The organism is Streptomyces sp. YPW6 (assembly GCF_018866325.1).
In the GTDB taxonomy this organism is placed as follows: Bacteria; Actinomycetota; Actinomycetes; order Streptomycetales; family Streptomycetaceae; genus Streptomyces.
In genome coordinates this window covers 4,157,989-4,270,499 of the sequence record NZ_CP076457.1, presented here as the reverse complement: position 1 = coordinate 4,270,499, position 112,511 = coordinate 4,157,989, and the positions used below count along the sequence as shown (strand labels likewise).

The following is a 112,511-nucleotide window of genomic DNA, read 5'->3' as shown; positions in this document are numbered from 1 at the left end:
CGTGGGCGCGCAGCTCGCCGATGTGGGCGGCGACCGTGCCCGCGTCCCCCCGGGCGACCGGGCCGGTCAGCGCCGCGTCGCCGGAACGCAGAGCGTTGTCCAGGGCCGCGCCGAGCAGCGGGCCGAGCATCCGGTCCGGGGCGGCGACCCCGGCCGTGGACAGCAGCTCCATCGACTGGGCGACCAGCGTGACCAGGTGGTTCGCGCCCAGCGCGAGGGCCGCGTGGTAGAGCGGGCGGGCCTCCTCGGCGATCCACTCGGGCTCGCCGCCCATCTCGATGACCAGGGCCTCGGCCGCCAGCCGCAGCTCCTCGGGGGCGGTGACGCCGAAGGAGCAGCCCGCGAGCCGCTGGACGTCGACGGCGGTGCCGGTGAACGTCATCGCGGGGTGCAGCGCGAGAGGCAGCGCCCCGGCCCGCAGCGCGGGGTCCAGCACGCGTGCCCCGTACCGTCCGGAGGTGTGGACGAGCAGCTGGCCCGGCCGTACGGCGCCGGTCTCGACGAGGCCCTCGACCAGCGTGGGCAGCACGTCGTCGGGGACGGTCAGGAGCACCAGCTCGGCGCGGGCCAGCACCTCGGCCGGCTCCACCAACGGCACGTCGGGGAGCAGCGCGGCGGCGCGGCGGCGGGAGGCGTCGGAGACACCGGACACGGCGACCGGGCGGTGTCCGGCGAGCTGGAGCGACGCGGCGAGGGCGGGACCGACCCGGCCCGCACCGACAACGCCCACCGTGAGACGGGCGGGGCGGTCCCTCGCGTCGAGGGGTTCCTTCGAAACTGATGCGTTCACGCGGCGATGGCCTTCCGTTCCAGTCCGCGGGGGGTACCGGACGACTTCTCTGCATGCTACGCCAGCGTTTCGGGGAAGCCCCGCCACCGCCCACAGCCTGTGGATAACTTTCCGGGCGGGACGGAAAGCCGCGGGCGCGCTCTCGAAGGTCCGGGTGATGATCGTCCCATGGCGACCATGGATGAGCAGGAGCAGCGGCGGCGCAGGCTGACCGCGTGGCGGGGTGCGCGACGGGTGCTGGCCCGGGTGGGCGCGGACGGCACGCTGGGCGAACGGCTGGCGGCGCTGGCCGCCGACACCCCGTCCGTACACGATCCGGACGACGGGACCGATGTGTACGGGGGCGGGGTCGTCGCCGATCTGGAGCGGCGGACGGCCGGGCTGCTGGGGATGGAGGCGGCGGCGTTCTTCCCGACCGGGACGATGGCCCAGCAGGTCGCGCTGCGGTGCTGGGCGGGGCGTACGGGCAACGCGACGGTGGCGCTGCACCCCCTCTCCCACCCGGAGGTGCACGAGGGCGGGGCGCTGGGGGTGGTGAGCGGGCTGCGCACGGTGCATCCGACGACCGAGCCGAGGCTGCCGGACGCGGAGGAGGTCCGGGGGTTCCCGGAGCCGTTCGGCACGCTGATGCTGGAGCTGCCGTTGCGGGACGCCGGATTCGTCCTGCCGTCCTGGGAGGAGCTGACGGCGGTGGTCGAGGCGGCCCGGGAGCGGGACGCGGTCGTCCACTTCGACGGGGCGCGGCTGTGGGAGTGCGGTCCGCACCTCGGGCGCGAACTGTCGGAGATCGCGGGCCTCGCGGACAGCGTGTACGTGTCCTTCTACAAGTCGCTGGACGGGCTCTCGGGGGCGGTGCTGGCGGGGCCTTCGGTGCTGGTGGAGGAGGCGCGGGTGTGGCGTCACCGGTACGGGGGCCAGCTCTTCCAGCAGTTCCCGGCGGCGCTGTCGGCCCTGCTGGGCCTGGAGCGGGAGCTGCCGCGCCTGCCGTCGTACGTGGCCCACGCGAAGGTGGTGGCCGGGGCGCTGGCGGAGGGGTTCGCGGCGGCGGGGGTGCCGTGGTTCCGGGTGTATCCGGAGCCGCCGCACACGCATCAGTTCCAGGTGTGGCTGCCGTACGGGACGGAGGTGCTGGACGAGGCGTCGGTGCGGCAGGCGGAGGAGACCGGCGTGGCCCTTTTCCGGCGCTGGTTCGCGGGGACGGGCGGGGCGGGGCTGCCGCCCGGGACCTCGTTCACCGAGGTGACGGTGGGGCGTGCGGGGCTGGAGTGGTCGGCGCGGGACGTGCGGGACGCGGTGGCGGGGTTCACGGGATTCGTGCGGGATCTCGCGTAGGGCCGCCGGGAACCGCCCCCCGGGCCCTGACCGGTGCGGGCCGCCGGGTCCCGGGGCCGTGCCCTCGAACGCCCGACGGGCGGGAAACGCCGGGGCCCTGTCCGCCGTAGGGCGACCGGGAACCGCCCCCGGGTCCTGACCGGTGCGGGCCATCGGGTCCCGGGGCCGTGCCCTCGAACGCCCGACGGGCGGGAAACGCCGGGGCCCTGTCCGCCGTAGGGCGACCGGGAACCGCCCCCGGGTCCTGTCCGGTGCGGGCCGCCCGATCTCGCGGCCGTGCCCGCGAACGCCCGACGGGCGGGAAGCGCCGGGGCCCTGTCCGTACCGCCCCGGCCGCGGAGCTCGCCCTCGAACGGCGTAACGGGTCGAGCACGCACCGGGCCTGTCCCGGGCGGGCCCCGGACGGCGCCGCCCCCGACCCCGGCCCCGGCATGCGTCCTCACCCGCCGGACGGGCTGGCGGCGTCCGGTGGGCCGGAGACGCCGGGATCGGCTGTGCGGTGGACCGGCGGGTGGGTCAGCCAGTGCCGGTACAGGTCGCGCAGGACCGCGCGGTCGTGGCGGCCCGGGGGCGGAGGGGCGGGCTCCGAGAGCCGGGCCGCCCGGTAGGTGTCGAGCAGGTGCTGCTGGATGGCGTCCATGCCTTCAGCCTGGGCGGCTCACGTCGGACCCGCGCGCCGATTGACGGGCCCCGTCAATCGAAACGTCGGCCCGGGACCGTACCCCCACCATGGAGGGGTGAGCGTGCACATAGACATCGCGGGGCTCCCCGCCGACAGCGTCGTTTTCGCGACCTCGCCCCTGGCCGAGCTGGGGCTCGCCCTGCATGCGCTGTCCGAGCCGGGGCACCACCCCGGGCTGCACGGGTGGGCCACGGCCACCGCGGCGGCGCTGGAGCCCGACCTCGCGGACCGGATGCTGGAGGCGGAGTTCCTCTGGCGGAACACCTTCTCCGATGTGTTCATGCCGTTCGCCGGCGTCCGGGGCGGCGACGGGCGGACCGGAGCGAGCCTGACCGAGGACCTGGACCTGCTGGACCAGCTGGACGACGAGCGCTTCGTCGGCGCGGCGCTGGAGTTCACCTGCGCCGGGCACTACGGGGCCGGGTCGCCGTCACCGCTCGGCGACGCGGCGATGCGGGACCGCGCCCTGGACCTGGCCGCCGCGCGCGGCCCGCAGCAGATGGACTTCACCCGGCGGCTGCTGGCCGACCCCGCCTCCGTACGCGGCTGGATCCGGCGCCTCTTCGAGGACTGCGACCAGGCGTTCTTCGCCGACACCTGGCGCCGGGTCTCCGTCCAGATGACCGCCGACGCCCGGCACAAGACGGAGTTGCTGCGCCGCAAGGGGCTCGCCGACGCGATGGGGGCCGTGTCGCCCGCCGTGACGCTCGACCCGAGCGGCACCCGGGTCAGTGTGGACAAGCTCTCCGAAGCCCGGACCACCGCCACCGACCCCGAGGTCGGCGCCGGTCTGACGCTCATCCCGACAAGCTTCGGCTGGCCGCATCTGATGGTGCTGCACGCGCCGGGCTGGCGGCCGGTGATCCACTACCCGGTCCATCTGCCCGACCTGCCGGCGCCCGCCTCCGTGGAACTGCTGCGCCTGCGGCTGGAGGCGCTGGCCCACCCGATGCGGATGCGGCTCTGCCGCAACCTGGCCCGCTCCCCGTACACCACGGGCGAGCTGGCCGACTCCAACGGCATCACCTCACCCGAGGTCTCCCGCCATCTCTCCGTGCTCAAGAAGGCGGGCCTGGTCACCACGCGCCGCCGCGGCCGCTACGTCCTGCACCAGCTGGACCTGACGGTCGTCGCGCGGCTCGGCAGCGACTTCCTGGAGGGCGTCCTGCGCTGAGCCGCGGGTACCCGGGCCCCGGTCCCTCAGCCCGCGCCGCCGCCCGCTCGGACCAGGCCGGACTCGTAGGCGAGGACGACGACCTGGACCCGGTCGCGGAGGTTCAGCTTGGTGAGGATGCGGCCGACGTGCGTCTTGACCGTCGCCTCGGAGAGCACCAGACGGGCCGCGATCTCCCCGTTGGAGAGGCCCTGGGCGACCAGGAGCATGACCTCCCGTTCGCGCTCGGTGAGCTTGCCGATGTGCTTGTTCTTCGGCTCCTTCTCGCCGCCGGGCAGCATCGGCGAGAAGCGGTCGAGCAGCCGGCGGGTGGTGGACGGGGCGACCACCGCGTCGCCGCTGTGCACCGAGCGGATCGCGGCGAGCAGTTCGGCGGGCGGCACGTCCTTGAGCAGGAAGCCGCCGGCCCCCGCCTTCAGCCCGGAGAAGGCGTACTCGTCGAGGTCGAAGGTGGTCAGGATGAGCACCTTCGGCGCGTCCTGCTGCGCGCAGATCCGGCGGGTCGCCTCGACCCCGTCCAGCCGGGGCATGCGGACGTCCATCAGGACCACGTCGACGGCGGTGGACCGCAGCATCTCGATCGCCTCCGCCCCGTCCCCGGCCTCGGCGACGACCTCCATGTCGGGCTGGGCGGCGAGCACCATCCGGAAGCCGGTCCGCAGCAGCACCTGGTCGTCGACGAGCATCACGCGGATGGCGGTGGTCATGGGGATCGTGTCCTTGTCCTGGGGGTCGGTTACGGGGGCCGGTCCCGGGATCGGTTCCGGGGGACCGGTCGTGGCCGAGGAGGCCGTGGGTCGCTCAGCCCGGGGGCTTCAGCGGCAGCAGGGCGCTGATCCGGAATCCGCCGCCGGGACGGGGACCCGCGTCCAGGGTGCCGCCGACCATGCCGACCCGCTCCCGCATCCCGATCATCCCGTGCCCGGCGCCGTCCGCGCCGCCGTCCTCGTACAGCTCGTGCGCCGCGCCCCGGCCGTCGTCCTCGATCAGCAGCCCGAGTCCGTCGTCGAAGTAGACGAGCCGGACGCTGGCCCCGGCGTCCGGTCCGCCGTGCTTGCGGGTGTTCGTCAGGGCCTCCTGCACCACCCGGTAGGCGGTCAGCTCCACGCCGCTGGGCAGCGGGCGCGGGGTGCCCTCGACCTTGAAGTCGACCTCCAGGCCGGTCTGCCGCACCTGCGCGACCAGGTCCTCGATCTGTTCGACGTCGGGCTGGGGGACGTACTCCCCGCTCTCCGGGGCGTCACCGGTCCGCAGCACCCCGAGCAGCCGCCGCATCTCCGCGAGCGCCTGGCGGCCGGTGCTGGAGATGGTCTCCAGAGCCTGCCTGGCCTGGTCGGGGGCCGCGTCCATGACATAGGCGGCACCGTCGGCCTGGACCACCATCACGGACACGTTGTGCGCGACGACGTCGTGCAGCTCCCGGGCGATCCGGGCCCGCTCGGCGGCGACGGCGACCTTGGACTGCGCCTCCCGTTCCCGCTCCAGCCGGGCGGCACGCTCCTCCAGCTGGTCGAAATAGGCGCGCCGGGTCCGCAGCGAGTCCCCCAGCACCCAGGCCAGCACGAACGGCACGGTCATGATGACCGTCACGAAGACCACCTGGGCCCAGGACCCGCCGGGCTCGGCCTCCCACCGCAGCTGGGACAGGGCCGCCGCGCTCAGACTGCAGATCAGGGCGAGCCGGGAGGCCCAGCGCTCCCCGATCGTGGCCACCGTGTACGTGATCACCAGCATCGCGAAGTTCCCGATGCCCGGCCGGACGTCGAGCACCAGCTGCACGAAGCCCACCAGGATGGCGAGCAGCAGCATCTTCTCGGGGGCCCTGCGGCGCAGCGCCACGACGGTGGAGAACCCCAGCGCGACCGGGACCGCGACGATCTCCTCGCGCCCGGCGTCGTACATGCCCGAGACCAACGACATGCCGGAGAGCCCGAGGAGGAAGACGGCCCAGAAGCCGTCGACGCCCGTCGGGTGTCTGCGGATGAAGTCGTAGAGGCGCTGCACGTTACTAAGCGTAGGGACAGGCGATCGGTGCCCGGGTCAACCGGAGGGCCGATCCGGGTCCTGGGACCGTACTCCCCAAGGTGGAGACTTGCCTACGTGACGGACGAGTGGCGTGGTTGGCGGGAGGCGGCTCAGGCCGCTCTGTACGGAGACGAGGGCTTCTACCGCAGCCCGGTGCGGAGCCCGAAGGGGCCCGCGGGCCACTTCCGTACCTCGGTGCACGCCTCGCCGCTCTTCGCGACGGCGGTGGCCGAGCTGTTGACCGGAATCGCGCGGGAGCTGGACACCGGCACGGTCGCGCTGGTCGACGTGGGGGCGGGGCGCGGTGAGCTGCTGTCCGGAGTGCTGGACGCGCTGGCCGCACGGCCGGAGGGGGTGCACGTGACGCCGTACGCCGTCGAGGTCGCCGCCCGGCCGCCGGGCCTGGATCCCCGGATCGAGTGGTGCGCCGAACCGCCGGCCGGGGTCACCGGGCTGCTGTTCGCCAACGAGTGGCTGGACAACGTCCCGGTGGAGGTGGCGGAGGCGGACGCGGAGGGCGTTCCGCGGTACGTCCGGGTGCGGACCTCGGACGGTGCGGAGCGCCTGGGCGCCGAGGTGACCGGGGCGGACGCCGCGTGGCTGGAGCGCTGGTGGCCGCTGTCCGCGCCGGGCGAGCGGGCGGAGATCGGACGCCCCCGGGACGCCGCCTGGGCCGGGGCGGTGGGCTCCCTGCGCGCCGGACTCGCGGTGGCGGTGGACTACACGCATGTACGGGGCGGCCGCCCGCCCTTCGGAACGCTGACCGGGTTCCGGGACGGGCACGAGGTGCGGCCGGTGCCGGACGGCTCCTGCGATCTGACCGCGCATGTGGCCCTGGACGCCTGCGCGGCGGCCGTCGCGCGGGCGCGGGCGGACGTGAGCTGCGAACTGACCGACCAGCGCACGGCGCTGCACCGCCTCGGCGTCGGCGGCGACCGGCCGCCGCTGAGCCTGGCCGCCACCGACCCGGCGGGCTACGTCCGCGCGCTGGCGGCGGCGGGCGAGGCGGCGGAGCTGACCGCGCGCGGCGGCCTCGGCGACTTCGGCTGGCTGCTGCACCGGGTGGGACCGCCGGAAGGCGGGTGACCGCCCCCGCACAGCGGCCGCAAGGAATACTGTCCCGCATGACGGAGACGACGATCGGCATCGGCGGAGCGGCGGAGAGCACCGACATGGTGCTCAACATCGGTCCCCAGCACCCTTCGACGCACGGGGTCCTCCGGCTGCGGATCGTGCTGGACGGCGAACGCGTCCAGCACGCGGAGCCGGTCATCGGCTATATGCACCGGGGTGCCGAGAAGCTCTTCGAGGCCCGCGACTACCGGCAGATCGTCATGCTGGCCAACCGTCACGACTGGCTGTCCGCGTTCTCGAACGAACTGGGCGTCGTGATGGCCGTCGAGCGGATGCTCGGCATGGAGGTGCCCGAACGCGCCGTGTGGACGCGGACGCTGCTCGCCGAGCTGAACCGGGTCCTCAACCACCTGATGTTCCTCGGCTCCTACCCCCTCGAACTCGGCGGCATCACCCCGGTCTTCCACGCCTTCCGGGAGCGCGAGGAGCTCCAGGCGGTGATGGAGGAGGTCTCCGGCGGGCGGATGCACTACATGTTCAACCGGGTCGGGGGCCTGAAGGAGGACATCCCGGCGGGCTGGACCGGGCGGGTCCGGGACGCCGTCGCCTCCGTCCGTTCCCGCATGGACGTGTACGAGAACCTCGTCCTCGGCAACGAGATCTTCCGGGGCCGTACGCGCGACGTCGGCGTGCTGTCCGCCGGGGCGGTGCACGCCTACGGGGTGTCGGGGCCGATCGCCCGCGCCTCGGGCGTCGACTTCGATCTGCGGCGCGACGAGCCGTATCTCGCGTACGGGGAGCTGCGGGACACCCTGAAGGTGGTCACCCGGACCGAGGGCGACTGCCTGGCCCGCTTCGAGTGCCTGCTGGAGCAGACCCTCAACTCGCTGGACCTGGCGGACGCCTGCCTGGACCGGATGGCCCACCTGGATCCCGGGCCGATCAACCAGCGGCTGCCCAAGGTGCTCAAGGCCCCCGAGGGCCACACCTACGCCTGGACGGAGAACCCGCTCGGCGTCAACGGCTACTACCTGGTGTCCAAGGGCGAGAAGACGCCCTATCGGCTGAAGCTGCGTTCCGCCTCCTTCAACAACATCCAGGCGCTCACCGAACTGCTGCCGGGCACGCTGGTCGCCGACATGGTCGCGATCCTGGGCTCGCTGTTCTTCGTCGTCGGCGACATCGACAAGTAGCGGGCGGGGCCGGGCGGGTCCGCGTCAGGAGACCGCGCCGCGCAGTCGGGCCACGTCCATCTGCTCGGTCTCGTCGTGCGCGGTGAGATCGATGACCTTGCCGACGGCCCGGTTGTCCACGGTCCCGGTGCGGTGGGCGGCGAGCGCCTCCTCACCGACGACGTCGGCGAGGTCCTCGTTCTGCACGGACTCGATCGCGGCGTTCGTCTTCGGGGCGTTCTGGGCGCCGAAGAAGTCGAAGTTGCCCTGGGGGACCGGCTGGCGGCGGGCGGCGTACGGGACGACGGCCGAGGCGGCCGCTATCGCGCGCGGCGCCGGCGCGGTGGAGGCCGGGGCGGTGTTCCGCGCGGAGTCCTGGACGTCCGGTGCGGGGTCCTGGGTGTTAGGCGCGGTGTTCGGCGCGGGGTCCTGGGTGTTCCGGGCTGTGTCCCGGGTGTCCGGCGTGGTCGTGGCCGGGGCGGGCGGGGTGGTCGAAGGGCGGCCGTCCTGGTGGTTCCGGTGCTCGCCCGCCCCGGTGGCCGCCGCGTTCTTCCCCTCCGGGCTCTCCGCCTCCGCATCCCGGTGCCGGTCGGCGACGGCGAGCTGACGCTGCCGGACCGCCTCCACCGTGCGGCGGGTCTCCTGGAGCGCCGCGTTCCGCGTGAGGTTCCTCAGGGCCTCGTCCGCGCGCCGGTACGACTCGGGGGTCGGCGTGGACCGGCCGGGCAGCAGCTCCTTGGGGGCCGCGGCCTCGATGGCGAGCTGCCTGCGGCCCTCCAGCGCACTGGCCCGCTCGGTCTCGGCGTTGGCGTAGCGGCGGAGCAGTCCGGCGTGCTCCCCGCGCAGCCCCGCGAGCTCCACCCGCTTGCGCCGGAGCTTGGTCTCCAGACGGGTGCGCAGCTCGCGCGACTCCTCCAGATCCTGCTCCAGCTCGGCTATCCGCTCCTCGGCCCGCCATTCGTCGCTGGCGCGGGCCCGGGTCAGCTCGGCGACCCGCAGCCCTGCGGCCCGGTCCCAGCTGCGCATCAGATACGCGCCGGTGACGGCGGCGGCCGCCACGGCCGCCACCAGGCCGCGCAGGGCCAGGGGTTCGGCCAGCAGCCAGGCGCCGGCGGCGCCGGCGACCGACACGCCCGCCACCACGGAGGGAGGCAGGATTCTGTGGAGAGGCGGCGAATGGCGGTGGCGTCCACGTGGCATGGCCTGAAATTTACCGTGTGTGCGGGCCGCTTGGGGAGCCGCCCGGGAATCTGTTCCCCGCCGGTTACCTCACGGTCCCCCAAGGCCCCGCGCCCGGACCCCTTTTCCCGAAGTCTCCACGTTCTCCGGGCTCTCCGGGCTCTCCGGGCTCTCCGGAAGATCCGAAAGCTCCCGGATCACCGCGATCACCGGGAGCTCCCGGATCACCGGAAGCTCCCGGGTCCACGGAATCGGGTGCTACTTCCCGATCAGGTCCTTCGACTCGAGATACTCCTTGGCCACATCGGCGGGCTTGGCACGCTCGGCATCGACCTTGCGGTTCAGCTCGGCGAGGTCTTCCGTGGTGAGCGCGGCGGTGAGCTTGCCGAGGGCGTCGGCGATCTCCGGGGAACCCGCGTCCTCGGTATTCAGGACGGGCAGGACGTTGTCCGCGTTCTGGAGCTTCTTGTCGTCCTCCAGGAACACCAGCCCGTCCAGCACCGCGTCCGTGGTGGTCGTCAGGACCAGCTGGACCTTGCCGTCCCGGACGGCCTGCTTGGACACCGGGGTACCGACGCCCTTGGGGTCGATCCCGGTGACGTCAATGCCGTACGTGTCCTTCAGACCGGGTGCGCAGAACGGCCGCACCTCGCACTCGTCGCCCGCCGCGATCTTCACCTTCAGCTTCGACTTCCCGAGATCGGAAAGCGTCTTGAGGCTGTTCTTCTCGGCGAATTCCTCCGACACCGCGAAGGCGTTCTGGTCCACGGCCTTTCCGGCCGGGAGGACCGTGAGGCCCAGCGGCTCCGCGAGCTGCTTCAGGGCCGATACGGTGGCTTCGACGTCCCCCGAGGCCACCGGCTCGGCCTGGGCCTCGTCGGCCCCGTTGACCTTGGCGTTGAGGAACTCGGCGAGCGTGGCGGCGTACTCCGGTACGACGTCGATCTCGCCCTTCTCCAGCGAGGGCTCGTACAGCTCACGGTTCTTCACCGTGGTGATCGAGGTGCTGTATCCGGCGTCGCCGAGGATCTGTGCGTACAGCTCGGCGAGCACCTTGGACTCCGTGAAGGAGGCCGATCCGACGACCAGGCTCCCCTTCTTGCCGTCGCCGCCGGCCGAGGAGCCGGAGCCGCTCTTCTCCTGCTCCAGGCTGTCGCCGCCGCAGGCCGCGAGCGACCCGGCCAGCGCCACCATGCCGATGACCGCTCCGGCTATCCGCGAGGTCCTGCTCATGTGTTGTTCTCCGTCCGAACAGAAGAAAGGTGATCAGAAACGAGGTGCCGTGCGCTCACGCGGGCCTGCGGCGGCGCAACGGGGACAGCAGCCGGTCCAGGCCCACCAGCACGCCCTCCACCACCAGGGCGAGCCCGGCGACCAGAACCGCGCCCGCGAAGACCTGGGCGGTGTCGTAGGTGTTGAACCCGGCGGTGATGATCCGGCCGAGGCCGCCGAGACCCACCATCGCGGCGATCGACGCGGTGGCCACGACCTGGACGGCGGCGGACCGCAGCCCGGTCATGATCATCGGGTAGGCCAGGGGCAGCTCGACCCGGACGAAGAGCTGCCCGCCCGACATCCCCATGCCGCGCGCGGCCTCCACCACGGCCCGGTCCACCTCCCGCATACCGACATAGGCGTTGGTCAGCAGCGGCGGCACCGCGAACAGGACCAGCGCGATGATCGTGGGCCAGTACCCCGCGTTGCGCAGGGACGTGACCATGAACAGGGCCAGCACCGCGAAGACCGGGACGGCCCGCCCCACGTTGGAGAGGTTCACCGCGAGCGTGCCGCCCTTGCCGATGTGCCCCAGATACAGGGCGACCGGCAGGGCGATCGCGCAGGCGATCGCGAGGGCGGCCCCGCTCACGTACAGATGCTCGCCGAGCCGGTGCGCGGCCCCGCCGTCGCCCGACCAGTTGGACCCGGTGGTGAGCCAGGTCCAGGCGTCGCCGATGACTCCCACGGGTCAGCCCGCCTTCACGGTCGCCGGGGCGGGCGGTCCCGCGTCCGTCTTCGCCGGGGCGGCCTCGGCCGCCCCGGACAGCCGGGTCCAGGGCGTCAGCAGCCGCTGGAGGCCGAGCAGCAGCAGGTCCGCCACCACCGCGAGCAGCACGCACAGCACCGAGGCGGCCAGCACCTGGGCCTTGAAGAAGCTGGGCAGCGCGTCCTCGATCAGATTGCCGAGACCCCCCTTGCCGACGAGCGAGCCGACCGTGGTCAGCGCGACCGTCGACACGGTGGCTATCCGCAGCCCCGCCATCACCGCGGGCAGCGCCAGCGGGAGCTCCACCTCCCACAGCAGCCGGCCCGGCCCGTACCCCATGCCGCGGGCGGCGTCCTTGGCCTCCTGCGGCACCGCCGCCAGCCCGGCCAGGATGTTGCGCACGAGGATGGTCAGGGAATAGAGCACGAGCCCCGTCACGACGAGCGCCGCCGACAGCCCGAACAGGGGCAGCAGCAGCGAGAACATCGCCAGCGAGGGCACGGTGTAGAGCACGGTCGTCAGCCCGAGCACCGGTGTGGCGAAGCGCGGACCCCGGCGGGCGAGCAGCGCCAGCGGAAAGGCGACCGCGAGCCCGATGAGCACCGAGACCACCGTGATGCCGATGTGCTGCACGGTCGCGTCGGCCAGCTCCTGGCCGCGGGAGCGCAGATACTCACCGCAGATCCAGTCGTTCGTCACCAGGCAGCTCTGTTCGGCCATCCGCCCCCACCTCCTGCTTTCCCTCGTCTGCCCGGATCGCCCGGGATCGAACTGATGACTGGCGAGCCTATCCTCGACCACTGACAATCGCGGAGGGCTGTCGCATTCCGGCACCATGGCCTTCACGAATCGCCCTCCACAATGGGGAACCATGATCCGTTTCGAGCACGTCACCAAGCGGTACGCCGATGGCACCACCGCCGTCGACGACCTTTCCTTCGAGGTCGCCGAGGGGGAACTGGTCACGCTCGTCGGACCTTCCGGATGCGGCAAGACGACCACCATGAAGATGGTGAACCGGCTGATCGAACCGACCGAGGGCGTGATATTCCTCGACGGGGACGACATATCCACCATCGACCCCGTCGAACTGCGCCGCCGCATCGGCTATGTGATCCAGCAGGTCGGCCTCTTCCCGCACCGGACGGTGCTGGAGAACACCGCGACCGTTCCCCATCTGCTGGGCTGGAAGCGCGGAAAGGGACGCGAACGCGCCGCCGAACTGCTCGACCTCGTCGGACTCGACCCTTCCGTTTATGGTGACCGCTATCCGGAACAGCTTTCCGGCGGTCAGCGCCAACGCGTCGGCGTGGCCCGCGCATTGGCCGCCGATCCCCCCGTCCTCCTGATGGACGAGCCTTTCGGGGCGGTCGACCCGGTCGTCCGCGAACGCCTCCAGAACGAATTCCTGAAACTCCAGGCACAGGTCCGCAAGACCGTGTTGTTCGTCACGCACGACATCGAGGAGGCCGTCCGCCTCGGCGACCGCATCGCCGTATACGGGCAGGGCCGCATCGAGCAGTTCGACTCCCCGGCCACCGTGCTCGGCGCCCCCGCGACCCCGTACGTGGCCGACTTCGTCGGCGCGGACCGCGGGCTGAAGCGGCTCTCGGTCACCCCCATCGAGGAGGGCGACCTCGACCAGCCGCCGGTCGTCCACCTCGACGACCCGCTGGCCACGGCCACCGAGCGGCTCAGGGCCGAGGGCGCGCGCTGGGCGGTCGTCCTGGACGGCCGGGACAACCTCCACGGCTGGATCCCCGCCGACGCGGCCGCCGCCGCGCAGGGCACCGTCCGCGAGCACGCCCGCCGGATGGAGGCCTGGCTGCCGCTCGGCGCGCCCCTCAAGCAGGCGTTCGCGACCATGCTCCAGCACGACGCGGGCTGGATCGCGGTCATCGACAAGGAGAGCGAGGGCCGCTTCCTCGGCGTGCTGACCCCCGCCCGGCTGCACGAGGCCCTGCGCCGCTCGATCGACGCCGACGCCCAGGACGTACCGCGCGCGGAGGTCGCGGTGGAGACGGTGGCGACCGCGTAGGACCGCCAGGACCGGCCGGCCTCCCGGGCCGGACCGCCTCGCGGACCCCCGGACCGGCTCGCGGACTCCCGGGCCGGACCGGCTCGCGGACTCCCGGGCCGGGCCGGCTCGCGGACTCCCGGGCCGGGCCGGGCTTCCGAAGGACGCCCGGCCCGGCTTCCGGAGTCCGCCCGGCCGGTCTCCGCGCCCGGTCCCGGGTCAGGCCCCGTTCAGCGCTCGCCGAGGCGGGCGCTCAGCCACTGGAGGGCCGGCGGGATCTCCCGCCGCCACGTCGTGAAGTTGTGCCCGCCGCTGTCGAGGACGATGGAGGACACCCGCGCGGGCGCCTTCACCTTCCCGATGAACTCCATCGTGCTCCCGAGGTTGCCCTCGCCCCGCCGGGACGTCGTCACCAGGAACGACCCGCCGGACGGCGGCCGGTTCTCCAGGGTCCACAGCAGATCGGCCCGCTGCCGCAGCTCCTGCTTCCCGTGGAAGAGGTCGCCCGTCGTCGGGTCCTCGGCGGCCCGGTAGTACGCGGAGAGCCCCGCGCTCGCCGCGTACCGGTCCGGATGGTGCAACCCGATCTTCAACGCGCAGTAGCCACCGGTGGAGTTGCCGATGATGCCCCAGTCGCGGGCCTCCTTCCCGACCCGGTAGGCCCCCGTGACCGCATCCGGGAGGTCCTCGGCGAAGAACGTCTCGGTCTGCGGGCCGCCGGGGACGTCCACGCACTCGGTGTCCCGGGGCGGCGCGACCGTCGGCCGCAGCATCACCAGGACCATCGGCCGGGCCTTCCCCGCCTTCACCAGGTCGTGCGCGGTCCGCGGGTAGCGCAGCCCCTTCAGCAGGTTCTCCGCCGTGCCCGGGTAGCCGGTGAGGACCACGGCCGCCGGGAACGTCCGCCCGGCGTACGCCGCCTGGAAGTACTCCGGCGGCAGATAGACGTACGCCGGTGACGCGATGCCCGACCTGCGCCCCGAGACGACCACCTGGTCGATCCGCCCGCCGACGGAGGGCACCCGCCCGCCCGGCACGTCCGGGTGCCGGGTTCCCACGCGCGTCATGAGCCGGGAGCCGGCCGCGCCCGCCTCCCCGTCCGCGTGTTCGGTGACGACGCCCAGCTCCTGCTTCCGTCCGAAGAGGTCGGCCCAGGAGCCGTAGAAGAGGAAGGCGTTGTTGGCCGCCAGACCCACCGCCGCGAACAGCGTCAGCTGGGTGGCCAGCAGCAGCCCGATCCGGCCGGACACCGCGGCGGCTCCCGGCCGGGCCAGCCGCGGCCAGTACCCGACCGTGGCGGCGAACAGCGCGACGGCCAGCGCGGCCACCACCGCCAGAACCGGGGTGCTGGTGAGACCCATGAGCGTGCTTTCTCCGTGCTTCCTCGGCAGGGGGCGGACGAACGGATGCGGGAAATTTCCGGAATGCGGGTGAACCCGCGCGTACCGGCCCACGTCCTAGAGGGCGCACATCGTCCGCAGGGCCCGGCCCGCGGACGGAACCAGGAGAATCTCTCGCGAAGCCACGGGAAACGATGTCTGTCACGCTAGATGGGGACAAGTCACCATTGGTTCCACGCCGGACGCGGGCGGCGCGCGGTGCACGCCGGCTGCTGCGCGGGCCGCGCCCCGAGTCCGTACCGGCCCTCGTCGGGACCGCCTGCACCGTCGTCGGGCTGATCGACGTCGCCGCCGGCGTCTTCCCCCGTTTCCGGCACAGCCGGATGCACACCCTCGCCGAGGTGCTCCCCGGGGCGCTCGGCCCGTTCGCCGCCGCGCTCTCGCTCAGCGCGGGCGTGCTGCTCCTGCTGCTCGCCCACGGGCTGAAGCGGCACAAGCGGCGGGCCTGGCGGGCGGCGGTGGTCCTGCTCCCCGTGGGGGCCGCGGCCCAGTTCGCGTACCGCCACTCGGTCATCGGGGTGCTCGTCCCGCTGACGCTCTGCTGGCTGCTGGTCCGTCACCGCGAGCAGTTCCGGGCACTGCCCGACCCGCGCAGCCGCTGGCGGGCGCTCGCCAACTTCGTTCTGCTCGGGGCCGGTTCGCTGGGCCTCGGGCTGATCATCGTGAGCGTCCACCCCGGGCGGGTCGTCGGCGACCCGTCCATCGCCGACCGCCTCCAGCACGTGCTGTACGGCCTCTTCGGCGTCGAGGGCCCCGTCGACTACGCGGGCAGGACCGACTGGACCGTGGCCTACTCGCTGGGCGCGCTCGGTCTGCTGACCGCCGTCACCACCATCTACCTCGCCTTCCGCCCCGAACACCCGGCCGCCCGCCTCACCGAGGACGACGAGAGCCGGCTGCGGGAGCTGCTGGAGCGGCACGGCGGCCGGGACTCGCTCGGCCACTTCGCGCTCCGCCGCGACAAGGGCGTCGTCTTCTCCCCCAGCGGCAAGGCAGCCGTCTGCTACCGGGTCGTCTCCGGGGTGATGCTGGCCGGCGGCGACCCCATCGGCGACGTGGAGGCCTGGCCGGGCGCGATCGAACGCTTCATGGACGAGGCGCGGGCGCACTCCTGGACCCCCGCGGTGATGGGCTGCAGCGAGACCGGCGGCCAGGTCTGGACCCGCGAGACCGGGCTCACCGCCCTGGAACTGGGCGACGAGGCGGTGGTGGACGTGGCGGATTTCTCCCTCGCCGGACGGGCCATGCGAAACGTGCGGCAGATGGTCAAGCGCATCGAACGCGGCGGCTACGAGACCCGGGTCCGGCGGGCGCGTGACATCGGCGAGGCCGAGCTGGACCGGATCCGCCGCGCCGCCGCCGACTGGCGCGGCACCGACACCGAGCGCGGCTTCTCCATGGCACTGGGCCGGATCGGCGACCCCGCCGACGGCGACTGCGTGATCGCCACCGCCCACCTGCCGGGCTCCGGTACGGAGGACTCCCCGCACGGCGACCTGAAGGCCGTCCTCCACTTCGTACCGTGGGGTCGCGACGGGATGTCCCTGGAGCTGATGCGGCGCGACCGCTCGGCCGACCCCGGCATGAACGAGCTCCTGATCGTCGCCTCCCTCCAGGCCGCCGGGAAGCTCGGCGTCGAGCGGGTGTCGCTCAACTTCGCGATGTTCCGCTCGGCGCTGGCCCGCGGCGAGCGGCTCGGCGCGGGACCGGTGCTGCGCTGCTGGCGCGGGCTGCTGATCTTCCTCTCGCGCTGGTTCCAGATCGAGTCGCTGTACAAGTTCAACGCCAAGTTCAAGCCCCGCTGGGAGCCGCGCTTCGTGGTCTTCCGCACCAGCCGGGACCTGCCCCGTATCGGAATCGCGGCGATGCGGGCGGAGGGCTTCGTGAACCTCTCGCCGCCCCGCCCGTTCCGGGCCCGCACCCCCCGCCCGTGCGGTCACACCGCGCGGACGCGCCCCGAGCACGAGGTGAGCGCGGCGTGAGGCGTCGTACGGCGGACGCGGCAGGTCCTAGTCTGGTCGTATGAGTACGTCACGCACGCGGGGCACGGTCCGAGGACTGCCGGAGTGGGACCGCTGCGCGGTCATGGGGGTCGTCAACGTGACGCCCGACTCGTTCTCCGACGGCGGCCGCTGGTTCGACACCACGGCCGCGGTCAAGCACGGCCTGAACCTCGTGTCCCAGGGCGCGGACCTGGTCGACGTGGGCGGCGAGTCGACCCGCCCCGGCGCCAGCCGGGTGGACGAGGCCGAGGAGCTGCGCCGGGTGATCCCGGTCGTGCGGGGCCTGGCCTCCGAGGGCGTCACCGTCTCCGTGGACACCATGCGCGCCCGCGTCGCCGAGCAGGCCGTCGCCGCCGGGGCCGCCCTGGTCAACGACGTCAGCGGCGGCCTCGCCGATCCGGGCATGATCCCGGCCGTCGCCGCCGCCGGGGTGCCGTTCGTCGTGATGCACTGGCGCGGCTTCAGCGAGTCCATGAACAGCCGCGCGGTGTACGAGGACGTCGTCGCCGAGGTCCTCGACGAGCTGCGGCAGCGGATGGACGCCGTGATCGCGGGCGGGGTCGCCCCCGAGCGCGTCGTGATCGACCCCGGGCTCGGCTTCGCGAAGGACGCCGACCACGACCTGCGGCTCGTCGCGCACCTGGCCGAGCTGCACACCCTGGGCCGGCCGCTGCTGGTGGCCGCCTCCCGCAAGCGTTTCCTCGGCCGCGTCCTGGCCGGCGAGGGCAGCTCCCCGCCGCCCGCCCGGGAACGCGACGCGGCCACCGCCGCCGTCTCCGCGCTGTCCGCACAGGCCGGCGCCTGGGCGGTCCGGGTCCACGAGGTGCGGGCCACCGCCGACGCGGTCCGTGTCGCCCGCGCGGTCGAGGGAGCCGCGTGAACGAGGAACACGCACAGGCGGCAGCCGACATCGCGGAGGTCGAGGCGGCCAACACCGCCTTCTACGAGGCGATGGAACGCGGCGACCACGAGGAGCTCTCCCGCAGCTGGCTGCCCGGCGAGGACCTCACCGTCTCCTGCGTCCACCCCGGCTGGCCGGTGCTCACCGGGCGGGGCGAGGTGCTGCGCAGCTACGCCCTGATCATGGCGAACACCGAGTACATCCAGTTCTTCCTGACCGACGTCAACATCGCGATGACCGGCGACACGGCGCTGGTCACCTGCACGGAGAACATCCTCAGCGGCGGCCCGGCCGAGGAGGGCGACGCGCTCGGCCCCCTGGTGGGCCAGCTGGTCGTCGCGACGAACGTGTTCCGGCGCACCGCCGACGGCTGGAAGCTCTGGTCCCACCACGGGTCGCCCGTCCTGGCCGAGTCCGACGAGGACGACGAGGAGGAAACCCCCTCCTGAGGGGAAAACACTCTCCCGAGTGGGTACGGGACCGATAGGGATTCGAACCGATCACCAAGGGGTAGGGGCGGCTACCAGCCCGGTGAGGCGCAGTCCATGGCACCCACGGGCGAGCACTGTCGGTGCTCGCAGGTAGATTCGAAAGAAGGCACCCCGCCGCCCGCACGCGGCCCGGTGTCTCTCGACCAACGACAGCAGGAGTGATTCGCGTGGATCGTGTCGCGCTGCGCGGCCTCAAGGCCCGCGGGCACCACGGCGTCTTCCCCAGGGAGCGGGAAGAGGGCCAGATCTTCATCGTCGACCTGGTGCTCGGCCTCGACACCCGCCCCGCGGCAGCCACCGACGACCTGGCCCGCACCGTGCACTACGGCGTGGTGGCCGAGGAGGTCGTCGACGTGGTGACGGGCGAGCCGGTCGATCTGATCGAGACGCTCGCCGAGCGCATCGCCCAGCAGTGCCTGAAGCACGAAGGCGTCCAGGAGGTCGAGGTCGTGGTGCACAAGCCGGACGCGCCGATCACCGTCCCCTTCGACGACGTGACCATCACCATCACCCGGAGCCGAGCATGACCGCATTTTCCACCGAAGGGCAGAGCGACCCGACCGTACAGCCGGTTCCGACCGCCGTCGTCCGGCAGGTGGACGCCGCCGACGTCACGCTCTCCAACCCCAAGATGGCCGTGATCTCCCTCGGCTCCAACCTGGGCAACCGCCTGGAGACCCTCCAGGGGGCCGTCGACGCCCTGGAGGACACCCCTGGCCTGCGGGTCAAGGCCGTCTCCCCGGTGTACGAGACGGAGCCCTGGGGCGTCGAGACGGCCTCCCAGCCGTCGTACTTCAACGCGGTCATCCTCGTGAAGACGACGCTGCCCCCCGCCTCCCTGCTGGAGCGCGGCCAGGCCGTCGAGGAGGCCTTCGACCGGGTCCGCGAGGAGCGCTGGGGCCCGCGCACCATCGACGTCGACATCGTGTCGTACGCCGACGTCCTCTCCGACGACCCGGTGCTCACGCTCCCCCACCCGCGCGCCCACGAGCGGGCCTTCGTCCTCGCCCCTTGGCACGACGTGGACCCCGAGGCCCAGCTGCCCGGCGCCGGACCGGTGGCCCAGCTCCTCGCACAGGTCGGCCGCGACGGCGTGCTGCCCCGCGCCGACCTGGAACTGCGCCTGCCGGAGTAATCGTTAGGCTCGACGGACGGTGGTCCGGCGCACGGCCGGACCGGGTACAGGCGGCGCGAAGGGCGGCTCACGCGGTGAAGCAACTACGGCTCGGGGTACTGGCGGGCCTCTTCGCCGCCGCCGGTGTCCTCTCCTGGGGCGGGGCCCGCCTCTGGGACTCCCTCGGCACCCTGCCGAGCGTCCCGCTGGCCGCGTCGATCGTGCTCGCCGTGATCGCGGTGATCCTCCTCGCGACCGCCCTCTCCGTCCGCGCCCGCCTCCGTGCCCAGCGCGAACGCCGCCCCGGCGCCAAGGGCGTCGAGCCCCTGTTCGCGGCCCGCGCGGTCGTCTTCGGCCAGGCGAGCGCCCTGGTCGCGGCCCTGGTCTCCGGGATGTACGGCGGCACCGGGGTCTTCCTCCTGAGCTACCTCGACGTCCCGCCCCGCCGCGACCAGGCCATCTACGCGGGCGCGGCGGTGATCGCCGGCATCGGTGTCATCGCGGCGGCCTTCTTCCTGGAACGCGTCTGCCGCCTCCCGGAGGACGGCAACGACCACGACGGCACGGGCGCGGCGGCGGCGTAACGCCGACGAGGGCCCGGCAGGCGCGCTTGCGCGGCCTGCCGGGCCCTCGTGCGTCCCTCGGAGCGTCAGCTCGCCATGATGAGGCTCATCGCCTCGGCGCGGGTCGCCGGGTCGCGGAGCTGGCCGCGCACCGCGGACGTCAGGGTCTTCGCCCCCGGCTTGCGGATCCCGCGCATCGACATGCACATGTGCTCGCACTCGACGACGACGATGACTCCCCGCGGCTCCAGGATCGACATCAGGGACTCGGCGATCTGGGTGGTCATCCGCTCCTGGACCTGCGGGCGGCGGGCGTAGACGTCGACCAGCCGGGCCAGCTTGGACAGGCCGGTGATCTTGCCGGTAGAGGCGGGGATGTAGCCGACGTGGGCGACGCCCCTGAACGGCACCAGATGATGTTCACATGTCGAGAACACCTCAATGTCCTTGACCAGCACCATCTCGTCGTGACCCAGGTCGAACGTGGTCGTCAGGACATCCTCGGGCTGCTGGTACAGACCCGCGAATATCTCCTTGTACGCCCGCGCCACCCGCCCCGGCGTCTCCCGCAGACCCTCGCGGTCCGGGTCCTCCCCGACGGCGAGCAGCAGTTCGCGGACGGCCGCCTCGGCCCGCTTCTCGTCGAATACGCCGATCGAACCCTGGCCGTCCAGCGTCACCGGGTCGGTCATCTGTGCCTCGTTCCTCTGTGCTGTTCCGTGCGCGGGTTCGCGATCGGACATCGCGGGCATACGGAAAAGCCGCGCCCCCACAGGCTAAAACCTGGGGGGCGCGGCATCCATTCCGGGACCGGGTCGGCCCCCGTGACGGGGGTCTCACCGGAGCGGGCCGGGGCTAGCTCTCGGGACGGTCCTCGGGGATCGTCTCGGTGGACGGGGTGATGTCCTTCGTCAGGTCCGTCGGGGCGATCTCCGGCGTGCCCGACCCGTTGGCGCTGCCGTTGGTGAGGGCGAGCTCCTTGGGCGAGAGGACCGGGGGCCGCGTCGACGGGGTGCGCCGGGCGGATCCGGTCCAGGCCGGCCGGGCGGGGCGCTTGACGATGGGGGCGAAGATCTCGGCGATCTCGTCCTTGCCGAGCGTCTCCTTCTCCAGCAGTTCGAGCACCAGGGCGTCGAGGATGTCGCGGTTCTCGACGAGGATCTCCCACGCGTCGTTGTGGGCGGTCTCGATGAGCTTCTTGACCTCCTCGTCGACCAGGGCCGCGACCTCTTCCGAGTAGTCGCGCTGGTGGCCCATCTCGCGGCCCAGGAAGGGCTCCGAGTTGTCGCCGCCGAACTTGATCGCGCCGAGACGCTCCGTCATGCCGTACTGCGTGACCATCGCGCGGGCCGTCGCCGTGGCCTTCTCGATGTCGTTCGCCGCACCGGTGGTCGGGTCGTGGAAGACCAGCTCCTCGGCCGCGCGCCCGCCCAGCATGTACGCCAGCTGGTCGAGCATCTCGTTGCGGGTCGTGGAGTACTTGTCCTCCTCCGGGAGCACCATCGTGTAACCGAGGGCGCGGCCGCGCGAGAGGATCGTGATCTTGTGGACCGGGTCCGACTGGGGTGAGGCCGCCGCGACCAGGGCGTGTCCGCCCTCGTGATACGCGGTGATCTTCTTCTCCTTCTCGGACATGATCCGGGTCCGCTTCTGCGGGCCCGCCACGACACGGTCGATCGCCTCGTCGAGGCTCTCGTTGTCGATGAGCTTCTTGTCGCTGCGCGCCGTCAGGAGCGCCGCTTCGTTGAGCACGTTCGACAGGTCGGCACCGGTGAAGCCGGGCGTGCGCCGGGCGACGGCGCCGAGGTCGACGCCCTCCGCGACGGGCTTGCCCTTCTGATGCACCTTGAGGATCTCCAGGCGGCCCTGCATGTCGGGGCGGTCGACCGCGATCTGCCGGTCGAAGCGGCCCGGACGCAGGAGCGCAGGGTCGAGGATGTCGGGGCGGTTGGTGGCGGCGATCAGGATGACGCCGCCCTTCACGTCGAACCCGTCCATCTCGACGAGCAGCTGGTTGAGCGTCTGCTCGCGCTCGTCGTGACCGCCGCCCATGCCGGCGCCGCGGTGGCGGCCGACGGCGTCGATCTCGTCGACGAAGACGATCGCCGGGGCGTTCGCCTTGGCCTGCTCGAAGAGGTCGCGCACCCGGGAGGCGCCGACACCGACGAACATCTCGACGAAGTCGGAACCGGAGATCGAGTAGAACGGGACGCCCGCCTCGCCGGCGACGGCGCGGGCGAGCAGCGTCTTGCCCGTACCGGGCGGACCGTAGAGCAGGACGCCCTTGGGGATCTTGGCGCCGACGGCCTGGAACTTCGCCGGCTCCTGGAGGAACTCCTTGATCTCGTGGAGCTCCTCGACGGCCTCGTCGGACCCCGCCACGTCGGCGAAGGTCGTCTTGGGCGTGTCCTTGGTGATCAGCTTGGCCTTGGACTTGCCGAACTGCATGACCTTGGAACCGCCGCCCTGCATCTGGTTCATCAGAAACAGGAAGACGACGACGATGAGGACGAAGGGCAGCAGCGAGAGGAGGATCGAGACGAACGGGGACTGCTTCGACGGCGAGATGGTGTAACCCTTCTCGACCTCACCCGCCTCGAACTTCTGCTGGAGCGTGTCGGCGAGCTCGACGCCCTGGTTGCCGATGTAGCTCGCCTGGAACTTGCTGCCGGACTCGCCCGGCAGCTTCTGGCCGTCCTTCAGCTCGACCTTGAGGATTTGTTCGTCACCGGTGGTCAGCTTGGCCTGCTCCACCTGGTTCTTACTGATCGCCTGGACCACCTTGGCGGTGTCCACCGTCTTGTAGCCGCCCGACGAGCCGACGACCTGCATCAACACGACCACGGCGAGGACGGCCAGCACGATCCACATGACCGGCCCACGGAAGTATCGCTTCACGTCCATCCACACGGAGCGAAGACGCCCCGTCCCTCCTGCCCGTAGGTAAATGCTGCTGTTTGAAAAGAGTGTTCTTCGGACGGTACCTCAGCATGGGCACCCGCGACCGCTGGGTGCAGCGGAGAAACCTGCTTTCGAAGCTCCAACGGCCCGGAGGCGGTGAGGGTTCCCCGGGGGTCAGCCGCCGTAGACGTGCGGGGCCAGCGTGCCGACGAAGGGGAGGTTGCGGTACTTCTCCGCGTAGTCCAGCCCGTAGCCGACGACGAACTCGTTGGGGATGTCGAACCCGATCCACTTCACGTCGATCGCGACCTTCGCCGCGTCCGGCTTGCGGAGCAGGGTGCAGACCTCCAGCGAGGCCGGCTCCCGGGAGCCCAGGTTGGACAGCAGCCAGGACAGCGTCAGCCCGGAGTCGATGATGTCCTCGACGATCAGGACGTGCTTGCCCTTGATGTCGGTGTCGAGGTCCTTGAGGATCCGCACGACGCCGGAGGACTGGGTGCCCGCCCCGTACGAGGAGACGGCCATCCAGTCCATCGTGACGGGGGTGGACAGCGCGCGCGCCAGGTCCGCCATGACCATCACCGCGCCCTTGAGGACGCCGACGATCAGCAGGTCCTTGCCCGCGTACTCCGCGTCGATCTTCGCGGCCAGCTCGACGAGCTTCGCGTCGATCTCTTCCTTGGTGAGGAGCACCGACTGAAGGTCGGTACCCATGTCCTTCTCGTTCACCCACGTCTCTTTCTGTGCTGCCGACGGCCCGGCCCGCCGGTCCGGGGTGCCCGGGCCGGCGGCGGTTCGTCTGCACTTCAGCCGCTCGCGCGTCAGCTCTGCCGAATGACCAGTCTGCCACCCTGCCGCAGCGCCTCGACGCGGCCGGGCAGGTTGATGGCCCGCTGGCCGCGCCAGCCGGTGATCAGCCGGTCGACTTCTTCGAGGTGCCGGGCGAAGAGGGAGCCGGCGGGCGCGCCGGCCTCGATCAGGGCGCGGCGCAGCACCCGGCGGCGTACCGCGGGGGGCAGGGCGTACAGCGCGGCGCACTCCAGACGGCCGGCCTCGTCGCGTACGGACAGCTCGGCCTCGGCGGCCCAGGTGTCCAGCGCGTCGGCGTCGTCGCGGGAGAGCTGGGCGGTGCGGGCGAGAGCTTCGACGACGCCTTTGCCGAGCGCCTTCTCCAGGGCGGGCAGCCCTTCGTGGCGGAGCCGGGAGCGGGTGTAGGCGGGGTCGATGTTGTGCGGGTCGTCCCAGACGGGGATCGACTGGACCAGGCAGGCCTTGCGGACGGTCTGCCGGTCGAGCTGGAGGAAGGGGCGGCGGTAGCGGCCGGCCGGCCCGGAGGCGGCTGCCATGCCGGAGAGCGAGCGGATGCCGGAGCCGCGGGCGAGGCCGAGGAGGACCGTCTCGGCCTGGTCGTCGCGGGTGTGGCCGAGCAGGACGGCGGCGGCGCCGTGGCGTTCGGCGGCGGCGTCCAGCGCGGCGTAGCGGGCGTCGCGGGCGGCGGCCTCGGGGCCGCCCTCGCGTCCGACGTGCACGGCGACGGCCTCGACGGGGTCGAGGTCCATGGCGGCGAGCCGGGTGACGACCTCGGCGGCGCGGAGCCCGGAGCCCGGCTGGAGGTTGTGGTCGACGGTGACGCCCCCGGCCCGGACGTCGAGTTTGCGGGCTTCGAAGGCGAGCGCGGAGGCGAGCGCCATGGAGTCGGCGCCGCCGGAGCAGGCGACCAGGACGAGCGGGGTGCGGGGCCGTTCGGGGAGGGCGGTGCGGGAGCCGCCCGCGGCGCCGGCCTCGGCACAGGGGGAGCCGGCGGCGTGCGCGGGGCGCCTGGCCGCTTCGGCGGGCCGGTCGGGGCCGGCGTTCCGCCGGCAGTCGGTGATGACGTCGTGGAGTACGCGGCGGACCGCCAGGCGTATCGCCGCGACCGCAGGATGGGGACCCATGTCCGGTGCCCTTCGTGGAGTTCGGGAGGAGCGTCGAGCGCCGGAACGCGTGAGTCCCGTCACTCAGAGTGCGTCGATGGTGACAGAGTCAGGCTGTTCATCGAGCATTGCACGCCTTCCCGGGCCTCCATGGTCCCTCGGATGGGTGATTGGGGGGCGAATATCGGTCCGGCGGGGCGGTCCGTGGGCCAGGAGGGTCAGGATTCGGCCTTGCGGTGCACGCGGGCGACCCAGTCGGCGGGCCGGGCGATCTCGGCCTTGGTGGGGAGGGTGTTGGGCGAGGTCCACACGCGGTTGAAGCCGTCCATGCCGACCTCGTCGACGACCGACGTCACGAACTTCTCGCCGTCCTTGTACTGGCGGAGCTTGGCGTCGAGGCCGAGGAGCTTGCGCAGGGCCTGGTCGAGGCGGCCGGCGCCCTGGGCGCGGCGGCGCTGGAACTTCTCGCGGATCTCGGAGACGGAGCCCACGACGTCGGGGCCGACGCCGTCCATGACGTAGTCGGCGTGTCCTTCGAGGAGGGACATGACGGCCGTGAGGCGGCCGAGGACCTCGCGCTGGGCGGGGGTCTGGACGATGTCGACAAGGCTGCGGCCGTCGCTCTCGCCCCGTTCGCCCTCGGGGCGGCCGCCGGAGAGGGACTGGGCGGCCTCGCGGAGGCGTTCCAGGAAGGTCGCCGGGTCGACGTCGGTCTCGTCGAGGAACGTCTGGATCTCGCCCCGGAGGTGGTCGCGGAGCCAGGGCACGCCGGTGAACTGGGTCCGGTGGGTCTCCTCGTGGAGGGCGACCCAGAGCCGGAAGTCGTGGGGGTCGACGTCCAGCTCGCGTTCGACGTGGACGATGTTGGGAGCGACGAGGAGGAGCCGGCCGCCGCCGTTCGCGGAGGCGGGCAGTTCCCTGGTGGCGGGGGCGAACGTCTCGTACTGGCCGAGCACCCGGGAGGCGAGGAACGACAGCAGCATGCCCAGCTCGACGCCGGTGACCTTGCCGCCGACCGCGCCGAGGACGGCGCCGCCGGGCCCGCCGGAGCGGCGGCTCTCCATCTTGGCGAGCAGGGGATGGAGGAGTTCGCGGAAGCCGGCGACGTTGGCCCTGATCCAGCCGGGGCGGTCGACGACGAGGACGGGGGTGTCCTCGGGTTCGGCGCCCTCGGGGATCATCCGGGTGAAGAGGCGTACGTGCTCCTCGGAGGCCTTGGCGTGCCGCCGGAGCTCCGCGACGACGGCGCGGGCCTCCTCGCGGCTGATGTCGGGTCCGGGCCGCACGAGCCGGGTCGCGGTCGCCACCGCGAGATTCCAGTCGACCATCTGGGCACCACCGATGCTCGTCATGCGTCAACCGTACGTGAGCCCGTCGTCCCTTGGTGGGGTCTTGCCGGCCGGGTCCGGCCGGCGGGGCGCCCCGCGCACCGCTCTTCGGGCGCGGCCCCGGCCTCAGCCGCCTGTGCCGGCGAGTGCGGTGGCCAGGGCGTCGAGGGCGGGTTCGGCCTCGGCCGCGTGGCGGCTGCCGGAAGCGAGGAAGGCGAAGGCGAGCAGCCGGCCCCGGCGGTCCACGACGGTGCCTGCGAGGGAGTTCACGCCCCTGAGCGTGCCGGTCTTGGCGCGGATCAGTCCGGTGCCGTCGGCGTCGGGCGCGTAGCGGCCGCCGAGGGTGCCGCTGAAGCCGGCGACCGGGAGGCCGGTGAGGACGGGGCGGAGTCCGGGGCGGTCGGGGTCGGCGACCCGGGCGAGGAGCGCGGTGAGGAGGGCGGGGGTGACCCGGTCCTCGCGGTCCAGGCCGCTGCCGTCGGCGAAGCGGGCGCCCGCGACCGGGAGCTCCAGCTTCTTCAGCTCGTTGGTGACGGCGCGGCGGGCCCCGGCGAACGAGGCGCTCTCCCCCTTGGCGATGGCGGTCTGCCGGGCGAGGGCCTCGGCGAGGTCGTTGTCGCTGTTGGTGAGGGTGCGTTCGACGAGGGCGGAGAGCGGGGCCGAGCGGTGGGTGGCGACGGTGCGGGCCTCGTCGGCCGCGCGGGCCTCGCCGGGGGCGCCGGTGACCTCGACGCCCGCCTTCCTCAGCGCCGCGGCGAAGGTGCGGGCGGCGTCGCCCGCGGGGTCGTCGGTGCGCGGGGCGGGGCCCCGGTCCGTGTCGTCGGCGCGGCCCTCGTCGACCATCAGGGCGGTGACGGGTGCGAGGTTCTCGTTGGGGCCGATCGGGTGGAGTACGGGGCCGGCGTAGCGGGAGACGTCGTACCTGAGCCGAACGGAGTCCCGGTCCTCCTCGCGCAGGGCGTCGGCGGTGTCGGCGGCCATCGCGCGCAGGGCCGCCCTGCTGAGGGTGGGGTCGCCGCCGCCGACGAGGGTGAGGGTGCGGGAGTCGGGGGACAGCACGGCGGTGGTCGCGATGCGGTGGTCGGGCCCGAGGACCGAGAGGGCCGCGGTGGCGGTGGCGATCTTGATCGTGGAGGCCGGGGTCATCGGGGTGGTGGCCCCCCGCCCGTACAGCTGCTCGCCGGTGGCGGTGTCGACGACGGACGCGGCGACCTTGTCCCCCAGTTCGGGCGCGCCGATGAGCGGGGCGAGGGTGTCGCGGAGTGCGGCGGGGTCCCGGGGGGCGTCACGGGTGGTGGTGCCGAGGGCGGGCAGGACGGCCGGGGCGCTGGGGGCCGGGCGGGGGCCGTCGGGCGTGGGGCGCCCGTGATGTGCGCCACCTGTGCGGTCACCGGCGGCTGCCAGCGCCCGCTCGGCCTTACGCTGACCGTTGTCCCAGGGGCCGGCGGCGAGGACGGCGCCGGCGGCGACGACCAGGCCGAGCGCTGCGGAGCCTGCGATCACCTGCCAGGTGTACGCACCGCTGCGCTTCCTCGTCAGGATCTTCGGCCCGCCCCGCGGGTCCGAGGGGCGCATCGACGGTTCTTCCACCTGTTCGGTCACCGCTGACCAGCCCCTTTCGCGAGCACACTTCTGCGTGGGGGACACTTAACCACCAGTCGTATGTGTTGATCATGGAGGAGCCACCCGTGGAGTTCGACGTCACCATCGAGATCCCGAAGGGTTCGCGGAACAAGTACGAGGTGGACCACGAGACCGGTCGGATCCGCCTGGACCGTCGACTCTTCACCTCGACCAGCTACCCGGCCGACTACGGCTTCGTCGAGAACACCCTCGGCGAGGACGGCGACCCGCTGGACGCGCTGGTCATCCTGGACGAGCCGACCTTCCCCGGTTGCCTCATCAAGTGCCGCGCCATCGGCATGTTCCGGATGACCGACGAGGCGGGCGGCGACGACAAGCTGCTCTGCGTCCCGGCGTCGGACCCGCGCGTGGAGCACCTGCGCGACATCCACCACGTGTCGGAGTTCGACCGCCTGGAGATCCAGCACTTCTTCGAGGTCTACAAGGACCTGGAGCCGGGCAAGTCCGTCGAGGGCGCGGACTGGGTCGGCCGCGCCGAGGCGGAGGCCGAGATCGAGGCCTCCTACAAGCGTCTTGAGGCGCAGGGCGGCGCGCACTGACGTCCCTCTTCCGGTTCCGTTTGTGAGCCGGACGGCCGTCTGCGAACGGGCGGTACACCTTCACGGGTGTGCCGCCCGTTCCGCTGCCCGCAGTTCCGCGCGTGCGGGGCCATGCCGGTGGCCATACTGGGCAGACGTGCGGCGGGGCCACCCCCCATGACGTGCAGTCGAGCAGGAACGAGGTCGAGCGGTGGCGGAATCGGGCGGTCCTGAGGACCAGAAGCCCCAGTCCGACGAGGCGCGGAGCGCTTTCGCTCCGCCTGCCGGGACGATGTATCCGGTGTCACCGCCCGAGGAGGACCATCCGACGTCGGAGTTCGCGATCCCGACCGGGGTGCAGCCGGAGCCGCACGTTCCGGCCGGGTCGGGCGGCGGCTCCGGGGGCGGGCCGAACTCCGACACGCTGAGTTCCGCTTTCACCCCGCCCAGCACGTACCGGGCCCAGCAGTCGCCGCCCGCCTTCACTCCGGCGCAGGGCATTCCGATGGTCAAGCTGACCAAGGAGGCGCCCTGGCAGGACCGGATGCGCACGATGCTGCGGATGCCGGTGACGGAGCGTCCGGCGGCGGAGTCGAGCCAGCGCACCGACGACGACACCGGTCCGGCCGTGCCGCGTGTGCTCGACCTGACCCTGCGTATCGGGGAGCTGCTGCTGGCGGGCGGCGAGGGCGCCGAGGACGTCGAGGCGGCGATGTTCGCGGTGACCCGGTCCTACGGCCTGGACCGCAGCGAGCCGACGGTCACGTTCACCCTGCTGTCGATCTCGCACCAGCCGTCGCTGGTCGACGACCCGGTGACGGCGAGCCGTACCGTACGCCGCCGGGGCACCGACTACACGCGTCTGGCGGCGGTGTTCCGGCTGGTCGACGACATCACCAGCACGGACACCGAGGTGTCGCTGGAGGAGGCCTACCGGCGGCTCGCGGAGATCCGCCGTAACCGCCACCCCTACCCGGGCTGGGTGTTGACGGCGGCCGCCGGGCTGCTGGCCGGTTCGGCCTCCGTGCTGGTCGGCGGTGGGCTGCTGGTGTTCGCCGTGGCGGCGGCGGGCGCGATGCTCGGCGACCGGCTGGCGTGGCTGTGCGCCGGGCGCGGGCTGCCGGAGTTCTACCAGTTCACCGTGGCCGCGATGCCGCCGGCCGCGATGGGGGTGGCGCTGACGCTGACCCACTCGACGGACATCCGTCCCTCCGCGGTGATCACCGGTGGGCTGTTCGCGCTGCTGCCGGGGCGGGCGCTGGTGGCAGGGGTGCAGGACGGGCTGACCGGTTACTACATCACCGCCTCGGCCCGGCTGCTCGAAGTCATGTACTTCTTCATCGGGATCGTCGTGGGCGTGCTGATCGTGCTGTACCTGGGGCTGCAGCTGGGGGCGCAGCTCAATCCCGATGCCCGGTTCACGCCGTACAACGAGCCGGTGGTCCAGATCCTGGCGTCGATGGCGCTGAGCCTGGCCTTCGCCGTACTGCTCCAGCAGGAGCGGTCGACGGTGCTGGCGGTCACCCTGAACGGCGGCGTCGCCTGGATCATCTTCGGGGCGATGGCCCGGACCGGGGACATCTCGCCGGTCGCGGCGACGGCGGTGGCGGCCGGGCTGGTCGGCCTGTTCGGCCAGCTGTTCTCGCGCTACCAGTTCCACTCCTCGCTGCCGTACATCACGGCGGCGATCGGGCCGCTGCTGCCCGGTTCGGCGACGTACTTCGGTCTGCTGGGCGTGGCGCAGAACGAGCTGGACACCGGGCTCACCTCGCTGTCGACGGCGGTCGCGACGGCGCTGGCCATCGCGATCGGGGTGAACCTGGGGAGCGAGATCTCCCGGCTGTTCATGGGGATGCCGGGCGCGATCGGCGGGGCGAGCCGCCGGGCGGCGAAGCGGACCAGGGGGTTCTGAGGGGAGGGCGGCGGCCGGCGCCCCTCCCTCGTACGGCCCCCGCGGCGCGCCGCCTAGGATGGTCGCCTGCTCCCCTCAACGGCCGGAAGCCGCACCATGGCAGAGAGCCGACAGTCGAAACAGGAGATCATGGCGAAGCCATCCGGCCACCACATCTTCAACGCCTTCCGCGGCGCTCTCATCGGCACCGCGGAGGCCGTCCCCGGCGTCAGCGGCGGCACCGTCGCCCTGATCACCGGCGTGTACGAGAAGCTCATCGGCGGCGCCGGTCACCTCACCAGCGCGCTGCGGATGGCCGCGTCCGACCTGCCGCGCGGCCGCGGGTCCGCGCGCGCCAGGGAGGAGCTGAGGAACGTCGACTGGGCGGTCCTGCTTCCCCTGCTGGTGGGCATGGCGGCGGCCCTGGTGCTCGCGGCGAAACTGATCGCGCCGCTGGTGGAGGAGCACCCCCAGTCCGCCTACGCCCTGTTCTCCGGGCTGGTGCTGGCCTCTCTCTGGGTGCCGTACTCCGGCTCCGGGAGGCGCTGGACCGTCGGGAACTACGTGCTCTGCGCGGTCGTCGCGGCGGGCGCCTTCACCCTGACGGGGCTGCCGCCGGGCGAGATGCCCACCCACCCGGTGATCGTGGCGCTGTCCGGCTCGATCGCGATCTGCGCGCTGGTGCTGCCCGGGATCTCCGGCTCGTTCCTGCTGCTGACCATGGGGCTGTACGAGCCGACGATCGACGCCGTCAACGAGCGCGACCTGGGCTATCTCGCCGCCTTCGCGCTGGGCTGTGTCGTGGGGCTCGCACTCTTCGTGAAGCTGCTGAAGTGGCTGCTGGAGAACCACCACCACATGACGCTGGTCGTGATGACCGGCCTGATGGCCGGTTCGCTGCGCGCGCTGTGGCCCTGGCAGGACGACGACCGCGGGCTGCTGGCGCCCAGCGGCTCGGTCGGCCTGAGTCTGGCCCTGTTCGCGCTCGGCGCCGCCGTGGTCGTCGGCGTTCTCGTGGTGGAGCACCGCTCGCAGCGCAAGCAGGCGGAGGAGTCCGCCGCCGCGCCGAAGCGCGGCCGGCACGCCCGTACGTGACCTCGGGCGAGGGCCCGGTCTCCTGAGCGGTGCGCGCGGCGGCGGGGAGCGGCACGGTCCGACGGCGGTTGATCGGTGCGCGCGGCAGCGGGGAGCGGCACGGTCCGACGGCGGTTGATCGGTGCGCGCGGCAGCGGGGAGCGGCACGGTCCGACGGCGGTGGGAGCGGCTTGCCGCGGTGCGCCGCCGCCCGGACCGCCGCTGACCGCAACCCGGGCCGCCATTGGGGTGTTATGCCCGTTTAGTCGCCATGGTGAATCTATGGTGAGCCGGTGGCCGACCCCGAACCCCCCGCTCCCCCGCAGCCTCCCGCCGCCCCCGCCCGGCGGCTGCTGGCGCTCGTGCTGCCCGCGATCGCGGTCGGCGTCGCCTGCGCGCTGATCCTGCTCGGGGTGAGCCTGCTGGCGGAGCAGCTCCAGGACGTGCTGTGGGAGTCCCTGCCCGACGCGCTCGGGGTCGGGGGGTTCTCCTCGCTCTGGATGGTCGTGATGCTCACCGCGACCGGCCTCGCGGTCGGGCTCGTCCTGCGGGCCGCGCCCGGTCACGGCGGTCCCGATCCGGCCACCACCGGGCTGGTCGACGCCCCGATGCGGCTCGGCATCGTGCCGGGGCTGCTCCTGGTGACCGTCCTGGCACTGGCGGGCGGGGTGAGCCTCGGACCGGAGAACCCGATCACCGCCGCCAACATCGCCCTGGCCTTCTGGCTCGGCCGGCGGTTCGCCCCCGGCGCACCGGGCGAGGTGTGGGTGGCGCTCGCGGCGGCCGGGACGATCGGGGCCCTCTTCGGCACGCCGATCGCCGCCGCGCTGATCCTCTCCGAGGTGCTGGCCGCGCAGCCGGGCCCCGGGGCGTTCTGGGACCGCCTGTTCGCGCCGCTCGCGGCCGGGACGGCGGGCGCGCTGACCATGTCGCTGATCGCGGAGCCGAGCTTCGACCTGGCCCTCCCCGCGTACGCCGGACCGCACTGGGGCGACCTGCTCGCCGCCCTGCTGATCGCCTCGGCGGGCGCGCTCCTCGGCCTGCTCGCGGTGTACGCGTTCCCGGTGGCGCACCGGGTCTTCGCGGCACTGCGGCATCCGGTGCTCGCGCTGGCGGCGGGCGGTCTCGTGCTGGGGCTGCTGGGCGCGCTGGGCGGCCATCTCACGCTGTTCAAGGGGCTCGACGAGGTGAAGACGCTGGCCGGTGACCCGGACGGGTGGTCGGCCGGGGAGTTCGCGGGGATGGCGGTGGTGAAGATGGCCGCCCTCGCGATCGCCGCCACCTGCGGGTTCCGGGGCGGCCGGATCTTCCCGGCGGTCTTCGCGGGGGTGTCGCTCGGGCTGTGCGCCCATGCGCTGGTCGACGCGGTCCCGCCGTCGCTCGCGGTGTCCTGCGCGGTGCTGGGCCTGCTGCTCGCCGTCACCCGGCAGGGCTGGGTGAGCCTGTTCACCGCGGCGGTGCTGGTCAGCGACGCGTCCGTGCTGCCGCTGCTGTGTGCGGCGACACTGCCCGCGTGGCTGCTGGTCACGGGGCGGGCCCAGATGCAGCTGGACGCGGAGGGGAAGTCGCTGCGCTGAGCGGGCGGCGTGCGCGGTCACGGGGAAGGCCCCGTCCGGCGCGCCGGACGCCCTGAACCTCCGTATCGTCTGGTTCGTGCGCTTTTGCGCCGCCCTGTACCGATTCCGGTTCGACGGAGGTTCCCCGCATGCCCACGCCCGTCAACGTCGCCGTCGTCTACTACTCCTCGACCGGCACCGTCGCCACGATCGCGAAGGCGATGGCCGAGGACGCCGAACGGGCCGGGGCGCAGGTGCGGCTGCGCCGGGCGGCGGAGCTGGCCCCGCAGGCGGCGATCGACTCCAACCCGGCGTGGGCGGAGAACGCGCGGGCGACCGCGGACATCCCCGAGGTCTCGCCGGACGACATGGTCTGGGCGGACGCGGTGATCTTCGGCTCGCCGACCCGGTACGGGAACATCACCGCCCAGCTGAAGCAGTTCATCGACACGCTCGGCGGGCTGTGGCAGTCGGGGCAGCTCGCCGACAAGGTCTACAGCGGCTTCACCTCCACGGCCACCGCCCACGGCGGCCAGGAGTCCACGCTGCTCGCGCTGTACAACACGATCCACCACTTCGGCGGCATCCTCGTCACCCCCGGGTACACCGACCCCACGAAGTTCGTCGACGGCAACCCGTACGGCACCTCGCACATCGCCGGGCAGGGCGACCTCCCGGTCGGCGAGCAGACCCTCACCGCCACCCGCGTGCAGGCCGAGCGGGTCGTGAAGTTCACCCGGGCGATCAAGGCGGGCCTGGCCGCCGGGAACTGACCCCGCACACGGACGCGTACCGACCCCGCCGGCCGAGAGAAGGGCTTGCCCACCATGGCGTTGCACCGCGGTGCCCACCCGGAACAGGACGAACCCTCCGAGGAGCGGCGCAGGCTGGCGCTGAATCCGTTCTTCGGCGAGGCGGACCCGACGGCCGCGATGAACACCGCGCCGCCCCGGCACCGGCTGCCCGACGGGCCGATGCCGCCGCCGACGGCGTACCGGCTGGTCCACGACGAGCTGATGCTCGACGGCAACTCCCGGCTCAATCTGGCCACGTTCGTCACCACGTGGATGGAGCCGCAGGCCGGCGTCCTGATGGGTGAGTGCCGGGACAAGAACATGATCGACAAGGACGAGTACCCGCGTACCGCCGAGTTGGAGCGGCGCTGTGTGGCGATGCTCGCCGACCTGTGGAACGCACCCGACCCGGCGGCGGCCGTGGGGTGTTCGACCACCGGGTCGAGCGAGGCGTGCATGCTCGCGGGGCTCGCCCTGAAGCGGCGCTGGGCGAAGCGGAACGCGGACCGCTATCCGGCGACGGCGCGGCCCAATCTGGTGATGGGCGTCAACGTGCAGGTCTGCTGGGAGAAGTTCTGCACCTTCTGGGAGGTGGAGGCCCGGCAGGTCCCGATGGAGGGCGGGCGCTTCCACCTCGACCCGCAGGCCGCCGCCGAGCTGTGCGACGAGAACACCATCGGGGTCGTGGGCATCCTCGGTTCCACCTTCGACGGGTCCTACGAGCCGATCGCCGACCTCTGCGCGGCCCTGGACGCCCTCCAGGAGCGCACCGGACTGAACATCCCGGTCCATGTGGACGGGGCGTCCGGCGCGATGGTGGCGCCCTTCCTCGACCCGGAGCTGGTGTGGGACTTCCGGCTGCCGAGGGTGGCGTCGATCAACACCTCGGGCCACAAGTACGGCCTGGTCTATCCGGGGGTCGGCTGGGCCCTGTGGCGTACGTCGGACGAGCTGCCGGAGGAGCTGGTCTTCCGGGTCAACTACCTGGGCGGCGACATGCCGACCTTCGCGCTGAACTTCTCCCGGCCCGGGGCGCAGGTGGTCGCGCAGTACTACACGTTCCTGCGCCTCGGGCGCGACGGCTACCGGGCGGTCCAGCAGGCCTCCCGGGACGTGGCCTGCTCGCTGGCCCGCGCGGTGGAGGACCTCGGCGACTTCCGACTCCTCACCCGGGGCGATGAGTTGCCGGTGTTCGCCTTCACGACGACCGCGGACGTCCACGCGTACGACGTCTTCGACGTGTCGCGCCGGCTGCGGGAGCGCGGCTGGCTGGTGCCCGCGTACACCTTCCCCGCCAACCGGCAGGACCTGTCGGTGCTGCGGGTGGTGTGCCGCAACGGCTTCTCCTCCGACCTGGCCGAGCTGCTGGTCGAGGACCTGAGGCTGGCCCTGCCCGAACTGCGGGCGCAGAAGCATCCGGTGAGCCATGACCGGACGGCCGCGACGGGGTTCCACCACTGAGGCGGCGGCCCGCCGCCACCGGCCGAGCCGCGCGAACATGACGCACTCCGGTCCGGCCCGCCTCAGACGTGATCAGTCGAGATCCCCGGGGTCGGGCACCCCGGTCGCGTAGGGGTTCTCCTCGCCCTCGGCGAGCACGCCGACGAACGGTTCGCCCTCGCCCGCGAAGGTGTACGCGCCGCCCTCGATGCGGGCGATCAGCCCCCGGGTCCACTCCGCGCCGCTGTCCGCCGAGTGCACCCACAGGTTCATGATCTCGCCGATGTGGCCGAGGGATTCGGGCCCTTCCGCGGGGGTGTAGTACTCGGTGACCGCGTCCCGCCACTCCCGGATGCCCTCGATCCGCTCCTTGAGCAGCGCGACCGCCTCCTCGCGGGGCAGGTCCACGATGAAGCCGACCGCCGCCGAGAGGACGTCCAGGTTCCGGTCGTAGGAGCGGACGGCGTCCCGCAGCAGGGTGCGGTACTCGTCGAGGCCCTCGTCCGTGACCTCGTACTCGGTGCGCGGCGGGCCGCCGGCCGTGGACGGGGCCGTCTCGTGCGCGAGGAGCAGTCCCTGCTTCGCCATCTGCTTCAGGGCGTGGTAGATCGACCCGGGCTTGGCGTTGGACCACTCGTGCGCGCCCCAGTACTCCAGGTCGTTGCGCACCTGGTAGCCGTGCGCGCGGCCGTGCATGCGCACCGCGCCGAGGACCAGCAGCCGGATCGCGGACATGGCACTCCTTCGTATTCAACTTTGACTAGGGTAGCCCCGCCCGCTTGCGTCCGGGCGGCAGGTGTGCCCTCGCATCCGGACGGCGGGGGCCAGCAGGGCCGCGACCAGGCATCCCGCCGCCAGCGCGGCCCACACCACGTCGTACGTGCCGAACGCGTCCCGGGCGGTGGCACCGAGGAACGCCGAGGCGCCCGCGCCCAGTTGGTGGGCGGCGTTCGTCCAGCCGAAGACGACGGGCCCGTCCTCCCCGTACACCCGGCGGGCCAGTTCGATGACGGGCGGCACGGTCGCGACGTCGACGAGTCCGTAGACCGCCGTGAACAGGAGCATCGGCACGGTGACCGTCGAGGCGAACACCAGGGGCAGGGCGAGGAGGGTGAGCGCGCGGACGGCGAAGCAGACGGTGAGCACGCGGCGCGGGTCGAACCGGTCGGTCAGCCAGCCGGCCGGCAGCGCGCCGAGGGCGGAGAAGATCCCGATCAGGGACAGCAGCGAGGCCGCCGCCGTGGCCCGCATGCCGTGATCGTGCGCGGCGGGCGCCCAGTTGGACCACATGATGCCGTTGGTGGACGCCCCGCAGAGCGCGAACACCCCGGCCAGCAGCCAGAACGGGCCGGTGCGCGCCGCCCCCAGGAGCACCTTCAGCGTGCCCACCGCCGCTCCGGCGGCCGGGGCCGGCTTCGGTACGAACTCCGTTGCCCCGTACGGCTTCACGCCGGCCTCGGCCGGGTGGTCGCGCAGCAGCAGGAACACCAGGGCGGCCACCGCCAGGGCCACCAGCGCCAGCGTCACCACCGGCGGACGCCAGCCGTGGTGGTCGACGGACCGGGCGAGGAGAGGGAGGAACAACAGCTGGCCCAGGTGGCTCGCGGAGCTGAGCGCGCCCGTCACCAGCGAGCGCCGCCGGTCGAACCAGCGGGCGGTGAGCCCGGCGGCGAACGTCATGGTCAGGCAGCCGCTGCCGAGGCCGATCAGCACACCCCAGTACGCGACCAGCTGCCAGGGCCGCGTCATCACCCCGGTCAGCAGTGCCCCGGACGCGACCAGCAGCAGTGCCCCCACGACCACCCGGCGGGCCCCGATCCGGTCCATCAGCGCCGCCGCGAACGGGGCGGTGAGGCCGAAGAGCACCATGTTCACCGAGGCGGCGAGCGCGATCTGCCCGCGCTCCCAGCCGTACTCCTGGTGCAGCGGCGTCACCAGCAGGCCGGGCACGGTGGTGAACGCGCCCGCCGTGACGATGGCCGCGCCCGCGACGGCGGCCATCAGCCATGCGCGGTGGATTCGGGCGGGCGGGGTCGTGGTCGAAGTCGAGGTCGATGAGGCCATGGAGTCAGCGTCGCGAGCGGGCCCCGCCCTCACGAGTGTCCCGATGGACCAGGTGCGCAAGGATATGGCCATGACGGTCTTCACCCGCCCCGGCCGGCACCGCGTCGCCGTGCTCGCCCGCGCGGTCCTGCTCCCCATCGAGCTGGGCATCGTCCACCAGCTCTTCGGCCAGGCCCGGCAGGGGGCGTCGGCCGACGGCGAGCCGTTGTACGAGGTCGCCACCTGCTCCCCCGCACCCGGCGACGTGCGGACGGACGGCGATTTCACCGTGGCCGTCGCGCACGGGCCCGAGGCGCTGGCCGAGGCCGACACGGTGATCGTCCTGTCGTCGTACGAGGACTACGTCCAGGAGACGCCCGCGCTACCGGCCCCGCTGGCGGAGGCACTCGCGCTGATCCGGCCCGGGGTCCGGGTGGCGTCGATCTGCACCGGTGCGTTCGTGCTGGCCTCGGCCGGGCTCCTCGACGGGCACACGGCCACCACGCACTGGCGGTACACGGAGCTGTTCGCCCGGCTCTTCCCCCGCGTCGGGCTGGACCCGGACGTGCTCTACACCGACGGGGGGTCCGTCCTGACCTCGGCGGGGTGTGCCGCCGGGATCGACCTGTGCCTGCACATGATCCGGTGCGACCACGGGACGGCCGTCGCGAACGACGTGGCCCGGCGCACGGTGGTGCCGCCCCACCGCGAGGGCGGCCAGGTGCAGTACATCCGGCGGCCGGTGCCCGGGCAGTCGGCCCCGGGGACCTCGGCCGCCCGCGACTGGGCGCTGCGGCGGCTCCAGGACCCGATCACGCTGGGGCAGCTGGCGGCCCGCGAGTCGATGAGCGTGCGGCATTTCACCCGGCGGTTCCGGGACGAGGTCGGCCTGACGCCCATGGCCTGGCTGACCCGGCAACGCATCGAACTGGCACGGGAGTTGCTGGAGGAGTCGGACACGCCCGTGGAGCAGGTGGCCGCGCGCACCGGGCTCGGTACGGCGGCCAATCTGCGCCGGCACTTCCATGCGGCGCTGGGCGTCTCGCCGAGCGCCTACCGCACCACGTTCCGAGGACCCGCGCCTCTTCCGTGACGTAGCGTCAGGACGTGGCGTCAGTACGGGAAGACCGAGCGGCCGTGCTGGATCGACATCCACCGCTGGGTGGTGAACGCCTCCACCGCCGCCTCGCCGTTCAGCCGCCCCACCCCGGAGGTCTTCTCGCCGCCGAACGCGACCAGCGGATCGTCCTGCACGGTGGAGTCGTTGACGTGGAACATCCCGCTGACGACGCGCTGGGCGAACTTCACACCGCGCTCCGCGTCCCGGGTGTGGACCGCGCCGCTGAGACCGTACGGGCCCTCGTTGGCGATCCGCACGGCCTCGTCCTCGCCGTCGAACGTCATCAGCAGGGCCACCGGGCCGAGGATCTCCTGCGTCAGCAGCGGGGAGTCCTCGGCGAGGCCGGTGAGGACGGTGGGCCCGACGACGTTACCGACGGTCCGGCCCCGGACGAGGGCCGTCGCGCCGTCCGCGATCGCCCGGTCCACCAGGGCGTCCAGCGCGTCGGCCTGGAAGGCGTTGATGACCGGACCGATCCGGGTCTCCGGGTCCCGCGGGTCGCCGGCCTTGAGCGCCGCCACCTCGGCGGTGAAGCGCTCGGTGAACTCCGCGGCCACCGACCGGTCCACCAGGATCCGGTTGGCCGCCATGCTGACCTGGCCCTGGTACAGGAAGCGGCTGAAGACGGCGGACCGGACCGCGTAGTCGATGTCGGCGTCCTCCAGCACCACCAGGGCGCTGTTCCCGCTCAGTTCGAGGATGGTCCGCTTGAAGGCGCCGGCCGCCGTGGCGGCGACGTGCCGTCCGACCCGGTCGGAGCCGGTGAACGAGATGACCTTGGGCACGGGGTGCTCGATGAACGCGTCACCGATCTCGGCGCTGTCGGTGATCACCACGTTGAGCAGCCCGGCCGGCAGCCCGGCGTCCTCGAATATCCGCGCTATCAGGCCGCCTCCGACGACCGGGGCGTTCTGGTGGGGTTTCACGACGACCGCGTTGCCGAGGGCCAGGGCGGGCGCGACGGACTTCATCGTCACCAGGAAAGGGAAGTTGAAAGCGCTGATGACTCCGACGACGCCGACGGGAAGCCGGTAGAGCCGGTTCTCCCGGCCGTCTCCCACGGCGGGCAGCAGCCGCCCGGTGGGCCGCAGCGCCTGGCGGATCGCCTCCCGCAGGAATTCGGCGGCGCTGTCGACCTCGTACCGCGCGCGCGGCCGGGTGCCGCCCAGTTCGTCGATGATCGCCTCGGTGATCTCCTCGGCGCGCTCGCCGGTGATACGGAGCGCGCGTTCGAGGACGGCCCGCCGCTCGTACGGGTTGACCCCGGCCCATTCCCGCTGCGCCCGCTCGGCCGCCCGGTAGGCCCGGTCGACCTCCAGCGCGGTGGCCACGGTGACCGCGGCGAGTTTCTCACCGTTGTAGGGATTGAAATCGATGATGTCCCACGAGCCGCTGCCGGTCAGCCACTCACCGTCGATGTACTGGTGTGCCAGTTCATGGAAGAAGGACATGCAATCCCTTACTGCAGGCGTTCGCAGACTCCTGATGTGACGTCATCGTAACGAGAAATTACGTCAGTTGGAGTAGTCCGCGCAGAAGATCCCGGCTCTCTTCCGGAGACGGGCTCTCCTGGGCCAGGGCGGCCATCGCCTTTTCGTACTGCGCGACTTCTTCGGGCTTGTCCAGATAGAGCGCGCTCGTCAGCTGCTCCAAATAGACAATGTCCGACAGATCGGATTCGGGAAAGCGCAGCATCGTGAATGAGCCGCTCTCGCCCGCATGACCGCCATGACTGAAGGGCATGACCTGAAGCGTGATGTTCGGCTGCTCCGACATATCGATCAGATGCCGCAACTGGGCGCGCATGACCTCGCGTTCGCCGTACGGGCGACGGAGTGCCGCCTCGTCGAGCACGGCGTGGAACGCCGGAGCGCGCTCCGACACGAGGATCTTCTGGCGCTCCAGGCGGAGGGCGACGCGGCGGTCGATCTCGGCGGGCGAGGCGCCGCGCATCCCGCGCGCGACGACGGCGTGGGCGTAGGCCTCGGTCTGCAGCAGTCCGTGCACGAACTGGACTTCGTAGATGCGGATCAGGGAGGCGGCGCCCTCCAGGCCGACGTACGTCTGGAACCAGCCGGGCAGCACGTCGCCGTAACTGTGCCACCAGCCCGCCACGTTGGCCTCGCGGGCCAGGCCGAGGAGCGAGTCCCGCTCCGCCTCGTCGGCCACTCCGTAGAGCGTGAGCAGGTCCTCGACGTCCCTGGCCTTGAAGCTCACCCGTCCCAACTCCATGCGGCTGATCTTCGATTCGGAGGCCCGGATCGAGTAGCCGGCCGCCTCACGGGTGATACCGCGCGACTCCCGCAATCTCCTGAGCTGGGAACCCAGGAGGATGCGCCGCACCACCGATCCACTCGACTCGCCTGCCGACACTGGCCCGACCCTCCCCATCGCTCTCCCTGGCACCGGAGCCCCCCGGAACCCCGACTGCCGGATTCTGCCACCAAAACGCTTCAGCCCGTACTCATTCGGTTACGGAAATGGGAAGACGTCCGGAAAGCTCCGAAACTGGCCCCGGGAAGAAATGCCCCGCAACCACCACGGTATCGGGCAGGTCCGGCGCGTGCACGTGCATCTGCCCTTGCATCTGCTGTGCGCATTCGGAACAGTGGTCCTCGCGCACCTGCGTGCTCGTGTTGTGCCGCTGTACCCCCCGCAGTACCGCTACAGGCAGTGCCGCTACAGCCGCGAATCCCGGGAGTGCCTCGTATGGGGACGAATGGATCGACGATGCTCGAGCCGTTACGGCAGGGGCTTCCCCCCACCGACCCCTCGGGGGTTGCCGGATCGGCCTCGTGCGCCCTGCCCGCGCGCTACGAAGCGGTCTCCGGGGCACGGAAGTTCACCCGGACCACCCTGGAGCGGTGGGAGCTGGGCGACCGGTTCGACGATGTCGCCCTCGTGGTGTCCGAGCTCGTCACCAACGCCCTGCGGCACGCGCTGCCCGGCGATCCGCCCCGGGAGTTCCAGGACCCGCCGGTGCGGCTGCACCTGATGCGCTGGACCTCGCGGCTGGTGTGCGCGGTGCGCGACCCCAGCCGGGAGAGCCCGGTGGCGGGCGAGGCGGCGGATTCCGCCGAATCGGGCCGCGGACTGTTCCTGGTGGAGTGCGTCAGCGACAGCTGGGGCTGGCACCCCTCTCCCGTGCCCCTCGGAGAGCTGCCCACCGGACCGCTGTACGGCAAGGTCGTATGGGCGCTCTTCCGCCTGCCGGAGAAGACGGAGTAGGGCTCACCGACGCCCCGGTCCGGCCCCTCGGGGGCCGGGCCCGGCGTCAGGCGCCGGTCGCGAGATGGTCGAACTCGCCGTCCTTGACGCCCAGCAGCAGCGCCTCGATCTCCGCGGGCGTGTAGACGAGAGCGGGCCCGTCGGGGTGACGGGAGTTGCGCATCGCCACATTTCCACCGGGCAGCCGCGCGAACTCCACGCAGGAACCCTGGGAGTTGCTGTGCCTGCTCTTCTGCCAGACGACTCCGCGAAGCTCTGTGGCCGCCATGCCGTTGTACACGTGGTGCACAGGACGCTCCCCGAGTTGCAAGGTGCAAGTGTCAACTAGCTCGGATCATAGCTCTGTTCATATGCCCATGCATGAGCAGATGCACGTGCACGGCGGGTGTTCCTTCGATTACAGGCTTATCCACGCGGGCCGCGCCTCCGGAAGAGAGACGAACGGCACGCCTATTTCGCTCCCGCTTACCGGAGTTGATCCGTGAAGACCTTGGTAACGTGGCGCGGTCTTTCGACCGGAAAGCAACAAGGGGGAACTCCACGTGACCAGCTCTCCACGCACCGGCGCCATCGCGGTGGCCGCCCTGGCCGCCTCGTTCACCTTGGTCGCCTGCGGCAGCGACGACGCACCGAAGGACTCCGGCGCGGACGCGCCGGCGAGCGCGGCGCCCGGCACCGGTGACGGCGGCTCCGGGGAATCCGGCGGGAGCACCGCCGGCGCCGCCGCCCTGGAGGGCACCTGGGCCGGGCTGACGGACGGCAGGAACGTCACGGTCTCCATCTCCTCCGGCAAGGTCGCCCTCGTCGCCGACCGGTCCGTGTGCCAGGGCGACGTGCGGGAGATGGACGGCGCGCCGATGCTCGCGCTGAAGTGCACCGACGGCGGCGGCGCCGACCGGACGATGGGCGCGATCGACTCCGTCGACGGCTCGAAGCTGGTCGTCTCGTGGGACAGCGGTGCCGAGGACACCCTCACCAAGGCGGACCCGGGCAAGCTGCCGAGCGGGATGCCCTCGCTTCCCGGTCTCCCGGACCTGTCCGAGATCCCCGCGCCGTAGGGCCTGTCGGCCCGGGAAGCACCGGGGCGCTCAGTTCCCGGCGAGGGTGCTGCTGACGCGGGTGGAGCCGCCGCGCTCGTCCAGGGCGCGGGTGAACTCCTCCAGCGCGTCCAGCAGCAGCGCCGCGCCCCGGCGCACGACCGGGTCGCCGACCGGTGTCGTGCCGTCGTCCGTCGGGGTGGGCATGTCCCAGTGGGCCACCGCGTCCACCACCGGCTGCCAGTCGGGCAGCCGCCGCTCCCGTACCGCCTTGGCGCCCTTCTCGGTGGCCCGGCGCAGCGCCTCGGCCAACTGGGCCGCGCCGGGCACCGGGTCGGCCGACCGGGCCGGCAGATGGGCCTCCAGCACCATCGCGGACCGGCCCAGCTGGGCCAGCGCGTGCTGGGCGTCGGTGGCCGCGGCCCGCGAGATGCCCCGGTGGCGTACGGGTTCGTGCTGGGCGGTCGCCAGCGCCTCCTGCCACGCGACGCGGGCCTCCCGGGTCGCGATCAGCGCCTCCCGGACGTCCTCGTCGTCCCGGGAGGCGGGGTCGGCGTACCGGTCGACGACCGTGGCCGCGTACCGGCCGTCCGCCACCAGCCACTCGGCCAGCCGGTTGCGCAGCCGCGGCGTCTCCCAGGCCGGGTAGAGGGCGTACGCGATCATCGCGAGGAGCCCGCCGGCGAGGGTCAGCACGATGCGTTCGGTGACGGTCTGGGACCAGTCGTCGCCGGCCATGCCGAGGAGGAAGACGACGTACGCGGCGACGCAGGCCTGGCCGACCGCGTAGCCGGTGCCCATCAGCAGGAACATCAGCCCGGCGCAGACCACCGCCAGGAGCGAGGAGAGCCGGGCGTCGGGGTGGGCGGTCTGCACGGTCGCGGTGGCGAGCCCGACGCCGACCAGGGTGCCGCCGAAGCGTCCGGCGGAGCGGGCGTACGTCTGCGAGAAGTCGGGCCGCATCACCATGACGGCGGTCATCGGCGCCCAGTAGCCGTGGCCGAGCGGCACCGCCTCGCCCAGGAAGTAGCCGGAGACGGCGACCACCGCCACCCGGATCGCGTGGCGCATGACCGGCGAGCCGTGGTGCATCTCGCGGCGCATCGCGGCCAGCACCACCGGGACCAGCTTCAGCAGCGAGGGCCGGTGCCGGGTGTCCGGTGCGAGGTCCGTGGGGATCCCGCTGTCGGTCCCGGTGCCCTCCGCGATCTCCAGGACGTCGTCGAGCAGGGCCGAGAGGCGGTCGGCGGCGCGGCGGGCGGGGCCGACGAGGATCACGTCGTTGTCGGGGGTCTTCAGGACGCCGAGGTCGGTGACGGAGAGGTGGACGGGCTCACCGTGGCGGACGGCCCGCGCGGCGGCGTCCAGGACCGATCCGGCCGCGCCCAGCAGTTCGTTGACCCAGAGCCGTTCCAGCCCGCCCCCGGGCACCCCCATCGCCGGGTCCGCCAGCGAGGCCAGCACCGGGCGCAGCCGCTCGGCCACGCCCCGGGCTCCGCGCAGCTCGGCGGGGCGGCGGCGGGCCTGGCGCGAGGTGACGGCGGCGGCGCTGCGGGCGGTCATCAGGGGCAGCGGGTCGAAGGGGGCGACCGGGTCGTGGCGCAGGCGGCGGGCGTAGTCGGCCTCGGCGGCCAGGGCGTCGGCGAGCGCGTCGCGCTGGGCGCCCCATCTGCGGACCGGGAAGAGGACGATGAGCGCGGCCTGCACGAGGCCGCCGACGGCGATCATCCCCGCGTGGACGGCGGCGTCCACCACCGAGGTGGGCAGCGTGATGGTCACCAGCATGATCGCGACGTTGGACGCGGCGATGATGCCGGCCGTGGGGCCCGCCGCCCAGGCGAGCCCGGCGAGGAAGGTCCAGAGGCCGAGCAGGCAGAGGAAGAGCACGACGTGCGCGCCGCTGACGTACCCGACGAACGTCGAGACGGCGAGGCTCGCGCCGGAGACCAGGGCCAGGACGGGGCGCGGCCGCCAGCTGCGCTGGAAGGTGGCGATGGCCGCCTGGAACGCGCCGAACGCGGAACTCGCCGCGATCTCCGGGCCGAACAGCACGAGGCTGATGCCGATGACGAGGGCGAGGCCGGCCGCGCCCCGGACGGCGATGAGGGGTTCCAGTTTCTGCCGCTCGATCTCCAGCCCCGAGCGGGCGGTCTCCTTCAGCGCCCGGAGCCAGCTCATGGGCCGAGCCTAACGGGACCAACACGGACAAGCCCGACTTAAGCCATGATTTCCCCGTCGGGTCGGTGCGGCGTGCCGCCCACCCGGGCCCGGTCGGCGGCCTCGGTGCCGTGCGTCCAGCCGGCCGGATCGACGACCCCGCGCAGCCGGGTGGTCGTGGTCCGCGGGAACATCCGCTCGGCGGTGTCGGCGACGGCGACGTCACGCGCCGCGAGGACGGGGAGCAGTCCGCCGTCCCCGCCCGTGCCGGCCTCCGCGGTGACCCGCTCGGCGTCGGCGGCCAGCCGTCGGCCGAGGCGCTGGGCGTACCCCCTCCAGAACGCCTGCCGGAAGGTCTTGGTCCGCTTACGCCCTCCGGCGCGCTGTCCGGCCTCCGCCCGGGTCATCGCGGTCGTCCCCTGGACGAGCAGCGAGGTGAACAGCAGCTCGACCGCCTCCAGGTCCGCGTCGAAGCCGACGACCGTGGAGAAGCCGAGGTCCTCGTTCCACACGGCCCGGCAGCGGTTCGCGGCGGCGACGGCGTCCAGCAGGACCGCCTTGTCGCTCTCGTACGGGGGTTCCACCCCGACCCGGCAGGCCCCCGGCATCGCGCGGCTCCGCGTCCGGGCGGCGAGCAGGGCCTCGTCGATGGTGTGCCGGGCCATCAGCTCCTGCGCCTTGGTGGTCAGTGCCTCGGCCTCCTCCGGGAAGCCGGTCGCCTCCGCCTTCGCCAGCAGCGCCCGGATCCGGGTGAGCACGCGGGGCTCGTCGGCGGCGGGCAGCCGGTGCGGAAGGCCGGCGGCGGCCCCGGGCGGCGGTCCGACGGGCTCGATGGCGGGCAGCCGCAACAGCACCCGGTACAGCTCCAGCAGACCGGCGGCGTACGAGAACCGGTCGGGCCGGTTGCGCGGCACGGGCGGCGGGAGCTCCGCGAGCTGCTGCCGCCACCGGGGCGGCAGCTCCGGGTACCGGGCGGTCTCGGCGACGACCAGGGTCCCCGCCAGCGCCGCCCGCCGCTCGTCCAGCTCCCGCCGGACGAACCGGACCAGGTCGGCGGGGTGCCAGCCGCGCTCCCACGCCCGGCGCACGAACTCCTCACCGCGCCGGTGCGCCGCGTCGTCGGCGTCCGGGGCGGCGGCGAGCAGGGAGGCACCGGTGTCCAGGGCGGCGTCGCCCTCCGCGTAGAGGGCCGCCGCGCAGGCCCGGTCGATCACGGATTCCATCCGTCCAAGGGTAGGCGCGCGGCTCCGGGGCGTTGTCAGTGGCGGGTGCCAGACTCGTCCCCATGACCGGACGGTGGGCGGTGGCGGCCGCGGACGGGGGCGGGGCGCTGCTCGCGCCGCTCGCCCGGGACGGCACGCCCGCCGGTCCCGTCGTCGCCGAGCCCGACCTCGTCGAGGCGGTCCGCTCCCGCCCCGACGTGGTGCGCTGGGTGTGGCGGTCGACCGCCGAGGTCTACCCCCGGCTGCTCGCCGCCGGGGTCCGGGTCGAGCGGTGCTACGACATCGAGTGCGCCGAGCTGCTGCTGCTCGGGCACGCCGGGCGGCTCGGCGAGCCCCGGTCGGCCGCCGCCGCGCTGGCCCGGCTGGACGACGCCCCGGTGCCGCCCGACCCGCCGGCCCGGTCCGCCGAACCGGGCGCGCAGTCCTCCCTCTTCGAGCCGTCCTCGGGGCCCGGCGTGCCGTTCGAGGGGCTCCTGCGGGTCTACGCGGACCAGCTGCGCCGCCATGACGCGGCCGAGCACCCCGACCGGATGCGGCTGCTGACCGCGTCGGAGTCGGCGGGCATGCTCGTGGCCGCCGAGATGCACCGGGCCGGGCTGCCCTGGCGCGCCGACGTCCACCGGGAGGTGCTGAACGGCCTGCTGGGCGAGCGGTACGCGGGCGGCGGCGAGCCCCGCAGACTCGCGGAGCTGGCGGACGAGGTGTCGGCCGCGTTCGCCCGCGGGGCCTCCCCCGGTTCTCCGGGAGCCGGGGTGAGGGTGCGCCCGGATCTGCCCGCCGATGTGGTGAAGGCGTTCGCGCGGGCGGGGATCGCGGTGAAGTCGACCCGGCGGTGGGAGCTGGAGGGGCTGGACCATCCGGCGGTCGAGCCGCTGATCGCGTACAAGAAGCTGTACCGGATCTGGACCGCGCACGGCTGGTCCTGGCTCCAGGACTGGGTGCGCGAGGGCCGCTTCCGCCCGGAGTACCAGCCGGGCGGCACGGTCAGCGGCCGCTGGACGACCAACGGCGGCGGGGCGCTCCAGATCCCCAAGGTGATCCGGCAGGCCGTCGTCGCCGATCCGGGCTGGCGGCTCGTCGTCGCGGACGCCGACCAGATGGAGCCCCGGGTGCTGGCGGCGATCTCCCGCGACCGGGGGCTGATGGAGGTGGCCGGCCATGACGGCGACCTCTACAAGGCCCTGTCCGACCGGGCGTTCTCCGGCGACCGCGAGCACGCCAAGCTGGCGCTGCTCGGCGCGATCTACGGCCAGACCTCCGGGGACGGGCTGAAGAACCTGGCCGCGCTGCGCCGCCGCTTCCCGCTGGCCGTCGCCTATGTCGACGACGCGGCGCGGGCGGGCGAGGAGGGCCGCGTGGTGCGGACCTGGCTGGGCCGCACCAGCCCGCCGGTCGTCTCCGCGGGACAGAACGAGGAGGCGGGCATCCCCCAGGAGGACCCCGGAGGCTCCGGCGACGACCCGGGCCCCGGGTCCGCCTCCGGCGGCGGAACGGCCCGGGCCCGGGGGCGCTTCACCCGTAACTTCGTGGTGCAGGGCAGTGCGGCCGACTGGGCGCTGCTGCTCCTGGCGGGGCTGCGCCGGTCCCTCTTCGCACAGGGGCTGCGGGCGCAGCTGGTGTTCTTCCAGCACGACGAGGTGATCGTGCACTGCCCGGCCGAGGAGAGCGCCGCCGTCGCCGAGGCGATCCGGGCGGCGGGCGAGCTGGCCGGGCGGACCGTCTTCGGCGAGACGCCGGTGCGGTTCCCCTTCACGACGGCGGTGGTGGAGCGGTATTCGGACGCGAAGTGAGCCCGCGCTCCCCCTCCGTCGCCGCGGCCGGGGCGGCGCGACTCCTCAGGGTACGGACCCGCAGAACGCGGACCCACGGTCGGAACGAGGACCCACAGAGCGCGGACTCACAGGGCGCGTACCCACGGGCGGAACGAGAACCCACGGGACGCGGCGGCACAGGACGCAGCAGCGCAGGACACCGCGGCACGGGACACGGCGGCACAGGACACGGCGGCCGGGGCGGCGCCCCTCGGGCCCGGGGCTACCGCTGCTGGAGCTTCGGCCACTCCGGGCTGATGACCAGGGCGATGAGCTGGTCCATGGTGAGCGCGGGCGCCTTGCGGGTGGCGGGACTCGACTGCTCACCGGAGTTGAAGGCCGAGACGACGATCCGCAGGCCGTCCGGGCGCATGCTGTCGGCCGTCCACATGACGACCCCCGCGCCGCCCTTCTCGCCGGGCTTCTTCGCGGTGGCGAGCAGGGTGCCGTCGGGCCGGGTGGTCGCGTCGCCGTAGAGATCGCCCGCGACGTCCCGCATGTCCGGCTGCACATTGATCTGCACGAGGGAGCGGCCCTTGCCGTCGTCGACGACGACCGAGGCGAACTCGCCCCCGCTGTCCGTCACGTCCGTCACCGTCAGCCCCTCCGGCAGCAGGGCGCGGAAGGTGGGCATCAGCAGCGTGTAGTCGAGCGGCGGAGCCGGGATCCCGGCGTCGTGCGTGCCGCGTGAGGCCGGGTCCGGCGACGGCTCGCGGGTGCCCGCACCCGCCGTGGGAGTGGCGGACGCGGACCCGGCTGTCGGCGCGTCCGAGGGCGAAGGGGCGCCCTTCGCGGCCTTCTCCGGGTCACTCGTCGGCGCGGGTGTCGGCGTCGCGGTGTCCGTGGCGGTCGGCGTGGGCGTGGAGGTATGCCCGACCGGGCCGCTGCTCGCGACGTTCACCCCGTCCCCGGAGGGGCCCAGCTGGCCGGTGGCGAAGGTGACTCCGCCGCCGACGAGGGCCAGGGTCAGCACGCTTCCGGCCACGGCGGCGACGCGGCGGCGGCGCACGGTGCGCCGCCCCTGTTCCAGCGCGCCGTCCACCAGGGCGGCGCGGCCGGACAGCTCGAAGGTCCCTCCGGCACGGCGCAGTTGAGAACCGAAGCTGTCCTCGAACGGGAGCTCGTCTTCGTTGGGCATGGGGAACCACCACTTCTCGTATCGGATTGCTCGACAGTTCGACGGCCCTCGGGGGCCTGGGGTGAGGAGCGCCCTCACCGGCGGCTCCGGGGAGCCGCGGGCGGGCAGCCGCCGTACCGACGGTTCTCCGGAACCGCGGGGCGGGAGTGCCCGTACGTCAGGAGGCGGCGAACTCCGCGATGCTGCCGCCCAGGTGTTCCCGCAGCCGGCCGAGCGCCCGCACGCAGCGGGTCCGTACGGCGGCCGGGCTGACCTGGAGGGCGGCGGCGGTCTCCTCGATGCTGCGGTCCTCCCAGTAGCGCAGGACCACGACCGCGCGGTCCTTCGGCGCCAGTTGGGACAGGGCGCGCAGCAGCGTCATCCGCAGTGCCGGGTCGTCGGGGGCGGCCGGAGCACGCTCGGGCAGTTCGGCCAGCGGGCGTTCGCCCGCAGAGCGACGCCGCCGATGGGTGAGGAAGGTCCTCACCAGCACGGTCTGCGCGTACGCCGCCGGGTTGTCGATGCGGCGGGAGCGGCCCCACGTCACGTACATCCGGCTCAGCGTCTCCTGCACCAGATCCTCGGCCAGATGCACATCACCGCTGGTCAGCAGGCAGGCCGAGCGGAACAGATGCCCGGCCCGGCCGGCCGCGAACACTCTGAACTCCTCGGTGCGCGCACCCTTCATGTCTTCCCCCGTCCATGTGTTCCGCCCTTCCCCCTCTACGACGCGGTGGGGCCGGGCAAATGTTTCGGACGGTACGCGAGAACTTTCCGGCCGCACGCGAAGAGGCGCCCCGTTCACGCGCCGGACGGCGTGAACGGGGCGCGGGCGGGGCCGGGCGCTCGCTGTTTCTGGCGTCTACCCGCGCTCCCACAGCGCGGGGACGTTCGGCGGCTCCCAGCCGGCCATGGCCTGGTGCGCCTGCAGACAGCGGTAGGCGACCCCGCCGTAGGTCACGCGGTCGCCCGCGCGGTAGGAGGTACCGGGAGCCCAGCTGGTCCCCGGCTCGGTGGGTGGGTCGGTGGGCGGATCGGTCGGGTCCGGCGTCTGGGCGACGTCCAGGACGAAGTCGAAGGAACCCTGACGCCCGTTCCCGGCGCTGCGGACGTTCATCAGCAGCACGGGGTCGAACAGGGCGTCGGTGGCGTTGCGGGGCTCGTTCGGGAAGTACAGCTGGGTGGTGAGGATGCGGCCGCCGGGCGCCTGCGCCTTCACGTGGATGTGGCGCGTGCGGCCCGGGTAGAGGCCCGGCACGATCGTGGTGAGGCTGAACGAGCCGTCCGCGCCGGTGAACTGGTGTCCCCGGAAGGCGAACCGGGCCATGTCGTACGCCCCGTTCGTGTCCGCCTGCCAGAAGTCGAGCAGGGCCCCGGCGACGGGCCGGCAGGCCCGGCCGAAGACGTAACCGCTCACGGTGAGCGGTACGCCCGGGGTGCCGGGGGTCACCAGGCTGGTGCGGCGCGGCGAGTTGGGCTTGAAGTACGGCCCCTCCATCTGCGGCGGCGTCGTGTCGTCGCCGTCGTCGCACTCCGGGGTGGGGGCCAGGGGCCCGTTCCCGGTGGAGGCGGCGTCGCGGGCGAGCGCGACGCCTCCACCGGCGAGCAGCGGCGCGGCGCTCGCGACGAGTGCGGCCTTCAGGAGGCCCTTGCGGCTGATCCGCCGCCGGCCGCCCGACGTCTCGTCGGACGCGTCCGGTTCCTGCGGGGGTGCGTTGTCCATGGGTGGGGTCATGACGGTTTCCTCGGAGTCCTCGGGGAGCCTCGACGCGGGGAGGCGGGAGGCGGGGGAGGTTCAGGAGGTGCTGTGACGGGGCGCCGGAGCCCGGACCCGGGGCGGCCGGGCCGCGCCGGGCCGGGTCCTGGGCGGTCCTGGCGCGGTCAGATCCGCTGCCAGAGCGCGGGGACGGCCGCGGGGGTCCAGCCGGGCTGCGCGGTGTGCGCCTGGAGGCAGCGGTAGGTCGCTCCGCCGTACGTCACCGTGGCTCCGACGGCGTACGCGGTGCCGGCCGCCCAGGTGCCGCCCGGCGGGTCGGTGGGCGGGTCGGTCGGCGGGTCGGTGGGCGGATCGGTGGGCGTGCCGCTGGTGACCAGGGTCAGCCCGTACGCCTGGAGCAGCGGGTTGATCGGCTGGAAGTACGTCGTACCGCCCGACGAGCAGTTGCCCGAGCCGCCGGAGGTGACGCCCTGCGCCTGGCTGCCGGAGATGTACGAGCCGCCGGAGTCACCGGGCTCCGCGCAGACGCTGGTGCGGGTCACACCCGAGATGGTGCCCTCCGGGTAGGTGACGCTGGTGTTGAGCTGCTGGATGGTGCCGCAGTGCCAGCCGGTGGTGGAGCCGGAGCGGCAGACCGAGGCGCCGACGACGGACGCGGTGGAGCCGGCGACGGTGACGTCGCCCCGCCCGTAGCCGTTGACCGTCGGGCGCGGGGTCCAGTTGCTGTTGGTGGCGACCCAGGCGATGTCGCGGCCCGGGAAGGTGGAGCCCTGGAAGGTGCCCTGGGCCTGCTGGTTGAAGCCGGTGGTGGTCGTGCCGACCCGGCCGCAGTGGCCCGCGGTGGCGAAGCCGTTCTGGGTGCCGCGCTTGACGGAGAAGCCGATGGAGCAGCGGCCCGAGCCGTTCATGTAGTACGCGTCGCCGCCCCGGAGGTCGGCGAAGGTGCGGGGCTTCTCGGCGGAGCGGGCGACGGTGACGAGGGAGCTGTCGACCCCGGCCGCCGTGAGGAAGGCGGCTCCGGCGGCGGTGCTCGCGGCGTTCACGACGATCCGGTTGGCCTCGACGTCGACGTACCAGACGGGGACGTCCTTCGGGGCCTTGCGCAGGGCTGCCCGGTCGAGGGTCTCCTTGACCCCTTCGAGCCGGTCCAGGCTGTGCTCGACGATCTCGGCCCGTGCCCCGGCCTCGGTGATCCGGGCGGCGTCGGAGGCGTCGGTGGTGGCGACGGTCAGGGTGGCCTTCGCCCCGCTGACCCGGGCTCCGGCGTAGTCGGCGCCGAGGGACTTCTCCAGACCGGCGGCGATGGCGGCGGCGCGGTACTCGTTCGCTATCCGGCTCCGGGCGTCGTCCGCGTCCAGGCCGAGGTCGCGCTCCATGGCTGCCAGCAGTCCGGGCGACAGGCTGCCGGCGGAGACCGGCGCGGCGGTGCTGCCCACGGGGTCGGCGGACGCCACGCCGGTGAGCCCGGCGAGGGCGAGCGCGCCCACGGCCACCGTGGCGGTGCCGGCGACGAGGGCGCGTCTGCGGAGCGTGGTTCTCTCCACGTGACTCTCCTTGGTTCAGGGGGTGTCCGGATCCGGCGGGGATTGGTCCGGACCAGGGAATTGCCGAAACCGTAGCGGCGGCGGCACCCGGCACAGGAGATCCCGTTCACCCCCTCCCTCCGCGTTATGGGGGCCGGACGCCCCTCTTGGAACCGGAAGCCGTCTCCCCTCCGGCGGGACGGCCCGGGTAGGTTCGCCCTCATGCACACAGGGCAACTTCTGGGCTCGGGACGCACCGCCGACGTGTACGCGCTGGACGGCTCCTGGGTCCTGCGCCGCTACCGGGACCGCTCCGACACCACGGAGGAGCTGGCCGTGATGAGTTACGTGGGCGCTTTCGGCTTTCCGGTGCCGCGCATCGGCCCGCCCGCCGAGGGGGCCCGCCCCACGGACCTGGTGCTCCAGCGGCTGACCGGCCCGACCCTGGCCGAGGCCCTGCTGACGGGGCGGCTGGGGGCGGCCGAGGCGGGGGCCCTGCTCGCCCGCCTGCTGCGGGAGTTGCACGCGATACCGGCCCGGGTCTCGACGGACCCGCAGGACTGCCTGCTCCATCTGGACCTGCATCCGGAGAACGTGATGCTGACGGACGGGGGCGCGGTGGTGATCGACTGGTCCAGCGCGGCGGAGGGCCCGCCCGGCCTCGACCGGGCGATGTCGGCGCTGATCCTGGCCCGGATCGCGCTCGACCCGGCCTTCCCGGCCGGGGCCGACGTACGGCCGCTGCTGGCGGCGCTGCTGGCCGAACTCGCCGACGACGGGGGCGTGTCGGCCGCCGACCTGGCGCCGGCCCGCGCCCGCCAGCGGCAGAACCCGTATCTGACGGAGGCCGAACGGGGCCGCCTGGACGGGGCGGTGGACCTGGTGCTGGACACCGCGCCGTGAAGAGATCGATCCTCACCGGCGGTTGAGGAGCGGCGCCCTGGGCGGAGCCCTCGGCGGCGGGCAGCGGGGCTCGGGGCGGGAGCCCGCGGCGAGGGAGCGGCGGGCACCCGGGGAGGCACCTGCGGCGAGGGACCAGCGGAATCCGGGGGCGGCACCGCGGCGGGGATCTGCCGGGCCCCGGGGGACGACACCCGCGGCACTGGACCAGCCGGGCCCCGGCCGGACCCGCGGCAGGAGCGCTCAGCGGCGTCCGCGCCGCGCGTCCCGCACCCGCCGCAGCCGGTTCACCGTGACGGGGTCCTCCCGCAGCGCCCGCTCGTCCTCGATCAGCGCGTTCAGCAGCTGGTAGTAGCGGACCGGCGAGATCCCGAGCTCCTCGCGGATCGCCCGCTCCTTCGCCCCGGGCCCCGACCAGGGCCGCCGCTCCAGGGCGAGCAGGGCCCGGTCCCGTACGGACAACTCGTCCGCACCGGGCGCGGGCGCGGCCGGGGCATCGTGGTGCTCGTCGTCGGGGGCGGTCATGCCGTCCAACCTAATACCCGCCCCCGACACCCCGCGCGGCCCGGCGCCTCGCGCGGCCGGCCCGGCGCCGTCCGGGTGGCCTGCGGCGGCCACCGGCCGCTACTCGGCGGCTTGCGCCTGCGCCGCCTCGGCGGCTATCTCGCCCAGGACGCTCTCGGGGTTGCTGCCCGGCGCGACCGCGCCGCCGATCTTCTTCTTGATCGCCTCGCTGACCGTGGCCCAGGACGTCTTGCCGAACGGGGGCAGGGTCGAGTTGGGCAGCGCGGACAGGAACTCGTGCAGCTTGGCGTGCTTCTTGTCGGTCTCCATCGCGGCGGAGGCGCTGCCGGTCACCGGGAGGAGGTCGTACTCCTCGGCGAACTCCAGCACGTTCTCGTCGGAGTAGGCGTAGTCCAGGAACGTGCCGATCTCCTTGCGGTGACCGTTCTCCTTGAAGCCCATCATCCAGTCGGCGACACCCATGGAGCCCTTGGTCGGGCCGTCGGTGCCGGGCAGCGGCACCATGCCGACCTTGACGCCCTTGGCCTCGGCCTCGTCCATCAGGGTGGGGTGGCCGTTGAGCATGCCGACCTCGCCGTCGGTGAACGCCTCGAAGGCCTTCGCCCGGTCCAGCTTGCCCGGCGCGACCGGGCCGGTGAGGCCCTTGCCGACGAGGTTGTCCCGCAGCCAGCGGAACGTGGCGACGTTCTCGGCCGAGTCGATGTCGTACGAGCCGACGTCGTCGGTGTAGCCGCCGCCACCGCTGAGCAGCCACATCATGGTCTCGGCCTGGGCCTCCTCCTGGCCGAGCGGCAGGGCGAAGGGGTAGTCGACGCCCTTCGCCTTCAGCGCCGCGGCGTCGCTGCTGATGTCGTCCCAGGTCTCGGGGGCGTCCAGGCCCGCCTGCTCGAAGAGCTTCTGGTTGTAGAAGAGCAGTCGGGTACTGGCGACGAAGGGCAGGCCGTACAGCGTGCCGTCGACCTTGCCCGCGTCGGTGAGCGAGGGCAGGAAGTTGGCCGTGGTGCGGATCGCGAGCATCTCGTCGGCGGTGTAGAGCTTGCCCGCCTTGGCGTAGTCCGCGTACGCGCCGATCTGGGCGATGTCCGGCGCGTTGCCGGCCTCGACCATCGCGCCGACCTCGCGGTCGACGTCCTTCCAGGAGAGGACGGTGACCTCGACCTTGATGCCGGGGTGCTCCTTCTCGAAGCCCGAGGCGACTCCGCTCCAGTACTTCTCGGAGCTGTTCTCCGGCCCGGTGCCGTAGTCCGCGGCGACCAGCTTCAGCGTGACGTCGCCCGACGCGGCATCACCGCCGCAGGCCGACAACGTTGCTGCCATTCCCAGCGCGGCCACCGCCGCGGTCAGACCCAAAAAGCGCCGCTGCACAGCCTCGCCCATCCTCGTCGATCACCTTGCCCGCGGGCGGTGCGCACGACGCACGCCGCCGGCCTCGGCCGCGGCAGCGCCGCCCTGTCCTGGCACCGTCCGGATGAACAGCGATTTTCCCCCATTGCCGACGCGAAGGTCTACACCACCGGCGTATCGCTTCGGCAACGTATACGGGCCCGGAGCACCACAACTGGCTTACGGGCACTGGAAGTCGGGAACCCCGAACCGTATCTTGGTCCAGACCTTTGGCCCGGATTCCGCCGATCCCGGGTTCCCATTCGTGACTTCATGGGAGAAAAAGGGCCACCTTCACTCGTTCGTCATTTTGTATGGGTGCGCAACAAACCACGCTAGTGGACTAGACCTTTTGGGGGTCGGCGGGCGAAACTGTCTCCCGTGAGACATGTCATCGCCCTCGATGTGGGCGGCACCGGAATGAAGGCCGCACTGGTCGGGACCGACGGCACCCTCCTTCACGAGGCGCGGCGGGCCACCGACCGGGAGCGCGGCGCCGAAGCGGTCATCGAGTCGATCCTCGCGTTCGCGGCGGATCTGCGGGCCCACGGCGAGGAGCACCTCGGCGAGAGCGCCGTCGCCGCCGGGGTCGCCGTGCCCGGCATCGTCGACTCGGCCGAGGGCATCGCGGTGTACGCCGCGAACCTGGGCTGGCGCGACGTACCGCTGCGCGCCCTGCTCTCCGAGCGGCTCGGCGCCATCCCGGTCGCCCTCGGCCACGACGTCCGCACCGGCGGACTCGCCGAGGGCCGCATCGGGGCCGGGCGCGGCACGGACCGCTTCCTCTTCGTCCCGCTCGGCACCGGCATCGCCGGGGCCATCGGCATCGGCGGCGCCATCGAGTCCGGCGCCCACGGGGACGCGGGCGAGATCGGCCACATCGTCGTCCGCCCGGACGGCCCCGACTGCGGCTGCGGCCAGCGCGGCTGCCTGGAGACACTGGCCTCCGCCGCCGCGGTGACCCGGGCCTGGGCGGCCGCGTGCGGGGACCCCGGGGCGGACGCCGCCGACTGCGCGAAGGCCGTCGCGTCCGGCGATCCGGCGGCGATCGAGGTGTGGCGGAACGCGGTCGACGCGCTCGCCGCCGGCCTGGTCACCGCGCTCACCCTGCTCGACCCGGGCACGCTCATCATCGGTGGCGGTCTCGCCGAAGCCGGGGAAACCTTGTTCACACCACTGCGTGCGGCCGTCGAGGAACGCGTCACGTTCCAGAAGCTGCCCCACATCGTCCCGGCGGCCCTCGGGGACACCGCCGGATGCCTGGGCGCGGGGCTGCTCGCCTGGGATCTACTCGCCACGGAGGTTTCCGCCTGATGGGCCCACGCGCAGCAGACAGCACCGTTCTCGCCGGCGCCCGGGTGGTGCTCCCCAGCGGCACGGTCGAGGACGGCCGGGTGACCGTCGAAGGCACCCGTATCGCCGCCTCGGCCCCCGAGGGTGCCCGGACCATCGACCTCGCCGGGCACTGGGTGGTCCCCGGCTTCGTGGACATGCACAACCACGGCGGCGGCGGGGCCTCCTTCACCTCCGGCACCGTGGAGGAGGTCCTCACCGGCATCCGTACGCACCGCGAGCACGGCACCACCACCCTGGTCGCCTCCACCGTCACCGGCGAGATGGACTTCCTCGCCCGGCGCGCGGGCGTCCTGTCCGAGCTGGTCGAGCAGGGCGACCTGGCCGGGATCCACTTCGAGGGCCCCTTCATCTCGCCGTGCCGCAAGGGCGCCCACAGCGAGGGGCTGCTGCGGGACCCGGACCCGGCCGAGGTCCGCAAGCTGCTGGACGCCGCCCGCGGCACCGCCCGGATGTTCACCCTCGCCACCGAGCTGCCCGGCGGCATCGACTCCGTACGGCTGCTCGCCGAGCACGGGGTCATCGCCGCCATCGGCCACACGGACGCGACGTACGAGCAGACCGTGGAGGCCATCGACGCGGGCGCGACCGTCGCCACGCACCTGTTCAACGCGATGCCCCCGCTCGCCCACCGCGAGCCGGGCCCGATCGCCGCGCTCCTGGAGGACGACCGGATCACCGTCGAGCTGATCAACGACGGCACGCATCTGCACCCGGCCGTCCTGGAGCTGGCCTACCGGCACAAGGGCGCCGGCCGGGTCGCGCTGATCACCGACGCGATGGACGCGGCCGGTTTCGGCGACGGGGAGTACCAGCTCGGTCCGCTCGCGGTCGAGGTCACCGACGGAGTGGCCCGGCTGGTGGAGGGCGGCTCGATCGCCGGCTCCACGCTCACCCTGGACACCGCGTTCCGCCGGGCGGTCACCCTCGACGCGATCCCCGTCGAGGACGTCGTCCGGTCCATCTCCGCCAACCCGGCCCGGCTGCTCGGCGTCGACGACCGGGTCGGTTCGCTGGACCCGGGCAAGGACGCCGACCTGGTGGTCCTCGACGAGGACTTCGTCCTCAAGGGCGTCATGCGCCGGGGCGAGTGGATCATCGAGCCGAAGACGGCCTGAGACACCCTGCGGGCGAGCACGTAACGAAGCGATGGCGGTCGGCCCTCAGGACTGGGCCGGCCGTCACCGCTTTGGCATGATCATCGGATCGTGCCACGAGCCGGGGGCACGCAGCGCTGGGGCCACGCACCGAGGGAGGGACCGGACCAGGTGATCCTGACCGTCACCCTGAACACCGCGCTCGACGTGACGTACACCGTCGACGCGCTCGTCCCGCACGGCAGCCACCGGGTCGGCGAGGTCACCGAACGTCCCGGCGGCAAGGGCCTGAACGTCGCCCGGGTGCTGGGGGCGCTGGGCCACGACGCCGTGGTCACCGGCTTCGTCGGCGGTGCGACCGGAGACGTGCTGCGCGGCCTCCTCGCCCCGCTCCCGCCGCGCGACGCCCTCGTCCACGTCGCCGGGAACACCCGCCGCACCCTCGCGATCACCGACCGCTCGACCGGCGACACCACCCAGCTCAACGAACCCGGACCGCAGGTGAGCCCCGCCGAATGGGCGGCCTTCCTGCGGACGTACGAGGAGCTGGTCGCCGGGGCCGACGCGGTCGCGCTCTGCGGCTCCCTGCCGCCCGGCATCCATGTCGGGGCGTACGCCGAGCTGGTCCGGATCGCCCGCGCCGCCGCCGTACCCGTGCTGCTGGACACCAGCGGCGAACCCCTGCGCCGGGGCATCGCCGCCCGCCCCGACCTGGTCAAGCCGAACGCCGAGGAGCTGGCCCGGCTGACCGGTTCCCGCGATCCGCTGCGCGCCGCGGGGGACGCCCGCCGGCGCGGGGCCCACGCCGTGGTCGCCTCGCTCGGCCCGGAGGGGGTGCTCGCGCTCACCCCGGACGGCGTCTGGCGGGCCGCCCCGCCCGCACCCGTGCGCGGCAACCCGACCGGAGCGGGCGACTCCGCGGTCGCCGGGCTGCTGTCCGCCCTGGCCGAGGGGCTGCCCTGGCCGCAGCGGCTGGCCCGGGCGGTGGCCCTGTCGACGGCGACGGTGCTGGCCCCGGCGGCCGGCGAGTTCGACGCGGCGGCCTACGCGGAGCTGCTGCCGCGCGTCACGGTGGAGCCGCACGTCCCGGCCCCCTGACCGACCGCCCGCACACGCCGACGCCCCGGCCACCGGGGCGGTGATCGGGGCGTGGGACGCGCGCGGGGGCGGTCAGCTCTTGAAGTGGCCCGCCTTCAGCTCCAGCTGGTCGAGGTTGGCGTCGCACTGGTCGCCTTCCTCACAGGACAGCTTGAGGGTGTTGGCGCCCTTGTCGAGCTGGACGTACGCGTAGGTGTTCGTCCAGCCCTTCTCCAGGTCGCCCTCGGCGGCCTTCGCGAAGTTCTTCATGTTGATGGAGCGGGGCTTCTGGTCGTTCACCGTCAGGGTCGTCTTCGCGTCCTTGCCGGGCACGCCGTAGGTCACGTACAGCGTGTACGGGCCGGCCTCGGGCACCTCCACCGACCAGGTGGCCGACCGGCCGACCTCGTTCAGGTTGATGTAGTTGCCGTTCGCGCTCTTGGCGCCCTTGACCGTGGAGTCCAGGGCCGCGGTGCCGCCCAGCGTCAGCGTCGCCGCGTCCTGCTTGGGCAGCTCGACCGGCTCCTCGGTCTCCTCCGGCTTCTCCGGCTTCTTCGACTCCTCGACCTCGTCGGCGGGGCCCTGCGAGGAGGACGCCTCGTTGTTCTTCGCGTCCTTGTCGCCGTCGTCGCCCGTGAGCAGGGCGGCGCCGATGCCGACGAGGACGACCGCGACCACGGCGACCGCCGCGATCAGGAGCGCCTTCGTGTTCGGGCCGCCCCGGCCCGTGCCGCCGCCGTGGCCGCCCTGGGCCGGGGGCTGCCCGTGGGACGCGCCGCCGGGGTAGGTCTCGGGGGCCGCGTACTGCGGGTTCGGCCGGTTGTACTGCTGCGCGGGCTGGCCGTAGGTCTGCTGGGGCGGGTAGCCGTAACCGCCCTGCTGCTGCGGCGCCTGCTGCTGGCCGTACTGGCGCTCCCCGACGGCACGCACCTGGTTGTAGGACGTTCTGGGCACGCCCGGCTGCGCGGCCGGACCCGGGTAGCCGTACCCGCCCTGGCCGGGCGCCTGGGCGCCTGCCGCCTGTCCGTCCGCGTACAGATAGCCGAACGGATCGTCGTCCTCGGGCTTGCTCGCGCCGTTGTTTCCGGCCGTCATCCCTGGGTCACTCCTCACCATCTCGCCAGCCGTCGCCGACCGGCCGAGCCTACCTCGAACGGAGCAGCCCCCGAATTGCGCTCACCCACCGGGGCGACGCCGGAGGAACCGGTACGGGGTAGGGGGAGGAACACGCCATGAACGTCATCCGGCCCTGCGGTGAACCTTCGACCGGGACCGTTTTTCCACGTACATCCGCTGGTCGGCGGAGCGCAGCACCTCTTCGACGGTCATGCCGCACTCGGCCCATCCGATGCCGAAACTCGCTCCGACCCGGACCGCCCGGCCGTCGACCCTTATGGGCGGAATGATGGCATTTCTCAGACGAACGGCCAGGTCAGCGGCGTCCGCCGCCCCGAGGCCGTCGGCGAGGACGACGAATTCGTCACCCCCGAGCCGGGCGACGGTGTCACCGTCCCGGACACAGGTGCTCAGCCGCCGGGCGACCTCGATGAGCACGGCGTCGCCGGTGTGGTGTCCGAAGCGGTCGTTGATGGACTTGAAACCGTCGAGGTCGCAGAAGAGGACCGCGAGCCCCTTCGTCCCGTCGTCGTGCTCCGGATCCGGGGCCAGCGTGTGCACGTGGTGGTCGAAGGGCCCGCCGCCGGGGACGGCCTCGCCCTCGTAACCGTCGGCCTGGTAGCCGTGGGTGAGGGAGGACTCCACGTCCCCGTACGCCGCGTCCAGCGCCTCGATCGCGGTGGCGGCCGGGGAGGAGTGCGGCCGCTCGCAGATCCGGGCACTGAGCCGCGACTTGAGCTCGGCGCTGTTGGGCAGCCCGGTCAGCGCGTCGTGCGAGGCGCGGTGGGCGAGGTTCAGCTCGTGGCGCTTGCGCTCCTCTATGTCCTCGACATGGGTGAGCAGGAAGCGCGGCCCGTCGGCGGTGTCCGCGACGACCGAGTTGCGCAGCGAGACCCAGAGATAGGTGCCGTCACGGCGGCTGAGGCGCAGCTCCGCCCGGCCGCCCTCTGCCGAGGTCCGCAGCAGGGTGCCGATGTCCTCGGGGTGGACCAGGTCGGCGAAGGAGTAGCGGCGCATCACGGAGGCCGGGCGGCCGAGCAGCCGGCACAGGGCGTCGTTGGTCCGCAGCAGCCTGCCCTGCTGGTCGCCGCCCATCTCGGCGATGGCCATACCGCTGGGCGCGTACTCGAAGGCCTGGCGGAAGGACTCCTCGCTGGCACGCAGCGCCTGCTGCTCCCGCTCCAGGCGGACCAGGGCGCGCTGCATGTTGGCCCGCAGGCGGGCGTTGCTGATGGCGATGGCGGCCTGGGAGGCGTACATCTGGAGCGCTTCGCGCCCCCATGCGCCGGGGCGGCGTCCGTTGCGCGGCCGGTCCACGGATATGACCCCGAGGAGGTCGCCCTCGCCCGACGAGGCGTACATCGGGGCGTAGAGCCGGTCGAGGGGATGCCACTCGTCCTCGAACCGGGGTTCGGGTCCCTCGGTGTGCCACTGCGGTACGTCGTCGTCGAGGAGGACCCAGCCCTCGGTGTGCGGGATGAAGCGGAGACCGCCCCACGCCTCGCCCATGGAGAGCCGGCGGTCCCAGGAGTCACGGGAGCCGACGCGGCCGGTGATCAGGGCTTCGGCGGCGGCGTTGCCCGCGAAGGCGGCGATGACGAGGTCACCCTCGGGCCGGACCAGGTTGACGCAGGCCAGCTCGTAGCCGAGGCCCCCGACGATCCCGTCGACCACGCTCTGGAGCGTGTCCGCGAGACTCCGCGCCGTGTTGAGATCGGCGACGGCCTGGTGCAGCTGCCGCATGGTCGCCAGGCGGACGTACGGCTCCGACTCGGCCTCCATCGCTCGCACCCCCGGGACCTCGACAGCAACTCCAGGTTTCATATCGACGTACTTATCGCAGTGTCACGGCCACTGAATCACAGTGAGCTGTGCACCCGGTACACAGGGTCAGCAGAAAATGGACTCTGTGACCCAAGTCACAACAGATGACCGGGTGATGCCGGTGACTCACGGCGACGGTGATCGTCCCGTGGTCACTGGGAGGAACGGATTCCCCTTGTGCGCCCGCGTACGCCCCCTCTCTTCCGCTTTCCCCCTCCGTCGCCCCTTCCGGGGTCCTAGGACCTGCCTGGTTCCCTGGGCCGATGCGGCCGTCCGGGCCGCGCGGTTAGCGTCGTGGTGTGCTCCAGACGACGACTCCCACCCCGCGCCCCGAGCCCATCCCCCATGCTGAGGGAGTGAGCAACGACGAGTTCCGGGCCGCCCTCGCGCGGCTGGCCGCCGGGGTGGTGCTGGTCACCGCCCAGGAACCGCCCCTCGACGAGGACGGTCTGGGCGAGGACGTGGGCATGACGGCGACCGCCTTCATGTCCGTGTCCCTGGAACCGCCCCTGGTGATGGTGAGCCTGCGCAACGGCTCCCGGATGGACGACCTGCTGGACGAGCAGCCGCTGTGGGCGGTCTCCGTCCTGGCCGCGAGCCAGCGGCACATCGCGGGCCGGTTCGCCATGAAGGGCCGGATCAGCGACCGGCTGCTGTTCGAGGACGTCGCGTACGTACGGGGCGAGGTGACGCGTGCGCCGCTGGTCGGCGGGGCGCTGGCGACGCTGGAGTGCCGCACCGAGCAGCGGGTGGTGGCCGGGGACCACACCCTGGTGATCGGGCGGGTGCTCACGGCGGAGCTGCCGAGCCCGGAGGGCGAACCGCTGACGTACTTCAAGGGGCGCTACCGGCAGTTGGGCTGACGGTCCGTTCCGGCGGCGCGGGAGGCCCGGCCGCGCGGGAAGCCCGGGGCAGCGCTGGAGGCCCGGCGGCGCAGAGAACCCGGCGCGGGAGGCCCGGCCGCGTGGGACGTCCTCGCCGGGAGGCGCGCCCGTGGCCGCGCGGGCTACCAGTCGCGGCCGGAGCGCCCGCGCTTGGTCTCGCCGCGCTGCTTCTTCTCGCGCAGCCGGCGCTCGTTGATCCCGCGCGGGACCTTCCGCTTGATCCGGGGCTTGGGCGGCGGTGCGGTGGCCTCGGCGAGGAGGGCGGCGAGCCGCACGGCGGCCGTCTCGCGGTTGCGCCACTGGGAACGGTGCTCGGAGGCCCGCACCGAGACCACCCCGCCCACCAGCCGGCCCGCGAGCCGCTCCAGCGCCCGCGCCTTCCACACCTCGGGGAGCGCGTCGGTCGCGGCCAGGTCGAAGCGCAGCTCCACCTGGGAGTCGCTGGTGTTGACGTGCTGGCCGCCGGGCCCGGAGGACCGCGAGAAACGCCACAGGAGCTCGGCCTCCGGGAGGGAGACCGAACCGCGGATGACATAGGGCCCGGACATGACACCCATGGTCCCTCCCCCGCACCCCGCCCGTCACCTTCTTTTGCACTGCTCGGGCCCCCCGCGCCCGGAGGAAGTTCGTAAAGAAAGTAAAGCGAGCAGGAACCTCGTGGTCCGCCGCACGCGTTATGACGGGTGACGGGTAGCTTTCGTGATGGCACGAAGCCCGCACACGACGAGGAAAGGGACTTCCCATGGCAGTAAGCCTGTCCAAGGGCGGCAACGTCTCGCTCACCAAGGAGGCACCGGGCCTGACCGCCGTCACGGTCGGCCTCGGCTGGGACGTCCGCACCACCACCGGCACCGACTTCGACCTCGACGCCTCGGCGATCGCGGTCGACGCGGGCGGGAAGGTCGTCTCGGACGGCCACTTCGTCTTCTTCAACAACAAGTCGACGCCGGACCAGACCATCGTGCACACCGGTGACAACGTCACGGGTGCCGGCGAGGGCGACGACGAGCAGATCAACGTCAACCTGGCGGGCCTGCCGGCCGACGTCGACAAGATCGTCTTCCCGGTCTCCATCTACGACGCCGAGACCCGCAGCCAGAACTTCGGCCAGGTCCGCAACGCGTTCATCCGCATCATCAACCAGGCCGGCGGCGCGGAGATCGCCCGCTACGACCTGAGCGAGGACGCCGCCACCGAGACCGCCATGGTCTTCGGCGAGCTCTACCGCAACGGCGCCGAGTGGAAGTTCCGCGCGGTGGGCCAGGGGTACGCCTCCGGTCTGCGCGGCATCGCCCAGGACTTCGGCGTCAACCTCTGACACCTCGTCCCGGCGCACCACAGTCCCACCGGAGCCCCCGGCCGCGATCGCGGCCGGGGGCTCCGGCCTGTGTGAACGCTCGTCAGGCCGCGCCCCTCACACCGCAGAAATCCGCCACTTCACCGAATACCGGACAGCGGGACACTCCATTCGCACAAGAACTGGTCAAAAACTTGTGAGGCAATTGTCGGCACACCGTCAAATTCGCTCATTCGGTGGCACGCTCTCCGCTCGTAGTCCCCCCACAGGACGACCGACGGAGAACACACATGAACCTCCACACCACCCCCCACAACTCCCGTACCCCGCACACCACTCGCCGGCTCGCGGCACTCGCGGCCGTGGCCGCGATGGTCGTCGCCGGCGTCCAGGCCGGATCGGCCGTCGCCACGCCCGACGACACCGCCCGCACCTCCGCGGCGAAGCCCGCCACGGCCGCCGCCCTCGGTGTGAACCCCTCCGCGCAGCGCGCGACGGCCATCACGTCGGCGCAGGCACAGGCCTCCTCGGCGGCGAAAGCCCTGAAGCTGGGCGGCCGGGAGAAGCTGATCGTCCGCGACGTCATCAAGGACGCCCGGGGCACGGTCCACACCCGCTACGAGCGCACCTACGACGGCCTGCCCGTACTCGGCGGCGACCTCGTCACCCACACCACCGCCGCCGGAAAGCTGAAGAGCGTCGACAAGGCGACCGACGCGAAGATAGCCGTGGCGTCGACGACGCCGGAGCTGAAGGCCGCCGCGAGCGCCCGCAAGGTGATCTACGCGGGCCACGGCAGTGCGTCCGTGCTCGCCTGGGAGACCGTCAGGAAGGGCGTGCAGAAGGACGGCACGCCCAGCCGCGTCCACACCGTCACCGACGCCACCACCGGCAAGAAGCTGCACAGCTACGAGGCGATCGAGACCGGGACCGGCAACAGCCAGTACAGCGGCGAGGTCGAGCTCACCACGACGACGTCCGACGCGGGCTTCGAGCTGACCGACGGCGAGCGCGGCGGCCACACGACGTACGACCTGAACCAGGGCTCGTCCGGCACCGGCGACCTCGTCACGGACGACGACGACACCTGGGGCGACGGCACGGGCGAGGACCGGCAGACCGCCGCCGTCGACGCCCACTACGGTGCTGCGAAGACCTGGGACTTCTACAGGACGGCCCTCGGGCGTGACGGCATCGCGGGCGACGGCAAGGCCGCCTACTCCCGGGTCCACTACGGCGAGAACTACGTCAACGCCTTCTGGGACGACAGCTGCTTCTGCATGACGTACGGCGACGGCGAGGGCAACAGGAACGCCCTCACCTCGATCGACGTCGCGGCCCACGAGATGACCCACGGCCTGACCTCCGCCACCGCCGGCCTGGAATACGCGGGCGAGTCCGGCGGCCTCAACGAGGCGACCAGCGACATCCTCGGCGCCTCGGTGGAGTTCTTCGCCGACAACGCCTCGGACGCCGGGGACTACCTCATCGGCGAGAAGATCGACATCAACGGGGACGGCACCCCGCTGCGCTACATGGACCAGCCCTCCAAGGACGGCAGTTCCGCCGACTTCTGGGACGAGAACCTCGGCGACCTGGACGTCCACCACTCCTCCGGCGTCGCCAACCACTTCTTCTACCTGCTCGCCGAGGGCAGCGGAAAGAAGACGGTCAACGGCGTCGACTACGACTCCCCGACCTCCGACGGCTCGACGCTGACGGGCATCGGGCGGGAGAAGGCGTACCAGATCTGGTACAAGGCGCTCTCCGTCTACATGACCTCCACCACCGACTACGCGGGCGCGCGCGTCGCGACCGAGAAGGCGGCGGCCGACCTGTTCGGCGCGGACAGCGAGGAGCTGAAGGCGGTCTCGGCCACCTGGACCGGGGTCAACGTCAAGTAGCCCCGGCCGTACGCGACACGGAAGCCGGTCAGCCCTCCCGGGCGGGCCGGCTTCCGCCGTACAGCCAGGCGTCCCAGAGCCCGGTGAGGTCCCGGCCGGTCTCCTTCTCGACGTACACGGTGAAGTCGTCGGTGGAGGCGTTGGCGTGCCGGTACTTCTCGGTCCAGCCCCGCACCAGCGCGAAGAACGCCTGGTCGTCGTCCATCGCGAGCCGGATCCGGTGCACGACCATGGCCCCGCGCCCGTAGACCGGCGGGTCGGAGAGATCGAGGGCGGCGGGCGGACGGGCGGGCGGGAAGGCCCAGTTGGCGTCGTCCTCGTACGCCTCGTCGAAGCTCTCCGCGACCGGTACGCCGTCGTGGTCGGCGGCCCAGAGCCACTCGGCGTACGTCGCGAAGCCCTCGTTCAGCCACATGTCCCGCCACGTCCTCGGGGTGACGGAGTTCCCGAACCACTGGTGGGCCAGCTCGTGGACGAGGAGGCCGGTGTCGGGCGGGCCGGGGAAGACGGGCCGGTTCTGGGTCTCCAGGGCGTACGTCGCATCGCCCGTGCGCTCCACGATCGCCCCGGCTGAGGTGAAGGGGTACGGCCCGAACCTGGCCCGCGACCACGCCAGCACCGCCGGGATCTCCGCCAGCACGTCCTCGCTCTCCGCGGCCGACTCGGGGTCCGCGGCGGTGAACAGGCGGATGCCCTCGGGGGTGCGCGCCTGCTCGGTGGTGAACCGGCCGACGGCCACGGTCGCCAGATAGCTCGCCATCGGCTCCGTGGTCCGCCAGTGGTAGGCGGTGCGGCCGTTCTCCGTGCGCCGGGCGGCCAACTGCCCGTTGGAGACGGCGGTCAGCGGGTCGGGAACGGTGACCTCGATGTCGTACACGGCCTTGTCGCTCGGGTGGTGGTTGCCGGGGAACCAGGCCATGGACCCAGTCGGCTCGCCGAGGGCGACCGCGCCGTCCGCCGTCCGCAGCCAGCCCTCCTGCTCCCCGTCGGCGTCGGTGATGGCCTGCGGGGAGCCGGAGTACCGCACGACGGTGGTGAAGGTGCGGCCCTCGCGCATCCGGTCGTCCACCGACGCGTCGGGGCGGATCGTCAGCTCCCTGCCCGCCCGGTTGACGGCGGCGGGCTCCCCCTCGACGGTGGCGCTCTCCACGTCGAGCCCGGCGAGGTCGAGGTGGAACGCGCTCAGGTGCTGGGTGGCGCGGGCGGTGATCGTGGCCGTGCCGCGCAGCAGCCCGGCGGCGGGGTCGACGTCGAGCTCCAGGCCGTAGTGGGTGACGTCGTAGCCGCCGTTGCCGAGCCCGGGGAAGTAGGGATCGCGCAGACCGGCCGCGCCCGGGGTCCCCTCGACGCCGCCGGAGCAGCCCGAGCCGAGGAGGGCGAGGGACAGCAGGAGGGGGGCGAAGGCCGGTACGCGGTGGTTCACCGGTCGATATTAGGGCGGTTCCGGTGCGGGGCCGCACGCCTGGGGGACGGCAGCCGCCCGCCCGCCTCGGCGGACGGGCGGGCGGCTTCCGGCTCCGGCTCCGGCTTCCGGCTTCCGGCTTCCGGCTTCCGGCTTCCGGCTCCCGGCTCCCGGCTCCCGGCTCCCGGCTCCCGGCTCCCGGCTCCCGGCTCAGAGGACGGCGATACCGAGTGGCCGGTTGCCCGCCGGCAGGCGGACCGGCTCGCTCCGCTCGTCGTCCAGGTCGACGACCGTGATCCCGTTCCAGTGGCCGTCGCGGGTGAAGCCGCCGGTGACGTACGCCGTGCCGCCGTCCGCCGACACCGCCACGTCCTCGTGCGGCCCGTCCAGCGGAACGACCCGCTCCGTGCCCTCGGGGGCGCGGACGGTGAGCGAGGGGTCCTCGTCGTCCGGGCCGATCGGGCCGGTGCCGACCACGAGGAGGGTGCCGTCGGGGGCGAGTGCCGCGCCGTGCTGGTGGGTGCCGGCCGTCATCCGTTCGATCGTCACCCGACCGGTGCGCGGGTCGAGCACGGCCAGCCGCTCCCCCTCGAAGGGCAGCAGCAGGTTGCCGTCCCCGGGGCGGACGACGGCGTAGTGCGGCTTCAGCCAGGAGCCGAGCCCGCCCTCCGTGCCGTACGGGGCGACCTCCATCCGCCGGGTCCTCAGCGTGTCCGCGTCCACGGCCTTCACGTCGAAGGAGTCGTGACCGGTGGCGTACACCTCGCGGCCGTCCGGCGAGACGTCCACGTCGAAGGGACGCCTGCCGACCGGCGCGGTGCCGGTGACCTGGCGGGTCGCGGTGTCGACGACCTCGACCGTGCCGTCCTCGCCGGGCACGTTGACCCCGACGTAGACGTGCTTCCCGTCCGGGGCCAGGGCGATGCCCATGCCGCCGCCCCGGTACTCGCCCGTGGTGACGGGGCCGGACTCCGTCACGTACGGGATCAGCGCGAGCCGGGTCCGCCGCCGGGTGTCGACGACCGCGACGCCCTCGGCGGTGGCGACCCAGGCCCGTCCGTCCTCGCCGACGACGAGTCCGTAGGGCGCGGTGCCGACCTGCACGGAGGCGAGGGGCGCCCCGCCCTCCCCGGAACCGTCCCGGCCGGGGTCGACGAAGGTCACGGTGTCGCTGCCGAAGTCGGCGACCAGGAGGGTGCCGTCGGGGGTACGGCCCGCGGGTGCGCCCGAGGGGCCGGGGGATGCCTCGGTGCCGGTCGGGGCGGACGCCGCGTCCGGAACGACGGGGTCCGCGTCCGTGGTGCCGGTGGCGCACCCGGCGAGCAGGGCGGCAGCGATCAGCGCGAGGCCGAGGCGGCGGACGCGCGATCCGGGCGTGCGTCGGAGCGCGTGGGGGCCGCCCCCGGTCGCGGTGCGCACCCGGTCGGTGCCGCCGGTACGTGCGGCGGTGAGCAGGGCGTGACCGAGGGCGTTCATGGGGACTCCGTTTCCGTCTGCCTAGCGGGGGTGATGGCGCCGGGACGAGGCGCGCGGGTGGCTACCGGGCGAGCGAGGCGACGCCGGCTCGGGCGAACTTCTCGTCGAGGTCGCCGCTGGGCGCGCCCGCCACGCCGATGCCCGCCACCGGGGCGCCCTTGACCTGGACCGGGGCACCACCGCCGAGGAACAGGGTGCCGGGGATGTCCTTCAGGTTCGGGGCCTGCTCCAGGCGCTCGACGAGGTCGGAGGTGGGGGCGTTCCAGGAGACGGCGGTGAACGCCTTCTTCACCGCGGACTCGGGGGACTGCGGCCCGGCGCCGTCGCCGCGCAGGGAGACGATGGTGTTGCCGTTGCGGTCGACCACCGCGACGGAGATCCGCTGGTTCTCCTTCTTCGCCGCGTCCAGCGTGGCCTGCGCGGCCTTCGTGGCGGCGGCCACGGTCAGATGCGTCGTCTGCTGGAGGTTCCGGTTGCCGGTGTCGGCCTTGACCGCGGCGGCGGGGGCGGCGGCCGGGGAGGAGGCGCTCGCGGACATCGCGCCGAACGTCCCGGCCCCGAGAGCGGCAGCGACGGCGGCGCTGGTGACGACACGGGTACGCAGCGACAGCTTCTTCATGATGGCTCCTTGGTGATCCGGGGCGGCCCGGTGAGGTGAGGTGTGCGGTGCGAGGCGGCCCGGAGTGGTCCGGCGTTTCGCTCCGGTGTCGATCCTCCGGGCGGAACCGGCCCCGTACGGTCGGCGTACCGGCTGGAAGCGGCGGGCGGGACGGCCGACGCCCCCGTCAGCCGATCGGTTGATGCGGGGGTGGCCGGATCAGGTCACCATGGAGGGGTTTACGCAGGTCAGCGACGGAACGCGAGGGACGTGGTGGAGCACCGCAGCGGTTCGCCGGACCCCGGCGGCCCCGGCGCCGGCCGGCATGCCGGCGCCGGCCCCGGAGGACGCGTGGACGGCGGCAGCCCCGGCGGACCGGCGGACGGCGTCGTTCCCTGCGGACCCGGCAGCAGCCCGCATGCCGACAGCGGCCCCGGCGTCGGCCCGCATGCCGATGGCAGCCCCGGCGGCTCTGTGGACGGCGGGGCCGAGGCCGGTGGTCCCGGGGCCGCCGGGCCCGACCCCGACGCCCGCTGGCTCGCGCTCCTCATGCACGCCGCGTTCTTCCTGCTGCTCGGCGCCTCGCTGGCCCGGTTCCTGATGCGGCACCCCGGCGAGGCCCGCACTCCGTGGATCATCGCCCTGTCGATCACCCTGGCGGTGCTCTATCTCCTCGGCCCCGTCCTCGGCTCGCGTCCCACCCCGCGCCGGCTCGTCTGGCTCGCGGTGCTCGTCGTCGTGTGGATGGTGCTCGTCGTCCTCGCGCCGAGCTTCGCGTGGTGCGCGGTGCCGCTGTTCTACACCGGGCTGCGGATCCTGCCGCCGCGTGCGGCCCTCGCGCTGGTCGCGCTGCTCACCGTCTTCGTCGTGGCCGCGCAACTGCGGCTGGCCGACGGGTTCGACCCGAACCTGGTCCTCGCCCCGCCCGCCGTCGCCGCGGTGGCGACCGCGGTCTTCGTCCATATGCAGCGCCAGGCGGTACGCCAGCGGGAACTGGCCGCACGCCAGCGCGAGCTGATCGACGACCTGTTGCGGACCCGGCGCGAACTGGCCGCCACCGAACGGCGCGAGGGGACCCTCGCCGAGCGCCAGCGGCTCTCCATGGAGATCCACGACACCCTGGCCCAGGGCCTGTCCAGCCAGCAGATGCTGCTCCAGGCCGCCGACCGCACCTGGAGCGCCGATCCGGACGCCGCCCGCCGCCATGTCCGTACGGCCACGGGCATCGCCGAGCGCAACCTCGCCGAGGCCCGCCGCTTCGTCCACGACCTGGCCCCCGCCGACCTCGCGGAGGGCGGCGGGCTGGAGGCGGCCCTGCACGCACTGGCGGCTCGCGAGAGCGCCCAGGCGGAGGGCGCGCTCACCGTCCACTGCCATGTGGAGGGCACGGGGCACGCCCCGCTGCCGGACCGGGTGCAGTCCGCCCTGCTGCGCATCGCCCAGGGGGCCCTGGCCAACGTCCGGGAGCACTCCGGGGCGACCGCCGCCGGGCTGACCCTGACCCATCTCGACGACCGGGTGGTCCTGGACGTCGGCGACAACGGCCGGGGCTTCACCGCGGAGCCCGAGGGCGCACCCGGCGCCCGCGCCGTCCGGGGCCACGGGCTTCCGGCGATGCGGGCCCGGGTGCGCCAGCTCGGCGGAACGCTCACCGTCGAGTCGGCGCCGGGCGAGGGCACCGTGCTCTCCGCCGAGGTCCCGCTCACCACCACGGAGGCCCCCACATGACCGGCGAGGCGAACCCCAAGCCCGGCGCGGCCGACCCAGCCCCCGCTCCCGCTCCCGCTGCCGTGCGCATCCTGCTCTGCGACGACCATGCGGTCGTCCGGGCCGGACTGCTCGCGCTCCTCGGCAGCGAACCGGACATCGAGGTCGTCGGCGAGGCGGGCAGCGGTGAGGAGGCGGTGGTGCTCGCCGCGCGCCTGAAGCCGGACGTCGTCCTCATGGACCTCCAGCTCGGCGAGGGCATCGACGGGGTCGAGGCGACCCGACGCATCGCGGCCGACGGCACGGTCCACGTCCTGGTGCTGACCACGTACGACACCGACGCCGACATCACCCGCGCCATCGAGGCGGGGGCCACCGGCTATCTGCTGAAGGCGGAGCGCCCGGAGGAACTCTTCGCCGCGATCCGGTCCGCCGCCCAGGGCCGCACCACGCTCTCCGCCCCCGTCGCCAGCCGGGTGATGGCCCGGATGCGCAGCCCCCGCCCCAGCCTCACCGACCGGGAACGCGACATCCTGGCCCAGCTCTCCCAGGGCCTCGGCAACCGGGACATCGCCCGTGCCCTGTTCATCAGCGAGGCCACGGTCAAGACCCACCTGGGCCGGATCTACGACAAGCTCGGCGTCGACACCCGCGCGGGCGCGGTGTCGGTGGCGAAGGAGCAGCGACTGCTGCCGTGAGCCCGGGGGCGAGACGCGTCCGGGCTCACGCAACCTGCGGCCGGAAGTCGCGGCCTCGGCCGGCCGGCCGAGGCATACCGCCGGTGCTGGATCAGCGCTCAGCCGTCGCCGAACACCGCGTCGGCGGTCTGCGCGGTGACGGCCCGCTCGAACCACACGTCGAGCACGGCGAGGTCCGTGCAGGAGCTGATGCGCTCGCGCGCCTCGTCCGGCACCGCGACACCGCGCACCTCCAGAATCCGCAGGATGTCCTCGGCGCGCCCCTCGACCCGCCCCTCGGTCCGGCCCTCGTCGCGGAAGCTTTCGGCGACGAAGCCGCGGAAGTGGCTGAGACCAGTGCCCATGAGGTTCCTCCAGATCTCACGAGCCGGGGAGTTCCCCAGACCCGCCTCGGTGAATTCGGCGAAGACCGCCGCGGCATCGGCGTCCGTGCCCCGGAGCGCCTCGGCGAGCGCGTCCAGTATGGCAGCGATGTCGGGATCATGACTATGGGTGATGGCCGAGAAGACGGCCATCGGGATGTCCTCGGCCGCCGTTGCGGCCTCCAGAACCCTGGGTACGTTGTGCGGCCCGAGCACCAGAGGGGAGACGACCAGGCTCGGGTGCCTGTCGAGACCGATACGGATCGGCTCGGCCGCCCACTCCGCGGTCCCCTTGTCCCGGCAGACGACCAGGAGAACGCACGGGTAGCGGAACTTCGCATAGAGGTGGGCCAGGTAGTACGCCCAACTGCTGCGCTTGTCCGGGTCCTTCTTGCTCTGCGCCTCGATCGCGAGCAGCAGGGAGCCCCCGCCCTCCAGATCGATCCGCATAAGGGTGTCCACATGCCGTTCCAACGGTCTGATCTCCGTGAGATCCGTATCCATCAGCGAAACGGCGACGGGCTCCGGGAAGGGAATGCCCAAGGTGCGGAAGGCACTCGCGAACAGACCCGGATTCTTCTGGAAGATCCGATGATGAGCCTCGTGCGACGAACTGACCATGAACCGGACTCTAGAAGCGTCTTGCATATGCCGTAGGCAGATTCAGGATGCTTCACCCGATCGTGGAAATCCGCCCCTCGCGGGCATGACACCATCGATCCGTGCTCGACATCGGCTACTCCCTCTCCCGCCGCTTCCCCGACCCCCCGCAGACCGACTACCGCCGCGCGGACGTCCGGGCGCTGCGGCACGACCTGTTCTCCGGCGACGTCTACCTCGCGGACACCACGGCGGACCGCGAGCTGTCCACAGCCTGGGGATGGGTGCCGGTGCTCGACTTCGCGTGGGCGCTGTGCGACATCGTCGAGCGGATCGACCAGGACCCGCGCGGCAACCGCTCGCACCGGCGGCAGTACGCGGAACTGGACTTCACCGAGTCCTCGGACGTCATGATCTTCGAGCGGCGCTTCGGCTGGGTCGACGTCGAGGCGGACTGGATGCCCGGCGACGAGCCGCCGCTCACCTTCAGCCACTCCCTCCTGCGCCGCGAGGCCCGCGACTTCCTGCACGACCTGATCGCCGACCTGGCCGACATGCACGACGGTCTCGCCGACAACCCCGTGATCTGGGACCTCCAGGCCCGCTTCCCCCGTATGTGAGGCTCCGGCGGACCTACGCCCTCACGCCTCCACCCGCACCCCGATCTGCGCCGCGAACGCCGGGGCCAGCTCCATCAGCTGTGCCGGGCTGATCACCGCGCCCGCCAGCCGGTCCACGCCCCGGGCGATGTCCAGCTCGGCCACCGCGCGCAGGTCCACCGACTCCATCCGCGCACTGCTGAAGTCCGCCCGCTTCAGCACGCAGTCCCGGAACTCGACCCGGACCAGCTGCGCGTCCCCGAAGTCCGGCTCGGCCAGCACGCAGCCCTCGAAGACGACGTCCTTCAGCCGGGCCTTGCGCAGATTCAGGTAGTCGATCTTGCCGCCCCGCACCACCACCCGCTCCAGCACCGCCCCGTGCAGCTGCACCCCGCCCAGCCGGGCGTCCACCACCTCCACGTCCCGCAGCGACGCCTCCGCGAGGTCCGTGCCCACACCCCGTACGCCCGTCAGCACCGCGTCGATGAAACGGGCCCGCGCCAGCTCCGCCCGGTCCAGGGCGCAGCCGTCCAGGGCGCAGTCCATGAAGCGGGCTCCCCGGCCGGAGGCGTCCGCCAGGTCCACCCCGTCGAACCGCACCCCGTCGTAGTCGCCGTCCGGCTCCAGGCCCTCCCCGTCGTACGGAACGAGCGGGGGCAGCCGCACCTCCGGCCGCCGCGCCGCCGTCACGCCCATCATGCTCTTCTTCCTGCCGCTCACTGCCATGCCCTCCATCGTGACGCACACCACTGACAACGCCCCGCCGCCGATGTCACGGGCCGCCGCCCCCGATCCGTCGCATGACCAAAGAAGCGAAGGAGATCCAGCCATGGGACACAGGGAACACACGGAACGCACAGGGCGCACGGGGCGGTCGGGACAGGCGGGGCACGTCCACGTCGTCGGCGGCGGTCTCGCCGGACTCACCGCCGCGATCACCGCCGCCGAGTCCGGCGCGCGCGTCACCCTGCACGAGGGCCACCGGAACCTCGGCGGCCGGGCCCGGACGGCCGACGGCCCGTACCGCACCAACGAGGGGCCCCACGCCGTGTACCACCGAGGGCCGTTCGGCACCTGGCTGGCCCGGCGCGACCTGCTCGGCCCCGTCGTCGCCGTACCGCCCCGCGAAGGGCTCCGCTTCCGCTTCCGGCGGGCGGGGGCCCTCCGCACGCTGCCGCCCGCCGCCCTGCTGCGGCTCTCCCGCCGGGACCCCCGTACGGCCCCGGTGGACGGCGCCTTCCGGGAGTGGGCCACCGGTCAGGTCGGGGAGGACGGGGCCCGGGCCGCCGCGAACTTCGCCGCCACCGCGCTCTTCCACCACGACCCGGGCGCGCTCTCGGCACGGTTCGTCCAGGAGCGTCTGCGCCGGCTGACCGCGCTTCCCCCCGAGGCCCGCTATCCGGTCGGCGGCTGGGCCCGGCTCGTCGAGCGGATGGCCGCGCACGCCCGGGGCCTCGGTGTCCTGGTCGAGACGGCCGCCCGCGTCGACACCGCCGCGCTCGGTGAGCTGGCCCGGACCGGCCCGGTGGTCGTCGCCACCTCCCTCGGCGCCGCCCGCGCCCTGCTCGACGACGCCTCCCTCACCTGGGAGAGCGGCCGCACCGTGCTCGTGGACCTGGCGGTACGCACCCGGCGCGGCGACGCGTTCGTCGTGTCGGACCTGGACGCGCCGGGCTGGCTGGAGCGGTTCACCGCCCAGGACCCGTCGCTCGCCCCGGCCGGCGAGCAGCTGCTCCAGGGCCAGTTCGCGATCGGCCCCGACGCACGGCGGGCGGAGGGCGTCGCCCGTGCCGAGGCCCTCCTCGACCTCGGCTTCCCCGGCTGGCGGGAGCGGACCACCTGGCGCGTCGAGGCCCTCGCCGACGGCCGTACCGGAGCCGTGGACCGCCCCGGCACCACCTGGCGGGACCGGCCCTCCGTGGTCCGGGGTGACGGCGTCTTCCTGGCGGGCGACCAGGTCGCCGCCCCCGGGCTCCTCAGCGAGGTCTCCTTCACCAGCGGCCGCGAAGCCGCCGAGCTCGCCGTGCGGGCCGCTGGACGGCGCTCCACGTCCGGGGTTGACCTCAACCAAAGCTGAGGTACGAGGGTGGGGGCACGGCCCGCCGCTGCGGTGGGCCGTACCGGACCGCCGGACCGCGCCCTGAGGAGCCCGTCATGCACGCCGTACGCCTTCACGCCTTCGGCCCCGCCGAGAACCTCGTGTACGAGTGGACCGAGGACCCCGTCCCCGGCCCCGGCCAGGTCCGTATCGCCGTGGCCGCGGCCGGGGTGCACCTCCTGGACACCGTCCTGCGGGAAGGGGAGGCGGGCCCCAGTCCGGCCCCCGCCGGCCTGCCCACCGTCCCCGGACGGGAGGTCGCCGGGACCGTCGAGTCGGTGGGCGAGGGCACGGACCCCGGCTGGCTGGGCAAGCGCGTCGTCGCCCACCTCGGCACGGCGCCCGGCGGGTACGCCGAACGCGCCGTCACCGGGGCCGACCGGCTCCACGAGATCCCCGGGGGGCTCGACGCCGCCGCGGCCGTCGCCATGATCGGCACCGGGCGCACCACCCTCGGCATCCTCGGGTTCACCCCGCTCGGCCCCCGCTCCGTGGTCGTCGTCACGGCGGCGGCGGGCGGCATCGGCACGCTCCTCGTCCAGTACGCCGGGAACGCGGGCGCCACCGTGATCGCCCTGGCCGGAGGCCCGGCGAAAGTGGCACGGGCGACGGAGAACGGGGCCGGCCTCGCCCTCGACTACACCCGGCCCGACTGGCCGCTCCGGGCCCGGGAGTACCTCGACTCGACCGGCCCCCGGGCCACCGTCGTCTACGACTCCGTCGGCGGGACCACCGCCCGCGCCGCCGTCGACCTCCTGGGCCCCGGCGGACAACACGTCGTCTACGGCTGGTCCGGCCAAGGGCTCCGCGGCGGGGAACCCCTCACCTTCACCGCCGCCGAACTGGCCGAACGCTCCATCACGTCCACAGCCGTGCTCGGGCCGGAGATGATCGAGCGGGGCGGCGGCCTGCGCGCCCTGGAGACCCGCTCCCTCGCCGAGGCGGCGGCCGGCCGGCTGCGCCCTGCCGTCCAGCGCTTCCCGCTCGCCGAGGCCGCCGCCGCCCACCGCGCGCTGGAGACCCGGGGCACGATGGGCAAGGTGGTCCTGGAGCCCTAACCGCTCCGCGCCCGGGGCGCCCGGCCCCCAGGCGGCCCCGAGCCAGACCACCCAGGGCCCGGCAGCCCCGGGCCAAGCCGCCCCAGGCCAGGCAGCCCCGGGCCAAGCCGCCCCGGGTTAGGCAACCCCGGGGCCGCCTGGCCGCCGGGAACCTCGGCCAAGGGCTGCCCCGTAATCCCTGCCGGATCAGCGCGCGGCGTCAGATGCGGTGCATCGCAACGCGGAGGGACGTCCGCATACGGGATGTATTCGGGCGTTCCGACAACGCGGCGAGGCGCCGTAGCTGTCGTCGTGCGCCCGGCAGGGATTGCGGGACAGCCCTCAGGAGGTGCCGCCGCCCCCGAGTCGCGCCAGCGCCCCGTCCGTCAGGCGGTACACCGTCCACTCGTCCTGCGGGCGTGCGCCCAGCGACGCGTAGAACGCGATGGACGGGGCGTTCCAGTCCAGGACCGACCACTCCAGCCGCTCGTATCCGCGCTCCACACAGATCCGGGCCAGCTCCGTCAGCAGCGCCTTGCCGTGGCCGCCGCCGCGCCGCTCGGGGCGGACGTACAGGTCCTCCAGGTAGATGCCGTGCACCCCGCGCCAGGTGGAGAAGTTCAGGAACCACAGGGCGAACCCGATGACCTCGCCGCCGTCGTCGTCGGCCGTCGCCACGTGCGCGTACGCGGCGGGCCGGTCGCCGAAGAGGGCCTCGGCCAACTGCTCCTCGGAGGCGACGACCTCGTCGAGAGCCTTCTCGTAGGCGGCGAGTTCACGCACCAGGGCGTGCAGGACGGGAATGTCGTCGGGTGTGGCGATACGGATCATGGACGCAGCGTAGACAGCCCGCCGCCCGGCCACACGCCGATGCCCCGGCAAACCGGCCACCCCGGCCACCCGCCGCTCTCCCGGGTGTGCGGCCGTCCCCGGCCACCCGGGCGCCCCCTCCGCGGCACCCCACAGCCGTTCTGGAGCACCCGGCCTTCCCGGACCACCCGGCCACACACCGTTCTCCCAGGTGTCCGGCCGTGCTCGGCCTCCCGGCCGTCCCCGACCACCCGGCCACCCCCGGCCGCACCCGGTCCCGCCGCCGCCCTCACCGCCCCAGCAGCCTCCGCGCGATCTCCGCGTGGTCGGGGGCGAGCCGGGCCTCCCCCTCCGCGGCACCCCACAACCCGTTCTGGAGCACCCGGCCCAGCGTCCAGGCCCGCGCCCGCTCCCGGTCGCGCTCCAGGCCGAGGGCCTCCGTCAACGCGTCGAACCGCCACACCACCTCGTCCGCGTCGAAGAGGTTGTCCAGCGCCGGGAACAGCTCGAAGCCCGGGTCCCCCGCCAGCGGCTTCGGGTCGAGGGCGATCCACTCCCCCGCTCGTCCCGCGTCCGCGCGCCCGGCCAGGACGTTGTCGTAGTGCAGGTCCCAGTGCAGCAGCCGGTCCCCCTGCTCGCCCGCCACCTCCCGTACCGCCGCCGCGCAGTCGGCGAGCAGCCGCCGGTCCGCCGCGTCGGCCAGCAGGCCCACCCGCTCGGGCGCCACCGCGAGCATCCGCTCCGCCACGCCGCCCAGCGTGCGCAGCCCCGCGGGCGCGGGCACCGCCACCAGCCGGGCCAGCACCGAGCCGAGCGTCTTCACCGCCTCCCGCACGTCGGTCTCGCCGGACAACGGCCGCCGCTCGTCGAGCCGTTCCAGCAGCAGCGCACCGCTCTCCGGGTCGTGGCCCAGCAGCTCCACCGCCCCCGCGCCCGCCGCCGACCAGGCCCGCAGGGCGACCGGTTCGCCCGCCGTCTCCTCGTCCACCGCCTGGAGCTTCAGCGCGGCGGGCCGCCCGTCCGCCTCCCGCACCACGGGCAGGACGAGCGCGCACATCCCGTACATCGACGGTCCGTCCGGCCGCAGCCCCCACCGCTCCAGCAGACGCGCGGCGAGGTCCGGAAGCCCGGCGACGAAGGCCCGCCCGGCCGCTCCGTTGAAGCGGGACTGGGTCGCGACGAGCTCCTCGGGAATGTCGATCACGCCGCCGATCCTAGGGAGGAACGGGTCGCGTAAGGAGCGAATATCCAGGGCCGGAACGGCACGGGAGCTCACCGGGACGGAAGCGGCACGACGTCCGCGGAGCCGGAACGGCACGCAAGCCCCCCGGACGGGACCGGCGCGCAAGTCCGCGGAGCCGGAACGGCACGCGTGCCCGGGACGGGACCGGCACAGAAGCCCGCGCGGCCGCAGCCCCCGGAACCGGAACCCCCCGGGCCCGCAGCCCCCGGAGACGAAACCGCCGCGCGCGCAGTAACGTCCCGCCACACGTACGCTCGGCCATCTCACCGGACAGGGACACCAGGGGCATCATGAGCACCGTCAGTACCGCCGTCGGCGGCATATCGTTCTGGTACGCGCAGGAGGGCACCCCCGCCCCGCGCGAACCGCTCCCCGGCGACACGAGCGTCGACGTCTGCATCGTCGGCGGCGGCTACACCGGCCTCTGGACGGCGTACTACCTCAAGAAGGCCGTCCCCTTCCTCAACATCACCGTCCTGGAAGCCAAGTTCTGCGGCTACGGGGCCTCCGGCCGCAACGGCGGCTGGCTGTACAACGGCATCGCGGGCCGCGACCGGTACGCCGGGCTGCACGGCCACGAGGCCGCCGTACGGCTCCAGAAGGCGATGAACGAGACCGTCGGCGAGGTCGTCAGGACCGCCGCCGAGGAGGGGATCGACGCCGACATCCACCAGGGCGGCGTCCTGGAGGTGGCCCACACCCCGGCCCAGCTCGCCCGCCTCAGGGACTTCCACAGCGTCGAGATCGCCTTCGGGGAGAGCGACCGGCTCCTGTACGGCGCCCGCGAAACCGCCGAGCGCGTCCGGGTGACCGGGGCCGTCGGCTCGACCTGGACCCCGCACGGCGCCCGGCTGCACCCGGTCAAGCTGGTCAAGGGGCTCGCGGACGCGGTGGAGGCGCTCGGCGTCACCCTCCACGAGTCGACCCCGGTCACCGAGATCAAGCCCAAGCACGCCGTCACCCCGTACGGCACGGTCCGCGCCCCGTACGTCCTGCGCTGCACCGAGGGCTTCACCGCGAGCCTCAAAGGCCAGAAGCGCACCTGGCTGCCGATGAACTCCTCCATGATCGTCACCGAACCGCTGCCCGCCCGGATCTGGGACGCGCTCGGCTGGGAGGGGCGCGAGACCCTCGGCGACATGGCCCACGCCTACTTCTACGCCCAGCGCACCGCCGACGACCGCATCGCGCTCGGCGGGCGCGGCCATCCGTACCGCTTCGGCTCGGCCACCGACAACGACGGCCGCACCCGGGCCTCCACCGTCACCGCCCTGCGCGACCTGATGGTCCGGCTCTTCCCCGTCACGGCGGGCGTCCACGTCGACCACGCCTGGTCGGGCGTGCTCGGCGTCCCGCGCGACTGGTGCGCCACCGTCACGCTCGACCGCTCCACGGGCCTGGGACACGCGGGCGGTTACGTCGGCTCGGGCGTCGCCACCGCCAACCTCGCCGCCCGCACCCTGCGCGACCTGATCCAGCAGGACTCCGGCCAGGCGGGTCCCACCGACCTCACCACCCTGCCGTGGGTGAACCACAAGGTGCGCCGCTGGGAGCCCGAGCCGTTCCGCTGGCTCGGCGTCCACGGCATGTACGCGGCCTACCGCGCCGCCGACCGCCGCGAGACGGCCTCGCCGCGGCCCGGCACGGACCCCATCGCGAAGGCGGCGGACCGGATCGCGGGACGCCACTGAGAGAGGACCGGGCCACCCGGGATCAGTCGCGGGGCCAGGGCCGCCCGTCGAGGCGCTCGATGGAGAGGTTCAGGCGGCTGAGGGAGGCGGCGAGCTGCTCCGCCTCCTGCGGGGACCAGTCGGCGAGGACCTTCGCGAGGCCGGCCACGTTCCTGGTCCGGTCGCTGTCGAGGCGGCGTGCGCCCTCCTCGGTGATGGCGAACTTGCGGGCGATCCCGCCGTCGGGGTCCGGGATGCGTTCGACGACCCCGGCCCGCAGCATCGCGGCCGTCTGCCGGTTGAGGGTGGAGGCGTCCAGCCGGAAGGCGTCGCCGAGCTGCCCGATGGACATGGGCCCCTCCGCCTCGATCCGGCTGAGCAGGATGTAGGCGGAACGGTCGAGCTGCCAGTCCGCGCGCGGGGTGACCATGTGCATGTACCGGCCGAGCAGCATCGTCTCTCGTTCGATCCGGTCGATGGGCTTGTCCACGCGCTCTTCCTTCGTTGACCCGGCCCCCACCATAGATGTGCAGAATGCACATGCCATGCATGATGCATATCTCATGTATCTTGCACAGTCGAACACCGGCAGTGCGTCGACCGCCCCGGAGGGGCAAGAGGGAGCAGTACCCGTGGAGAGTTCACCCCCCGCACCGCGCCCGGGAGGCGTGGTCGGCATACTCGCCTTCGCCGGGATCGTGGCGGCGCTCACACAGACCCTGGTGGTGCCGCTCATCGCGGAGCTGCCGAAGCTGTTCGACACCTCGGCGTCCAACGCCTCCTGGGTCATCACCGCCACGCTGCTCGCCGCGGCGGTCGCCACACCCGTGGCCGGCCGGCTCGGCGACATGTACGGCAAGCGGCACATGCTGCTGCTCTCGCTCGCCCCGCTGGTCATCGGCTCGGTGGTCTGCGCCCTGTCCTCGTCCGTGGTCCCGATGATCGCCGGACGCGGCCTCCAGGGGCTCGGCATGGGCGTGGTCCCGCTCGGGATCAGCCTGCTGCGTGACGTGGTCCCGGCCGAGAAGCTCGGCGCCTCCATCGCGATCATGAGCGCGTCGATGGGCGTGGGCGGCGCGCTCGGCCTGCCGTTCGCCGCCGCCATCGCGGAGAACACCAGCTGGCGGGTGCTGTTCTGGGTGGTCGCCGTGCTGGCCCTGGCGGTCGGCGCGCTGGTTCTGACCCTGGTCCCCGGGGACCGCCCGGCCACCCGGTCCGGACGCTTCGACCTGCCCGGGGCCGTCGGCCTCGGCGCCGCCCTGATCTGCCTGCTGCTCGCGGTGTCCAAGGGCGCCGACTGGGGCTGGGGGAGCGCCACCACGCTCGCCCTGATCGCCGCCGCCCTGGTGCTGCTGCCCGCCTGGGGCTGGTGGGAGCTGCGGCAGACCGACCCGCTGGTCGACCTCCGGGTGACCGCCCGCCCCCAGGTCCTGATGACGAACACCGCCTCGGTCCTGGTCGGCTTCGCGATGTACGCCCAGTCCCTCGTCGTGCCCCAGCTGCTCCAGCTGCCCGAGGCCACCGGGTACGGGCTGGGCCGGTCGATGCTCGCCATGGGGCTGTGGATGGCACCGGCGGGCCTGATGATGATGGCGATGTCCCCGGTCGGCGCGAAGGTGTCCGCGGCCAAGGGCCCCAAGGTCACCCTGGCCGTCGGCAGCCTGCTCATCGCCGCCGGCTACGGCCTGTCCGTACCGCTCATCGGCTCGGACTCCCCGTGGGGTCTGCTGCTCGTCACCCTCGTCTGCAACTCGGGCGTCGGCTTCGCGTACGGGGCGATGCCCGCGCTCATCATGGGCGCGGTCCCGCAGTCCGAGACCGCGTCGGCGAACAGCTTCAACGCCCTGATGCGCTCGATCGGGACCTCCTTCGCGGCGGCGGTGATCGGCGTCGTCCTGGCGCGGATGACCACGGACTTCGGCGGCTTCCCGCTGCCCTCCGAGGGCGGCTTCCGGGCCGCGATGCTGATCGGCTGCGGAGTCGGTCTCGCCGCCGCGGCCGTCGCCGCGCTCATCCCCGTACGCCCGGCGACCGCACTGCTCCCGCCCGCCGCGGGGACCGGACCGGCGGAGGCGCCGGAGGCGTCGGAGGCCAAGGCCTGAGCGACGCCCGGGGCCCGGCGCTTCAACCGCCGGGCCCCGGGCCGGACTTCGTACGCCAGCGGCCCGGACGTACGGTCACCGGGTCAGCCGCGGCAACCGCCCCGACCGCGCCGTGGCCACCAGTTCCTCGACGGTGGCGAGCTTCACCCGGGGCCGACCGTCGCGCCGCCCCCGGTCCCGTTCGGCGCGGTCGATCGCGGCCAGCCCGCGGGCGTCCACGACCCGGCGGTTGCGCTGCCGGGCCAGCCGCGCGAACGCCCTGGCGTCGCCCGTCGGCGCGGGCAGCGCCCCGGCGACCGCGTCGGCCAGGAGCGTGCCGACCGTCTCGGCGGCGCAGGTGCGGTTGGCGCCGATCCCGCCGGACGGCCCGCGCTTGATCCAGCCGACCACATAGCTGCCGGGCACCCCGGCCACCCGGCCGCCCTCGTGCGGGACGGTGCCCGACGCCTCGTCGAACGGCAGCCCGGGGACCGGGAGTCCGCGGTATCCGATGGCCCGCAGCAACAGCCCGGCAGCCAGGTCGACCGTGCCGGCGTCCCCGCCACCGGCCCCGGACCCGCCGCCGTCGCCTCCGCCGTCCGTGACGCGTACGGAGTCCACACCGCCGCCCGCCGCCAGGATCTCCACGACCTCGGAGTGGAAGCGGAGCACGATGCGGCGCCCGCCGTCCGCGGGGGACGCGGCGTCCGTCCGGACCCGGGCGAGCCCCTTGAGCGCTCCGGCCCGGTCGCCCGCTCCGGCCGCGTCGATCGCCGCCGCCGTCCGCGGATCGTGGTCGTCCACCACCAGCTCCACACCCGGCACATGCTTGAGCGCGAGGAGTTCGGAGCGGGTGTACGCGGCGTCCTCGGGCCCCCGCCGCCCCAGCACCACCACTTCCCGGACCCGGCTCGCCCGCAGCGCTTCCAGGGCGTGGGCGGCGATGTCGGTGGCCGCGAGGGCCTCCGGGTCGGCGACCAGGATCCGGGCGACGTCGAGGGCGACATTGCCGTTGCCGACCACGACGACCCGCTCGGCGGAGAGGTCGACGCCCTGCGCGACCGCCTCCGGGTGGGCGTTGTACCAGGCGACGAAGGCCGTGGCCGACAGGCAGCCGGGCGTCTCCTCCCCCGGCACCCCGAGCCGCCGGTCGGTGGAGGCGCCGACCGCGTAGACCACCGCGTCGTGGTGGGCCGACAGTTCCTCGGCCGTGACGTCCCGGCCCACCTCGATGCCCAGATGCATCCGGACCCGGGGGTGGGAGTGGAAGCGGGAGAAGGTGTCGCCGACCTTCTTCGTGGCGGGGTGGTCGGGGGCCACCCCGTACCGCACCAGCCCGCCCGCCACCGGCAGCCGGTCGAGCAGGGTCACCTCGGCGGCGGTGTGCAGCAGCAGGTCCTGCGCCGCGTACATCCCGGCGGGGCCGGTGCCGACGACGGCCACCCGCAGCGGCCCGAAGTCGGAGGGCAGGCTCCGCTCGAAGACCGGCTCGCCCCAGACATGGAAGTTCGGCCCCTCGACCTCCGCCGCGGGCGGTTCGGTGCCCCGGTAGTAGGCGGCGTTGATGTCGGCGTACTCCCGTTGCCCGGCGGACAGCGCGTCCACCGGGAAGATCGCGTCCACCGGGCAGGCGTCCGCGCAGGCTCCGCAGTCGATGCACGCCCGGGGGTCGATGTGCAGCATCTCCGTGGAGCCGAAGGCGCGTTCCTCCGGTGTCGGGTGGATGCAGTTGACCGGGCACACGGCCACACAGGTGGCGTCGTTGCAGCAGGTCTGGGTGATGGCGTAGGTCATGGCCCCGGCTCAGATCAGGTTCGCGCGCTTGTAGAACGCGAGGGCGGGCCTGGTGAGCAGACGGGCGGAGGCCAGGAAGTCCATCAGACCCGAACAGCTGGACCGCATCATCGACTTGTGGTGCTCGTTGGCCCTGGCGGCGGCCAGCGCGCGCCGCTTGTCGAGTCCGGCCCTCCGGTAGACCTCCGGGTTCACCATGCTGGTCACGATGAAGTACGAGGCGACGGCGACGACGAACGCGTTGATCTGCCGCCGCGCCCACCCCGCGCCCTCCAGCCGCTTGAGGGTCTCGTCCCGGGCGAACTTCATGTGCCGGGACTCCTCCACGACGTGGATGTTGTTGATGGTGCGGACGAACGGCACGACCCGCTCGTCGCGCATCCAGTCCCGCTGCATCACGTCGAGGACCTCCTCCGCGACCAGGATCGCCGCGTACGCCGCCTCGCCGAACGCCAGCGTCTTGAACGCCCGCCCCAGCTCCATCACCGCACGGCGCGGCCGGTAGTGAGGAGCGCCCAGCTTCTGCGCGCCGCGCGCGAACATGATCGAGTGGCGGCACTCCTCGGCTATCTCGGTGAGCGCCCACTGGAACTCCGCGCCCGCCGGGTTCTTCATGTAGATGTCCCGCAGCACCATCTGCTGGAGGATCATCTCGAACCAGATCCCGGTGCTGGCGACCGACGCCGCCTCCTGCCGGGTCAGCTCCTTGCGCTGCGCCTCGGTCAACTCGCCCCAGTAGGCGGTCCCGTAGAGGCTGCTCCACTCCGGGCTCGCGCCGTGGAACCCCTTGTCCAGCGGCGTCTCCCAGTCCACCTCGGTGGCGGGGTCGTACGCCAGCTGGGCGGCCGAACCGAGCAGCCGCCGCGCGACGTCGTCACCCTCGGGACTCTGCTGGACCTTCGACGGAACGGTGCTGCCGGCCATGCTGCGGCTCCTTGGGTCGAGTGCGGTGATCCTTGATCGTGTGAGACGCGGACGACGACGTCCCTGCCGTACGGGGCGGCCGTGCCGGACCTGACACCGGCCGGGCGCCCACCCGCTTGTTAGACGCAAGGTATAACAAGGATCCCGGGCCGCCTACCCCTCGGTAGAAATCGGCCCGGGACCTCACCACATCTCCCCACTCCGCCCAGGGCCTTGCGCGCCGGCTACCGGGGATCCCGGGCGAACTTCGCCGTCGCCCAGAAGTAGCCGAGGACCACGAGCCCGAGGCTCCAGCCGACGGCCAGCCAGCCGTTGTGGCCGACTCCGGTGCCGAGCAGCAGACCGCGCAGGGTCTCGATCACCGGGGTGAAGGGCTGGTACTCGGCGACCGGCCGGAACCAGCCCGGCATCGTCTCCACCGGGATGAAGGCGCTGGACAGCATCGGCAGCAGCACCATCGGCAGGGCGTTGTTGCTGGCCGCCTCCGCGTTCGGGCTGACGAGGCCCATGCCGACGGCGATCCAGGTGAGGGCGGCGGAGAAGAGCACGAGCAGCCCGAACGCGGCCAGCCACTCCAGGGCCGTGGCGTCCACGGACCGGAAGCCGATGGCCACTCCGACCGCGCCGACCACGACCACGCTCAGCACGCTCTGCAGCACGCTGCCGACGACATGCCCGACGAGCACCGAACCGCGGTGGATGGCCATCGTGCGGAAGCGGGCGATGATGCCCTCGGTCATGTCGTTGGAGACGGACACCGCGGTCCCGACCACCGTGGAGCCGATGGTCAGCAGCAGGACCCCCGGCACGATGTAGGCGATGTACGCCGAGCGGTCGGCCCCCGCGCCGCCGATGCCCGCGCTCATCACGTCGCCGAAGATGTACACGAAAAGCAGCAGGAGCATGACAGGTGTGAGCAGCAGGTTGAGGGTGAGGGAGGGGTAGCGCCGGGCGTGCAGGAGGTTGCGGCGCAGCATGGTGGTGGTGTCGCGGGCGGCGAGGGCGAGCGAGCTCATCGGGCGTTCTCCTCGGTCTGGTCGTTCCGAGCGGGGGCGGCGGATGCGGTGAGGGCGAAGAACACGTCGTCGAGGTCGGGCGTGTGCACGGTCAGCTCGTCGGCCTCGACACCGGCCGAGTCCAGCCAGTCGAGGAGGGAGCGCAGTTCGCGCTGACTGCCGTCGCTGGGGATCCGCAGCGCCAGCGCTTCGTCGTCGCGGACGGCCTCGCGCAGGGCGGAGGCGGCGGACCGGTAGGCGCCCGGGTCGGTGAAGCGGAGCTTGACGTGCCCGCCCGGGACGATCCGCTTGAGCTCCTCGGCGCTGCCCTCGGCGGCGATCTTCCCGCCGTTGAGGACGGCGATACGGTCGGCCAGCTCGTCGGCCTCCTCCAGGTACTGGGTGGTGAGGAAGACGGTCACCCCGTCGGCGACCAGCTCGCGGACGACGCCCCACATGGTGTGGCGGGAGCGGGGGTCCAGGCCGGTGGTCGGCTCGTCGAGGAAGATGATCCGCGGGGAGCCGACCAGCGTCATGGCGATGTCGAGCCGGCGCTTCATGCCGCCCGAGTAGCCGGCGGCGGGCTTCTTCGCCGCCTCCACCAGGTCGAAACGCTCCAGCAGTTCGGCGGCCACCCGCCGCCCCTCACGCCGGGAGAGGTGGTGCAGGTCGGCCATGAGCAGCATGTTCTCCTCGCCGGTGATCAGCCCGTCGACGGCCGAGAACTGGCCCGTGACACCGATCGCGGCACGTACGGCCTGCGGATCGGCGGCCGGATCGTGGCCGCCGACGCGCAGCTCACCGGCGTCGGCGGTGATGAGGGTGGAGAGGATCTTCACGGCGGTGGTCTTGCCCGCGCCGTTCGGGCCGAGCAGGGAGAACACGGTGCCCTGCGGCACCGACAGGTCGATGCCGTCGAGGACGACCTTGTCGCCGTAGGACTTGCGCAGTCCGGTGGCGCTGATCGCCTGCGTCGCGGCCTGGGCGGCACGCGGCGCATCGGCCCGGGTGACAGTCATGCTGGTTCCCTTTCGCAGGCGGTGAGTCGAGCGGAGCGGGGCGGGGCGGGCTGGGGTGGGACGGAGTGCCGGCCCGAAGGCCCCGGGACGGGGTCAGGCGCGCCGGACGACGATGTCGCCGGTCCCGGTCCGGGCGTGCACCTCGACGGTCTCGTCGGAGTCCTCGGGGCCGGCGGCGGCGCCGAGCGAGTTGCGCACGGTGCCGAACTTGGGGTCCAGGTCGAGCCAGGCCGCGGTGCCCGCGTGGATGCCCACTTCGAGGTCGCCGACCGACGTCCGCAGAGCGATCCGCCCGCGGATCACGTCGCCGACCCGGATGCGGCCGTTGGAGGAGGCCGCCTCGACCCCGGCGTGGGCGACGCCGATCTCGATCCGGCCGTTGGCGGACTTGGCGACGACGTCGCCGCGCACGACGCCCACGGAGACGTCGCCGTTGGCCGCGTTGACCTTCAGCGCCCCGTCGACCTCGGCGATCTCGGTGGTGCCGTTGCCGTTCTTGACGACCGCCGCACCGGCGACCGAGCCGATCTCGACCCGGCCCGAGCCGACGGCCTCGGCGTTCCCGGTGGAACGCGCCAGCCGGATGTCGCCGTGGTCGGTGGTGAGCTCGGCGCGGGCCGCCTCCTCCACCTGGAGGTCACCGAGCGAGGTCTTCAGCCGCACCTCGCCGAGGGGGCCTTCGCAGAAGAAGCCGCCCAGGGCGGAGGTGCCCCGCACATCGGACCCGGCGGGCAGTTCGATGCTCACCACGACGGAGCCCGGCTTGCCGAACAGGGTCCGCTTCTTGGGGGTCCTGACGGTGAGGCGACCGCCCGAGCAGGAGACCTGGGTCTCCCGTACGGCGCGTACGTCGCCCTGGTCGGCTCCGTTGCCCGGCAGCACCTCGACGACCGTGTCGGTGCGCTTGCCGGCGGTGATACGGGCGGTGCCGGCGTCCAGCTCGACGACGGCGGAGATCGGCTCAGGGGTATCGAAAGAAGGCATGGCTGTCCCGTCCTCTTGGCTCGGTGGGTTGTCGACCGGCCGGTGACACGCGGCCGGCGTCCGGTGCAGATGGATCGGTTGCGCGCCGTCAGTGGCCGGCGACGGCCGATCGGTTACGTCGGCGGATCGGCGATCCGCCGGTGAAGTGAAGCGTGATCCGGCGGCCGCTAACGGACCCAGCCGGTGAAGCCGCGGCCGCCCGGCTCCTTGCCCCGGCCCGGTCCGCTCGCGTTCCCCCCTCCGTCGAGGGCGACGGCCACGGCCCGTACGAGCCAGGCGTTGACCGACAGGCCCTCGGCCGCCGCCGCACCCTCGGCCCGGCCCTTGAGGTGCGCGGGGAGGCGGAGGTTGATCCGGACCATGGCACCGTCGTCGGCCTCCGCGGCGGGCGGCGCGGCCACGACGGGCGCCGCGGTCGGCTCCCACGCCTCCCGCACCGGCTCGGGCGCCGGCGGCGGCGTCACCACGAACTCGGGGTCGGTCCCGCGCAGCCGCACGTCGACCGAGCCGGGAGCCAGCTCCCGGGTGACGTCTCCCATGGCCGCGGAGAGCACGTTGAGCAGGGTCAGCCGGGCGGCGGACTCCAGGGGAACGCTGAGCCGCTCGGCGAGGGCACGGGCTTCGTCACCGCTGGCATCCGCGGCGGCGGCGAGTTCCCGCCGGAGGTTGTCGACGTAGGGGGTGAGATCCATGACGCCATCATGGCACACCCTTGGCACCATGTCGAGCCAAACTGATGCCACCTTGAGAAGAACGCCACGACCTGGGAAAACGCACCTACCACCGACACGCGGTGGCACCACCGGGGCCGCCGACTGAGCCAAAGATGGCATCACCTCGGAGCCAGATGACTCCGCGTGGGCACAACGGACGCACCCCGGGCGCCCCTCGGAGCGAGAAGCCGACACCCGCCCACCCACCCCACCGACCAGGAAGGTTTGCCAACGGAGTCCAGGAGGGTGGATGGTTGCCGGACGGCAACGTTTCCGACCGAATGAGGTGAGGAGTTCGCCCAGCGGGCTCTCCCCGATGTGACGTCAATTCCGCAGGTTCCCAGCGCACGCACGGCCGGGCCCCCCGAAGCCTCGGCGTGGAATACGGCTCCGTATCCCGCGCTGGTGGTGGACCGCCGGGGCACGGTCAGCCTCTTCAACGACGCCGCCCGGGTCCTGATACCTCGGCTGCGCCGGGGCCGCCCCCTGTCCGAGACCGGGATCGACTGGCTGAACGAGGGACACCGCCGGCGCACCGCAGGACCGTCCGTCGACGAGACACCCCCGAGCGGCACCATCGGTGACCGCGACTTCGAGGCGCACCCGAGCGACCACACCGACGGCGCGGTCGTCTGGTGGCTGGTCGACGACACCGACCACCGCCTGGCCCGCCGGGCGCTGCGGACGGAGCAGCAGCGCAGCGCGTTCCTGGGCGAGGCGTCCAACGCGCTGCTGTCGTCGCTGAACCTCGACCGGTGCATGGACGTCACCGCGCAGCTGGCGGCACAGCACCTCGCCGACGCGGCCCTCGTCATCACACCGCGTACCGGCAAGAGGTACCCGGTGGTGACCTGCCTGCGCGACGGTCAGCCCCACGCCGGGATACGTCTGGAGGACCCGGACGAGGTACCCGGGCTCGCCGAGGCGCTCCAGGGCTTCCCCCCGGTGCCGTCCCGCTGGATCGACCCCGCCTCCGCACCCGCCTGGCTGGAGCCCGAGGGATTCGGCCCGGTCGGCTCGATCGTCGTCACCCCCCTGCCCGGCCACGGCGTGCCCGCCGGGGCGCTCGTCCTGCTGCGCCGGGACGCCTCGGGCGCCTTCAGCCGCGACGAGGAGGTCTTCGCCCGTATCTTCGCCGCCCGCGCCGGTGCCGCGATGTCGGCCGCCCGTCTCTACGCGGAGCAGTCCTCACTGGCCCACACCCTGATGCAGGACCTGATGCCGCCGGTACTGCGCCGGGTGGCCGGAGTGGAGTTCGCCGGCGGCTACCGGCCGTCGAAGAACAACGAGCGCGTCGGCGGGGACTTCTACGACGTGCACCCGGCCGCCGGCGAGGCGGAGGCCTCCCTCGCGGTGCTGGGCGACGTCTGCGGCAAGGGGCTGGAAGCCGCCGTGCTGACCGGGAAGATCCGCAACACGCTGCACGCCCTGCTGCCCCTGGCCGACGACCACCAGCGGATGCTCGACCTGCTGAACGGGGCGCTGCTCAGCTCGCACCACACCCGCTTCGCCTCGCTCGTCCTGGTCTCCACACTCCGCGAGGCCGGATCCGTACAGCTGGCGGTGACCAGCGCCGGGCACCCCGCACCGCTCGTCGTGCGCACCGACGGCACCGTGGAACCGGTCGCCTCCCAGGGAACGGTGGTCGGCGTCCTGCCGAACGCCACCGCGACCACCGTCCGCACGGCTCTCGCGCCGGGCGAGTTCTGCCTGCTCTACACGGACGGCATCACCGAGGCCAGGGGCGGACCGCTCGGCGACGAGATGTTCGGCGAGGCCCGGCTGACCGAGGCCCTCACCCACTGCGCGGGCATGCCCGCGGAGGCCGTCGTCGAACACGTACAGATGCTCGCCGCCCAGTGGACCGGCGACCGCGCGCACGACGACATGGCCGTCATGGCCATCGCGGCGCCCCGCTCGCACCACCTCAGTGCGGTGGACGGCCACACCCGGGGCAGGTTCACCGCATGACGACCACGCTCCCGGCCACCCCCGCCCACTGGATCGAACAGCTGTGGCAGTCCGTCACGGAAGGCGACGAGTCTGCCGCCACCGACCTCGTCCTGCGCGCCCTGGACGCGGGCTGGGAGCCGGAGAGCATCCTGCTCGACCTGATCGCCCCGGTCCAGGGCAGGGTCGGCGAGGAGTGGGCCGCCAACCGCTTCACCGTGGCCCAGGAACACGCGGCCACGGCGATCAACGACCGCGCCATCGCCGCCCTGTCGCACCGCACCCGCACCGAGCCCGGGGAGCAGCCCAGACGCCTGGCCGTGGCCTGCGTGGACGGCGAGTGGCACGCTCTGCCCGCCCGCCTGGTGGCGGAGGTGTTCCGGCTGCGCGGCTGGCACGTGGACTACCTCGGCGCCCAGGTGCCCACCCACCACCTCATCTCCCACATCCACCGCACCGGCCCGGAGGCGGTGGCCCTCTCCGGCTCCATCGCGACCCACCTGCCGACCGCGCACGCCGCCGTCACCGCCGTGCAGGCCACCGGAACCCCCGTCCTGGTCGGCGGAGCCGCCTTCGGGGACCGCGGACAGTACGCCTCCCTGCTCGGCGCGGACCTGTGGGCCCCCGACGCCCGGACGGCGGCCGCCCGCCTGCACCAGAGCCCGCTCCCCCGGCCCTCGGCGCCACACCAGCCCGTCGACGACCTGCCCCACCTGTCGGACCAGGAGTACACCCTGGTCTCCCGCACCCGCCCGGCACTCGTGCGCACGGTCATGGCAGGCCTGGCGGAACGGTTTCCTCCGATGCGCGACTACGACCGCGCCCAACGCGACCGCACCGGCGAGGACATCGCCCACATCGTGGAGTTCCTGGCCACGGCCCTCTACCTCGACCGGGCCGACCTGTTCACCGGATTCCTGACCTGGACGGCACGCATCCTGGAGGCGCGCGGCGTCCCCACCCACTCGCTCCTCCCGGCGCTGGCGCTCCTGCGCGCCGAGCTCAAGGACTTCCCCCGCACCACCCACATGATCGACCGGGCGACGGACCACCTGACCGGTGCGGGCGCCGTCCACGTCACCGACACCAGGAACCCCGCATGATGCCGCCCTACGGGTCCGCCCCGTCCCCCTTCACCCTGACGCCCGTCCCCACCCGGAGCACCGGGACCGTCCGGGTGCGCGCGGAGGGGTACCTGGACTACGACACCTGCGACGACTTCCTGGTCCTCGCCACCCGCTGCCTCGACCAGATCCCCGCCCCGGACTCGCTGCACCTGGACTGCTCCGGGGTCGACGGGCTCGACTCCATGGGCCTGGCCGCCCTCCTGATGCTCCACCGCCGCTGCACGGCCGCCCGCGTCACCCTGCGCCTGGGCCCCCTGCACCCCACGGTCGACCGGATCCTGCGCCTCACCGGCACCCTGGCACACCTCGCCCCCGGCACCGCGGCGGGCGGCACGACCATCGAACCCGGCGGCCACGGACGGCCTTCGCCCCAGCTCGACGGCGACGCCTGACCCCCGTCCGCTGCCCGGCACCCCGCTACACCGGGATGCGCACGAAGAACGCGGTCGTGCCGGTCACCGCGAACAGCCGCTCCACCACCGGCTGCAGAGCCCCGGCCAGGACCAGACGGGCGTCCCTGGCCCGGTGGACCCGCTGGGCGTCCAGCAGCAGGTGGAGCAGGGAGGAGTCGGCGAACTCCAGACCGGACAGGTCGAGCCGGGTCTCCGACGTGGCCGCCAGACAGGTGTGGTCCAACGCCTTCTCCAGCGGCCAGGTGCACCGCCACTCCATGCCGCCCACGGCCGTGACCGACGCCCGGCCACCGGACAGCGCCAGCGAGACCGCCAGCTCACCACCGTCCGGAGAGACGGCCCGCCGGTACCACACGGCCCCCGGGCCGCCCTGCTCGTCGGCCGCTGTGCTGCTGCTCATCGATCTTCCTCGGTATCGGGGTGACGGGCGTGTACCCCCCGGCTGAACGATCACGCACGCGCTCCGACACCGCCGCCCGCCCGCGCCTCACTCCAGACGCAGGGAAACCACGATCGTCTTGCCCGGCTCATCCTGATTCGTCCGGGGCCTGATCCGCGCGTCGGCGGACAACCGCCGCACCAGCGACCAGCCGAAGCCCCCCGGGACCAGGGGATCGTGGGCGGCACTCTCCGGCAGCACGTCACTGTGATCGGCCACCTCCAGCCACAGGTGCCCGTCCTCGACGCCCGCGGCGAACTCCCGCAGCCCGCCCCCGTGCCGGTCGGCGTTGGAGATCAGTTCCGAGACGACCAGCAGCGCGTCGTTGAGACACCTCTCACCGGCCGCACCGGCCAGCAGCCGGCTCACCTCCGCGCGCGCCCCGCGGGCCTTCAGCGGGCCGGTGATCCGTACGCGATCCCCCTCCGGCCCCGGGCTCCGTACGCCAGCGGCCTCGGGATCAGAGTCCGGAAGGCGGGAGCCCTCGTCCGTCAGCTCGGACATCGGCCACCTCACCCTTTCCGTACAGAATCGTGCTCACCCGGTCAACGGGGTCCGGCCCTCCCCGGTACCCGCTCCGCGCCTCAAAATACCTATCGCGCCGCCCGGACCCCGCCCCCGCGGCGACGGCCTGGGCGCGATCCCGTCCCAACGCCGCACGGCGTCACCGCTTCACGGGGCGTCCCCGGCACCGGTGATGGTGAAGGCCGGCCAGGTGCCCGTCTCCCGCAGCAGACGCTCCACGGTGGGGGCGAGCGGCCCCCGGACCTCCAGCCGCCCTCCGGCAGCGGTCTGCGCCCGCTGCACGGACAGCAGGAAGTGCAGCAGGACCGAATCGCCGAAGACGAGGCGCGACACGTCGACGACCAGGGTCGGCGGCGCGTCCGCCACGAGCTGCGCGAGCGCCTGCTCCAGCACCTCGGCATCGTCCTGGTCGCACTCGCCCGCGATGGTCAGGGTGGTGCACCCGGGGGCGACTCGGGTGTCGAGCTCCAACGGCGAAACCATGCCCGCATTCTGTCAGCCCCCGAACGGCCCCCGCCCACCCCCACCGGCAGGACGCCACGGAGCGCCGCCGCCCCCGCAGCCGCCGCTCCGCCGACACTGAAAGCCCGCTCACCCCGGCCCCGGGAGCCCGGAATGACCGAACCGAACGCCTACGCCGCCCTCGTCGGCCACACCCACCTGTTCCCGGGCGCGCGCTGCCGCATCCAGGGCCTGCCCGACGCGAGGGCCTTCGCGTCGGCCCCCGAGCCGGCCGACATCCACCTGTGGCTGTCCGACGGAACCGCCACCCCGGCCGAGTTCCGCACCGAGCCCACGGCCGGCCCGGCCCTCGCGGTCGCCGCACACACCACCGCGGCCGGCACCCCCATCGCCGACCGCACCTGGGCCGTCAAGGGCATCGCGCCGAAAGGGGACGAGGTGGAACTGACCATCGGCGCCCCGATCCGCGGCTGAGCATCGCGCCACGCACCCGGCAGAGCCCGCCCCCACCCCTCTGCCGCAGACACCGCCGCGCCGCCCCCGCAGACCGACGACAGAAGCCCGGACCGGAGAAGATCCGGCCCGGGCTTCGCGCTGAGCCCCCTGTCGGATTCGAACCGACGACCTACGCATTACAAGTGCGTTGCTCTGGCCAGCTGAGCTAAGGAGGCGTGCCGGAGCAGTCTAACCAACCCCGGGCCTTCGAAGTCCGCGATTTCCCTGTGCTCCGGACTACTGACAGATCGGGAAAGGCCAGGTAGCGTCACCGCAGGTTCCCTCAGTGGACCAGACCACTCCCTACTCGGATCGTCCGGCACGTTCCTGCCGGTTGAGGAGAAGATCCATCATGGCCAGTGTCACGTTCGACAAGGCGTCCCGCGTCTACCCCGGCTCCACGAAGCCGGCCGTGGACCAGCTCGAGATCGACATCGCGGACGGTGAGTTCCTCGTCCTCGTCGGTCCCTCCGGTTGCGGCAAGTCGACCTCCCTGCGCATGCTCGCGGGTCTCGAGGACGTCAACGGCGGCGCGATCCGCATCGGTGACCGCGATGTCACGCACCTGCCGCCCAAGGACCGGGACATCGCCATGGTGTTCCAGAACTACGCGCTCTACCCGCACATGACCGTCGCGGACAACATGGGCTTCGCGCTCAAGATCGCCGGTGTGAACAAGACCGAGATCCGGGCGAAGGTCGAAGAGGCCGCCAAGATGCTGGACCTCACCGAGTACCTGGACCGCAAGCCGAAGGCGCTCTCCGGTGGTCAGCGTCAGCGTGTGGCGATGGGCCGGGCCATCGTGCGGGAGCCGCAGGTCTTCCTCATGGACGAGCCGCTGTCGAACCTCGACGCCAAGCTCCGCGTCTCCACCCGTACGCAGATCGCCTCGCTGCAGCGCCGCCTCGGCATCACCACGGTGTACGTCACCCACGACCAGGTCGAGGCCCTCACCATGGGCGACCGGGTCGCGGTGCTGAAGGACGGGCTGCTCCAGCAGGTCGACTCGCCGCGCAACATGTACGACCGCCCGGCGAACCTCTTCGTCGCCGGCTTCATCGGCTCGCCCGCGATGAACCTCGTCGAGGTCCCGATCACCGACGGCGGCGTGAAGTTCGGCAACAGCGTCGTGCCGGTGTCGCGCGAGGCGCTCTCCGCCGCCGCGGACCGCGGTGACACCACCGTCACGGTCGGCATCCGGCCCGAGCACTTCGACATCGTCGAGCACGGTGGCGCCGCCGCGAAGTCGCTGGCCAAGGACTCCTCCGAGCAGCCGGCCGGGATCGCCGTCTCCGTCAACGTCGTCGAGGAGCTCGGCGCCGACGGGTTCGTCTACGGCTCCACGCAGGTCGGCGGCGAGCACAAGGACCTGGTCGTCCGCGTCGGCGGCCGCGCCGTCCCGGAGAAGGGCACCGAGCTGCACGTCGTCCCGCGCCCGGACGAGCTGCACGTCTTCGCGACCTCCACCGGCGAGCGGCTCACCGCCTGACCCGCCCCCTGCCGTACGCACGGCCCCGCGTCCGCCGGTACCGCCCGGCGGCGCGGGGCCGTTTGCGTGGTCCCGGCGGGTTGGGGTTTCGGCGGCGCACAGAGTCAAATACCCCGGCACACTGGGCATTTCGCCCCCGAGCGTCAACCGCGCATTCGAAAGGACGCGTCGAACCATCCCCCGCGAGAGTGACGAATTGTCGCCAAGTCATCACCGGCCGCTACGCTCGCTGCGTGACCCACACCGCTCGCCGCATCGGCCGATCCCTCGCTCTCGTCCTGCCCGTCGTCATGGTTCTGTCCGGGACCCTCGCGGTCACCAGCGTTCCGTGGGCGGCGGCGGACAAGGACTCCCAGCTGCTGGCCGCCTCCTCGGAGACCGTGTCCAAGCCCGCGAAGCCGTACGCCCCGCAGGACGTCCTGCGGGAGAAGCTCCTCGTGGAGCTCCAGGAGAAGGACCCGGGCACCGCCCTCACCTCCCTCCAGCGCGCCGTCGAGCGGCGCCCGTCGCTCGCGCGTCACTGCATGTCGATCGCGAAGGCGCTCGGCAAGGCCGCCGTCGAGCAGTACGGGCCGACCCGCGCGCACCGCTTCTCGCGCCCGGTCTGCGACACCTCGTTCGCCTCGGGTGTCGCCCAGTTCAGCTGATCTCCGGAGACTGAGCCCGGGAGGCGGTCGCGTCGAGCGCCGCCTCCCTTCGGCGTGCACCGCCTATCGTGCGTGCCATGCATACGTATCCGACGCAGGCCGTGATCCTCGCCGGTGGCCAGGGGTCGCGGCTGCGGCCGTACACCGATGACCGCCCCAAGCCGATGGTCGAGATCCCCGGGACCGGGACTCCGATCATCGGCCATCAGCTGTCCTGGCTGGCCGCCGAGGGGGTCACCGACGCCGTGGTCTCCTGCGGGCACCTGGCCGAGGTGCTCCAGGAGTGGCTGGAGGAGGCTGTGCTGCCGCTCCGGGTCACCACCGTCGTGGAGACCGAGCCGCTGGGGCGCGGCGGCGGGCTGCGGTACGCGGCCGAGCGGCTGCCCGACGCCGATCAGCCGTGGTACGCCACGAACGGTGACATCTGGACCCGTTTCTCCCTGCGGGAGATGGCAGCCTTCCACGCGGAGCGCGACGCCACCGCGACGCTGGCCCTCGCCCGGCCGCGCATCCCGTGGGGTGCGGTGGAGACGGACGCGTTCGGCCACATCACCGACTTCATCGAGTCGCCGCCGTCCCCGTATCTGATCAACGCCGGGGTGTACGTGTTCTCGCCCGCGTTCACGGGGTTGCTGCCGGACCGCGGCGACCATGAGCGGACCACGTTCCCGCGGCTCGCCCGCGAGCGCCGGCTCGCCGGGTATCCGCTGCCGAACGGCGCGTACTGGCGGGCCATCGACACCGCGAAGGATCTCACCGAGGCGGCCCGCGAGCTGGGGTCCCACGGCGCCTGACGCCACCCGTCACGCGCGCACGAAGGGCGCCGTCCACCCGGCGGGAGAACCGGGTGGACGGCGCCCTTCGTGTGGCGGGCGGGGGTCAGCCGAGGAGGCCGCCGATCGGGTTCCGGCCGCCGCCGCCCGAGGTGGATCCCTCGCCTCCGGAGGAGGTGGAGCCGCCGGTGGGGGCCGGTTCGCCGCCGCCGCCCGCGGAGGCGTCGCCGCTGGTGGAGCCGGAGGAGGTGGGTCCGGCGCTGGTGGCGGCCGGGGGCTGCTGCGGGGTGGTCTGCTGCGGGGGCGCCTGGCCGGTGCCCTGGGTCTGGCTGGGCTGGGTGCCCTGGCCGGTGCTCTGGCCGCCGGAGTCGCGGGTGGCGCCGGGGCTGGCCTGCCCCGTGGCGGGGGTGTCGGCCGCGCCGGAGGGGGTGGGTTCGGGCTGTCGCTGCTGCTCCGGGGTGCGGGAGGCCTGGCGTTCGCCGGTGGACTCCTGGGGCAGCGGCATGCCGGGGAGGCGGTTGGTGGGGTTGTCGTTGCGGCCGGGGACGGTGACGACCTCGGTGGAGCGGACCGCGCCGCCGAGGATGGAGCCGATGAGGAGGGTGAGGCCGACGACGACGGTCGCGACGACGGTGCCCCGGCGCAGCACCCGGCGGCGCAGGTCCCAGATCTCGGAGCGGGGGCCGAGCTTGCGCCAGGCCTCCCCGGCGAGACGCCCGTCGACGGAGTAGACGGGGGCGCCGGCGATGATCAGCGGGCTCCAGGCGGCCAGCAGGATGATGTCGGGGGCGTCGTACACCGGGACCGTGCGCCAGCTGACCGTCACCAGGAGCGCGGCGGAGAGCAGGGCGCCGATCGAGGCGGCGACCCGCTGCCAGAGGCCGAGGACGGTGAGGACCCCGACGACGACCTGGAGGAAGGCGACGGTCAGCCCGGCGCCGACCGGGTGGGAGAGCGCGAAGTCGCGCAGGGGGTCGGCCACCGCCCACGGGTGCAGGGAGGTCAGCCACTTCATCATGGAGCCGCGCTCGCCGCCGTCGAAGTAGACGGGGTCGCACAGCTTGCCCATGCCGGCGTAGATGGAGATGAAGCCGAGCAGGACCCGCATGGGGAGCAGGACGACGCCCAGGTTCATCCGGTGGCCGGGGTAGTAGGCGTGCCGGACGGGGTCGCCCGAACCGCGCCGGGCGCGGGAGTCGGCTTCGGCGGAGTCCGGCGCGTCGGCGGCGTCGTAGTCGTCGCCGGGGCCGTCGGGCCCGTCGAGCGGGTCGTCGTACGCGCCGACGGCCTGCCGCATGGGCGGTAGCAGGGGGCCGGTGCGTCCCGGCCGGGGGGCGGTCAGCACGGGGTTGGGCTGCGTCTCCTCCAGGAGCGGGATGACCTGGGTCGCGCCCGCTTCCTGGCCGTGCCCGCCGCCGGGGGCCGCGCCGAGTCCGGCGTCGAGGTGTCCGGCGGTGGAGTTGCGCACGGCCTGGAGGAGGCCCGTCGCGCCGGGGTCGCCGGGAGCGGACTTGCCGCTCCAGACCACGGGTGCCCGCTTGCGGCCTCCGCCGGCGCCGCTCATGGCGGGGATGCGGGCCGTTTCCGCGGGGGCACCGCGCAGCCGTGCGCGCTGGCCCGGGGCGAGCTGCACCCGGAAGCTGGCGTGGTTGACGATGACCTGCGCGGGGTCGCTGTCCACCTTGGTCATGCTCAGGGCGGGTTGCTCGTCGAACCGAGGCGTTCTGGTGTCCACACTCATCTAACCGAGTGACGTGTGGTTAGGACACTGCCTTGACCGCACCGGATGTGTCCGAGACCCGTCAAGATCCGGCCAAACTCGGGCATCCTGGATGGATGTTCGGCGTTCGCCCGTCGACGCGCCCGGCCGCCGGGGCCGGAGCGGCCCGGCGGCCGGGCGCGTCGACGGCAGCCGCTAGGACCGGCGGCGCGCCACCTCGTACAGGACGATGCCCGCGGCGACACCGGCGTTGAGGGATTCGGCACCGCCCGGCATCGAGATCCGCACCCGGTAGTCGCAGGTCTCGCCGACGAGCCGGCCGAGGCCCTTGCCCTCGCTGCCGATGACGATGACGACCGGGCCGTCCAGCTCCTCCAGGTCCTCCACCGTGTGCTCGCCGTCGGCGGCCAGGCCGACGACCGTGAGGCCCGCCTTCTGGTAGCCCTCCAGGGCGCGGGTGAGGTTGGTGACCCGGGAGACGGGGGTGCGGGCAGCCGTGCCGGCGGAGGACTTCCAGGCTCCGGCGGTCATGCCGGCCGCGCGGCGCTCGGGGACGACGACGCCGTGGCCGCCGAACGCGGAGACGGAACGGACGATGGCGCCGAGGTTGCGCGGGTCGGTCACGCCGTCGAGGGCGACGATCAGCGGGTCCTCGTGGTTGTCGTCGGCGATGGCCAGCAGGTCGTCCGGGTGCGCGTACTCGTACGGCGGGACCTGGAGGACGAGGCCCTGGTGGTTCAGGCCGTTCGTCATCCGGTCCAGCTCGGGGCGCGGGGCCTCCATCAGGTTGATGGTGCCGCGGTCACCGGCGAGCTTGAGCACGTCGCGGACGCGCTCGTCGTTGTCGATGTACTGCTGGACGTACAGCGTCACGGCGGGGACGCCGTCGCGCAGGGCCTCGTAGACCGGGTTGCGGCCGACGACCATCTCCGAGGTGCCCTTGGCGCCGCCGCGCCGGGGCGCGGGGCGGCGGTGGGCGGCCTGCTTGGCCTGGGCGTTGGCGACGCGGTTCTTCTTGTGCCCCTTGCGGGCGGACGCGGGCGGGGTCGGGCCCTTGCCCTCCAGGCCACGGCGTCGCTTGCCACCGCTGCCGACCTGCGCGCCCTTCTTGTTGGACGTGCGGCGGTTCCTGCGCTGGCTGTTGCCGGCCATGACCTCGACCTACCTGTTCCTGTCATTCTGCGGTCCGCATGCGGATGTGGACCGTGTACGTCTCATCAGTGTGCCGCCCGGATCGCCGGGCGGCACCATTGCCCTGCTCGGAGGGTGCGCTCAGCCCGGTCCCAGCGTCCACCGGGGACCGGTGGGGCTGTCCTCGATGACGAGGCCGGACTGACCCAGCTGGTCGCGGATGGCGTCGGCGGCGGCCCAGTCCTTGCGGGCGCGGGCCGACTGCCGCTGGTCGAGGACGAGGCGCACGAGGGTGTCGACGACGCCGTGCAGGTCCTCGCCCCGGTCGCCCCCGCCCGCCCACTGCGGGTCCAGCGGGTCCAGGCCGAGGACGCCGAGCATGGCCCGGACCTCGGCGAGGCGGGCCGCGACGGCTTCCTTGTCGTCGGCGGCCAGTGCGCTGTTGCCCTGGCGGACGGTGGTGTGGATGATCGCCAGCGCCTGCGGGACGCCCAGGTCCTCGTCCATCGCCTCGGCGAAGGCGGGCGGCACCTCGGCGGCGGGGTCGACGGTCTCCCCCGCCATCTCGCCGGCGCGCTGGATGAAGCCCTCGATCCGGGCGAACGCGGACTCCGCCTCGCGCAGGGCCTCCTCGCTGTACTCGATCATCGACCGGTAGTGCGGGGTGCCGAGGTAGTAGCGCAGGACGATGGGGCGCCAGTGCTTGACCATCTCGCTGACGAGGACGGAGTTGCCCAGCGACTTGGACATCTTCTCGCCGGCCAGGGTGACCCAGCCGTTGTGCACCCAGTAGTTGGCGAACGCGTCGCCGTACGCCTTGGCCTGGGCGATCTCGTTCTCGTGGTGCGGGAAGATCAGGTCGATGCCGCCGCCGTGGATGTCGAACGCGGAGCCCAGGTACTTGTGGGCCATCGCGGAGCACTCCAGGTGCCAGCCGGGCCGGCCGCGGCCCCACGGGGTCTCCCAGCTGGGCTCGCCCGGCTTCACGGCCTTCCACATGGCGAAGTCGCGCGGGTCGCGCTTGCCGGTCTCGCCCTCGCCGGAGGGCTGGCGCAGATCGTCCAGCTCCTGGTTGGAGAGCTCCAGGTAGCCGGGGAGGGAGCGCACGTCGAAGTAGACGTTGCCGTCGGCCTCGTAGGCGTGGCCGCGCTCGATCAGGCCGCGCATCATCTCGATCATCTCGGGGATGTGGCCGGTGGCGCGGGGCTCGTAGGTGGGCGGCAGGCAGCCGAGCACCTCGTAGCCGTCGTTGAACGCGCGCTCGTTCTCGTAGCCGATCGACCACCACGGGCGGCCCTGTTCGGCGGACTTCGCGATGATCTTGTCGTCGATGTCGGTGACGTTCCGGATGAACGTGACGTCGTAGCCGCGGTAGGTGAACCAGCGGCGCATGATGTCGAAGTTCAGGCCCGAGCGGATGTGGCCGATGTGCGGTGCCGCCTGGACGGTGGCGCCGCACAGGTAGATCGAGACACAGCCCGCGGTGAGCGGGACGAAATCACGGATCTGCCGGGCGCTGGTGTCGTGCAGGCGAATAGTCACGCCTCAAGGGTAGTAGGCCGACACCAGTGCCCCGCGACCCTTGGGGATCGCGGGGACAACTTTCTGGTACCGGGATGGTTCCGGACAGCCCGAAGAGCGTTTTCCGGCCACCCGGGAGGCCCCGGGGCCCGTCCCGGGAAGTCCCGGGAGGCCCAGGGCAGTTCCCGGGGAGCCCCCAGGAGCGCCGGGGCTCCCCCTCGTACGGCCTCAGATGCTGCCGACGACCTTGCGCGGCGAGATCCGGACGACCACGCGGGGGTCGTCGGCGCCGGAGTTCGGGTTGAACTCCGCGTACGGCTTGCCGGTGTACTTCACCGAGAGCTCGTCGATCAGCTCCTGCCCGCCCTCCGTCGTCAGCGTCGCCTCGCCGCGGATCTCGGCGTAGCTGTACGGGGCGTCGAAGGGCTGGACGACCACGGTGACGCGCGGGTCGCGGCGGAGGTTCTTCTCCTTGCGGCGGCCGACGGTGGTGGAGATGAGGACGTCGTCGCCGTCGCGCTTGACCCAGACCGGGGAGACCTGGGGGCTGCCGTCGGGCTGGATGGTGGCGATGTTGACGAACACGGGGGTGTCGAGCAGGTTCTTGAGGTCGGCGGAGAGTGCGGCGGTCATACGTACGTCCTCCTGTGCGCTGCGGTCCGTCGGGACCGGTCCGGTGTTCCGATGCTGCTCCTACCCGGCAACCGCGCCCGGTCCCGCTTCCATCCCGCCGCGTCCGGCCGTAAGGGTGAACGACGCGGCGGGCGCCCCGGCCCGCGGGGCCCGGGGGACGCCCCCGGGGCTTGTCCGGCCCCGATCCGCCGGACGGGCCCTACCGGCGGGTGCGGTAGACCAGGGCGGTCGCGATGCCGGCGATGCCCTCGCCGCGGCCGGTGAAGCCGAGTCCGTCGGACGTGGCGGCGGACAGCGAGACCGGGGCGCCCACGGCGGCCGACAGCACCTTCTGCGCCTCCTCGCGCCGCTTGCCGATCTTCGGGCGGAGACCGACGACCTGGACGGCGACGTTCCCGATCTCGAAGCCCTCGGCACGGACGATGCGGGCGGCCTCGGTGAGCAGCGTGATGCCCGCGGCCCCGGACCACTCGGGGCGCCCCGTGCCGAAGTGCTGCCCGAGGTCGCCCAGGCCGGCGGCGGAGAAGAGCGCGTTGCAGGCGGCGTGCGCGACGACGTCGGCGTCCGAGTGGCCGGCCAGGCCGGGGCCCTCGCCCTCCCACTTCAGGCCCGCGCACCACAGCTCGCGGCCCTCCTCGAAGGCGTGGATGTCAGTGCCGATGCCGACCAGCGGGATGACCGGGGCGGGCACCGCTCGGGAGACGTCAGAATCCATCGTTGGCCCTCCTGCGGGCGAGTACCGCTTCGGCCAGCACCAGATCGAGCGGCCGGGTCACCTTGAACGCCTCCTCGTGGCCGGGGACGACGACCACGGGCCGCCCGAGGCGTTCCACCATGCCCGCGTCGTCCGTGGCGCCCTCGCCGTCGACCGCGACCTCGCCGTGGGCGCGCTCCAGCGTGTCCCGGTCGAAGCCCTGCGGTGTCTGCACCGCGCGCAGCCTGGCCCGGACGGGGGTGGCGAGCACCGGCTCCGGCTCCCCGGGGGTGGCGGCGGGCTCGACCTCCTTGACGGTGTCCGCGAGCGGCAGCGCGGGGACGACGGCGGGCGCCCCGTCCCGTACGGCGGCGGCGACGGCGTCGACCGTGTCGACCGGCACCAGCGGGCGGGCGGCGTCGTGGACCAGGACCACGGCGACGTCCTCGGGCAGCGCTTCGAGACCCAGGCGGACGGACTCCTGGCGGGTCTCCCCGCCCGGCACCACCAGGTAGTCGGTGCGCTCGGGCAGCGCGTGCTCGTCGAGGAGGTGCTTCACCTCGGGCGCGCCGTCCGGCGGGGCGACGACCACGACGAGCGAGACGGCGCGGGACGCGGCCATGGCGCGGACGGCGTGAATCAGCATGGGCGTCCCGCCGAGCGCCCGGAGGGCCTTGGGCGCGCCCGGACCGAGCCGCACGCCCCGCCCGGCCGCGGGGATCACCGCGGCGGTACGGGGAGGGCGCGGCCGGCCGGCCGGGGGTGGCGTCGATGGCATCGGTTGCACTCCGAAGGTCCGAGGGATCCGAGGGTTCGGGGGCCGGACGGAAGGTCCGAAGGTCCGGCAGGTTTGTTTCCACGACCGACATGGGTAGGGGCCCAGCGAGCCGGGCACGACGCCCTGACTCGCACCGGGCCCCTTCCGTGATCACTCACCCGGTCGAGCGCAGGTCGCACCGGGCTCACACAGCAACGGGGCCACCTGTGCTCGACGGCCCCGTCCACACGGATGCGCGTGGGTCACGGATTCGGGATGTGCGGGTACGGGTCCGAACATGCCGCAGCGCCCGGCGACACAGCGTGAAGACGACTGGTCAGCGGGCACCGCAGCATATTCATACGACCGGCGTGATCCGGTTTCAGGACGCGAGGACCTCGTCGAGCAGGGCCTCGGCCTTGTCCTCGTTCGTGTTCTCCGCGAGGGCGAGCTCGCTCACCAGGATCTGGCGGGCCTTGGCGAGCATGCGCTTCTCTCCGGCGGAGAGACCGCGCTCGCGCTCCCGACGCCACAGGTCACGGACGACTTCCGCGACCTTGATGACATCGCCGGAGGCGAGCTTCTCGAGATTTGCCTTGTAACGCCGGGACCAGTTCGTCGGCTCTTCGGCGTACGGCGCGCGCAGCACCTCGAAGACCCGGTCCAGCCCGTCCTGCCCGACCACGTCGCGCACGCCTACGAACTCCGCATTGTCCGCCGGCACACGAACCGTCAAGTCGCCCTGGGCGACCTTGAGCACCAAGTAGGTCTTGTCCACGCCTTTGATCTGGCGAGTTTCGATAGCCTCGATCAGCGCGGCCCCGTGATGGGGATAGACCACGGTGTCGCCAACCTTGAACGTCATGTGACAGGTACCCCTTCCGTGGCTATCCAGAGTAACACGAGAATCGACTCTCCTGAATGACGTTTTCGCAGGTCAGGGCATATCTCGGGGCTTGACAACAGCAACAGGAACGTGCTGCGGAAGGCATCCGGAGGACGGTATTCGCAGGTCGGAGCCGCTGTACGCCCGGGGTGAAACATCCGCGTCACACGGCCCGGAAGCCCTGCAGAAGAGGGCGAAAGTCCCGTTTTGTCGGTTTCGGAGTGGCGATCATTCCCTACTCCGTTCGGTGATCGCTCACCCGTACGGCCGTAACCGCCCGCCCGCAATGAATTTGATCAAGCCACGCGCCGCGGGGCACTTTCCGCCGGAAGCCGAACCGGAACGCGAAGACGAAGAAGCCGCGCGGCGGAAAAGCGCGAAGAAGCGGCGGGACGCCCGGAAGAATTGATCAGGCGGATTATGTGAACGGCACGTGACCTACCGGCCGGTAGAACACCCCTGCGGCGGCCCGGACCCGCCCGCGGCCGACGATCGGACCCACGCCCGGCCGACGGGACACCCTCTAGAGGCGGGTCGGGTGCAGGGCGGGCGCGGTGGCTCGGTAGCCTGATGCCGCTGACACACCCTTAGGGCGGCTTTACACCACCGCTCGAAGCCCGACGTCCGAAGTCCGCAGTCCGAACGTTCAAGGAGTTGCCGCCGCCGTGAGCCGCAGCCTTCGACACGGCGCTCTCGCCGCCACCGCCACCGCGCTCTCGATCTTCGCCCTGTCCGCCTGCGGGGCGGGCAACAACGCCGAGACGCTGAAGATCCGGCCGGACAACCCGGCCACCTCGGTGGGGGACATCAAGGTCCAGAACGTCAACGTGATCACGCAGCCCGGCGCCGGCGCGGACGGCCCCGCCGTCGTCGCCGCGACGCTGTTCAACGACGGCACCGAGCGCGAGGTGCTGGAGGCGATCACGCTGCCCGGCAGCGACGTCGAGGTGAAGCTCCAGGCCGCCGACGGCAAGGGCCCCATCGTGGTCCCGGCCGGCGGTCGGGTCATCATCGGCGGCAAGGGCAACGCCGCCGCCGTGATCGAGAACAGCGGCGAGGCCGCGCGCGACGGCGACGTCCAGCAGGTCGTCTTCAAGCTCAGCCGGACCGGCGACGTCGGCCTCGGCGCGAGCGTCTTCCCGGCCGAGGGCTACTTCAAGGACTTCGGTCCCAGCCCGCGGGCCGAGGCCCCCTCCCAGGAGCCGAGCCCGTCGCCGTCCGGCAGCGCGTCCGGCGAGGCGGAGAACCCCGGCGCGGGCGAGGGCGGGACGCCCGGCACCCCCGCGGACGGCACGGACGCCGAGGGCGCCGCCGGCCAGGGCGGTACGGACACGCAGAGCACGGGCGACGCCGCCTCGGTGCCCGCGGCCCACTGACGCCCGCCGTCACCCGCGCCGGGGGACCGCCCCATGAGCGGGGGCGTCCGCTCCGGCGACCGGAGCCCGCGTGAGAGGGCCTTCGCCCGCCACGCGCCAGATGTACGTCGTAGGGGGGCTTCCCGGCCGGGAAGCCCCCCTACGGCGTACACAGGACCGCCGAACCGTGCGGCCCGCGGTCTACGGCTCGAACTTGTACCCCAGGCCCCGCACGGTGACGAGGTAGCGCGGGGCGCCCGGGTCGGGCTCGATCTTGGCGCGCAGGCGCTTGACGTGGACGTCGAGGGTCTTGGTGTCGCCGACGTAGTCGGCGCCCCAGACCCGGTCGATGAGCTGCATGCGGGTGAGCACCCGGCCGGCGTTGCGCAGGAGCATCTCCAGGAGGTCGAACTCCTTGAGCGGGAGGTCGACCTTGCCGCCGGAGACCGTGACGACGTGCCGGTCGACGTCCATCCGGACCGGGCCCGCCTCCAGAGCGGCCGGAGTGACCTCCTCCGGCTCCCCGCGGCGGCGCAGGACGGCCCGGATACGGGCGACGAGCTCGCGGGAGGAGAAGGGCTTGGTGACGTAGTCGTCGGCTCCTATCTCCAGCCCGACGACCTTGTCGATCTCGCTGTCCTTGGCGGTGACCATGATCACCGGGACGTTGGAGCGGCTGCGGAGCTGGCGGCACACCTCGGTGCCGGGCAGGCCGGGGAGCATCAGGTCGAGGAGGACCAGATCGGCGCCGTTGCGCTCGAACTCGTCCAGCCCGTCGGGGCCGGTCGCCGCGATGGCGACCTCGAAACCTTCCTTGCGCAGCATGTAGGACAGGGCGTCGCTGAAGGATTCCTCATCCTCGACGACAAGCACTCGGGTCACGGAAGAGCCTCCGGGGCAGGGAAGGGGTCAAAGGTGTCGGTCTCGTACGGCCCCTCGTCGTCGCCGTTGACGATAAGCGGTCCGCCGGTGGTGCGCTCCCTCGTGACACCCGTTTCGGGCAGCCTGAGGGTGAAGGTGGAGCCCTGTCCCTCGGAGCTCCAGACGGTGACCTCCCCGCCGTGCGAGGCGGCCACGTGCTTGACGATGGCGAGGCCGAGACCGGTGCCACCGGTGGCCCGTGAGCGGGCCGGGTCGACGCGGTAGAAACGTTCGAAGACCCGTTCACGGTCCTTCTCGGAGATGCCGATGCCCTGGTCGGTGACGGCTATCTCGATGAGGTCCCCGCCGGGCGAGGCGAGCCGGCGTGCGGCGATGCCGACGCGGGTGTGGGCGGGGCTGTAGTTGACGGCGTTCTCGACGAGATTGCCGAGCGCGCCGACGAGCTGGCCGCGGTTGCCCCAGACCGTGAGGCCCTCGGCGCCCGCGGAGGCCATGGTGATCTGCTTGGAGCCGGCCTGCTGGCGGCAGCGGTCGATCGCCTCGGCGACCAGGGTCTCCACCTTGACCGGCTCGGCGTCCTCCAGCGGGTCGTCGTTCTGCACCCGGGAGAGGTCGATGAGCTCCTGGACGAGGTTGGTGAGCCGGGTCGCCTCGATCTGCATCCGCCCGGCGAACCGCTCCACCGCTTCCGGGTCGTCGGAGGCGTCCATGACCGCCTCGGAGAGCAGGGAGAGCGCTCCGGTCGGGGTCTTGAGCTCGTGGCTGACGTTGGCGACGAAGTCGCGCCGTACCGCCTCTATCCGGCGGGCCTCGGTGAGGTCCTCCACCAGCAGCAGCACCAGCCGCGAGCCGAGCGGGGCGACCCGGGCGGAGACGGCGAGGGTGTCCCCCCGGCCCGTACCGCGCCGGGGCAGATCCAGCTCGACCTGTCGTATCTCGCCGTCCCGCCGGGTGTCCCGGGCCATGTTGAGCATCGGTTCGACGGCCAGCCGGCCACCGCGCACGAGGCCCAGGGCGTACGCCGCCGAGCTGGCCTTGACCACGCCGTCGCTCTCGTCGAGGACGACGGCCGAGGAGCTGAGGACGGAGAGGACGGTGTCCACTCCGGGGGGAAGAGCGGCGTTGCTGTCGGGCCGCAGCGACGTGCGCGTGGGCCGTTTCAGGTCGCGCTCGCTCCAGCGGAACGCCAGCATGGCGATCACACCGGTCAGGAGACCGGCAATCGCAGCAGCTGCGGCGACCGCCGCGTTCACGTCCATGCTTCAAGGTTATGCGGGTGCGACGAGTCACTCCCAGCCGTCCGAGTGCCATCTCGAACACTCGTCGCCCAGAGTTCACCGAGGGGTAGGAGCCGGTTCACTTAGGGGGACGGATCCGGACGCGTTCCACCCCCACCGTGGCACCGTGGGGGTCGGTCCGAGACCCCGGCCTCAGTTGGAACTGGAGAGGGACTTCCATGCGCGACGCTTACCACGAGGAACTCGATTCGATCGGAGAAGGCCTGGTCGAGATGGCCCGGCTGGTCGGCTCGGCGATCGGCAGGGCGACCACGTCCATGCTGGACGCCGATCTGACGCTGGCGGAGAACGTGATCGCCGGCGACCAGAAGGTCGACGACCTCCAGCACGACCTGGAGGCCCGCGCCATCGCGCTCCTGGCCCGGCAGCAGCCGGTGGCGACGGACCTGCGCATCGTGGTGACCTCGCTGCGGATGAGCGCCGATCTGGAGCGCTCCGGCGACCTCGCCCAGCACGTGGCGAAGCTGGCCCGGCTGCGCTTCCCGCAGTCGGCGGTCCCGCACGACCTGCACGCGACGATTCTGGAGATGGGCCAGCTCGCCCAGCGCCTGATGGCCAAGGCGGCCGAGGTCATCATCACCAAGGACGTCGATCTGGCGCTCCAGCTGGAGCAGGACGACGACGAGATGGACCTGCTCCACCGCACGCTCTTCAAGCACCTGATGGACGACCGCTGGAAGCACGGCATCGAGACGGCCGTCGACGTGACGCTGCTGGGCCGCTACTACGAGCGCTTCGCCGACCACGCCGTGTCGGTCGCCAAGCGCGTGGTCTACCTGGTGACGGGCGAGCACGCGGACGAGATCCAGGCGGCGGCCCCGGTGGAGGGCGCGTAGCCGCGGGTGCGCAGCCACTGTGCGCTGCCGGCGGGGCACGGTCGAGGGCGCGCGGAACGGACCGGGACGCCTGCGACGTACCACCGGCGCTTCACCGGCGCACGCGAGTCGCACTCACGTTCCTGCGCGTGTGCGCCGTTGATGCGCCCGCCGGGATGGGCATGCAATGAGGCGGGGGCGGCGCCATGGCCGTGAGCGATGGGTCATGCCGTACGTCCCCGGCGGCGGCGCACCGGCGTCCGCCGCCCAGCCGCATGCCCTGAGGAGGAACCATGGCCGATTCCCCCACGACCGAACCCCAGCAGGAGACCCCGACCGAAGTGGTGCACCGAGCCCTGCTCGGCGCCTGCGGATGCGGGTCGGGCTGCGGGTGCGGGTGCCAGTCCGGCGCCCCGTGCCAGTGCGGCGGCTGCTGCGGCTGACCCGTACCCGTACAGCCGTGTACGGGCAGGATCCCGTACGGACACGAACGCGCGGAGCCCCCGGAGCGGCTTGAGGACGCTGTTGGTTCTCAGGCTCCGGGGGCTCCGCGCGCCGCCGGTTCAGCGGGCTTGCTCGACCGCCGCCGCGGGCGCGGCCTCCGGTTCGGCCTGGTCCGGGCGGGCCTCGGCGGGGACGGGCGCGGGCTCGGGCAGGACGTCCGACGCGGCGTTCTCCGCGCGCGGCAGGTTGCGCATCAGCAGCCAGTAGCCGAGTCCGGCGACGGTGCCGATGACGGCGCAGGCGGCCCAGAGCCACGCGGCGCCGTAGTGGTCGATCACGAAACCGGACATCAGCGGCGCGACGAGCGCGGCCACCGACCAGGACATCGTGTACATGCCCTGGTAGCGGCCCCGGCCCCGGGCGGGCGACAGCTGGACGACGATGCCGGTCTGGGTGGGCGCGTTCACGATCTCGGCCAGGGTCCAGACGCAGACGGTGAGGGCGTACGCCGCGACCGATCCCGCGAAGGCGGTGAGTCCGAAGCCGTACCCCGCGAGCAGCGAGGAGATGATCAGCAGCCGGCGCGGGTCGCGGTGCTGGATGAAGCGGGTGACGGGGATCTGGAGGGCCACGATCAGCACACCGTTGACGGCGATGGCGGTACCGAAGTCGGAGCTGGAGAGCCCGTCCGTGCCCATCGCCACCGGCAGCCCCACATAGCCCTGCTGGAAGATCAGCGCCACCAGGAACGACAGCCCCACCACTCCCATGAAGCGCCCGTCGCGCAGGACGGTGGTCAGCCGCACCTCGTCCCTCGGCCGCTTGCCGCCGACGCTCTCGGCCACCGCTTCCTCGGGCCGCGACTCCGGCACCTTCACGAAGACGAGAACCGCGCAGACGAGGGTCATCAGGGCCTCGCCGAGGAAGCCGGCGAGGTAGCTGTACTCGGCGATGAAACCGGCCCCGGCGGAGGAGATCGCGAAGCCGAGGTTGATGGCCCAGTAGTTGAGCGAGAAGGCCCGGACCCGGTCCTTCGGGGGCACGATGTCCGCCATCATCGCCTGGACGGCGGGCCGGGACGCGTTGCTCGCCATGCCGACGAAGAACGCCACGGCGGCGATGGCGAAGGGGTGCTGCATGAACCCGAGCACCGCCACGGACACGGCGGTGGACGTCTGGGCGATCAGCATGGTGGGCCGCCGCCCGAGCCGGTCGGTCATCACGCCCGCACCGAGCGAGGAGATGACCCCGCCGAGCCCGTGGAGGGCGGCGACGAGCCCGGCGTACGAGGCGGAGTAGCCCCGGTCCAGGGTCAGGTACAGGGCCATGAAGGTCGCGACGAACGCGCCGAGGCGGTTGACCAGGGTGCTGGTCCACAGCCACCAGAACGCGCGGGGCATCCCGGAGACGGTCTCGCGGGCGGCGGTGCGCAGACCGGCGACGGACATAAGGATTCCCCCCACGGGACGTTCGGACGGATGCGGATGCGGATGCGGATGCGGAGCAGATGCGGAGGCGGTTGCTGATACGGATGCGGATGCGGCAGGTGCAGATCCGTATGCGGCGGGTGCGTACGCAGCCGTATGCGGCAGGGCTCTCGGGTAACACCTCCGACCCCGTCCGAGACATTACGAAGCCGGGCTCCCCGCCCGCCACTGGATTGACGCCCCCCGTCAATCGTCCGCACCGCGGGCGCACCGGACCCGGCGCCCGCGGCCCGGCGCTGTCCGCGTTACGGGCGGGCGCGCGGGGGTCGCACGGGTTCGATTACGCTCGGGCTCATGGCCGACGCACCGTACAAGCTGATCCTCCTCCGCCACGGCGAGAGCGAATGGAACGCGAAGAACCTGTTCACCGGCTGGGTGGACGTCAACCTCACCGAGAAGGGCGAGAAGGAAGCAGTCCGCGGCGGTGAGCTGCTCAAGGACGCCGGTCTGCTCCCCGACGTCCTGCACACCTCCCTCCAGCGCCGCGCGATCCGCACCGCGCAGCTCGCCCTGGAGTCCGCCGACCGCCTCTGGATCCCGGTCCGCCGCTCCTGGCGCCTGAACGAGCGCCACTACGGCGCGCTCCAGGGCAAGGACAAGGCGCAGACGCTCGCCGAGTTCGGCGAGGAGCAGTTCATGCTGTGGCGCCGCTCGTACGACACCCCGCCGCCGTCGCTGGCCCGCGACGCCGAGTACAGCCAGTTCGACGACCCGCGCTACGCGACGCTCCCCCCGGAGCTGCGCCCGGACACGGAGTGCCTGAAGGACGTCGTCGTCCGCATGCTCCCGTACTGGTTCGACAGCATCGTCCCGGACCTCCTCACGGGCCGCACGGTCCTGGTCGCCGCGCACGGCAACAGCCTCCGCGCCCTGGTGAAGCACCTGGACGGCATCTCGGACGCGGACATCGCGGGCCTCAACATCCCGACCGGCATCCCGCTCTCCTACGAGCTCGACGCCGACTTCAAGCCGCTGAAGCCGGGCGGCACGTACCTCGACCCGGACGCGGCGAAGGCCGCCATCGAGGCCGTGAAGAACCAGGGCAAGAAGAAGTAACTTTCGCGATCATGCCCCCGACCTGCGCATACGGCGCGGGGCGGGGGCATTTTCACGGCCTGGGTCCACTGTGGGACCTCACCTCGCTCATCCCTTGAGCCCTCTGCCCTCTGCCCTCTGCCCTCTGCCCTCTGCCCTCTGCCCTCTGCCCTCTGCCCTGGCGAATTCTCCACCGGCAGGGGGCTCGTCGGTGCTCCGGGCCGGGGAGGCCGAGGCCTCCCGCAGGCTTGCGCCACACCGAGATGTGCTTGGCGGAGTCGTCCGTGAACGGCGTCCCGTCCCAGTCCCCGGCCCGGCTCTCCAGCTCCAGCCCCGCGATGCGGGCCATCAGGTCCAGCTCGGCCGGCCACGCGTAGCGCTGACGGCAGGTGCCCCGGCGGTAGCGGCCGTCGTCACCGTCACGGGTGAAGTGGTGCGAGACGAGGGTCTGTCCGACCAGGTCGAACGTGTCGAAGCCGAGGTGCCGCTCGGACACGTCGAACGGCACCGCGACCTGGCCGGGCGGCAGGAACCGCAGCGGCGGTACGGTCAGTTCGATGACGAACCGGCCGCCGGGGGCCAGATGGCGGGCCGCGTTCTCGAAGCATGCGACCTGTTCGTCCTGGGTGAGCAGGTTCCCGATGGTGTTGTAGACGAGGTAGACCAGGGTGAATTCACCGGGGACGACCGTGGTGGCCATGTCCCCGATCACCACCGGGAGCGTCTCCTCGTCCACCTTGTGGCGGAGCACCGCCGCCATCGGCTCGGAGAGTTCGATGCCCGTCACCGGCACGCCGCGTCGCCGGAGGGGCACGCCCACACGGCCGGTGCCGACGGCGAACTCCAGGGCCCGGCCGTCCCCGGCGAGTTCGGCGAGGAAGTCGAGGGTCGGTCCGAGGGCGGCGGGCGAGGAGTTCTCGGCCTCCTCGGCGTCGTAGCGGTCGGCGGTCTCTCGGGTCCACAGTTCGCTGCTCGTCACGGGCGACCACTGTGCCGGGGCCCGAGATCTCTGTCGACGCAATTCCCGGGGCCCGCCACGGCGCACGCCGACGCAGCCCCGTTGTCAGTGCCCCCTGCCACGATGCCCATCATGACGATCCACCTCCTCACCGACATCGAGCAGGCCCTGCGCAGCAGTTGGAGTGCCGAGACCTGCACCCCGGAGTACCGCGACCGCTGGACTCCGGACAATCCGGCGCGTGATCAGTGCGGGGTCACGGCCATGGTGCTGAACGACCTCCTCGGCGGCGAGTTGATCCGGGGCGAGGTCCATGTCGGCGGTGTGCGCACCGACTTCCACTGGTGGAACCGGCTGGGCATAGGCGTCGAGATCGATCTGACCCGGGAGCAGTTCGGCCCCGAGGAGGTCGTCGTGGGCGGTGAAGTCGTCGTCCGGCCGCCCGGCGAACTGCCCCGGCTGCAGGAGG

The 112,511-nt window shown here is 72.9% G+C and carries 104 protein-coding genes, 1 tRNA gene and 1 pseudogene (2 of these 106 only partly in view); 46 read left to right on the top strand and 60 right to left on the bottom strand.

Features of this window, described 5'->3' with window-relative positions; translation table 11 throughout:
* A protein-coding gene (locus KME66_RS18975) for a Rossmann-like and DUF2520 domain-containing protein (protein WP_073225776.1) crosses the window boundary here: on the bottom strand, positions 1–790 show its 5' portion. The gene continues 161 nt to the left of window position 1, outside the view; only the first 790 of its 951 coding nucleotides appear in the window; it begins with the start codon at positions 788–790; its stop codon lies off the left edge, out of view.
* A gap of 168 nt (positions 791–958) precedes the next feature.
* Between KME66_RS18975 and KME66_RS18970 the strand changes: the two genes are divergently transcribed.
* Positions 959–2,122: a low specificity L-threonine aldolase gene (locus tag KME66_RS18970; RefSeq protein ID WP_216323997.1), complete on the top strand. Its 1,164-nt coding sequence runs from the start codon at positions 959–961 to the stop codon at positions 2,120–2,122.
* Between the two features lie 439 nt (positions 2,123–2,561).
* On the opposite strand, the gene KME66_RS18965 is transcribed toward KME66_RS18970, so the two are convergent.
* A complete protein-coding gene (locus KME66_RS18965) occupies positions 2,562–2,762 on the bottom strand; it encodes a hypothetical protein (RefSeq protein WP_073225780.1) in 201 nt (66 codons plus the stop codon).
* Positions 2,763–2,865: 103 nt separating this feature from the next.
* Between KME66_RS18965 and KME66_RS18960 the strand changes: the two genes are divergently transcribed.
* Positions 2,866–3,978 (top strand): helix-turn-helix domain-containing protein, encoded by a 1,113-nt coding sequence (locus KME66_RS18960; protein WP_216329459.1) that lies wholly within the window; start codon positions 2,866–2,868, stop codon positions 3,976–3,978.
* Between the two features lie 26 nt (positions 3,979–4,004).
* Here the strand turns inward: KME66_RS18960 and KME66_RS18955 are convergent, their stop codons facing one another.
* Together KME66_RS18955 and KME66_RS18950 are read right to left on the bottom strand one after the other, a co-directional pair.
* Positions 4,005–4,685, bottom strand: a complete 681-nt coding sequence (locus KME66_RS18955) for a response regulator transcription factor (protein WP_216323994.1) — start codon at positions 4,683–4,685, stop codon at positions 4,005–4,007.
* Positions 4,686–4,779: 94 nt separating this feature from the next.
* On the bottom strand, positions 4,780–5,982 hold the full coding sequence (locus KME66_RS18950) for a sensor histidine kinase (protein ID WP_073225785.1): 1,203 nt from the start codon (positions 5,980–5,982) through the stop codon (positions 4,780–4,782).
* Positions 5,983–6,078: 96 nt separating this feature from the next.
* On the opposite strand from KME66_RS18950, the gene KME66_RS18945 reads away from it, so the two are divergent.
* Together KME66_RS18945 and KME66_RS18940 are read left to right on the top strand one after the other, a co-directional pair.
* On the top strand, positions 6,079–7,089 hold the full coding sequence (locus tag KME66_RS18945) for an SAM-dependent methyltransferase (protein ID WP_216323991.1): 1,011 nt from the start codon (positions 6,079–6,081) through the stop codon (positions 7,087–7,089).
* A gap of 38 nt (positions 7,090–7,127) precedes the next feature.
* Positions 7,128–8,270, top strand: coding sequence for an NADH-quinone oxidoreductase subunit D (locus KME66_RS18940; protein ID WP_216323988.1), 1,143 nt, complete (start codon positions 7,128–7,130; stop codon positions 8,268–8,270).
* A gap of 24 nt (positions 8,271–8,294) precedes the next feature.
* Here KME66_RS18940 and KME66_RS18935 read toward each other — a convergent pair whose 3' ends face one another.
* The 4 genes from KME66_RS18935 to KME66_RS18920 form a co-directional block, all read right to left on the bottom strand.
* Positions 8,295–9,449 carry a hypothetical protein gene (locus KME66_RS18935; protein ID WP_216323985.1) on the bottom strand — a complete coding sequence of 385 codons (1,155 nt, stop codon included), beginning with the start codon at positions 9,447–9,449 and terminating at the stop codon, positions 8,295–8,297.
* Between the two features lie 237 nt (positions 9,450–9,686).
* Positions 9,687–10,661 carry an ABC transporter substrate-binding protein gene (locus KME66_RS18930; protein ID WP_073225796.1) on the bottom strand — a complete coding sequence of 325 codons (975 nt, stop codon included), beginning with the start codon at positions 10,659–10,661 and terminating at the stop codon, positions 9,687–9,689.
* A gap of 55 nt (positions 10,662–10,716) precedes the next feature.
* Complete coding sequence (locus KME66_RS18925) at positions 10,717–11,391, bottom strand: ABC transporter permease (RefSeq protein WP_073225798.1); 675 nt, start codon at positions 11,389–11,391, stop codon at positions 10,717–10,719.
* 3 nt (positions 11,392–11,394) lie between these two features.
* Positions 11,395–12,132, bottom strand: a complete 738-nt coding sequence (locus KME66_RS18920; RefSeq protein ID WP_073225800.1) for an ABC transporter permease — start codon at positions 12,130–12,132, stop codon at positions 11,395–11,397.
* Between the two features lie 151 nt (positions 12,133–12,283).
* On the opposite strand from KME66_RS18920, the gene KME66_RS18915 reads away from it, so the two are divergent.
* Positions 12,284–13,450: an ABC transporter ATP-binding protein gene (locus KME66_RS18915; protein WP_216323982.1), complete on the top strand. Its 1,167-nt coding sequence runs from the start codon at positions 12,284–12,286 to the stop codon at positions 13,448–13,450.
* A 209-nt stretch (positions 13,451–13,659) separates the two neighbouring features.
* Here the strand turns inward: KME66_RS18915 and KME66_RS18910 are convergent, their stop codons facing one another.
* Entirely contained in the window at positions 13,660–14,790 is a 1,131-nt protein-coding gene (locus tag KME66_RS18910; RefSeq protein WP_216323979.1) for an alpha/beta hydrolase-fold protein, read from the bottom strand.
* 173 nt (positions 14,791–14,963) lie between these two features.
* On the opposite strand from KME66_RS18910, the gene KME66_RS18905 reads away from it, so the two are divergent.
* From KME66_RS18905 to KME66_RS18880, 6 genes are all read left to right on the top strand, one after another.
* Positions 14,964–16,811 (top strand): phosphatidylglycerol lysyltransferase domain-containing protein, encoded by a 1,848-nt coding sequence (locus KME66_RS18905; protein WP_178379108.1) that lies wholly within the window; start codon positions 14,964–14,966, stop codon positions 16,809–16,811.
* A gap of 103 nt (positions 16,812–16,914) precedes the next feature.
* Positions 16,915–17,712 carry a dihydropteroate synthase gene (folP, locus tag KME66_RS18900; RefSeq protein ID WP_216329457.1) on the top strand — a complete coding sequence of 266 codons (798 nt, stop codon included), beginning with the start codon at positions 16,915–16,917 and terminating at the stop codon, positions 17,710–17,712.
* A complete protein-coding gene (locus KME66_RS18895) occupies positions 17,709–18,182 on the top strand; it encodes a nuclear transport factor 2 family protein (protein WP_216323976.1) in 474 nt (157 codons plus the stop codon). The genes folP and KME66_RS18895 overlap by 4 nt, the downstream gene beginning before the upstream one ends.
* A 209-nt stretch (positions 18,183–18,391) precedes the next feature.
* Positions 18,392–18,751: a dihydroneopterin aldolase gene (folB, locus tag KME66_RS18890; RefSeq protein WP_073225812.1), complete on the top strand. Its 360-nt coding sequence runs from the start codon at positions 18,392–18,394 to the stop codon at positions 18,749–18,751.
* Positions 18,748–19,359: a 2-amino-4-hydroxy-6-hydroxymethyldihydropteridine diphosphokinase gene (gene folK / locus KME66_RS18885; protein WP_073225814.1), complete on the top strand. Its 612-nt coding sequence runs from the start codon at positions 18,748–18,750 to the stop codon at positions 19,357–19,359. Before folB ends, folK begins: the two co-directional genes overlap by 4 nt.
* Before the next feature lie 74 nt (positions 19,360–19,433).
* Positions 19,434–19,922, top strand: coding sequence for a DUF3180 domain-containing protein (locus tag KME66_RS18880; RefSeq protein ID WP_216323973.1), 489 nt, complete (start codon positions 19,434–19,436; stop codon positions 19,920–19,922).
* 65 nt (positions 19,923–19,987) lie between these two features.
* Here KME66_RS18880 and folE read toward each other — a convergent pair whose 3' ends face one another.
* The 6 genes from folE to dacB form a co-directional block, all read right to left on the bottom strand.
* Positions 19,988–20,593 (bottom strand): GTP cyclohydrolase I FolE, encoded by a 606-nt coding sequence (gene folE, locus KME66_RS18875; protein WP_073225819.1) that lies wholly within the window; start codon positions 20,591–20,593, stop codon positions 19,988–19,990.
* A 163-nt stretch (positions 20,594–20,756) separates the two neighbouring features.
* Positions 20,757–22,805, bottom strand: coding sequence for an ATP-dependent zinc metalloprotease FtsH (gene ftsH / locus KME66_RS18870; RefSeq protein WP_073225821.1), 2,049 nt, complete (start codon positions 22,803–22,805; stop codon positions 20,757–20,759).
* Positions 22,806–22,976: 171 nt separating this feature from the next.
* Positions 22,977–23,516 (bottom strand): hypoxanthine phosphoribosyltransferase, encoded by a 540-nt coding sequence (gene hpt / locus KME66_RS18865; protein WP_003968263.1) that lies wholly within the window; start codon positions 23,514–23,516, stop codon positions 22,977–22,979.
* Positions 23,517–23,623: 107 nt separating this feature from the next.
* Positions 23,624–24,736, bottom strand: coding sequence for a tRNA lysidine(34) synthetase TilS (gene tilS, locus KME66_RS18860; protein WP_216323970.1), 1,113 nt, complete (start codon positions 24,734–24,736; stop codon positions 23,624–23,626).
* Between the two features lie 197 nt (positions 24,737–24,933).
* A complete protein-coding gene (locus KME66_RS18855; protein ID WP_216323969.1) occupies positions 24,934–26,067 on the bottom strand; it encodes a zinc-dependent metalloprotease in 1,134 nt (377 codons plus the stop codon).
* Positions 26,068–26,169: 102 nt separating this feature from the next.
* The gene (gene dacB / locus KME66_RS18850) at positions 26,170–27,645 is read right to left on the bottom strand and encodes a D-alanyl-D-alanine carboxypeptidase/D-alanyl-D-alanine-endopeptidase (RefSeq protein WP_253208402.1); all 1,476 of its coding nucleotides are present in this window, start codon (positions 27,643–27,645) and stop codon (positions 26,170–26,172) included.
* Positions 27,646–27,731: 86 nt separating this feature from the next.
* On the opposite strand from dacB, the gene KME66_RS18845 reads away from it, so the two are divergent.
* The 6 genes from KME66_RS18845 to KME66_RS18820 all read left to right on the top strand — a co-directional run bounded on the left by KME66_RS18845 (position 27,732) and on the right by KME66_RS18820 (position 34,981).
* On the top strand, positions 27,732–28,226 hold the full coding sequence (locus KME66_RS18845; RefSeq protein WP_003968257.1) for an inorganic diphosphatase: 495 nt from the start codon (positions 27,732–27,734) through the stop codon (positions 28,224–28,226).
* A 190-nt stretch (positions 28,227–28,416) separates the two neighbouring features.
* Complete coding sequence (locus KME66_RS18840) at positions 28,417–30,117, top strand: threonine/serine exporter family protein (RefSeq protein ID WP_073225834.1); 1,701 nt, start codon at positions 28,417–28,419, stop codon at positions 30,115–30,117.
* A 129-nt stretch (positions 30,118–30,246) separates the two neighbouring features.
* Entirely contained in the window at positions 30,247–31,191 is a 945-nt protein-coding gene (locus KME66_RS18835; protein WP_073225837.1) for a DUF368 domain-containing protein, read from the top strand.
* A 272-nt stretch (positions 31,192–31,463) separates the two neighbouring features.
* Positions 31,464–32,747 (top strand): ion channel protein, encoded by a 1,284-nt coding sequence (locus KME66_RS18830; protein WP_216323966.1) that lies wholly within the window; start codon positions 31,464–31,466, stop codon positions 32,745–32,747.
* A 128-nt stretch (positions 32,748–32,875) separates the two neighbouring features.
* Positions 32,876–33,499 (top strand): NAD(P)H:quinone oxidoreductase, encoded by a 624-nt coding sequence (wrbA, locus tag KME66_RS18825; protein ID WP_216323963.1) that lies wholly within the window; start codon positions 32,876–32,878, stop codon positions 33,497–33,499.
* 54 nt (positions 33,500–33,553) lie between these two features.
* Positions 33,554–34,981: a glutamate decarboxylase gene (locus tag KME66_RS18820; protein WP_216323960.1), complete on the top strand. Its 1,428-nt coding sequence runs from the start codon at positions 33,554–33,556 to the stop codon at positions 34,979–34,981.
* 72 nt (positions 34,982–35,053) lie between these two features.
* Here the strand turns inward: KME66_RS18820 and KME66_RS18815 are convergent, their stop codons facing one another.
* On the bottom strand, positions 35,054–35,695 hold the full coding sequence (locus tag KME66_RS18815; protein WP_216323957.1) for a PadR family transcriptional regulator: 642 nt from the start codon (positions 35,693–35,695) through the stop codon (positions 35,054–35,056).
* 15 nt (positions 35,696–35,710) lie between these two features.
* Complete coding sequence (locus KME66_RS18810) at positions 35,711–37,024, bottom strand: MFS transporter (RefSeq protein WP_253208401.1); 1,314 nt, start codon at positions 37,022–37,024, stop codon at positions 35,711–35,713.
* Between the two features lie 64 nt (positions 37,025–37,088).
* On the opposite strand from KME66_RS18810, the gene KME66_RS18805 reads away from it, so the two are divergent.
* A complete protein-coding gene (locus KME66_RS18805) occupies positions 37,089–38,096 on the top strand; it encodes a GlxA family transcriptional regulator (protein WP_253208600.1) in 1,008 nt (335 codons plus the stop codon).
* 20 nt (positions 38,097–38,116) lie between these two features.
* Here KME66_RS18805 and KME66_RS18800 read toward each other — a convergent pair whose 3' ends face one another.
* Positions 38,117–39,574, bottom strand: a complete 1,458-nt coding sequence (locus KME66_RS18800; RefSeq protein ID WP_216323951.1) for an aldehyde dehydrogenase family protein — start codon at positions 39,572–39,574, stop codon at positions 38,117–38,119.
* Between the two features lie 58 nt (positions 39,575–39,632).
* Positions 39,633–40,496: a helix-turn-helix transcriptional regulator gene (locus KME66_RS18795; RefSeq protein WP_216323948.1), complete on the bottom strand. Its 864-nt coding sequence runs from the start codon at positions 40,494–40,496 to the stop codon at positions 39,633–39,635.
* Positions 40,497–40,853: 357 nt separating this feature from the next.
* Between KME66_RS18795 and KME66_RS18790 the strand changes: the two genes are divergently transcribed.
* Positions 40,854–41,351: an ATP-binding protein gene (locus tag KME66_RS18790; RefSeq protein ID WP_073225866.1), complete on the top strand. Its 498-nt coding sequence runs from the start codon at positions 40,854–40,856 to the stop codon at positions 41,349–41,351.
* Between the two features lie 46 nt (positions 41,352–41,397).
* On the opposite strand, the gene KME66_RS18785 is transcribed toward KME66_RS18790, so the two are convergent.
* On the bottom strand, positions 41,398–41,640 hold the full coding sequence (locus KME66_RS18785) for a DUF397 domain-containing protein (RefSeq protein WP_073225869.1): 243 nt from the start codon (positions 41,638–41,640) through the stop codon (positions 41,398–41,400).
* Between the two features lie 253 nt (positions 41,641–41,893).
* Between KME66_RS18785 and KME66_RS18780 the strand changes: the two genes are divergently transcribed.
* The gene (locus tag KME66_RS18780; RefSeq protein ID WP_216323945.1) at positions 41,894–42,409 is read left to right on the top strand and encodes a hypothetical protein; all 516 of its coding nucleotides are present in this window, start codon (positions 41,894–41,896) and stop codon (positions 42,407–42,409) included.
* Positions 42,410–42,439: 30 nt separating this feature from the next.
* On the opposite strand, the gene KME66_RS18775 is transcribed toward KME66_RS18780, so the two are convergent.
* Together KME66_RS18775 and KME66_RS18770 are read right to left on the bottom strand one after the other, a co-directional pair.
* The gene (locus tag KME66_RS18775) at positions 42,440–44,566 is read right to left on the bottom strand and encodes an FUSC family protein (protein ID WP_216323943.1); all 2,127 of its coding nucleotides are present in this window, start codon (positions 44,564–44,566) and stop codon (positions 42,440–42,442) included.
* Positions 44,567–44,604: 38 nt separating this feature from the next.
* Positions 44,605–45,768 carry a DUF2786 domain-containing protein gene (locus KME66_RS18770; RefSeq protein ID WP_216323940.1) on the bottom strand — a complete coding sequence of 388 codons (1,164 nt, stop codon included), beginning with the start codon at positions 45,766–45,768 and terminating at the stop codon, positions 44,605–44,607.
* Between the two features lie 62 nt (positions 45,769–45,830).
* On the opposite strand from KME66_RS18770, the gene KME66_RS18765 reads away from it, so the two are divergent.
* On the top strand, positions 45,831–47,558 hold the full coding sequence (locus KME66_RS18765; protein ID WP_216323937.1) for a bifunctional 3'-5' exonuclease/DNA polymerase: 1,728 nt from the start codon (positions 45,831–45,833) through the stop codon (positions 47,556–47,558).
* Positions 47,559–47,802: 244 nt separating this feature from the next.
* Here KME66_RS18765 and KME66_RS18760 read toward each other — a convergent pair whose 3' ends face one another.
* The 4 genes from KME66_RS18760 to KME66_RS18745 all read right to left on the bottom strand — a co-directional run bounded on the left by KME66_RS18760 (position 47,803) and on the right by KME66_RS18745 (position 51,957).
* Positions 47,803–48,717: a hypothetical protein gene (locus KME66_RS18760; RefSeq protein WP_216323935.1), complete on the bottom strand. Its 915-nt coding sequence runs from the start codon at positions 48,715–48,717 to the stop codon at positions 47,803–47,805.
* A gap of 157 nt (positions 48,718–48,874) precedes the next feature.
* Positions 48,875–49,384 carry a SigE family RNA polymerase sigma factor gene (locus KME66_RS18755; RefSeq protein WP_073225893.1) on the bottom strand — a complete coding sequence of 170 codons (510 nt, stop codon included), beginning with the start codon at positions 49,382–49,384 and terminating at the stop codon, positions 48,875–48,877.
* 174 nt (positions 49,385–49,558) lie between these two features.
* Positions 49,559–50,419 carry a carbohydrate-binding protein gene (locus KME66_RS18750; protein WP_216329451.1) on the bottom strand — a complete coding sequence of 287 codons (861 nt, stop codon included), beginning with the start codon at positions 50,417–50,419 and terminating at the stop codon, positions 49,559–49,561.
* 158 nt (positions 50,420–50,577) lie between these two features.
* Entirely contained in the window at positions 50,578–51,957 is a 1,380-nt protein-coding gene (locus KME66_RS18745) for an alpha-lytic protease prodomain-containing protein (protein WP_216323933.1), read from the bottom strand.
* Positions 51,958–52,158: 201 nt separating this feature from the next.
* Here KME66_RS18745 and KME66_RS18740 point away from each other — a divergent pair, with 201 nt between their 5' ends.
* A complete protein-coding gene (locus KME66_RS18740; RefSeq protein ID WP_216323931.1) occupies positions 52,159–52,839 on the top strand; it encodes a phosphotransferase in 681 nt (226 codons plus the stop codon).
* A gap of 240 nt (positions 52,840–53,079) precedes the next feature.
* Here the strand turns inward: KME66_RS18740 and KME66_RS18735 are convergent, their stop codons facing one another.
* Positions 53,080–53,361, bottom strand: coding sequence for a DUF3263 domain-containing protein (locus tag KME66_RS18735; RefSeq protein WP_216323929.1), 282 nt, complete (start codon positions 53,359–53,361; stop codon positions 53,080–53,082).
* Between the two features lie 99 nt (positions 53,362–53,460).
* A complete protein-coding gene (locus KME66_RS18730; protein ID WP_073225911.1) occupies positions 53,461–54,738 on the bottom strand; it encodes an ABC transporter substrate-binding protein in 1,278 nt (425 codons plus the stop codon).
* A 387-nt stretch (positions 54,739–55,125) separates the two neighbouring features.
* On the opposite strand from KME66_RS18730, the gene KME66_RS18725 reads away from it, so the two are divergent.
* The 3 genes from KME66_RS18725 to KME66_RS18715 all read left to right on the top strand — a co-directional run bounded on the left by KME66_RS18725 (position 55,126) and on the right by KME66_RS18715 (position 58,292).
* Complete coding sequence (locus KME66_RS18725) at positions 55,126–56,058, top strand: ROK family protein (RefSeq protein WP_073225916.1); 933 nt, start codon at positions 55,126–55,128, stop codon at positions 56,056–56,058.
* Positions 56,058–57,215: an N-acetylglucosamine-6-phosphate deacetylase gene (gene nagA, locus KME66_RS18720; RefSeq protein ID WP_073225919.1), complete on the top strand. Its 1,158-nt coding sequence runs from the start codon at positions 56,058–56,060 to the stop codon at positions 57,213–57,215. Before KME66_RS18725 ends, nagA begins: the two co-directional genes overlap by 1 nt.
* Positions 57,216–57,365: 150 nt before the next feature.
* Positions 57,366–58,292, top strand: a complete 927-nt coding sequence (locus KME66_RS18715; RefSeq protein WP_073225924.1) for a 1-phosphofructokinase family hexose kinase — start codon at positions 57,366–57,368, stop codon at positions 58,290–58,292.
* A 72-nt stretch (positions 58,293–58,364) separates the two neighbouring features.
* Here the strand turns inward: KME66_RS18715 and KME66_RS18710 are convergent, their stop codons facing one another.
* Complete coding sequence (locus KME66_RS18710) at positions 58,365–59,366, bottom strand: carbohydrate-binding protein (RefSeq protein WP_073225928.1); 1,002 nt, start codon at positions 59,364–59,366, stop codon at positions 58,365–58,367.
* Between the two features lie 144 nt (positions 59,367–59,510).
* Positions 59,511–61,169: a diguanylate cyclase CdgB gene (cdgB, locus tag KME66_RS18705; RefSeq protein WP_073225931.1), complete on the bottom strand. Its 1,659-nt coding sequence runs from the start codon at positions 61,167–61,169 to the stop codon at positions 59,511–59,513.
* Positions 61,170–61,567: 398 nt separating this feature from the next.
* Between cdgB and KME66_RS18700 the strand changes: the two genes are divergently transcribed.
* Complete coding sequence (locus KME66_RS18700) at positions 61,568–62,074, top strand: flavin reductase family protein (RefSeq protein WP_073225934.1); 507 nt, start codon at positions 61,568–61,570, stop codon at positions 62,072–62,074.
* 143 nt (positions 62,075–62,217) lie between these two features.
* Here KME66_RS18700 and arfB read toward each other — a convergent pair whose 3' ends face one another.
* Positions 62,218–62,652 carry an alternative ribosome rescue aminoacyl-tRNA hydrolase ArfB gene (gene arfB, locus KME66_RS18695; RefSeq protein WP_073225937.1) on the bottom strand — a complete coding sequence of 145 codons (435 nt, stop codon included), beginning with the start codon at positions 62,650–62,652 and terminating at the stop codon, positions 62,218–62,220.
* Positions 62,653–62,837: 185 nt separating this feature from the next.
* On the opposite strand from arfB, the gene KME66_RS18690 reads away from it, so the two are divergent.
* Together KME66_RS18690 and KME66_RS18685 are read left to right on the top strand one after the other, a co-directional pair.
* The gene (locus KME66_RS18690; protein ID WP_216323927.1) at positions 62,838–63,413 is read left to right on the top strand and encodes a TerD family protein; all 576 of its coding nucleotides are present in this window, start codon (positions 62,838–62,840) and stop codon (positions 63,411–63,413) included.
* 269 nt (positions 63,414–63,682) lie between these two features.
* On the top strand, positions 63,683–65,296 hold the full coding sequence (locus KME66_RS18685; protein ID WP_216323925.1) for a M4 family metallopeptidase: 1,614 nt from the start codon (positions 63,683–63,685) through the stop codon (positions 65,294–65,296).
* 28 nt (positions 65,297–65,324) lie between these two features.
* Here the strand turns inward: KME66_RS18685 and KME66_RS18680 are convergent, their stop codons facing one another.
* The 3 genes from KME66_RS18680 to KME66_RS18670 form a co-directional block, all read right to left on the bottom strand.
* Positions 65,325–66,719: a M1 family metallopeptidase gene (locus tag KME66_RS18680; RefSeq protein WP_216323923.1), complete on the bottom strand. Its 1,395-nt coding sequence runs from the start codon at positions 66,717–66,719 to the stop codon at positions 65,325–65,327.
* Positions 66,720–66,908: 189 nt separating this feature from the next.
* Positions 66,909–68,174, bottom strand: coding sequence for a hypothetical protein (locus tag KME66_RS18675; RefSeq protein WP_216323921.1), 1,266 nt, complete (start codon positions 68,172–68,174; stop codon positions 66,909–66,911).
* A gap of 61 nt (positions 68,175–68,235) precedes the next feature.
* Positions 68,236–68,793 (bottom strand): heme-binding protein, encoded by a 558-nt coding sequence (locus KME66_RS18670; RefSeq protein WP_216323919.1) that lies wholly within the window; start codon positions 68,791–68,793, stop codon positions 68,236–68,238.
* A 453-nt stretch (positions 68,794–69,246) separates the two neighbouring features.
* Between KME66_RS18670 and KME66_RS18665 the strand changes: the two genes are divergently transcribed.
* Together KME66_RS18665 and KME66_RS18660 are read left to right on the top strand one after the other, a co-directional pair.
* Complete coding sequence (locus tag KME66_RS18665) at positions 69,247–70,500, top strand: sensor histidine kinase (RefSeq protein WP_253208599.1); 1,254 nt, start codon at positions 69,247–69,249, stop codon at positions 70,498–70,500.
* On the top strand, positions 70,497–71,177 hold the full coding sequence (locus tag KME66_RS18660) for a response regulator transcription factor (protein ID WP_253208400.1): 681 nt from the start codon (positions 70,497–70,499) through the stop codon (positions 71,175–71,177). Before KME66_RS18665 ends, KME66_RS18660 begins: the two co-directional genes overlap by 4 nt.
* A 98-nt stretch (positions 71,178–71,275) precedes the next feature.
* Here KME66_RS18660 and KME66_RS18655 read toward each other — a convergent pair whose 3' ends face one another.
* Positions 71,276–72,160, bottom strand: coding sequence for a hypothetical protein (locus tag KME66_RS18655; protein ID WP_216323917.1), 885 nt, complete (start codon positions 72,158–72,160; stop codon positions 71,276–71,278).
* Between the two features lie 101 nt (positions 72,161–72,261).
* Between KME66_RS18655 and KME66_RS18650 the strand changes: the two genes are divergently transcribed.
* The gene (locus KME66_RS18650) at positions 72,262–72,759 is read left to right on the top strand and encodes a hypothetical protein (protein ID WP_073225961.1); all 498 of its coding nucleotides are present in this window, start codon (positions 72,262–72,264) and stop codon (positions 72,757–72,759) included.
* A 21-nt stretch (positions 72,760–72,780) separates the two neighbouring features.
* Here KME66_RS18650 and KME66_RS18645 read toward each other — a convergent pair whose 3' ends face one another.
* Positions 72,781–73,473 (bottom strand): pentapeptide repeat-containing protein, encoded by a 693-nt coding sequence (locus KME66_RS18645; RefSeq protein WP_253208399.1) that lies wholly within the window; start codon positions 73,471–73,473, stop codon positions 72,781–72,783.
* A gap of 94 nt (positions 73,474–73,567) precedes the next feature.
* On the opposite strand from KME66_RS18645, the gene KME66_RS18640 reads away from it, so the two are divergent.
* Together KME66_RS18640 and KME66_RS18635 are read left to right on the top strand one after the other, a co-directional pair.
* The gene (locus KME66_RS18640) at positions 73,568–74,815 is read left to right on the top strand and encodes an FAD-dependent oxidoreductase (RefSeq protein WP_216323912.1); all 1,248 of its coding nucleotides are present in this window, start codon (positions 73,568–73,570) and stop codon (positions 74,813–74,815) included.
* A 77-nt stretch (positions 74,816–74,892) separates the two neighbouring features.
* Complete coding sequence (locus KME66_RS18635) at positions 74,893–75,894, top strand: zinc-binding dehydrogenase (protein WP_216323909.1); 1,002 nt, start codon at positions 74,893–74,895, stop codon at positions 75,892–75,894.
* Between the two features lie 321 nt (positions 75,895–76,215).
* Here the strand turns inward: KME66_RS18635 and KME66_RS18630 are convergent, their stop codons facing one another.
* A complete protein-coding gene (locus KME66_RS18630; protein ID WP_216323905.1) occupies positions 76,216–76,704 on the bottom strand; it encodes a GNAT family N-acetyltransferase in 489 nt (162 codons plus the stop codon).
* 268 nt (positions 76,705–76,972) lie between these two features.
* Positions 76,973–77,887: an aminoglycoside phosphotransferase family protein gene (locus tag KME66_RS18625; protein ID WP_216323902.1), complete on the bottom strand. Its 915-nt coding sequence runs from the start codon at positions 77,885–77,887 to the stop codon at positions 76,973–76,975.
* A 329-nt stretch (positions 77,888–78,216) separates the two neighbouring features.
* On the opposite strand from KME66_RS18625, the gene KME66_RS18620 reads away from it, so the two are divergent.
* Entirely contained in the window at positions 78,217–79,617 is a 1,401-nt protein-coding gene (locus KME66_RS18620; RefSeq protein ID WP_073225979.1) for an FAD-binding oxidoreductase, read from the top strand.
* A gap of 22 nt (positions 79,618–79,639) precedes the next feature.
* Here KME66_RS18620 and KME66_RS18615 read toward each other — a convergent pair whose 3' ends face one another.
* Positions 79,640–80,086 carry a MarR family winged helix-turn-helix transcriptional regulator gene (locus tag KME66_RS18615; protein ID WP_073225984.1) on the bottom strand — a complete coding sequence of 149 codons (447 nt, stop codon included), beginning with the start codon at positions 80,084–80,086 and terminating at the stop codon, positions 79,640–79,642.
* 142 nt (positions 80,087–80,228) lie between these two features.
* On the opposite strand from KME66_RS18615, the gene KME66_RS18610 reads away from it, so the two are divergent.
* Positions 80,229–81,698, top strand: coding sequence for an MFS transporter (locus KME66_RS18610; RefSeq protein WP_216323899.1), 1,470 nt, complete (start codon positions 80,229–80,231; stop codon positions 81,696–81,698).
* Between the two features lie 75 nt (positions 81,699–81,773).
* On the opposite strand, the gene KME66_RS18605 is transcribed toward KME66_RS18610, so the two are convergent.
* From KME66_RS18605 to KME66_RS18580, 6 genes are all read right to left on the bottom strand, one after another.
* The gene (locus KME66_RS18605; RefSeq protein WP_216323896.1) at positions 81,774–83,471 is read right to left on the bottom strand and encodes an FAD-dependent oxidoreductase; all 1,698 of its coding nucleotides are present in this window, start codon (positions 83,469–83,471) and stop codon (positions 81,774–81,776) included.
* 9 nt (positions 83,472–83,480) lie between these two features.
* Positions 83,481–84,395 carry a diiron oxygenase gene (locus KME66_RS18600; protein ID WP_073225998.1) on the bottom strand — a complete coding sequence of 305 codons (915 nt, stop codon included), beginning with the start codon at positions 84,393–84,395 and terminating at the stop codon, positions 83,481–83,483.
* A 224-nt stretch (positions 84,396–84,619) separates the two neighbouring features.
* A complete protein-coding gene (locus KME66_RS18595) occupies positions 84,620–85,411 on the bottom strand; it encodes an ABC transporter permease (RefSeq protein WP_216323893.1) in 792 nt (263 codons plus the stop codon).
* Positions 85,408–86,409: an ATP-binding cassette domain-containing protein gene (locus tag KME66_RS18590; protein ID WP_073226005.1), complete on the bottom strand. Its 1,002-nt coding sequence runs from the start codon at positions 86,407–86,409 to the stop codon at positions 85,408–85,410. The genes KME66_RS18595 and KME66_RS18590 overlap by 4 nt, the downstream gene beginning before the upstream one ends.
* 93 nt (positions 86,410–86,502) lie before the next feature.
* Positions 86,503–87,393, bottom strand: a complete 891-nt coding sequence (locus KME66_RS18585) for a DUF4097 family beta strand repeat-containing protein (RefSeq protein ID WP_216323890.1) — start codon at positions 87,391–87,393, stop codon at positions 86,503–86,505.
* 167 nt (positions 87,394–87,560) lie between these two features.
* Positions 87,561–88,085 (bottom strand): toxin-antitoxin system HicB family antitoxin, encoded by a 525-nt coding sequence (locus KME66_RS18580; protein ID WP_216323887.1) that lies wholly within the window; start codon positions 88,083–88,085, stop codon positions 87,561–87,563.
* A gap of 426 nt (positions 88,086–88,511) precedes the next feature.
* On the opposite strand from KME66_RS18580, the gene KME66_RS18575 reads away from it, so the two are divergent.
* The 3 genes from KME66_RS18575 to KME66_RS18565 are packed head-to-tail and all read left to right on the top strand — an operon-like array spanning position 88,512 to position 91,575.
* The gene (locus tag KME66_RS18575; RefSeq protein WP_073226015.1) at positions 88,512–90,077 is read left to right on the top strand and encodes a PP2C family protein-serine/threonine phosphatase; all 1,566 of its coding nucleotides are present in this window, start codon (positions 88,512–88,514) and stop codon (positions 90,075–90,077) included.
* Positions 90,074–91,159, top strand: a complete 1,086-nt coding sequence (locus tag KME66_RS18570; protein WP_073226018.1) for a B12-binding domain-containing protein — start codon at positions 90,074–90,076, stop codon at positions 91,157–91,159. The genes KME66_RS18575 and KME66_RS18570 overlap by 4 nt, the downstream gene beginning before the upstream one ends.
* On the top strand, positions 91,156–91,575 hold the full coding sequence (locus KME66_RS18565; RefSeq protein WP_073226021.1) for an STAS domain-containing protein: 420 nt from the start codon (positions 91,156–91,158) through the stop codon (positions 91,573–91,575). The genes KME66_RS18570 and KME66_RS18565 overlap by 4 nt, the downstream gene beginning before the upstream one ends.
* Before the next feature lie 25 nt (positions 91,576–91,600).
* Here KME66_RS18565 and KME66_RS33995 read toward each other — a convergent pair whose 3' ends face one another.
* The 3 genes from KME66_RS33995 to KME66_RS18550 all read right to left on the bottom strand — a co-directional run bounded on the left by KME66_RS33995 (position 91,601) and on the right by KME66_RS18550 (position 93,043).
* Positions 91,601–91,996, bottom strand: coding sequence for an STAS domain-containing protein (locus tag KME66_RS33995; RefSeq protein WP_253208398.1), 396 nt, complete (start codon positions 91,994–91,996; stop codon positions 91,601–91,603).
* A gap of 87 nt (positions 91,997–92,083) precedes the next feature.
* A complete protein-coding gene (locus KME66_RS18555) occupies positions 92,084–92,539 on the bottom strand; it encodes an ATP-binding protein (protein ID WP_216323884.1) in 456 nt (151 codons plus the stop codon).
* A 168-nt stretch (positions 92,540–92,707) separates the two neighbouring features.
* A complete protein-coding gene (locus tag KME66_RS18550; protein ID WP_073226025.1) occupies positions 92,708–93,043 on the bottom strand; it encodes an STAS domain-containing protein in 336 nt (111 codons plus the stop codon).
* A gap of 132 nt (positions 93,044–93,175) precedes the next feature.
* Here KME66_RS18550 and KME66_RS18545 point away from each other — a divergent pair, with 132 nt between their 5' ends.
* Positions 93,176–93,496: a hypothetical protein gene (locus KME66_RS18545; RefSeq protein ID WP_216323881.1), complete on the top strand. Its 321-nt coding sequence runs from the start codon at positions 93,176–93,178 to the stop codon at positions 93,494–93,496.
* Positions 93,497–93,619: 123 nt separating this feature from the next.
* Here KME66_RS18545 and KME66_RS18540 read toward each other — a convergent pair.
* Positions 93,620–93,693, bottom strand: a tRNA-Thr gene (locus KME66_RS18540).
* 176 nt (positions 93,694–93,869) lie between these two features.
* Here KME66_RS18540 and KME66_RS18535 point away from each other — a divergent pair.
* From KME66_RS18535 to KME66_RS18525, 3 genes are all read left to right on the top strand, one after another.
* Positions 93,870–95,006 (top strand): ABC transporter ATP-binding protein, encoded by a 1,137-nt coding sequence (locus tag KME66_RS18535; protein WP_073226028.1) that lies wholly within the window; start codon positions 93,870–93,872, stop codon positions 95,004–95,006.
* Between the two features lie 233 nt (positions 95,007–95,239).
* Positions 95,240–95,653: a hypothetical protein gene (locus KME66_RS18530; RefSeq protein WP_073226031.1), complete on the top strand. Its 414-nt coding sequence runs from the start codon at positions 95,240–95,242 to the stop codon at positions 95,651–95,653.
* A 77-nt stretch (positions 95,654–95,730) separates the two neighbouring features.
* Entirely contained in the window at positions 95,731–96,447 is a 717-nt protein-coding gene (locus KME66_RS18525; protein ID WP_216323878.1) for a nucleotidyltransferase family protein, read from the top strand.
* Between the two features lie 85 nt (positions 96,448–96,532).
* Here KME66_RS18525 and KME66_RS18520 read toward each other — a convergent pair whose 3' ends face one another.
* From KME66_RS18520 to KME66_RS18490, 7 genes are all read right to left on the bottom strand, one after another.
* Positions 96,533–98,167: a DoxX family membrane protein gene (locus KME66_RS18520; protein ID WP_253208397.1), complete on the bottom strand. Its 1,635-nt coding sequence runs from the start codon at positions 98,165–98,167 to the stop codon at positions 96,533–96,535.
* Positions 98,168–98,341: 174 nt separating this feature from the next.
* Positions 98,342–99,298: a 23S rRNA (guanosine(2251)-2'-O)-methyltransferase RlmB gene (rlmB, locus tag KME66_RS18515; protein WP_073226041.1), complete on the bottom strand. Its 957-nt coding sequence runs from the start codon at positions 99,296–99,298 to the stop codon at positions 98,342–98,344.
* A gap of 120 nt (positions 99,299–99,418) precedes the next feature.
* On the bottom strand, positions 99,419–100,819 hold the full coding sequence (cysS, locus tag KME66_RS18510; RefSeq protein ID WP_216323875.1) for a cysteine--tRNA ligase: 1,401 nt from the start codon (positions 100,817–100,819) through the stop codon (positions 99,419–99,421).
* A 207-nt stretch (positions 100,820–101,026) separates the two neighbouring features.
* Positions 101,027–101,431 carry a PPOX class F420-dependent oxidoreductase gene (locus tag KME66_RS18505; protein ID WP_073226048.1) on the bottom strand — a complete coding sequence of 135 codons (405 nt, stop codon included), beginning with the start codon at positions 101,429–101,431 and terminating at the stop codon, positions 101,027–101,029.
* 199 nt (positions 101,432–101,630) lie between these two features.
* Positions 101,631–102,146, bottom strand: coding sequence for a 2-C-methyl-D-erythritol 2,4-cyclodiphosphate synthase (ispF, locus tag KME66_RS18500; RefSeq protein WP_216323871.1), 516 nt, complete (start codon positions 102,144–102,146; stop codon positions 101,631–101,633).
* Positions 102,136–102,903, bottom strand: coding sequence for a 2-C-methyl-D-erythritol 4-phosphate cytidylyltransferase (ispD, locus tag KME66_RS18495; RefSeq protein ID WP_073226057.1), 768 nt, complete (start codon positions 102,901–102,903; stop codon positions 102,136–102,138). Before ispD ends, ispF begins: the two co-directional genes overlap by 11 nt.
* A gap of 361 nt (positions 102,904–103,264) precedes the next feature.
* On the bottom strand, positions 103,265–103,747 hold the full coding sequence (locus tag KME66_RS18490; protein ID WP_003953493.1) for a CarD family transcriptional regulator: 483 nt from the start codon (positions 103,745–103,747) through the stop codon (positions 103,265–103,267).
* A 686-nt stretch (positions 103,748–104,433) separates the two neighbouring features.
* Here KME66_RS18490 and KME66_RS18485 point away from each other — a divergent pair.
* The gene (locus KME66_RS18485) at positions 104,434–105,144 is read left to right on the top strand and encodes a DUF461 domain-containing protein (protein ID WP_216323868.1); all 711 of its coding nucleotides are present in this window, start codon (positions 104,434–104,436) and stop codon (positions 105,142–105,144) included.
* Between the two features lie 180 nt (positions 105,145–105,324).
* Here KME66_RS18485 and KME66_RS18480 read toward each other — a convergent pair whose 3' ends face one another.
* Together KME66_RS18480 and KME66_RS18475 are read right to left on the bottom strand one after the other, a co-directional pair.
* On the bottom strand, positions 105,325–106,005 hold the full coding sequence (locus KME66_RS18480; protein WP_003968183.1) for a response regulator transcription factor: 681 nt from the start codon (positions 106,003–106,005) through the stop codon (positions 105,325–105,327).
* Positions 106,002–107,264: an ATP-binding protein gene (locus tag KME66_RS18475; protein ID WP_073226064.1), complete on the bottom strand. Its 1,263-nt coding sequence runs from the start codon at positions 107,262–107,264 to the stop codon at positions 106,002–106,004. Before KME66_RS18475 ends, KME66_RS18480 begins: the two co-directional genes overlap by 4 nt.
* A 197-nt stretch (positions 107,265–107,461) precedes the next feature.
* Between KME66_RS18475 and phoU the strand changes: the two genes are divergently transcribed.
* A complete protein-coding gene (gene phoU / locus KME66_RS18470) occupies positions 107,462–108,139 on the top strand; it encodes a phosphate signaling complex protein PhoU (protein WP_073226069.1) in 678 nt (225 codons plus the stop codon).
* Between the two features lie 542 nt (positions 108,140–108,681).
* Here the strand turns inward: phoU and KME66_RS18465 are convergent.
* Entirely contained in the window at positions 108,682–110,010 is a 1,329-nt protein-coding gene (locus tag KME66_RS18465; RefSeq protein WP_216323864.1) for an MFS transporter, read from the bottom strand.
* Between the two features lie 333 nt (positions 110,011–110,343).
* Between KME66_RS18465 and KME66_RS18460 the strand changes: the two genes are divergently transcribed.
* Positions 110,344–111,105, top strand: a complete 762-nt coding sequence (locus KME66_RS18460) for a phosphoglyceromutase (protein ID WP_216323862.1) — start codon at positions 110,344–110,346, stop codon at positions 111,103–111,105.
* Positions 111,106–111,328: 223 nt separating this feature from the next.
* Here the strand turns inward: KME66_RS18460 and KME66_RS18455 are convergent.
* Positions 111,329–112,063, bottom strand: a pseudogene (locus tag KME66_RS18455) (class I SAM-dependent methyltransferase); the annotation flags it as partial.
* A gap of 111 nt (positions 112,064–112,174) precedes the next feature.
* On the opposite strand from KME66_RS18455, the gene KME66_RS18450 reads away from it, so the two are divergent.
* Positions 112,175–112,511 carry the 5' portion of a hypothetical protein gene (locus tag KME66_RS18450; RefSeq protein ID WP_216323859.1) on the top strand. Its footprint extends 50 nt past the window's final position, so the window shows 337 of its 387 coding nt (coding positions 1–337); its start codon is at positions 112,175–112,177; its stop codon lies beyond the right edge, outside the window.

What these genes read in the sequence shown, in the direction of transcription:
- KME66_RS18765 (WP_216323937.1), top strand. Translation starts at nt 45,831, where the DNA reads ATGACCGGACGGTGGGCGGTGGCGGCCGCGGACGGGGGCGGGGCGCTG.
- KME66_RS18740 (WP_216323931.1), top strand. Translation starts at nt 52,159, where the DNA reads ATGCACACAGGGCAACTTCTGGGCTCGGGACGCACCGCCGACGTGTAC.
- KME66_RS18935 (WP_216323985.1), bottom strand. Translation starts at nt 9,449, where the DNA reads ATGCCACGTGGACGCCACCGCCATTCGCCGCCTCTCCACAGAATCCTG.
- KME66_RS18835 (WP_073225837.1), top strand. Translation starts at nt 30,247, where the DNA reads ATGGCGAAGCCATCCGGCCACCACATCTTCAACGCCTTCCGCGGCGCT.
- arfB (WP_073225937.1), bottom strand. Translation starts at nt 62,652, where the DNA reads ATGGGTGTCATGTCCGGGCCCTATGTCATCCGCGGTTCGGTCTCCCTC.
- ftsH (WP_073225821.1), bottom strand. Translation starts at nt 22,805, where the DNA reads ATGGACGTGAAGCGATACTTCCGTGGGCCGGTCATGTGGATCGTGCTG.
- KME66_RS18920 (WP_073225800.1), bottom strand. Translation starts at nt 12,132, where the DNA reads ATGGCCGAACAGAGCTGCCTGGTGACGAACGACTGGATCTGCGGTGAG.
- KME66_RS18630 (WP_216323905.1), bottom strand. Translation starts at nt 76,704, where the DNA reads ATGATCCGTATCGCCACACCCGACGACATTCCCGTCCTGCACGCCCTG.
- rlmB (WP_073226041.1), bottom strand. Translation starts at nt 99,298, where the DNA reads ATGGCCGGCAACAGCCAGCGCAGGAACCGCCGCACGTCCAACAAGAAG.
- KME66_RS18585 (WP_216323890.1), bottom strand. Translation starts at nt 87,393, where the DNA reads ATGCCTTCTTTCGATACCCCTGAGCCGATCTCCGCCGTCGTCGAGCTG.
- phoU (WP_073226069.1), top strand. Translation starts at nt 107,462, where the DNA reads ATGCGCGACGCTTACCACGAGGAACTCGATTCGATCGGAGAAGGCCTG.
- KME66_RS18460 (WP_216323862.1), top strand. Translation starts at nt 110,344, where the DNA reads ATGGCCGACGCACCGTACAAGCTGATCCTCCTCCGCCACGGCGAGAGC.
- KME66_RS18605 (WP_216323896.1), bottom strand. Translation starts at nt 83,471, where the DNA reads ATGACCTACGCCATCACCCAGACCTGCTGCAACGACGCCACCTGTGTG.
- KME66_RS18775 (WP_216323943.1), bottom strand. Translation starts at nt 44,566, where the DNA reads ATGAGCTGGCTCCGGGCGCTGAAGGAGACCGCCCGCTCGGGGCTGGAG.
- KME66_RS18915 (WP_216323982.1), top strand. Translation starts at nt 12,284, where the DNA reads ATGATCCGTTTCGAGCACGTCACCAAGCGGTACGCCGATGGCACCACC.
- KME66_RS18490 (WP_003953493.1), bottom strand. Translation starts at nt 103,747, where the DNA reads ATGACGTTCAAGGTTGGCGACACCGTGGTCTATCCCCATCACGGGGCC.
- KME66_RS18535 (WP_073226028.1), top strand. Translation starts at nt 93,870, where the DNA reads ATGGCCAGTGTCACGTTCGACAAGGCGTCCCGCGTCTACCCCGGCTCC.
- KME66_RS18770 (WP_216323940.1), bottom strand. Translation starts at nt 45,768, where the DNA reads ATGGAATCCGTGATCGACCGGGCCTGCGCGGCGGCCCTCTACGCGGAG.
- KME66_RS18620 (WP_073225979.1), top strand. Translation starts at nt 78,217, where the DNA reads ATGAGCACCGTCAGTACCGCCGTCGGCGGCATATCGTTCTGGTACGCG.
- KME66_RS18685 (WP_216323925.1), top strand. Translation starts at nt 63,683, where the DNA reads ATGAACCTCCACACCACCCCCCACAACTCCCGTACCCCGCACACCACT.
- folE (WP_073225819.1), bottom strand. Translation starts at nt 20,593, where the DNA reads ATGACCGACCCGGTGACGCTGGACGGCCAGGGTTCGATCGGCGTATTC.
- KME66_RS18590 (WP_073226005.1), bottom strand. Translation starts at nt 86,409, where the DNA reads ATGACTGTCACCCGGGCCGATGCGCCGCGTGCCGCCCAGGCCGCGACG.
- KME66_RS18655 (WP_216323917.1), bottom strand. Translation starts at nt 72,160, where the DNA reads ATGGTCAGTTCGTCGCACGAGGCTCATCATCGGATCTTCCAGAAGAAT.
- tilS (WP_216323970.1), bottom strand. Translation starts at nt 24,736, where the DNA reads ATGGGTCCCCATCCTGCGGTCGCGGCGATACGCCTGGCGGTCCGCCGC.
- KME66_RS18820 (WP_216323960.1), top strand. Translation starts at nt 33,554, where the DNA reads ATGGCGTTGCACCGCGGTGCCCACCCGGAACAGGACGAACCCTCCGAG.
- ispD (WP_073226057.1), bottom strand. Translation starts at nt 102,903, where the DNA reads ATGCCATCGACGCCACCCCCGGCCGGCCGGCCGCGCCCTCCCCGTACC.
- ispF (WP_216323871.1), bottom strand. Translation starts at nt 102,146, where the DNA reads ATGGATTCTGACGTCTCCCGAGCGGTGCCCGCCCCGGTCATCCCGCTG.
- KME66_RS18690 (WP_216323927.1), top strand. Translation starts at nt 62,838, where the DNA reads ATGGCAGTAAGCCTGTCCAAGGGCGGCAACGTCTCGCTCACCAAGGAG.
- KME66_RS18675 (WP_216323921.1), bottom strand. Translation starts at nt 68,174, where the DNA reads ATGAACGCCCTCGGTCACGCCCTGCTCACCGCCGCACGTACCGGCGGC.
- KME66_RS18525 (WP_216323878.1), top strand. Translation starts at nt 95,731, where the DNA reads ATGCATACGTATCCGACGCAGGCCGTGATCCTCGCCGGTGGCCAGGGG.
- cdgB (WP_073225931.1), bottom strand. Translation starts at nt 61,169, where the DNA reads ATGGAGGCCGAGTCGGAGCCGTACGTCCGCCTGGCGACCATGCGGCAG.
- KME66_RS18645 (WP_253208399.1), bottom strand. Translation starts at nt 73,473, where the DNA reads ATGGAGGGCATGGCAGTGAGCGGCAGGAAGAAGAGCATGATGGGCGTG.
- KME66_RS18910 (WP_216323979.1), bottom strand. Translation starts at nt 14,790, where the DNA reads ATGGGTCTCACCAGCACCCCGGTTCTGGCGGTGGTGGCCGCGCTGGCC.
- KME66_RS18465 (WP_216323864.1), bottom strand. Translation starts at nt 110,010, where the DNA reads ATGTCCGTCGCCGGTCTGCGCACCGCCGCCCGCGAGACCGTCTCCGGG.
- KME66_RS18970 (WP_216323997.1), top strand. Translation starts at nt 959, where the DNA reads ATGGCGACCATGGATGAGCAGGAGCAGCGGCGGCGCAGGCTGACCGCG.
- KME66_RS18790 (WP_073225866.1), top strand. Translation starts at nt 40,854, where the DNA reads ATGCTCGAGCCGTTACGGCAGGGGCTTCCCCCCACCGACCCCTCGGGG.
- KME66_RS18595 (WP_216323893.1), bottom strand. Translation starts at nt 85,411, where the DNA reads ATGAGCTCGCTCGCCCTCGCCGCCCGCGACACCACCACCATGCTGCGC.
- KME66_RS18755 (WP_073225893.1), bottom strand. Translation starts at nt 49,384, where the DNA reads ATGAAGGGTGCGCGCACCGAGGAGTTCAGAGTGTTCGCGGCCGGCCGG.
- KME66_RS18565 (WP_073226021.1), top strand. Translation starts at nt 91,156, where the DNA reads ATGATGCCGCCCTACGGGTCCGCCCCGTCCCCCTTCACCCTGACGCCC.
- folP (WP_216329457.1), top strand. Translation starts at nt 16,915, where the DNA reads ATGGGGGTCGTCAACGTGACGCCCGACTCGTTCTCCGACGGCGGCCGC.
- KME66_RS18640 (WP_216323912.1), top strand. Translation starts at nt 73,568, where the DNA reads ATGGGACACAGGGAACACACGGAACGCACAGGGCGCACGGGGCGGTCG.
- KME66_RS18710 (WP_073225928.1), bottom strand. Translation starts at nt 59,366, where the DNA reads ATGACGGCCGGAAACAACGGCGCGAGCAAGCCCGAGGACGACGATCCG.
- KME66_RS18635 (WP_216323909.1), top strand. Translation starts at nt 74,893, where the DNA reads ATGCACGCCGTACGCCTTCACGCCTTCGGCCCCGCCGAGAACCTCGTG.
- KME66_RS18545 (WP_216323881.1), top strand. Translation starts at nt 93,176, where the DNA reads ATGACCGAACCGAACGCCTACGCCGCCCTCGTCGGCCACACCCACCTG.
- wrbA (WP_216323963.1), top strand. Translation starts at nt 32,876, where the DNA reads ATGCCCACGCCCGTCAACGTCGCCGTCGTCTACTACTCCTCGACCGGC.
- KME66_RS33995 (WP_253208398.1), bottom strand. Translation starts at nt 91,996, where the DNA reads ATGAGCAGCAGCACAGCGGCCGACGAGCAGGGCGGCCCGGGGGCCGTG.
- KME66_RS18810 (WP_253208401.1), bottom strand. Translation starts at nt 37,024, where the DNA reads ATGGCCTCATCGACCTCGACTTCGACCACGACCCCGCCCGCCCGAATC.
- KME66_RS18750 (WP_216329451.1), bottom strand. Translation starts at nt 50,419, where the DNA reads ATGGACAACGCACCCCCGCAGGAACCGGACGCGTCCGACGAGACGTCG.
- KME66_RS18735 (WP_216323929.1), bottom strand. Translation starts at nt 53,361, where the DNA reads ATGACCGCCCCCGACGACGAGCACCACGATGCCCCGGCCGCGCCCGCG.
- KME66_RS18965 (WP_073225780.1), bottom strand. Translation starts at nt 2,762, where the DNA reads ATGGACGCCATCCAGCAGCACCTGCTCGACACCTACCGGGCGGCCCGG.
- hpt (WP_003968263.1), bottom strand. Translation starts at nt 23,516, where the DNA reads ATGGGTACCGACCTTCAGTCGGTGCTCCTCACCAAGGAAGAGATCGAC.
- KME66_RS18520 (WP_253208397.1), bottom strand. Translation starts at nt 98,167, where the DNA reads ATGAGTGTGGACACCAGAACGCCTCGGTTCGACGAGCAACCCGCCCTG.
- KME66_RS18660 (WP_253208400.1), top strand. Translation starts at nt 70,497, where the DNA reads ATGACCGGCGAGGCGAACCCCAAGCCCGGCGCGGCCGACCCAGCCCCC.
- KME66_RS18805 (WP_253208600.1), top strand. Translation starts at nt 37,089, where the DNA reads ATGGCCATGACGGTCTTCACCCGCCCCGGCCGGCACCGCGTCGCCGTG.
- KME66_RS18930 (WP_073225796.1), bottom strand. Translation starts at nt 10,661, where the DNA reads ATGAGCAGGACCTCGCGGATAGCCGGAGCGGTCATCGGCATGGTGGCG.
- KME66_RS18940 (WP_216323988.1), top strand. Translation starts at nt 7,128, where the DNA reads ATGACGGAGACGACGATCGGCATCGGCGGAGCGGCGGAGAGCACCGAC.
- folK (WP_073225814.1), top strand. Translation starts at nt 18,748, where the DNA reads ATGACCGCATTTTCCACCGAAGGGCAGAGCGACCCGACCGTACAGCCG.
- KME66_RS18905 (WP_178379108.1), top strand. Translation starts at nt 14,964, where the DNA reads ATGTCTGTCACGCTAGATGGGGACAAGTCACCATTGGTTCCACGCCGG.
- KME66_RS18760 (WP_216323935.1), bottom strand. Translation starts at nt 48,717, where the DNA reads ATGCCCAACGAAGACGAGCTCCCGTTCGAGGACAGCTTCGGTTCTCAA.
- nagA (WP_073225919.1), top strand. Translation starts at nt 56,058, where the DNA reads ATGGGCCCACGCGCAGCAGACAGCACCGTTCTCGCCGGCGCCCGGGTG.
- KME66_RS18600 (WP_073225998.1), bottom strand. Translation starts at nt 84,395, where the DNA reads ATGGCCGGCAGCACCGTTCCGTCGAAGGTCCAGCAGAGTCCCGAGGGT.
- KME66_RS18505 (WP_073226048.1), bottom strand. Translation starts at nt 101,431, where the DNA reads ATGACCGCCGCACTCTCCGCCGACCTCAAGAACCTGCTCGACACCCCC.
- KME66_RS18815 (WP_216323957.1), bottom strand. Translation starts at nt 35,695, where the DNA reads ATGTCCGCGATCCGGCTGCTGGTCCTCGGCGCGGTGCGCATGCACGGC.
- KME66_RS18555 (WP_216323884.1), bottom strand. Translation starts at nt 92,539, where the DNA reads ATGTCCGAGCTGACGGACGAGGGCTCCCGCCTTCCGGACTCTGATCCC.
- KME66_RS18855 (WP_216323969.1), bottom strand. Translation starts at nt 26,067, where the DNA reads ATGACGAGCATCGGTGGTGCCCAGATGGTCGACTGGAATCTCGCGGTG.
- KME66_RS18550 (WP_073226025.1), bottom strand. Translation starts at nt 93,043, where the DNA reads ATGGTTTCGCCGTTGGAGCTCGACACCCGAGTCGCCCCCGGGTGCACC.
- KME66_RS18730 (WP_073225911.1), bottom strand. Translation starts at nt 54,738, where the DNA reads ATGGGCGAGGCTGTGCAGCGGCGCTTTTTGGGTCTGACCGCGGCGGTG.
- KME66_RS18570 (WP_073226018.1), top strand. Translation starts at nt 90,074, where the DNA reads ATGACGACCACGCTCCCGGCCACCCCCGCCCACTGGATCGAACAGCTG.
- KME66_RS18955 (WP_216323994.1), bottom strand. Translation starts at nt 4,685, where the DNA reads ATGACCACCGCCATCCGCGTGATGCTCGTCGACGACCAGGTGCTGCTG.
- KME66_RS18800 (WP_216323951.1), bottom strand. Translation starts at nt 39,574, where the DNA reads ATGTCCTTCTTCCATGAACTGGCACACCAGTACATCGACGGTGAGTGG.
- KME66_RS18580 (WP_216323887.1), bottom strand. Translation starts at nt 88,085, where the DNA reads ATGGATCTCACCCCCTACGTCGACAACCTCCGGCGGGAACTCGCCGCC.
- KME66_RS18670 (WP_216323919.1), bottom strand. Translation starts at nt 68,793, where the DNA reads ATGAAGAAGCTGTCGCTGCGTACCCGTGTCGTCACCAGCGCCGCCGTC.
- KME66_RS18475 (WP_073226064.1), bottom strand. Translation starts at nt 107,264, where the DNA reads ATGGACGTGAACGCGGCGGTCGCCGCAGCTGCTGCGATTGCCGGTCTC.